Genomic DNA, 88,823 nt, shown 5'->3' on the forward strand with positions numbered 1-88,823 from the left:
ACAACTCCCACAAGCCGTCCGGCACCATCCGCTGCACAAGCCCAGTCGTCACCACACCAGACTGCCGCAAGATCACACCAAACGAAATGGCGTCTAACCAGGGCAGAATCCGAAGCGCGCGGGGTATGCCTGCCATGCGCTGCTGGCGGCTCTACGCCCGCCAGCCATCTGCGCCCCCCTGTCAGTGACGGCGGGACGTTGCACGAAGAGGCGTTGCGCGGGTGCCGGGCGCGGTGGATCCGCTGGCACGGAGTTGCTGCGGGCCGAGCTCCCGGCCCCGGGTCCGCCGGTCTAGCCTCGGATTCGGGCCGCTTCTCGGGTTGCCGACCACCGAGCAAGGCGCAGCAGGCGTCCCGGCGCGGTCTCGCCGCGCGGGGGTGTGCGGCCGGTCAGGGGAGGGTTGGGCCGGTGGTGCCGTTGAGGGCCGTGATGTCGCCGGTGATGTTTCCGTTGTTGCCCAGACCGGCGGCGCCGCCGGGGCGTCCGGGGCCGCCGTCGCCTCCCAGGAGGGTGCTGGCGGGGAGGGTGGGGCTGGTGATGGTGAGGTGGTCGTTGTTGCCGTGGCCTCCGTTGCCGCCTTCCTCGCCCTGGCGTCCGGCCCTGCCTCCGTTGCCACCGCGGATGTCCGCGGTTCCGGTGACCTGGGTGACTCCGTCGGTGCCGTGGCCTCCGTTGCCGCCTTCGCCGGCGGCACTGCCGTTCCCGCCGGGCCCACCGCTGATCACCGCCCGGTTGTCGGGGCTGGCGAGCAGGTAGATCTCGCTGTTGCTGCCGTCACCGCCCGCTCCGCCGTCGGCGTCCCAGTTGCCGGGCGACATCGCGCTGCCGCCAGGGCCGCCGCCGGCGATGACGGTGCCCTGGGCGCTGATGTAGCCGTCGTTGCCGATGCCGCCGGTGCCGCCGTCTCCCCTCTTGATCCCTCCCTCGCCTCCGCCGCCGCCGATGACGGTGATGTGGTCGATGCCGCCTCCGCCGAGGATGGTCCGGTTGTTGCCGTCCCCGCCGTTCCCTCCGCGATCGGTCACGTATCCGCTGTCGCCGTCGCCGCCCCTGACGAAGATGGTGTCGTTGCCGGGGCCGCCGTCGATGGTCCCGTCGTTGCCGATCTGGCCGTTGCCGCTCGGGGTGCCCGACGAGGTCTCGCCCAGGACGATGATCGTGTCGTTCCCGGGCCCGGCTTCGACGAACGTACCGCGCACGACGCCTTCCCCGCAGCGGATCGTGTCGTCACCGCTGGTGCCGTGGATCGTCGTCCCCGACACCTCGACGAAGTTGACGGTGCAGGTGATCGACGGGGCGGCCGATGCCTGGCCGGGTAAGGCGATGACCAGGCCGCATGCGGCAGCCAGGGCGGCGGTGGCGGAAACCGTGGCTCTCCACGGAGCGGAGTGCGCGGACGGGCGGCGTATGGACATCGGATTCTCCCCAAGACGGCAGGTCGGCGGGCATCTTCACCAGGAGAACCGCCCGCGCGACCGAGATCACCCCGATCGCATGATGCTCACTCCCCCGGTGAACGTCCGCCTACGCCGACGACGGGAACACTGGCCGAAGAAGATCGGCTTCACCCGCGACGCGCGGACCGAGATGTACGGCTTGCCGCCGATGAGCCCGCCGGGACTGCTCGTTCGCCAGCGTGCCTCGGTCGCCGTCCGCCGCGTCCGGGTCGCGCAGGGGGCGCAGGCGGCCCTCGGGCTGGGTGGGAGCGAAGGCGTAGCGGCCGAGCATCTCCCTAGGGCCGGTTCGAGCTGGACATGACCTCCCGCCTCGACCTCGTTGCCGCCATGGCGGCGACGGTGCCTGGCCCGCGCAGCGGCGAGCCGGTCGCGGCCCCGGCCTGACGGGCTACGCCGAACCGGCCGCCGCAGGTCGTGCCGGGCGGCTTCGGGCAGCCCGGAATGGGTGTGGAAGGGCTGGGCGGTGTTCAGCAGCGTCCGCCACAGCAGCCGGACCGCGTCGTCGTCCGGCTGCCCGCCGGCCAGTTCGCGCTACAGACCGTGCCCGGCGAGGTCGGCGGCTTGGCCCAGAGCGTCGGGGATGGGGAGCAGTTCGGCGACGTCGGCCGTGCCGCGCTGCCCGGCGAGCTGCCGAGCCACTTCCTCGGTACGGGCCTTCACGAATGCGGCGACGGCGCGGACGGTGTCGAGCACCAGGGCGGGTGCGTCGGTGATGCCCGGCCATGGGGACCAGCGCAGCCAGTCAGTGGCCCCCGGCTGTCCCCGCTCAAGCACAAGAATCTGAACGTGCTCGGCCGCTACAGCTTCACCGCCTCCCCGTCGGTCAGCGGACTGCGGCCCCTGCGTGCCCCGGACGACGTCGACCTTGATGACGATGACGACGGCGCAGAGGAGTGAATTCCCGGGCGCCAGAACGGCCCCGGTACTGCCCCTCGGGGGGGGAGGGCAGGGCCGGGGCCGACGGTTCGATCAGGCTAGCCGGGATTCTTGCCGGTCCTGGGATATCCCGTACTGCTCGGCGAAGTTTCGCCCGTCGTCAAGAGCGGGTCGCCAAGGGATGGCCGATGCTGGTGCTCACGCCTGGACGGGAGGTGATGATCGCGTCTGGGGTTACCTCGGAGGCGGGTGCGGGGCCGCCGGTGTCCGGCGGGCGCGTCCGGCTTCAAGCCGCTGTTGTCGGGTCCGCGGCTGCGGCGGCGTGGCGGTATTCGGCGTTGATGCGCTGGGCTTCTTCGAGCTGGTCTTCGAGGATGATGATGCGGCAGGCGGCCTCGATGGGGGTGCCCTGGTCGACGAGTTCGCGGGCGCGGGCGGCGATGCGCAGCTGGTAGCGGGAGTAGCGGCGGTGTCCGCCCTCGGAGCGCAGCGGGGTGATGAGGCGGGCCTCTCCAAGTGCGCGGAGGAAGCCCTGGGTGGTGCCGATCATCTCGGCGGCCCGGCCCATGGTGTAGGCGGGGTAGTCGTCGTCATCGAGACGGTCGAACGAGTCGTCTGCTGTCATTGCACCTCTCTCATGAAACGCGTGGAGGGGCCCTGGTGCCTATGGCACCAGGGCCCCGAAGGAACTGACTACACCATCTGCCGGCCCTGGAACTGCGCCGGCCTTCTGTGTCCGCGTGCCCGACCGGCATGCTGTCGGGGGTGCGGGGATCGCGGTTGCTTGACCGGAGACCACCTCGCTATCGATGTCCTGCGGTACCCGGGCTCCACATTCGGCCCGGGCGATCCTGATGGCGCCCAATTCCTCCGTTCGTCCCTCGGATGATCAACTGCTCAACTGCTGGTACTGCGACCTGCGTGTACTGCTTCACTCGGCACTGCTGGTACTGCGTACTGCATCTTTCTGTACTGCTCGTGGCCTGTCCGAGCGCCACGTTCCGGCAGCCAGCCCCGTCGCCCATCGTGCGTCTGCTCTGGCTTAGAACCCCGCTGCCGAACCTCCCGGTGCGCGCGTCCGCAGCCGACGCCTTCACCGAGGTGTTGCTCTCACTGACTTCACTGCGGGTACTGCACCACTGCGTGAACTGCGGTACTGCCTGCGGCGGCCCCTGATGACTGCGGGCCACCCGGTCCGGTAGTCAGTCCCGTCGCCGTCCCGCAACTGCTCTGGCTTCGAGGCTCCACCACCGCACCGTCCGACAACTGCACCTGCGGGTACTGCTTGCCCGGCAGTTCGTTTCTGCCAGACCTTGCGGTCTTTCTGGGCTACGAGAGAAACCATAACCGGACCACTGCCCAATGTCTACTCTGGCCGTCATAGATTTTCATGCGCGCAGTTCTGAGGTAATCGGGTGCGGTCAGGGTTGGACGGCTCAGGTCGGGGGGACAACGACGGGGCACGCAGGACTGGACACCGACCACAGAACCCGGAGCGCGTGATGACCACGACGAGCGCCGAGCACACGGCCCTTGGTTCCCTGTCCGCCGTCGCCGAGGCACGCCGAGCCGCCCGCGCGTTCCTTGGCGGTCTTGGGCAGCAGGCCCTCGGCCCGGAGCAGGCCGACACCGTGATCCTGGTGGTCTCCGAGCTCGTGACGAACGCCCTGCGCCACGGTGGCGGCTCCTACACGCTGCGCCTGACCGCCCACCCCGGCGGCATCGAGGTCGCCGTCGGGGATCGGAGCCCGCAGCCGCCTCGGGCGCGGACGCCCGACCTGGTCGAGGGGACGGGCGGATTCGGCTGGCATATGGTCAACGACCTCGCCCACCACGTCGCCGTCACGCTCACCACGGACGGCGGCAAGACCGTCCACGCCCTCCTCCCCCGGTAGCTCGCGGGGCCGCCGTACCGCTTCCCCGCGGGGCCGGCCGGGGCATGGCTGCGGCCGGACTGTTTACGGGCGCCTTCAGTGGCCATACGGGGTTGCGTAAGACGTTTCCATCGAAGAGGGAGTGATCAGCTGTGTCTGGTGAGCAGAAGGCCGAGGCGAAGGTTGAGCAGGGCAAGGGCAAGCTCAAGGAGGCCGCTGGGCGCCTGACGGGCAACGAAGAGCTGACCGCCGAGGGCCGTGCGGAGCAGGCCAAGGGCGATGCACGTGAGGCCAAGGAGAAGGTCAAGGACGTCTTCAAGCACTGAATCTCACACGTCAGGGCCGGGACCGCGGGAGCGGTCCCGGCCCTGACGTGTGTCCGGACCCGGTCGGTCAGGCGGCGACAGGCTGGGGGCGGCGCAGTTCGGCCTGGCCGAACAGGAGCGCGTAGCCATCGGGGAGGCGGGCCAGGAGGCGGGCGAGGAGGTCGGGGCCGGCGAGGCGGCCTGCGACGGTGAGGACAGCGCCGGTGTCCCAGCGGGCGGTCGCCGGGGTGGCGCCGGTGCGGGCGGCCAGGTCCTTGACGAAGCCCCATCCGGTGAGGTTTTCGGCGTCGGGGATCTGGGCGGTCAGGGTAACGGCGGCCTCGATGGGCAGGCAGTGGGCGAGGTCGTAGCATTCCTCGCCGGTGAGCTGCCGGCCGAGGGCGGCCAGGACCTGGTGGACGGCTTCTGCCGCGCGCTCCCGGGTGGGGTAGGCGCCCTCGTAGCGCACGCGCTCCAGCACCTGGTCGAACGTCATGACGGGAGCGGACGGGTGCGGTCGAGGCTGGTCGTACATGGCTGCGGTTGCCTTTCTCTGCGATGGATCCGGCGTCTGGCCGGTCGCGGTCAGGGACCTGGGGTCTGGGTTCTGGGGCAGGTGGGTCGGCGTTCAGGTGGGCTGGGGGTGGCTGAAGCGGAGGTCGTAACCCGGGGGCAGCTGGAGCAGGACCTCGCGGGCGAGGACGTCCCCGGCGGCGGCGGCCGCGGTGGACAGGACCGCGCCGTTGCCCCAAAGGGCCGGGCCGTCTTCTCGGTGGCGCCCTCTATCCAGGCCGCGGTCGCACGGACGAACCGCTCCGGCGAGAGCGGCTCCGCCGCCTGGAGGGGATTGAGGAGGATCAGGGCGTACGTCTCGGGCAGCCGTGCCGCGAGCTCGGCCCGGACGCTGCCGACCAGGTGGGCGCCCAGCAGCGCCAGGACGACGCGGGCAACACGGTCGGCTTCTTCCGGGGTCTCGTACTCGCCCCGTTCCTGGACGTGGGCCAGGAACGCTTCCCTGCGCATCGACATCACGTCACCTCCGACAAAGGGGTGAAGGGGGGCCAGGGGGTGCGGAGGGCGGGGTGCCGGAGGGGGAATCGGCGCTCCCCCGCCCTCCGCGGCCGGCCGATACGGGAGGGGTTAGCCGGAGATCTGCTTGCGGCTGGACTCGCCACCGATGCTGATCTTGCGGGGCTTGGCGCGCTCGGCGATCGGGATCCGCAGGGTCAGGACACCCGCGTCGTAGTCGGCGTGGATGCGCTCGGTGTCCAGGGTGTCCGCGAGGACGATCTGGCGGAAGAAGACGCCCAGGGGCCGCTCGGAGAGCTCCACCTTCACGGCGTCGGCCTTCGCGACCGGGCGGCGTTCCGCCTTCACGGTCAGCATGTTCCGCTCGACGTCGATGTCGATCGCCTCGGGGCTCACGCCGGGGAGGTCGAAGGCGATCACGTACTCCTCGCCCTCGCGGTAGGCGTCCATCGGCATGACCGACGGCTTCGACCACGTGCCCGAACTACCCGACAGCTGCTGGACGATCCGGTCCATCTCGCGGAACGGGTCAGTGCGCATCAACATCGCGAAACACCTCCAGTTGGTTCAGGCAGAAACTGCCAATGCGCTTCAACGCGCATTCGTTGTAACATGTCATCGAAACGATGACAAGCAAGGCGTCATCCAGAAGGTGACACCAGCTGGGAGAGCATCATGGCCGAGTCCGCCCCACCGCCACCACAGCCCTCCTTCCCCGCGGCCGCCGCGGCCCTGGAGGCCATCGGCCAGGCCCTCAAGGCCGCGCATCAGCCACCCTCGGGCACACCGGAGTCCGCGACGGAACCCCTGTCAGCGGCGGGTCCGGACCCCCTGGCCGCGCTGCTGATGCTGCGCGAGATCCGTGAGGAGCTCGCCGGGTGGGAGAGCGGACTGATCGAAACCGCCCGCGGACGCGGTGCGAGCTGGGCCGACCTCGCCGGACCCCTCGGAGTCGCCAGCCGTCAGGCCGCCGAACGCCGCTACCTGCGCCTGCGCCCCGGCACCGCTGGAAGTACTGGTGAACAGCGCGTCCAGGCCACGCGCGACACGCGGGCCGCCGACCGGTCCGTGACCGCCTGGGCTCGTGGCAACGCGGCCGACCTGCGCCGGCTCGCCGGGCAGGTCACCTCCCTCACCGGCCTCCCGGCCGGCGCGGAAGACGCCGTCGGCGACCTGAACCTGGCCCTCGCCGACAACGACGCGGCCCGCCTCGTTCGCCCGCTGACCGACACCCGGCCACACCTGCGCCCCCAAGACGCCGAGCTCGCAGACCGCATCGACGCCCTGACCCGCCACACCGACCAACTCCGCCAGGACACCCACGACCAACGCAGCACGTGACCCCCACCCTTGAACCCTCAACCGGCGAGGCGCCCAGGGCGGAGCCGCCGACTCCTTCCGGCGCGATCAGCCCGATGGCGATGCACGCCGCAGCGTCGTAGTCGGCGCTCCGCGCCTATATCCGCTCGCATCCGAGAGCCGACCGAAAGAGGGCTAGGGCTCCGAGACCGGGAAGGCGGTCAGAACATGATTCCTCACCTGGACGTCGACGTCACCACGTGCTCCGGCCGGACCGTGGTCACCCTCACGGGCGCACTCGACATGGACACCGTCCCGTACGTCACCGAGACCACCAACGCCATAGACCTGACCGGCCAAACCATCGTGATGGACTTCGCTGGCGTCACTTTCATGGATTCCAGCGCCATCAACCTCCTGTGCGCCCTGCGCCGCCGCGCACTGGCCGCAGGCTCAGCCCTGCAGGTGCGCGGCCTGCGCGAGCAGGGGCTGAGGGTACTGGACCTCACCGGCACCAAGGACCTGTTCCTGCCCCCGAGCCCGGCGGCCGACCCTTCGTCCCCGCGGTGAACGCGGAAGGCAGGCACCAGATCGTGAAGAGCCCCCGGGGAAGCGCGCAATCGCGATGGTTGGGAGCCTGTGAGCGGGGAACGCGAGCAGGCCCGGGGGCTTCTTGACGCCCTCGCCCCGCCCCGACACGGACGCCGGGGCGGGTAGCGGCATGGTGGAGGCCCGGGTCGAGCGGGTGCAGCAGGCGGTAGCGAGCCTGGCCGTCATCGCGGCCACCACCCGCACCCGTCTGGGGCGCCTGGCAGGCGGCTACACCGCCGTCCTGGCACCCGCCATGCTCTGGCTCGACAAAGGCTCCGGCGGTCGCATCCCCAGCGCGCGCTACCTCGTCGAAGCCGAGGCCGTCCTCGAAGAACTCGGCCGCTCCCTCACCGCCGTGTACGACCTGTAGCCGGCGCGTGCGGGGTGTCTAGGTGTGGACGCGGCTGTTGGCTCCGTCGCGGCCGTCCGCGTGCGCCTCGTCGAACCAGTAGTCCCCGGCCGCGAGGTAGCGGAAGGAATGCGCGGTATGCGCGGCCAAAGCCACGCTTGCAGCGCGTGTGCCGTCACCACGCTCGATGAGCGGGTGCGCGGCGGGGTTCCAGTGGTTGAAGTCCCCGACCACGCTCACCGGCCCGTCCGGAGTATCCGCCGGCAGGACGAAAGTGACCTGCGTACCGCCCTTGAGCTTCTTACGTTCGAGCACGACAACTCCAACCTCAACAACACGAAGAAGGCAGGGAACGAGCCCCGCATCCTTACCCTCTTCCGTGCCCGCGCCCCGAGATGCGGCCGCGCGACACAGCCGGTTCCACCCATCCGGTCCTGGGCAACGGACCCCGCCCCAGCCCCCACAACACGGCAGGCACCGCCCCTTCCACCGCGCACCGACCGTCCAGCGCCACTGCGACCCATCTCGAATAGACCGGAGGGACGTCAGGATCGCCGACGAGGTGGACCACCAGGCCAGCACGGACGAGGTGACCCACCGCCGAGACGGTCACCCCGGGCGCCGGCCCGCCTCCTCCAGCACGGCGACCGTGTTGTCGACCTTCGCCTGGGTGGTGTCCGCGAACACGAACGCGAGGGCCTGACGGGGCGGTCACCAGCTCAAGACCGCGTAGCCGGTGCCTCCCTCGGCGCCGCTGGTGTTGTTCTTGCCGCTGGAGCCGCCTACCGCGCCCTGGCCCGCGGTTGCCGGGATGTCCGTGGGCAGGTCTGCGCCAGTGCCGCGCTTGCCGGCGGCGCCCCCGGATCCGCCGGCCGGCTTTTCGGCGTTACCGCCCGCTGCGCCGGCGGCCCCCGCCTTACCCGATCCGTAGACGTCGAACTGGTCTTGGGGAGCACCGCCCACCGGAGTCACGGCAATCCACCCTGCGCAGTGGTAGCCGCCGCCCCGGCCACTCGTCGGCCGCCCCCGCCCGCGCCTCCGACATGCAGAGTGATCGCCGACCCCTCCTTGATGCCCGACAGGGTGCACTTGACCAGCCCGGCGGCGCCGCCACCACCGCCGCCTCCGCCCGTGCCGTACATCTCGCTGTAGAGACCGGCACCGCCGCCGCCCCCGCCACCACCGACGAGAACGATCGTCATTTCGCTCTTGCCGTTGGGCAGGCTGACCGAGTAACTGCCCGGCTTGTCGTAGATCTTCGTATTGGAGTCGGCCTGTGCCGGACCGGAAGTGAGCCCGCCGGTCAGCAGGGCCGCCGCCATGACCGCGCCGGCGGCCCTCCACTGAAACTTCGTCATGATGCCCGTCCTGTGAGTGCCACTGAGCCTTCATGATCACCAAGCCTGCGCCTCAATCAGTCCGATCCGGCGCCAGTTCACACAAACGAGGATCTTGCAGACAACTGTTGCCGAGGCAGGGTGACGGCGTGAGGTCCGGTCTGCTCCAGCACGCTCCGTGACTCGGTATCGGGGCTGCCAACTACCGGTCGGAGCCGCCACGTATCGATCAAGGTCGCATCAACCGAGAGGAGGGAGATTTCTCCCCCTCAGCGCCGGACTCTGTCCACACGGGCCTCGTTCGAGCATCAGTTCGTGGCCGTCGTGAACCGCGCGGCGGCCCGGACCGCTGGACGGTATGGCAGTCATGGCCCGGCTGTCGCCCGCCCATGAACTTTGATCATGCGGGTCCCCAAGGAACCGCACCTCTCCCTTGGGGCCCGCGGAACTCGGCCAATTCGTGCAACGGCCAGCGGCGAGCGGTCGGTGCCGGTACGTTGCCCGCCATGACGAGCCCTGCCCTGGATCGCCGTCCGAACACCCACCCCACCTCCAATCCCCCCAAGCCTCGGCCTGACACCGCTCCCACCCGGCCGGACAAGAACCCGCCCTTCCCGCCCAACCCGCCGCAGCCCCGGACCTGAACGTGACGGTCGACCGCGTGGGGAAGCACCCCTACGAGGAACTCCCCGAAGCCGTTCGCCAGGCCATCGACGACCATGTCGGCCTCAACTGCCCGCGGGCCGACATCGACGTCGGAACGGCCTCGGCGCTCACGTCGCTGTTCTTCCCGCCGGGCGCGCAGAAGGTGTTCGTCAAGGGGCTGCCGCTGGATCACGAGCGAGTGGACGAGTTGAAGGCGGAGGAGGCCGTGAACGCCTTCCTCCCGGGCTGCGCGCCGAAGCTGCTCTGGCGGGTGGAGGCAGGGGGGTGGCTCCTACTCGGGTTCTACGGAGCGACCGCGACCCCATGGGCGTGGTACGCGGCCGAGAGCCAGCACCTGGAGCCGATCGCCGCCGTCCTGTCCGAGTTGAGCGGACACCCGGCCCCCGAGAGCGGCCTGCCGACGGCATGGGACCGGTGGAGCGACTACTGCGATCCCGCCGACGAACCACTCCTGACCGGTGACCGACTCGTACACTCCGACCCGGCGGCCTCCAACTTCATGATCGAACCGGACGGCCGCGCCTGGTTGACCGACTGGTCCTGGGCGTTGCGCGGTCCGGCATGGGTGGATGCCGCGCTGTGGGGGTTCCGGCTGATCCTGGACGGCTGGCAAACCCCGCAGCAGGCAGCCACCTGGGCGCGGACCATCCCCGCCTTCGCGCAAGCCCCCCGGGAATCGGTGGCGATCCTCACCGAGGCCGAAGCCCGCGCCTGGGAACACATGCAGGAGCACGGCATGGCGGAACTGGAGGAGACGATCCAAGCGGCACGAGCCTGGGCCGGCTACTGGGCTTCACCCTGAAAGACCTCCTGCGCGGACGCCAGTGCCCCGTCCCAGCCAGCATGCCCGGCTACCGGATGCACCACGGACCTGCCGCCCCGCGCCGCGTCGAACTGCTTGCTCGTCACGCTGCTGTCCTCTCGTCGAGCGGACGGACTGGCCTCGCGGGTGCCCGCCGTGCTGTCCGGCACCTGCGGATGCCCTCGGCGCCGTCATCGCGTGGTCTGCGGCCCGGATCCCAGCGTTCGGGCGGCTGCGGCGGAGCGCACCTCCTCCAGGGTGGTGCTCTGCCGCTCGGCGCGTACCAGCAGTACGTCGAGGTCGGCGGCGCTGAGCCGGCTGTCGGTCTGGGCCAGTGCGCGCAGGGTGCGCCAGCAGGCTGCCTTGCCGTGGACTCCCGTCAGCATCGCTTCCGCTTCCAGGACGTCGCTGAGCGGGGAGCGGGAGAAGAGGTGTCCGTTGGTCTTGAGGCGGCCTGCCTTCTCCGCCAGCCAGCCCGCTGTTGTCTTGGGCTGGCTGGTCGAGATGTCCAGGTCCGTCATGATCGTGGCCAGTGCGTCGCGGTCCTCGTCGACCTGGTCGGCGAGGTCGGCGAGTACGCGCCCGTCCTGTTCGTCTTTGCGGGCGTCCGCGGCGCGACGGAACAGTTCCAGGCCGCCGGTGGCGGCGGCGTAGTGGTCGCCCAGGTAGATGGCCAGGAGTTCGGCGTTCTCGGGGTCGGTGTCCGCTGTTGCGGGCTTCGCCCGCATTTCGCGGGCGACCGATACGCCGAGTTCGCTCCAGCTGTCCTCGAACGTGGTCAGCCCCTCGCGCTCCAGGGTGTCGGTGACGTCGGTGAAGTCGATGCCGACCCGTTCCAGCGCGGCGAAGTGGGCCTTGGCGGCCATGAAGTCCTCCACGGTAGGGGCGTGCGCGGGGAGCGTGCCGTGGTCGGCGAACGCGGCCAGCGTGGCGCCGGGCATCGTGTTGACGGTGCCGGCGATCACGAGCTCGTGGACGTACATCGTGTCGGGGTACAAGGGGTTCTTGACGCCGGTGGAGGCCCACAGCGGGCGCTGGGTACGGGCTCCCACCGCGGCGAGCCGCTGCCAGCGCGGGTCCACGAGCATCTGCTCGTAGGCCTGGAAGGCGAGGCGCGCGTTGGCGACCGCGGCCTTGCCCTTGAGCACCAGCGCCTCGGTCGTGCCGATGGCGTCGAGGCGGCGGTCGACCTCGACGTCGACGCGGGAGACGAAGAAGGAGGCCACCGAGTGGATGTCCGCCAGCTCGCGGCCTGCGGCCTGGGCCTGCTCCAGGCCTCGGAGGTAGGCGTGCATCACGTCGCGGTAGCGGTCCAGGGAGAAGATCAGGGTGACGTTGACGCTGATGCCCTCGGCGGTGACCGCGGTGATCGCGGCCAGCCCGGCGTGGGTGGCCGGGATCTTGATGAACAGGTTCGGCTGGTCGACCGTCTCCCAGAGCTTGCGGGCCATGGCGACGGTGGAGTCGACATCCTGCGCCAAGCGCGGGTCGACCTCGATCGACACCCGCCCATCGACCCCTGCGGTCCGCTCGTACACGGGGCCCAGGACATGACAGGCGTGGCGGACATCGTCGGTGGTCAGGGTGAAGACGGCGTCGTCGACGCTGCTTCCCTCCTGGCCCAGGCTCCGCAGCTGCTCGTTGTAGCGGTCGCCCTTCGACAGGGCCGAGGCGAAGATCGTGGGATTCGTGGTGACCCCCACGACGTGCTTGTCCGCGATCAGCCTCTGCAGCTCTTTGCCCGCGAGGAGCTCCCGGGACAGATCGTCGAGCCAGACCGATACCCCGGCCGCCGACAGGGCGGCGAGCGGGCTGAGTTCAGCGGAAACGGGCATACGGGACCTCCAGAGCGGTACGGCGCCGCGCACGCTGAGGATGTCCTCGCCCTGGAGGGCGGGCTGTCGGCGGCGGCACTCGCACGGTGGTTCTCTCCCCGCCTGCCCGGATCGCCCCGCAGCAAGCGCGATACCCGAAACGACCGGCTTGATGGCCGACGACCACGGCCAAGGCGCCCGCGAGGAGCCGTGCGGGCAAGCCTTGGGAGGCCCATACGTCTCGGGGGGGAGGTTTGGTGTGCCGCAGCAGGCCGGAACCTTGGTTGCCCTGCCCCGGAGGGGGGACTGCGGCACGCCCGGCTTATGCCCCCATCCCCCTCACGCATGCCCCGCCGACCTTCGTCTCGTTGATCAAAGCGGGTGCCCGCCGCGAGACCCGCCGGGTTCGGGGTGCGGCAATCCGTGGGCCTGCCGCTGGCCGGCAGTTCGGCTCTCTTTCACCGGTCGATCGGCGTATGGGAATGAGCTTCGCGGGAGACTCCATCGCGAGGGCGACTCGTTGTGCATTCGGTGCGCCGCGCGAACGCGAAGAAATGAACACGGGCGTTGCGCGCGGGGTCTGTGACGCGTCGCCCTCCCCACGGTGCGCGGGGAGGGTTTGAACCCTGTGGAGGCTGATGTGGCGCGTGAGCGGATCGGACTGGCGGAGGTCTTGGCTGCCGCGGAAGCGGCCGCACCGGTGAACTCCCTGGATGTCGTCGCCCGCAACCTGCGGGACCGGTTCCAGGCCCGCTACGTGTCGTTCCTGCTCGTCGACATCGTCGGCCGGCGGCTGCTGCGCGTTCACAGCACCGCCTCCGTGGAGCGTGAGGACCGGGCCGCGCAGATCCCGCTCGCGGGCAGCAGCGTCTACGACGAGGTGCTGCGCGGCCAGAAGCTCGCGCTCGCCGCGGATGGCGAGCAGGGGCAGCGCGTCCTGGCGCCGGTGACGAACCGTGGCGACACCATCGGCGTTCTGGAGCTCTTCCTGCCCGAGGTCACGCCGGAGGTGCTGGTGCAGGTGGAGGAGGCCGCGCACGCGCTGGCGTACATCCTGGTCACCGACCGCAGGTTCACCGACCTCTACCACTGGGGCAACCGCACCACGCAGGTGAGTCTGGCGGCGGAGATCCAGCGCCAACTCCTGCCCGCCGCAGCCGCGTGTGAGGCCCCGCAGTTCACGCTCGCCGGGGCCCTGGTACCCGCGTCGTCGATCGCCGGGGACACCTACGACTACAGCCTCGACACCGAAACCCTGCACCTGTCGATCACCGACGCCATGGGCCACGACGTCGACGCCTCCCTCATGGCCACCCTCCTGGTCAACGCCTCCCGCGGCGCCCGCCGCGCCGGGGAAGCCCTCGCGGAACAGGCCCGCCAGGTCCACCAGGCCCTCCTCGACCACGGGCGTCAGACGATGGCGACGGGGCAGCTCCTGCGCATCGCCCTCGACGGCAGCAGCGCCCAGCTCATCAACGCCGGCCACCCCTGGCCCCTGCTGCTCCGCGAAGGTGCGGTCACGGAACTGCGGCTCGCCGTGAACCTGCCGTTCGGCTGCACCTCCATGAACGGCGCCTACACGGTGCAGGACCTGGACCTGCGGTCTGGTGACCGGCTTCTCCTCTACACAGACGGCATGCAGGAACGCGATGCGCAGAGCGTCGACCTGGCCGCTCTGCTGCGCAAGACCGCCGCCGAGCACCCGCGCGAGGTCGTGCGCACCCTGGTCGGCGCGGTCAGCGACGCCTACGACGGCCGGCCGCCGAAGGACGACGCGACCGTCCTGTGCCTGGACTGGCACGGCCCCAGCGAAGCCCCCTGGACGACCACCTGACCCACATGGGCGAACAAGACCAGCGCGGGCGGGCCAGACGAGGGTGAGGGGCCACAGCGGGGGCAGGCGCCCAGTACGCCCCAATCTAGGGATGGAGACTTCGTGGTTCCGCCGACGCTCGTCCTGGACCGGCCCGTGCCCCGCACCCACCGGCCCACCACGGCAGCACACGCGGCGCCACCGACACCTTCCTCCAGCACGCCACCCAGCTCCGGCCGCCCGCCCAGCCCGAGTACACCGACGCTGTCCGCCTGGTCGTCACCGAGCTCGTCACCAACGCGATCCGCCACACCGACGGACCCGCCACCCTCCACCTCGAACTCCACGACGACCACATCAAGATCCGCGTCAGCGACACCAGCCCCACACCCGCACAGCCCCGCACGCCCCGCACCGACGGCACCGGCGGCTACGGCCCGCACCTCGTCCAGCGCCTCACCACGCACACCCACACCGAACCCACGCCCGACGGCGGCAAGACCATCTGCGCCCACGCCCCCTGGTAGGCCCGAGCAGCATGCCCCGTTCGTGGCCGTGCACTTGGAGGAAGTCCTTGGCCGGGGGCGGCCTGGCCTTCGCGGCGCGGGCGTGACAGGCTCGAAGGACAACCAGCCTGGTCTGGTGGGAGACCCCGCGCCGCCGGGAGGCCGCCGAAGTGGCCGGTGGAGGGTGCGGGTGGTCTCGCTCGGCTTTGCCCGGCCCGAGTTGGCCGTGCGCTTGACGGCCTTCTCCGCCCGAATCCGGGAGTCGACCGTAATGGGCTCCGATTCGATGGGCGGATTAGACGACCATGAACCCCACCCCGAACATCAACACCGTCACGTCCAAAGACCCCGGACCGTCCTGGTCATCACCGGCTCGCTGGACATGGACACCGTCCCGGACGTCACCGCGGCCACCGACGCGCTCACCCTGAACGAACGCACCCTCATTCTGGACTTGTCGGCCGTCACCTTCATGGACTCCAGCGGCCTCAACACCCTCCTCACCCCCCGCAACCGCATCGAAGCCGACCACGCTGCGTTGGAGCTGCGGGGTGCCCCTGACCAGGTTGTGCGCCTCCTGGACATCACCGGCGCCCGAGACCTCTTCACCCTCACCCCCTAAGCCACGCCCGCCCTGACGGGGCACAGCACAACGAGGTCTGGGGGTCGGAGCGCCGGAGCCTGCTTGCTCTGCACGCCGTACCCGCGTCTGCTTGCGGTCCTGTGGCTGGGGTAGGCGCAGCGTATCGATCAGCCCGGCCGGGAGAGTTCCTCGTCTACCTGGTGGCCGCGATCCGGTGGCTACCCGCGGATCTTCCCCGGCTGTGCGCGGCACCGGTCGCGCGCGTGACGTCCGCACCCCTGGCGGGTGCAGGCGTGATGGGATCCCAGAGAGCAGCGGGCCGCGGGCCGCGCCATGGGCCTCAACGACTTCGCTGTCAGCGTCACCGAGCAGCCGGAGCGGGCCGTCGTCTGCGTGTGCGGCGACCTCGACTACGAGACCTGCCCCCAGCTGCTCCGCGTCGTGGACATGCTCGTACTGCCCGACCGGATCCTGGTCCTCGACCTCGCCCGCGTCACGTTCATCGGGACCTGCGCCCTCCACGTCCTGCTTGCGCTGCGCGCCCGCGCCATCGAGGAGGAATGGACCCTCGATCTCGCCGGCGCCCCCGAGCAAGCGCAGCACGTGTTCGACCTCACCGCCACCCGCCACCTGTTCACCCTCATCCCCGCCCTTGCGCCAGCCCGGCCCTGACATGCCCGGCACGCGGTACGGGAACGGGCCCAGCGCCGCCACGGTGGCAGTGGGCCCGTTTCCCGGCGTACTCGCCGAGATCAGAGGGCGGGCGGGAACCTGTCCCAGGCCCGGTGCTCGGCCAGGGCGGCGGCGACAGCCCTGACTACGGACATGCCTTCCCCGCCCAGGGCGACGCCCGGCTCATCTCTGATGGCTCCTCTGCGGCGGGTTTCACGGCAGGTGTGCGCGAGCGGTGCGTTCTGCGGGGGCTCGTCAGGCCAGTGGGCGCGCGACCACGCCGGAGACCGCTTCTTGGCCGCCGCTGGTGGCCAGGATGCGGACTTCTGCCTGGTCGCTGATCTCCGCCTGGACGATGCCCGTTGCGTCCTCGTAGACGGGGTGGCCTCCCGGCCCGGTCCTGCTGGTGCGGGAGACCTCTACGAGGTCCGCGCCGCCCTCACCGCCCGGGAAGGCCAGTTCGTAGCGGTCATGGGGTTCGTCTGGCCCGGCAGGGTTCACGGCCGGGCGCGGCAGCGTCGCTGGACCGCTTGTGCGGGAGCGGCTTCCCGGCGGATTGGCTTCGCGCACTCGCTCGGGGTCGCTCGGCGGGGCCGTCGACCCCGTGCCGACCCGGGAAGGAGCCCCAGGCGGGCGGCCATGGTCGTCGGCGGGGGCGCCCTCGTGCGGCAGCAGCAGAGCCGCCGCTGGATCACTGGATGTGGCCGTTCCTTGTCCTGGGGCTGTCTTGCTCATCGCCTGTCCTGTTCCATGCGAAGGATGTTCCCCGGGGTCTTGCTCGACGCAGGTGTCGCGGTGCTTGCCGCTGGTCAATGGCCAAGAGCCTCTTGCAGTTGCCGCTTGTTCATGTGCGAGCGGCCCTCGACGCCCTTCGCCCGGGCTTCGCGGCGCAGTTCCGCCGTGGTGTGGTGGGAGGAGCCCTCCGCACCGTCGCCAGCGGTATCGGGGTGAAGGACGACCTTGGTCCAGCCGTCGTCCCGGTTGTCGAAGTGCTCATAGGCGGAAGGGGCCTCGTCGAGGCCGAGTTCATGGGAGACGAGGAAGCCTGGTGCGGCTTTGCCGCCGACGATCAGGTCGCGCAGGGCCCGGTTGTAGCGCTTCACCGGGGCTTGGCCGGTGCCGATGCGCTGGCCCTTGAACCAGAGCATGCCGAAGTCCAGCGGGATCTTGCCCTGGGCTTCGAGCTCGCCTTGTGCTTCGGCGCCGCCGGGATCTTCGGGCAGGAACACCCCGACCACGCCGATACCGCCGGTGAACCGGACCGTGTCGATGAGGCCGTTCATGGTCAAGGTGGCGTCTTCCTGGCCTTGGGGGTCGTGGGCCTGGTAGCCGACGCATTCGCAGCCGTTGTCCGCGCCCAGTCCGAGGGTGGCTTCCTTGACGACCTCAGCGGGATCCTGGTCCGCGGTGTTGATGGCGATGGCGCCGATCTCTTCGGCGAGACGGAGCCGGTCGGGCTGGTGGTCGGCGACCCAGACCCGGCCGGCGCCCTTGAGGATCGCCGAATAGGCGGCCATGAGGCCGACCGGGCCGGCGCCGTAGACGATGGTCTGGTCACCGGGCTTGACCCCGGCCATTTCGGTGGCGTGGTAGCCGGTGGGGAAGATGTCGGCCAGCATCACGTAGTCCAGCTGCCGCTCGGCGGCGTCCTCGCCCAGGCGCAGGGCGTTGAAGTCGCCGTACGGGACGCGCAGTAGCTCTGCTTGGCCGCCCTGGTAGGGGCCCATCTCGGCGAAGCCGTACGCGGCGCCGGCCATGTCCGCCTTGGGCTGCATGGTCAGGCAGTAGTTCGTCAGGCCCTGCTCGCACTGCTTGCAGAAGCCGCAGGCGATGTTGAAGGGCAGGACCACCCAGTCGCCTACCTGGACCTTGCTCACGGCCTTGCCGACCTCGACGACCTGGCCGAGGTTCTCATGCCCCAGAGTTCGGCCCGTTTCGAAGGAGGTCCGCCCCTCGTACATGTGGAGGTCCGAGCCGCAGATGTTGGTGGTGGTGATCTTCACCAGGATGTCGCAGGGGTGCTCGATCCTCGCGTCCGGGACGTCCTTGACCCTCACCGTTCGCGGTCCTTCGTACACTGCCGCTTTCATGATCTTCCCTACCGGCGGCCGACGGCCGTGTTCCACGGCGGGGCGGCGCCTTGCTGGGCGGCGGCGCGGAGGCGGATCGACAACGAGGTGGCGTCCGCCTCCGCGGAGTCGTGCGTCTCTCCCGTCCCGTCTACCCCCGCCCTGGCATGTCACCCGTCCCAGACGGCTGCCCCTGCAGACGGCCGACAGCCTGAAGGCTCAGCTCTTGGCACTCGGGACGGCCAGAGGCTCGGCAGGGGCCTTCTTCTTCGCCTGCTCCATCTCTTCGCCGAGTTCGGTGAGACGGTTGCGGCCCATGGCCTTGCGGACCTCGGGGAACCACTCCTTCTCCTCCTCCTCGACGTGATGACGGACGTTCTCGATGAGGACGGTCATCTTGGCGTCGAAGCGCTCGTCGGCCGCGTCCAGGCCCTTGAGCTCGGAGAGCATCCACAGCACGACATGGTGCTCCTCGACGCTCTCCAGCACGTGGTCCTTGGTCGCGGGAGCGGCCTCGCGAGCAGCCGGGTAGAAGATCTTCTCCTCGATCCAGGTGTGCGTGGTCAGCTCGTCGATCACCTTGTCAGCGATCTTCCGCTTCTCCCCGTGCGCGTCGTCGCCGGCCTTCTCAAACTGCTTGAACAGCTTCTCGACCGTCTTATGGTCTTCCTTGAGCAGAACGATCGCGTCCACCGGGTCCTCCTTGCGTTGGCCTGCCAGGCAGCGCGAGTGCGGCACCCCGACCCCGTCTACCCGGGATGAAGCGGCGCAGCCCGCCACCAGCCCAGGGATGGACCGGACGCGCCGACTGCCTACGCCATCCGCCCAGTCTCCAGCACAAGCCCCCGGCACCGGGGCGGCCGGTCGGGGGAGCCCGCAGCAGCCCAGCCCGCGCCACTGCACGAGAGGCGGGTGAGGCGCTGCCGCTGACGCCGCTGCCTGCCAGTCGGCCGCCCGCTTCCGCCGTGGTGGTCGTGCTCGAGGACAGCCTGTCGGCGCCGCTCACTCGCCGGGAGCAGCCCAGCGTGGTGAAGCCGAGGGGCGGGCGCGGCGGCGCGTACGGTGCGCAAGTCGGGCCCAAGCGCCGCGACGCGGGCGACTCGGCTATCGGCCGAGCAGCAGGAGCGGCTGGCTGAGCTCGGCGTGAAGCCCGACCAGATACCCCTTTCCCGCGCCCGCGCCGGACCGCAGACCGAGGGGGTCGGGCATGGCACAGCAAGCGTTCCAACGCGGCCTCGCCGCCCTATGCCCGGCTGGAGTCGACCTCCGCCCGTTCGCCCTGCAGGAGCATCTGCCGATCCAGCAGGGTCGCCAAGGCCCGGCGGCGGCCCAGCCGAACCGGCTTCGCCGTACTTGCCCCGCCACTGATCGGCGCGCTTCAGCAATCGAGGAGCGTGGCGGCACGGCAACCGCGTCGGCCATGGCGCAGGCCCCGCGCGCGGGCTATGAGCAGACGCTGGTTCGCGGCGCCGACGGGCTCCAGTACATGTCGTGTGTTCCGGCCTGCTGTACCTCCCGCGCGCACGACCGTAACCGCGGGTGGCCGCCACCGGCTGACGGCTACGGCCCTGCGTGCGCGCATCGGAGCCGGGGGGGTGCGGCCGGATCAGCTGAAGACGACCGACCGGAACTTCAGCCGCTCGCCACCGCGGCCCGTGAGGATGCGCAGCGTGAAGTAGTCACCCGAGCAGTCCGGTTCGGTGAAGACCGTCGCCGTCGCGGTGGTCCGGTTGTGCGGGGAGTGCGCGGGCTGCTGGGAGTTCGGGTCGGCCGCCTCGGCGATGGTGATGCACTCGCCGCTGTCCGGGTCGAGCAGGGTTCGGTGGTGGGTCCGCCCGTCCAGGCCGACGTAGGAGTACTCGAACAAGCCCGTGGCGGCGGAGGCCGAAGACGGGACAGCCAGCAGGAGCGTGAACGCGCCGAGAACGGCCACGGAAGCACGACGAAGACGCATAGGGGTACCTCCTCGGAAGGACTACAACGTGCGACCACCACCCTTGCGGCCACCCCGATCCGAGGTCACCCACCACCACGCGCGGAATCGATTCAGCCTCACCCGTACAGAGCCCGCAACCCACCAACACCCGCGCCGGCCCCGGGGAGAAGCTCGTGGCCAGCAACGCGGCCGACGGCCGCCCACACGATGACCCCCGCCGACCACCGGCACGAAGGCCAGGCGGTCGGCGGGGAGCCTGAGACGCTAGAGCTTCACCGATCAGAGACCGGGCTCCGCCTCGTCGACCCTGATGGCGAACTCCACCCGGTTGTTGGCCTCGTTCCGGTCATCCCGGCTGTGCACCGCGAACCTGCCCTGGAGGACCGCACCCGGTACCAGATCCTGGTCCAGCTCGATCGGGATGACGGCGGTGGCACTGCGCTGCGACCTGAGCCCCGCCGGGAACTCGCACCGCACATGGCGGCCGTTCCCGGACACCTCGCAGTCCTCGGGGAAGAAGGGCTCCTTGGCCTTCGTACCGCGCGGCAGGTCGATCCTGATGGTCATCGGGGAGTTGGTCGTCTCCGGACCAAGGTTGGCGGTGAACGCATGCAGCGAGGTGTCACCGCCGGGAGGGGCGGCATCCGGGTCGATCCGTACCGCCTCCAGGTCCGAATGGGAGGGTGCGGCGACCGCCGCGTGCGGCGCTGGCTGGGGCTGCGCCCACGCGGGACCTCCCACCAACAGCGCCGCCGCGCCCACCACTACAGCGATCCTGTACCGGATCATCATGCTCACGAACCGTCACCACACCCTCACACTCCGCGGACTGTACGCACGCCATGGTGGCGACCCCCACACGAGCGACCTGGGCGCCGCCACCACGACCACCCCCACATCACCCATCCGCACCGCATGATGCCGCCGAGGCGGTGGACCAGGACCCAGCTGCCGCCGAGGCGCGGCGGCGGCGAACGCGTGGGCTCCGCGGTGCGTCCGTTATGCCAGACGACTTCGCCGGTGCGGCGCCAGGTCCGGGGCTAGGGGCGCCGAGGTCCTGGTCGACGACGGTGCCGGTGAGCACGCGGGCGGCCGCGTCGGGGGTGGCCAAGAGGCCTCCGGCCGAGAGGATCGCGCTGTCCGTGGCCGGCCCATACCGGCCAGCCCCGCCCCGGCCATCCAGGCCCTGTCAGCCAGGGACAACGGTCCCCGCAACGCAGAAGGGACCGCACAGCGGTCCCCAGACCAACAAGGGGGTTGACCAGCTATCACCCCACCCCCCGGTGCCCACACGCGCTTCCTTCCTCCACGCGCTCTCTCGGCCGTCGCCCGTCTCACTGCCGTCGGCGCCACACGCCGAACACCCACGCCACCGCGGCGACGATCCAGCATAGGACCCCCACCGAGGACAGCAGCCAGCCCAGAGCCGAGCCCGGCGGAGCGACCGCGGCCAGCACCAGCAGACACACCCCCACGAGCAGCCCGACCACCGCCGCCGGCGGGACCACCGGGCCGGGCGGCGGCGCGTCGACCATCCGGCGCAGCTCCCGCGCCTGCCGCGCCCGGAACCCCCGCGCGCTCAGCTCCGTCGCCGACCACCCCCGATGCGCAAGGCCCCGCAGGCCCGGATCGAAGCGGCCCAGATCCCCAAGGACACGGGGCAGCAACTCCTCCTCCAGACGGAGCCGCGCGAGACCCCGCACCTGCCAGGTGCCGCTCGCGCACCACCCGCCGTCGTACGTCACCGCCCACGCCCAGTAGGTCACCGGCTCCCCGAACCCCTCCCCCACCGGGTCCCCGAACACCCCACACCCCCTCGTCGTCCATGACCGGCCCAACGACGCCGCTCCCGCGCAGCCACGCCCCCGCGCGCACCCCCGTCATCCCGGTTCCCTTCGCTCAGGCGCCGGGCCTGATGCTTGGTAGCGGCCCCGTCATCCGGGTACAGGAGCCGCCCCAGTCAGCATCTATGCCCCGCACCGTTGGCAGTCCGGCCGGCTGCGAGGCACAAGCGCGCCTCGGGATCGCCAAGGAGCGCCCCAACGCGACCGTCGTCTACGAACTCGTCCCTGATCGCAACCTCAACGCAGGCGAGAACCGCCGCTCTGGCCTGCGCCACGCTCACGGACGGCTGATCACCCGCGCCCGCGGGCAGGGGTGATCAGCCGTAGTGGCTCCAGCCCCCGTAGCGGGCCAACAGCGCGCGGGAGTCGCCCACGTTCAGCCCCAGGGCGGCGGCCACCTTCTCCGGGTCCTCCCCACGAGCGTCATGGGCGGCCCCGTGCGCGGCGCGCGCGGCGATCAGTTCCAGGGAGCGGGCGGCTTTGAGGGCGGCGGTCGGTGTGTCCCGGCCGAGTCGTTCGATCGTCGCGGCGACGTCCTGGAGGAGTGTGTCCAGGTCGGTGGGAAGGGGGACGGTGGTGGCCGCGACCGCTGCGAGGTGCCGGTCCCAGTCGTCCTGGCACTCCCCTGCCCTCTCCGCGCCGTATTCGCCCAACGGGAGATCGCCGGCCGTCGTCCAGTCCACGGCGCGGGGCTCGCCCCGCCAGCCGCACGAGCACTCCCCCTGCAGAGCATGCGCCCGAGGACGCTTCGGGAAGGCTCCGCCGTCGTAGACGGACCAGTGGCTGACCTCCCAACCGTAGCCGCCGGAGCTGGAGTCGATGTACACCGGCTTGGGGATGCTTCCGTCGTCCAGCAGCGTCCCGACCCGGCCCTCGTGGGACTTCCCGTACTCTCCACCTCTCGTCGTTGTCCACCAGCACCTCCCGAACCACACCGTGAGTGGAGATTCCCGCTCCTGGACAGACGGTCTCGCACCTTGAGCGGCGGCTGTGGCGAATCTGCGAAATCCGCCTCCCTGAAGGGGTACTTCGACGCGCGGAGGTTGGCCGTCGCCTGTGGCGCGCCTGCGCTCACGCGATCTCGCTTCGGGATCGGGACCTCGTCGTCCAGCGCCCACGACCCGTATGACGGACCGGGTCCATCACCAGGTACAGCGCAGCATCGCGATGACGGTGGCGTCGTCAACCACGGAGGGCGCCCGCCAGCCGTCGACGGCGACATGCTCGCCGTCGCACTGCGCTGCCGCGACACAGGCGAACCGGTCACCGCGATCGCCCGACACCTCGGTGTCGGGCGCTCCACCCTGTACCGGACGCTGTCCGCGTACGACGAAGCCACCGCCACGAGGCCTGAGGAGCCACCGACTGACCGCTGACGCTTTCCTGCCGCCGGACAGGGTTCGCGACGACGCGGAGGTCGTAAAGCGCCTCGTTGGTGAAGGGGCCCGCGGGTACTCCGGTTTCCCGTCCAGCGTGGTCAAGGCAGGACCCCGCGTCGGACACGTTGGGTCCTGAGGTCCTGCCCTGTTGATGGGGGGGGGTTCAGGTGGTGGTGGGGAGGGTGGCGACGAGGGTGACTTCGAGGCCGTTGGGGTCGAAGAGGGATCCGTAGCGTTCGCCCCAAGGGGCGTCCTGGAGGGGGCGTCGGGGTGTGCCTCCGACTTCCAGGAGGGCGTTGTAGAGGTCGTCGACTTCGGCGGGGGTGTCGCTGTAGAAGACCAGGCTCTGCCGTTCGTGGGTGCGGGGGGCCGGGCTGCGCCAGTCGGCGTCGAATCCCTGGTAGACGCCTTCGGTGTCGAAGGCGATGACCACGCCGGGGGCGATCGGGACTTCGACGTGGTCCTGGGCGTCGGCCGCTTCGGGGATGTCCAGTCCGAGGCGGCGGTAGAACGCCAGCGTCTTGGGGACGTCGGCCGCGATGATGTTGATCAGTCCGAGTTTGGTTGCCATGCCCGAAATTGGACCAGCCGATATCCGGCCCTGCACGTCGGCACGGCGAACGGCCCCCACCACCCCGGTCGGGCGGGGGGGCATCCGCCGCACGCGCGCCCCTGCGGCCTTGGCGTGCCGTCGCCGATGGCGCCTCCAGGGTGCGGGACCCGGGGCGCGGTGATCCCCTGGAAGCGCCTCCGCTGCGAGCCCGGCGCGCCACCAGGTCCCTGGAGTGCTGCGCCCGTTCTGCGGGCACCGTGCCCGCGAGCCGCCGGCAACGATCCGGGACGTGCAGCGTGCTTATACCACGGTCGGGTACCGGGCCGGGGGGAGAACCGGGTGATTTCTGCTGTTCCCGTCCAGGGCGAGGGCGCAGGTCAGCAGGATGTACGGCATGAGGAAGGCAGCATGCCGCAAGGCCGGGGGAGCGTCGGGCGGGCGGGTCGGCCCGGTCTCGCCATCGTACGTGGGCCGGGTCCAGGTGCTGCTGGGACCGAACCCCGGATCCGATGCGGTCGTCCGTCGCATGGAACCTCGCGGTGGACGCCGCTCGTGGCGGCGGCGATGACCGTCGCCCCGGCCATCACGATGGCCCGGTCGCTGACCGAGCGGCTTCGCGATCACCTGTACGCGCGGATCGATCACCAGGGTCGGGCCCGGTCGGCCTGCGGCAGCCGTGTCCTGGAGTCCGTCCTGACGTGGCGGCTGCTGGAGGAGGACACCAGGCATCCCACCGCCCTGGCCGCCGTCCGCTCCTACCTGCGCGCCTCCGGCACCCGCAAGGATCTCACCCCGGTCGACCGGGCGCTGCTCGGTGTCCCCGGCGGCCAGGACCCGCTGGCAGGGTTCGATCACCACACCGCCGGCCACAAGCGTCTGCTCATGCGGGCGGTCCTGCACGCCGCCGGTGTGCGCGAGGCCAACACCCCGCCACCCGCCGTGCCCGCCACCGCAGACCTGCACACCTGGAAGCGGGCTGAACTGGCGGCCTGTCAGGTCGTCCTCGCCCAAACCGACGGCACCGCGGCGGACAGCGCCCGGCTCGACGCACTGGCCGAACTGGTGCGTCGGCCACGGATTTTCGAGGGTAATCACCTGCCCCACCTGCTGTTCCTGCACGCGCTGCAGCCCTACCCGGCCCACCGTGCGGCCGTGCGGCACGGGGTGGACCTGCTGGTGGCGACCCAGAGCGCCGACGGCGGATTCAGCGTGGCCGAGTCCTTCGACACCTGGGTGACCTCGATCGTGGCCACCGCGCTGACCGAGGCGGGCACCGGACGGGAAGCGCTGGCCCGCACCGCGACGTGGCTGGCGGAGCGTCAGGCCGCTGACGGCGGCTGGTCCTACACGCCGCAGGCGACCCAGACCGACATGGACACCACCTACACCGCGATGGTCTTCCTCGACGAGCACGATCCGGCCCGCCGCGCACCGCAGCTGGCGGCCGGGCACTCCTACGTGCGGGGTTTGCAGAACACCGACGGCGGGTGGCCCACCTACCGCCGGGGCGCCCCATCCGAGCCGGCCATGACCGGCGGCGCCCTGGCCGTCCTCGCCCAGTGCCCCGGGGAGAACGCCGATCGGATCGTGGCCGGCGCCCGGTGGCTCACCGCGGCTCAGAAGCCGGACGGTGCCTTCGAACGCGGGTGGAGCCTGGCGGAGGGCAACGCGATCTTCCGTGCCGTGCACGGCCTGCGCACCGCACGCGACCGGGTCCCGCTGCCCCCGTCCGTGGCCGACGCCATCGACCTCACCCTCGACCGGGCGGCCGGCCACCTGGAGCGTGCCCACAACCGCGACGGCGGCTGGGGGCACCGCGCCGGTAGCGCCAGCGACCCCGTCAGCACCGGCTACGCCCTGGCCGCCCTCGCGCTGCTGGACCGCACGCGCCCGGTGCCGTCGGCGCTCGCCTACCTGGCCGCGCACCAGCGCCCCGATGGCGGGTTCGACGCCCCCGCCGACACCGCCGCGCCCCGCCCCATCCCCGTCGACGTCCCCGTCCTCGCCCCGGCCTACGTCCTGCGCGGCCTGGCCCACTTCGGAAGGTGACACCCGATGCGCTACGCCGCTCGGATCTTCGACTTCGACGGCACGCTGGTCGACACCGGCGATCTCAACGTCGCCGCCGTGCACGCCGCGCTCAGCGAGCACGGACTCCCCGACGTCCCCCTGGCCTGGATGCGGACCGCGCCGCTCGCGGACCTGACCGCGCTGCGCCGGCGGCTGCGCACCGACCTGGAGGCCCGGCTGGAGTGCACCGACGCCGACGTGGTGCGCTCGGCCCGTGCCCACTGGCTGGCCAACGCCCACCGGGCGGTCCCGATCCCGCGGATGGTGGCCCTGGCCCGCGCCGCCGCGCGCAGGGGGCCCGTCGCGGTCGCCTCGGCCAACGACGGTGCCATCGTGCGTGCCGGACTCGCCGCCGCCCACCTCTCCGGCCTGGTCACCGTCGTCGTCGCCCGCGAGGACGTCACCCGCCTCAAGCCGGCCCCCGACGCCTTCCAGGCCGCCGCCCGCAGCTTGGACGTGCCCGCCGAGCGGTGCCTGGTCTACGAGAACACCGACGAGGGGGTCGCCGCGGCACGCGCGGCGGGCATGCACGTCGTGGACGTCCGCAACCTGGGGCACACTTCGGCTCCCTGTCCGGACACCATCGAGGGCGGCGGACACCTGGCCACCCACGCCGGCGGCGCCCGGCCCCTCAACCCCGACGATCACCAGGAGCGGTCATGACGACGGCAGGCAACCCGATCCCCACCGCCGCGGGAGCACGACCACTGGTGGGCCACCTCCCGCCCCTGATCCGCGATCCGCTGGGATTCCTGGCGTCGCTGCCGAAGCAGGGTGACGTGCTGCAGGTCCGGGTCGGCCCGACCAGCGTCGTCGTCCTGTGCGACCCGCACCTGATGCACGAAGTACTGCGCAACGACCGGATCTTCGACAAGGGCGGGCAGATGTTCGACCGCTACCGCGAATCCCTCGGCGACGGCCTCGGCACCTGCCCCCACAGCCGCCACCGCCGACAGCGCCGACTCGTGCAACCGGCCTTCCACCCCGACCGCATGCCCGGCTACACCGAGATCATCGCCACCCAGACCGCCACCCAGGTCTCCGCGTGGCGCGAGGGCCAGATCCTCGACGTGATGGCCGAGACCACCGCCCTGGCAGCCCGCAACGTGGCCGCGGCCCTGTTCTCCGACGCCCTCACCCCCACCGCACGCACCCAGATCGCCCAGGACCTGGCCACCATCATGGCCGGCATCTTCCGCAGAATGCTGACACCACCACTCCTGGACCGCCTGCCCACCCCCGGCACCCGCCGCTACTTCCAGGCCTGCACCCGCCTGCGCCGCACCATCGACGACACCCTCGCCCAACGCCGCGCCACCACCACCGGCAGCGACCACGGCGACCTGCTGTCGATGCTGCTGGCCGCACGCGACGACGATGGCCGCGGGCTGACCGACGCCGAGATCTCCGACCAGGCCGTGACGTTCCTGATGGGCGGAGCCGAAACCGTCGGCTGCACGCTCTCATGGGCGCTGCACACCCTCACCGCGAGCCCCGACCTCGAACAACGCCTCCACCAGGAAGTCGACACCGTCCTCGACGGCCGCCGACCCGAACACGCCGACCTCGCCAAGCTGGAGCTGACCCGCCAGGTGGTCGACGAGACGCTGCGCCGCTACCCGCCGGCCTGGATCGTCACCCGCAAGGTCACCACCGACACCGCGATCAGCGGACACCCCGTCAGCGCGGGCACCACCGTGGTCTACAGCCCCTACCTCATCCACCAGCGCCCCGACCTCCACCCCCTCCCCGGTCACTTCGACGCCGACCGCTGGACACCCGAGCGCGCCCAGCCGCCACGCCACGGCTTCATCCCCTTCGGCACCGGGCCACGCAAATGCATCGGCGAGCAGTTCGGACTCATCGAAGCCACGCTCGCCCTGGCCACCATCGCCAGCCACTGGCGCCTGACCCCGCCCCCCGGCACCGACCGCGTCCGCCCCAAACTCGTCGCCACCCTGATCCCCCGCGGCCTGCGACTCAAAGCAACCGCCCGCACGCGCTGATCCAAGGCCGCAACCCCAACAGTCAGCGACGACCAGACACCGGGCCCCGCTGCTCCCGACTCCGGTTCGGCGGTCGGCCGCCCCGTTCCGGCCACGGGGTACCGGCTGTTGCCGACGAGCTGGCGGGCGGTCAGCAGGTCGAGGCGGGGTTCGGCGCGGTAGTGGTCGGGTGGCTCCCAGCGCAGGATGTACGCCCCGCCGATCCCGCGGTGCTGGTCGGCGCCGCCCACGCCTCCTCCGGCCCCGTCGTTTCCCTCTCTACGTGGCGGGGACGCCGACCGTCGACCACGCCTTGAGGAGCGCCTGGATCTCATCGCCCTCGTCGTACAGCCTTCGGGTGGTCGCGCAGGTCAACCGGGCGAATTCCGCGAAGTCGGCGTCAGAGGCAAGCTCGCCGCCGGTCAGGGTGGCGTACCAGATCTCTCCGGCCCGCTCCCACGCGTGGCCGCCGAGGGTGGTGGCCAGCTGATAGAAGGCATGGTTGGGGATGCCGGAGTTGATGTGGACGCCGCCGTTGTCGCGGCTGGTCCGGACGTAGTTGTCCCTGGTGGCCGGCTGGGGGTCCTTGCCGATCCGGGGGTCGTCGTAGGCCGTGCCCGGGGCCTTGAGGGAGCGCAGCGCGGAGCCGCGGACGGCCGGGCCGAGCAGTCCGGCGCCGATGAGCCAGTCAGCCTGGTCCGCGGTCTGGCCGAGCGCGTACTGCTTGATCAGCGAGCCGAAGACGTCCGAGATCGACTCCCGGAGCGCGCCGGACTGCCCCGAGTACTCCAGGTCGGAGGAGTGCTGCATGACGCCGTGCGTCAGTGCGTGACCGATGACGTCCACCGGGACGGTGAAGTCGGCGAAGATGTCCCCCATCCCGTCACCGAGGACCACCTGCTGGCCGTTCCAGAACGCGTTGCCGTACTGGTCGCCGTAGTGGACTGTGGCCTCGAGCGGCAGCCCGCCGCCGTCGATCGACTCCCGGCCGTACACCTTGAGGTAGAACTCGTAGGCCGCCCCGAGCCCGGCGTGTGCGTAGTTGACCGCCTTGTCCTTGGAAGGCCGATCGCTCTCGGCATGCACCTTCGTACCGGGCATCGTGACCTTGTGCTGGGCGTCGAAGATGGTCCGGTCCGGCCTGCCGGAAAGGGTGCCGGCAGCGCGGAGCGACGATTCCCCAGGCTGGGTGCGCAGCACGGCGTCGCGTTCGAGGGTTCGCTTCGCAGGCTCGCGTACGGCGGGGTCATCGGACTGGGCCAGCTTGTCGAGGATGTACGGCGGGACAAGCGCGCAGAACGTAGCGGTGGTCTCCATGCCCGGCAACCTGACACAAAGTGATGCACCTGTCGCTCGACGCGACTGCGATGGCCAAAATCCGACGGCTTGTCGGTTCTCGACAGGGCAGGTCCGACACGGCATTCGGCGCCCGCAGCGAACAGGACGACCGGAGCGACGACGACCAGGAGCACGACGTCACCGACACCAGTCAGCTGACCCGCACCTCGGGATGCTGAACACGCCCCACCACACTGCATCCGGCCGGCCCCTCGCCGTCCGGCGGCCCCTCTCGCCACCGGTGCGCTGACAGAACCCTGCGCCACACTGACATCTACCGGCTCTGGCCCACATTCGATGAAGCGGTAACTGATCGTGCGTTTCAGCTGCCTTGGGGCCGGAAGCAGGTAGGAGCCGGATGGTCGCGATTGCGTAACCAGCCGGGTGTGAGCCCCGCCGCTCCGTGACGATCTGGGTCGACCGGATCTTTGATCGTCACAGAACAGCCTCGGGGTTCTTCGTGCTGCATGCTCCGCCTGCGGGCAACGATGTCTGCTGTGCTCGTGTGTTCGTCCCGGATCTGCAGGACGTACTCATTCAGAACGTCGACGACTTGGGCGACGCCGTCATGGTGACCGCGCGGACCACTGGCAAAGAGGCGGGTTGTCCCTCGTGCGGGGCGGTCTCCGCCCGGGTCCACAGCCGATACCGCCGCGTCCTGGACGGCTTGGCCGCGGGCGGACGGCCAGTCTCGATCAGTCTTGTGGTCCGTCGGTTCTTCTGCCGGGAAACGGCATGCTCACAGCGGATCTTCGCCGAGCAGGTAGCCGGGTTGACGACCCGGTACGCCCGCCGGACGACAGCGTTGCGCGAGTTACTGACCAGCGTGGCCATCGCTCTGGCCGGGCGGGCCGGGGCACGACTCACCTCGGTGGCCGGTGTCGCTACTGGGCGCTCGTCATTGCTGCGGATGCTCCGGTCGTTACCCGATCCCGAAGTCGGCGAGATCCGTCTGCTCGGCGTCGACGACTTTGCCAAACGCCGTGGGAACTCCTACGCCACGGTCCTGATCGATCTGGAGAGCCGCCGGCCCGTCGACATACTCGACGGACGGACCTCTGCTCACCTCGCGCTGTGGCTCAAGGCGCATCCCGGCATCGAGGTCATTTGCCGCGACCGTTCCGGCGGCTACGCCGACGGCGCCCGCGAAGGAGCGCCGGATGCGATCCAGTGCGCGGATCGCTGGCATCTGTGGAGCAATCTCGGTGACGCCCTGGAGAAGACCGTCCGCGCCCATCGTGCGCGCTTGGACGAGACCACGGAAGCCGACCAGGATCCTCCATTCCAAGGGGATACGGAGCCTCCCGCCGAGCGCCCCAAGACGCTCGATTCCGGCGGCAACGAGCGGTCCTTCGTGGAACGGACACGCACCCGCTACACCCGAATACAGCAGCTGAGGGCTCGCGGTGCGTCGTTGAACTCGATCTCCCGCGACCTGGGCCTGGCCTTCCGCACCGTTCAAAGGTTCGCCAACGCCGCCAGCGCGGACGAACTGCTTGCCCCTGTCCTCCACCGAGCCGGCAAGCTCGACAGGTTCAAGCCCTACCTGATCGACCGTTGGAACGAGGGCTGCACCAACGCTGTTCAACTTCACCAGGAACTCGCGGCCCGGGGTTGGACTGGCAGCATACGCACTGTTCAGGGCTATCTACGGCCGCTTCGAGGGCACACCACAGCAGCCGTTCCACCGTCCCTGCCACCATCACCTCGGCGCATTACTGGCTGGATGATGTCGCACCCCGACCGCTTGGACGCCAACGCCCGAATCCGGTTGAAGGAGGTTCTTGTCCGCTGCCCCGAACTCGACATTGCAGCCGGCTTCGTCCGTGGCTTCGCCACCATGATGACCAACCGCGAGGGACACCTGCTCGACGAGTGGATCGCCACCGTGACCGCCACTGATTCCCTTCCGCACCTGGCCAACTTCGCGAGCGGCCTACGCCGCGACCTCGCCGCGGTCACCGCCGGACTCACGTTGCCCCACAGCAGCGGACCCGTCGAAGGCACCGTCAACAAGATCAAATTCCTCAAGAGGCAGATGTTCGGCCGCGCCAACCTTGACCTACTCCGCATCCGGGTACTCCACCACCGGTGACTACACGCGACCTGTCGGGCGATGCAGGTTTATCAGTGCCCGGCGACACGGGTTTTGTCAGTGGCGAGCGCTCTGGGAACGCTGCCCCTCAGCCAGGCACTGGCTGGTTCGATACCAGTTGATCAATCCAGCCCTTGGTGGATATCTCAGGGCCCTAGCGTGGTGGGGATGCTGTCGCCGAGTTCCAAGGAGTGCTTGTGACCAGCAATGAAGCAGAGTCCGCCAAGGTTTCGCCCGACGCAGGAGCGAGGCGGGTTCAGCTGCAGATCACCTTGCCGCTGACGCCTGCCGCCGCTGACGCCCGCGATAAGTTGCTGGGGGCGATCGGCTCCGAAGCTCAGCGCGTTGCGGAGCAAACCCAGGGAAGTTCATCCACCGCACTCGTGGAACTCGCTCGCGCCTTCTCCATGGTGCGTGCCGCAGAGTTCCGCCTGGTTCGCATTAGCCCTACAGACGAAGAAGATTTCCGCCAAACAGACGGCTTCCTCTCGTTTGTTCCAGGCGACTACCCGATCGGGAGCCCGATCACCCAGACCATCGACGTCCCGATCTCCTCGGACGGCTATCTCGAAGCTCCTGAGAACTTCACAGTGCGTTAGCAGAAGTCCGTCAGTCGGCGTGCATCTTGACGGCGGCTTCGTTCGTCGTACGCGGCCAGCGTGCGGTAGAGGGTGGAGCGGCCGACGCCGAGATGCTTGGGCGACTGCGCGCATGTCGCGGTCGGCGGGCGGCCGCCGTGGGCCGACCCCGGCCTCGGCGGCCCGTACGCCCTGCGCCGAGTCGCCCCGCCCACTTCACCCTCACCCACGGCTGGACGTCCTCACCGACGATCAGATGAATGCGATCCACACGCCGCGACCTGGCGGAACCCCAACCGCACACACCGCCGGCCCTCCAGCCCGACGTCCTGAGCGACCTCGATGCCACCGTCCTCTACCAGGCCCGGCACGACATCTCCGTGCCCGCCGACCAGGACGGCCCGTGGGCTCACGCCGTCGCCGGACTCATCGACGCTGGACTCCTTACCGTCACCACCAACGGTGACACCGTCCTGGCTGATGACCTCCGGTACAGCCTCCGCGGCATCGACACCGACGACGTCAATCCCTACTGACACACCTAATGTCGCCGACCACTGACACTTCCTGCCGTCGGCCACCGGCATTCGTCCGTCGCCCGACCCGAACACTCATCGTCACCGCTTCATCGAATGTGGGCCAGAGCCCATCTACCCTGCGCACAACACCTCGGGCAGTCCCGGCCGCCCCCCCTGTACGCCGTTGAGAGAAGAAGCGCGCGCGAAGGAAGGCGCTGCTTCACGAAGTTGAGGCGGGTGTGACGCGTGAGGCGAGATGAGCAGCACCTGGGACCCCGGCGCGGGGATCAGTAGCCGACGTCGAGGTAGTCGATGTCGGTGAACTCGACAACGAGGTCGCCCGCGCGGCGGCCGCTGTCCTTGAAATACGCCTCCTGCAGCGCTTCGGCCGCGATCCGCTGGAGCACGGCCTCCGATGCTCCCGCTTCCTGGGCGGCGAGCAGGCGCCCCGCGTACTCGGGCGGGACGTGCTGGGTGATCCGCCGCATCCGCCCGTCGTCAGTCGTGCCCGGAGCCGCGGTGAAACCGAACCGGGCGCGGGTCTCGATGACGAGGCCGGTGCGCTTGGCCGCCTGTTCGCGGGCGCGCTTCTTGACCAGGGGCTGCCAGCGGCGGGTCACCTCGGCGGCCAGGCGTTCGGCGAGTTCGGGTCGCGGGGTTTTGATCTGGTCCTTCACGTACCGCTCGACAGTCCGCTGCGCAATGTTCAGGAGCGCGGCGACGGCCTTGGTCGAGCCTTTGTGCTGCTTGACGAGGTAGCGGATCTGGGCTCCGGCGGACTTGGGGATGGGGCGGGTTCCCTGAGCTGCAGCGGCCCGGTCCAGGCTGTCCCCGACGATCCCCACCGCTGTGCCCCCCCCCGTTGTGTCGGTGAGTTCTCACGATAGCGGCCGACGCATTCGGACCCAGTCGCGTAGCGAGGCCTCTGCCACGACGAACGGTCACTGGCCTTGAAGTCGTCTTGTCGTAGGGGCTGACGAACGGTCATCGTCGCGGTATGCCGGAGGTGTGAGGTACTGCAGGGCGGTGGTTTGACCCCCAGCACGCGCGAGCGGCTTCGGTCGCCATGTGAGCCAAGAACCGGCGTGGGGAGTCCTCCGGCCATCACTGCCGGATCCAGGGCGCCTTCAGGTAGGCCCTTCAGGGGCGGGAAGCCCCCTCTCCGGATCCTGCAGGATGCCGCCGCCGTCTCGCGGCCAGCGATGCGGGTCACGGATCGCGACCCCAACGTAGGCGCGGCCAGGCGCATCGTCCCAGGTCGGGTCTAGGGCCGTCCGTCGGGTCGAACACATTCTCGGAACTAAGTTGAGAAACCGCTCGTCGGGCTCGTAGCGAATCTGACAGACTTCCAGCCATGTCAAATCTTATCATCGCGGATCTCCGAGCGATCGCCCGCGGATTGCCTGAGGAGATTGGGGAATGGCCGAGCATCCCCTGCCCTACTTGCTGGCGCGGAAACTTGACTCCCGATGGCGATACCTTCGCCCGCGAGGAATCCGAGACGAGTAAGCGGTGGCGGTCGGAGAGTTGGGATGACTGGGAGCCCGACTGGGAGCATGGTGGATTCCACGGCATACTTCGCTGCGGGAAGACCTCCTGCGACGCAGTGCGGGTCGTGGGCGAAATGAGAGTCGTCGCCGACCACGACGAGGACGGCATGTGGGACGGGAACAGCTGGGAGGTCGAATTCAATCCCAAGTTCTTCTATCCCGCGCTTCCGCTCCTGCAGATCCATCAAGGAGTTCCCCAGGAAGTCCTGGGTCGAGTTTCTGCAGCGTCAGCCGTGCTCTGGGCCGACCCGAGCTCTGCAGCCAATCGTCTTCGATCCGCCGTGGAAGCGCTGATGGATGACCAGGGCATCGTCAGGAAGGGCTTCGGGAGGAAGGGGGCTTTCGATTACAAACTTCACCAGAGAATCGAAAGACTTGCGACCGCCAAGCCTGCCTACTCTGATGCATCCAAAATGATCCTTGCCGTCAAATGGGTTGGAAATGTGGGTAGCCATGAAGACGCCCTGAAGATTACCGACATCCTTGACGGGGTTGCGATTCTTGATGCCGCTCTCACGGAGATCTATGACACGAGCAAGGAAGATCTGAAAAAATTGGCAGCAGAAATCACGGCACGAAAAGGTGTGCCAATCTCCCGATATAACTGAGGGGCGCCCTAGGTTGCTCGGCCTGCAATCTGGCCGAACGATGGCATTCCCAGTTGGATTGCCTTCCCATCTTGCGAGAGCTGAGCATCCAGTTGGCCGAGTTTCTGTTCTGCGCCTGCCAGGCTGACCTTGAGCCCTTCCCTGCGGCGCGCGTCGTCGTCTCCCGCCCGGACTCGCGGGGCCGGCACCGCGTCGACTGCGACGGCATAGCCCTCGGCCGCGCCTGCGGTCAGGCCGACGTCCGGGAGTTCCTTTGCCGGATAGGGCTTGACGATGATCTCGATCTCGCGCGCGAGGACCTGATCACGTGGCGCGGCGGCGTACTCTGCCCGCTGCTCGGCACGCTCAAGGCGATGCCGGTAGTCGCTCATGATCTGGTCGCGGCCGCCCTCGGCGCTCCGACGAGCCAACACTTACGAGGCGCCCACAACGAAGGGCCCCCGCGTCGTCCGACGTGGGGCCCTTCGCGGTCGAGGTCAGCGGGGCGCGATCTTCCGGAGAACCCGCGTCGCGCGGTCCGCGACGCACACCGAACCGTCGGCGCAGATCACCGTGCGGGTACCCCCGTGGCGCCACCGCAGATCAGCGATCGGCACGAGCTGACCGCCTACCTGCACGTGATCGCCCACCCGCAGCTCATGAGGCAGGCAATCCAGCCCGATCATGCCCGGGGGGCACTGCACCACGGGTGGCGTCGGCGCGGTTCTCCTCGCCGGGGTGCACATCTCTGTGCGCGCGATCCACTCCCGGCCCGTGCGGTCCGCGAGCCGCAGCACCCGGGGCGAGGGGTACAACTGGACCACCTCCCCCACCGCCCCGCGGTCACCGTCCACCGCCCGGGCCCTGACCGGGTAGCGGGGGGGGTCACCGGTGCCCACCCGTCGCGCACCGCCGCATCAGCACCTGCATGTCCGTGACCAGCGTGCCCCGCAGCGGCCCGACGCTTCCTCGCGCTGCTAGACGCCGGCAATCTCCGCTCGGTCGAACCGCGGCTTCGGATTCGGGCGAGGGCGGGCCCGCAGCCAGGGGGTGATCCACTCCGGTTGTGTCCGCCCGGCCCCGGGTCAGCCCTGGACGCGGGCAGGCGAGGCGAGCTTGAGGACCTGCTCGATGTGCGGGCGCACCGCTGCGGCCGGGAGGAGCGGTGCGAGGAGCGGTGCGGTGTCCCACCGCACGCCGTATGACGGGGGCATGGCCACCCACGCCTCGCGGCCCGCGCGCACCTGCACCCCGGGGTGCTCGGCGAGCAGGGCGCCGGTGCCTTCCTGGACGAGGAGCGTCGCGGTGTCGTGTGCGGCGGTCAGGCACGGGACGTGCAGCCCGGCCCCGTCCAGGCGCAGCATGGCGCTCATGCCGATGGCGTGAGCGAGGATCACGGCGTCGAAGCCGGTGCAGCACACGATTACCCCCGCTCCGGGGGCCGCTGCGAACGCGCGGGCCGCAGCGCGGCCCTTCAACGGGGTTGCGTCGCCTGTGGGGTGGGCGCCCGGGGTGGTGCAGGGCGGTGCCGCGGGGATGTCCAGGCAAGTGCAGCCGGCGCCCGGGCGGTGGCGGTAGCCGAGCGCGACGGGCCAGCCGAGCCGCTGGTAGGTGCTCACGCACTCGATGGTGTCGCGACCGTGCAGACTGACCAGGAGGTCGTCCATGTCGCCGTCGCCCCCTGGGCCCGCCGGGGCATCGTAGGTAGTGGTCACCACACGAGCCTCCCGCCCCATGCGAAGGGCGACCCACAGGAATCCTGTGGGCTGCCCAACTGGCATATGCGCCCTGATGTCAGGACACCAGCTCCATCCCGCGCACCAGCCCCGACAGGGCCGCGGCCTGCGACGGAACGCCCCGGCGGACGAGGTCGCCGACCAGCTCCCGGGCCATGGGGTGCGCGTGGACGTAGTGCGGGGCGCGCTGCGCCGCCGCCCTCAGGATCACCACCGCCTCGCCCGAGCGGTTCATCCGGTGCATGGCGCGCGCCTCATCGATCCGGTAGTGCGTGATGCGCTCCCGACTCGGCATCGCGCTCACGTCGACGTCGCCGACGAACGACAGGCCGGTATTGGGGGCATTGGCTTCGACGCCTGCTTCGGTCGTGTGCACCAGGACGTTCGCCCGGGAGAAAACGGTCTGCCACCGGAGATCGTGATGGCCATCCGGGAGGCGCTCGGAAACCTCCACCGCGCGGGTCGCCTGGCTCCAGGCGCCCTCCGCGTCGCCGGCGCGGGCGCAGGCGACGACCTGACGCAGCACCAGCGCGCCTTCCAGCACGAGGGCGTCGGTGTCCCCCGTCGCCGAGATCGGCTCCAGATCGCGCAGGGCGGCGTCCGCGACCACCTGCGTCTCCCGGGACGAGCCCTGGTGGAGCAGGGCGCCGCACCGGTCCCAGGCGACGGCGGCCTTGACGATCGGGTCGTCGAGCTGGGTCGCGGCACCGGCCGCGACCTCCGCCGCCACCCACGCCAGATCGGGCAGACCGGTCTGGTTGAGTGTCTGGCGGGCGTTGCGGGCGGCATCCACGAGAAGGCGCAAGGCCTCGTCCCACTCGGCGGTGCCGCGCTCATGCATCAGGATCGTTGTGTTCAGGTCCTCCAGCAGGGCAGTCAGCAACCCGGCGACCGCGGGGAGGTTCGCGCCCTGGCGGTGCCGGTTGGTCGCCGCCGCCTGGTCCCGGATTCCCTGGACGTGGGCGGCTGGCCCGGACGGCACGAGACCGGGGTGGCCGGAGAGGATCAGCGAGGACCGGCGCAGCGCGGCACGGAGTGCTGGCACGTGCGGGACCGCCGAGCCCTGTTCGCGGCGCAGCCGGTAGGGCTGTCCGAGCAGCCAGACGACGTCGACCTCGCAGACCGTGGCCACGGCCGTGATCAGGAAGTACCGGTCCAGTGGGAGGCGGCCGGCCTCGACGTCCTCTGCCCAGCGTTCGGAGCGGCCCACCAGACCGGCCATCTCCGCCTGCGTCAGGCCTGCCGCGATCCGGGCCACGCGCACGCGCGCACCGATGCCGGTGTCGGGGGAATGGGTCATGAGCGGCACCTCTCCGTTCTGGACTCCTCACCCGGACGGTACTCCCCACGGGCGACCTGCGGATATGCCAACTGCCCAACAGGGAAGGCCTCTACGCCCGCCAGCCGTCTGAGCCCCTGCCAGTGACGGTCGGGGAACCTGCACGACGAGGCGTTGCGGGATGCCCCGCACGGTAAATCCGCTGGCACGGAGTGCAGCGGACCGAGCTCCCAGCCCCAGGTCCGCCGGCCTAGCCTCGAATTCGGGCCACTTCTCGGGCCGCCGACCACCGCACATACGGGATTTGCCGCCGAGCGACCCGGCCGCGCCGCAGCCGACGCCCACATGGCGACCGTCGCCGATTCGCGCACAGGGGCGGTGGTGTCGAGCCCGACGAGGAGTCCAGCCCAGAACTCAGAAGTTGAGGTATCGCTCAAGCCTCAAAGGTTCCTGCTGGCCTTGCATATGGACATCTGCCGTCATCATGAACTCGCCCCATGCCGACACCCTCAGTTCAAACCCTGTCGCCCGGTCCGTGGCGACACGATCCGGCTCGGGGAAGGTCGGATGCAGGTGGTAAACAACTTTGGTGACTCGATCGAGATCGCCGTCATCGTCCCCTTCGAGGAAGACGCGGATTTGGTGGTAGCGGTAGTTTCCCCGGTCCAGCGAGCTGTCTCGACGCGCGACGTGGGCCACGTGGATCCTGGGAACTGCCTTGGCGCTCGTGGATTCCGACGGTGCCACGATGGTCGGCGGAGTCAGCCTGCCCGCATCTCTTGGGTCGAGAGCCGACCGCAGCTGTTGGAGACGGTCGTAGACCTGCCGCGCCGATTGGGGGCGCTGTGCGGGATCGCGTCGCAAAAGCTCGGCGACGAGTTCGGTCACTTCGGGCAGCAGGTCAGGGCGGAGCGTGTCGAGGCGCGGGGCGTCTTCCTCAGCTTTGCGCCGGATGACCGCGAGCCAGTTGTGGCCGGTGAAGGGAGGTCGACCGGCAAGTAAGACGAACAGCACTCCACCGAGTGCATACAGGTCAGAGCGTTCATCCCCGCGCTCGGAGAGGAACTGTTCCGGCGCACCGTACTCCACGGTTCCGGCCGGTTGCAGCTGGGAGGAGCGCGCCACGGAGAACGCGGTCTGGACGAATCCCGCGATCCCGAAGTCGACGACCTTGACCTGCCCGTCCGGGGTGATCATGATGTTGTGGGGCTTGATGTCGTAGTGAATGACCTGGGCCCGGTGCGCGGCGATTAGCGCCGCGCAAATCTCGCTGCCCATCTCCAGAGCGCGGGCCAGGGTCATGGAGCTCTCGGCATGGAGGTGTTCGGTGAGAGTCGTACCATCGACCTTCTCCATGACCAGGAAGAGGATGTCCAGGTGGACGCCCCGGTCGTAGAGAGCAGCCACGTTCGGGTGGTTGATCTGCGCGGCGGCTACCGCCTCACGTTCGAACCGCTGAGGCAGGTCCGGGTGGACAGCGCCGCCGAGGTCGAGCAGCTTGAGCGCGACGTCACGGTGGAGGCTACGGTCCCGCGCAGCCCATACCTCGCCCATCCCGCCCCGCCCAAGCTTCTTGACCAGCTCGTATCGACCCGCGATCAGTTCGCCTGGCTTCACTGCCCACCCCCGCTGGTTCCTGGAAATGCCAAGGGTACGGCGGCGGCAACGCCGATATCAGCGAGTCTACTTGGCATGCTCGGTTCAGCAGCAACGTTTCATCAGAGGCGCTTCCAGAGGTGGACCAACACCCCCATGGGTCAGGAAGCCGTCAGCTCCAGCCACCGGAGGGTGACGGCTCTCCGGGACGCGTGGCTAGCGCTCCCGCCGCTTGACGCCGGACCGGGCCCTGCCGTCGGCCCGTACGGTGCGGTCGCCGAGAAGGCACAGGCTCTGGTGGCTTCCGCCGTCCAGTCCGCCCGCTTCAACCCTGCCGATGTACAAGCCCTGCAGGCCTTGGCCCAGGCAGCCGAGAGCCACTCCGCCCGCCTCGCCCTCACCCTGCCCCCCGGGTCGCCGCAGCCGTCCCAGTGGGTGGCCGCACCCGCGCCACGAGTCGCCGCCCCCGCTCCGGCCGCGGCCCGCACACCCCAAGCCTCGGCATAGCCGCCCGCGGGTGCCGGCACCCGCGGCGACGGGCACGGCCGCGGCTACATCGCGGAGCGCAGCATCCCGGCCGTCCGGGCCATGACGGCCTTCGCCGACTCGTCCGTGGCGGTCCGGGCGGCCTCCTCCAGCAGCAGCGCGGCCGCCTGGAGCAGGCCGACGTGTACAGGTACGGTCTCCAGCCCGGTCAGCGCCGCCATGGCCTGGTCCGTGGCGCTCTGCGGGATAAGGGTGCTGACGCCGCGGCCGACAGGTCGCTGGGACTGCGCAGGTGTACTCACCGGGCCATTCTCGCTGGCCTCAGCAGTAACCTCGCCCGCGGCCTTCCCCGAGGGTCGGCGCTTCGAGGTGTCGAGGTGCGGCCCCCGTCGCGGCCCTGCTGGCCAAGGCCGCACCCGGTATGGCCGAACGTACCCCGACGTCCGCCCGCCCGCGGCCCGGATGCTCAGCCGACGAGCCCAGCAGGGTGCCCGGCCCGCAGTACGGGCACGCTGCCGTGCCCTCGGCGAGCATCCGGCGGACCTGCTCCCGGTCGGCCGGCTTGCCGCTGCCGCCCATGGCGCAGCCCCCCACATGCACGCGGTGCACGCGCGGCCCGCCCGCGGTCCGGATCATCTCCACCGTCCACTCCGGCGGCACCGGAGGCGGCCGCCGAGCCTGGAGCTCGGCAAGCTCCGCTTCGAGTGCGGCGATCGTCTGCTCCGCCTGCCGCTGCTGCCAGACCAACCACGCCGCCACGGCCCGCCAGCGCTCCAGCCGCGCCTCCACCTCACCCACGCCCACCACCCGCCTCCGGTTCGGTCACCACGACCCGCCCGTCGACCAGCCTCACCACGACCTGCGGCTCACCTCCCGGCGCGACCTGAGCGGCCTGCCACAGCCGGGTGCGCCCCATCCGGCTCGGGTCACCGTCCACCCAGTGCGGGTGATCCCCGATCCGGCAGGAGAGCCGGAACAGCTCCGCCCTCAGCTCCGCCGCCGAGCCCTCGCCCCTCCTGCGGGCAAGCCGGTTGTAGACCCCGATCCAGTCCTGCTGGAGGGCGATCAGGTCCTGGGGGAAGCGGTCGGCGGGTCTCGGACCGCCCGGGTCGGCGCTCACGCCGCAGTGCCCCAGCCGCGGGCGCGCGCCCGACGGCGCAGCTCGACCCACGCCGCCGGTGAGCGGCCCGGCGCCGCCCAGTAGGGGTGGGCGTAGAGCTGGAGGGACAGCTTGATCAGGCGCCGCCGGAGCACGGTGGTGCTCGCCCCGGCCGGCGCGTCATAGGTCAGAAGCCATTCGGCCTGGATCATCACCAGGCTGTCGGGGAAGCGGAGCCACGTCATCCACCTAGTGGAACACGTGTTCGAATTCTGAGGCGAGCGGAGCGCGACCTGTCGACCGCGGACGTGTGACCGGTGTCCTGTGACAACGAAGGTTGATCTTTGTCATCGATGGTTGATGATCAGTGGGTTCGTCACAGCACCTACCGGTGGCCCGCCCGTGGACGGCGTTCTCAGACGAGTTCGGAGAATCGGTCGGAGGGACCGCCGGGGAGGCGAAGTTGGCGACGTAGAGCGCGAAGCCAGCCGAGGCGGCCATCCAGATGGCCAGCGCCAGGAGGCTGCCCGGCGTCAGCCACTTGAATCCGCGGCCCTTCGTGTTCGGGGCGCCCCAGTAGAGGATCGCGATCATGAAGGTGACGAGGAGGACCAGGACCGGCTACTTCGCGATCGACCAAGCAGTCAGGGCAGTGTCCCCGATCCCCGGGGCCGTTCCCGCCTGCCGGGCCAGGGAGCCCGAGAAGACGACGATCAGCGCACTGGCACACGCCACAACCATCAGCGTGACGGTGAGGGCCAGCCGCAGCGGGAGGACCTTCCACACGGGGCGGCCCTCGGGCATGTCATAGACGGCGTTCGAGCTGCGGATGAACGCCACGATGTAGCCGGACGCCGACCACAGGGCGAGGACCAGGCCGAGGATCGCCAGCAGCGATCCGACCCCGGAGCGCCCCTGGAGCTGCTGCACCGCGTCGCCGACCACGTCCCGCGCCGAGCCGGGAGCGAGCTTCTGCAGGTTGTCCAGGACCTGCTTGGTGGCGGACTCCCCCGCGATGCCGAGCAAGGACACGAGCACGAGCAGGGCAGGGAAGAGAGCCAGGGCCCAGTCGACGCCGGCGGCGGTGTGGATCGCTGAGCAGGCCGAACGACCAGCCGCGGATGCCGACCGTAGCCGCGAGCGTGGCGCCCACCGCCGTTGCCAGCAGGTACTGGGTGCAGGCGCGCGCGGACCGGAGCAGGTCATCACGCTCTCGCCCCGGTGCCGCCACGGCGCGCCGCCCGTAGCGATACCCGCGTCCAGCGAAGTAGCCGTTTCCAGCGTCACGTCGTCCCCGCCGAGCGCGTCGATGACGGTGCCGACCGCCCGGCCCGTGGGGCGTTGCTGCATATCGTTGGCGGCATGGATGTGTTCGACGAGTTGTTGCGGGGCGTGCGGGGCAAGGGGGCGGTGTTCGGGCGTTCGGTGTTGTGGCCACCCTGGTCGTTGCGGTTCACCGACGGGCCCTACCTGACGCTGCTCCTGCCGATGCGCGGCGCGGGGTGGATCGTGCCGGAGCACGGAGAGCCCCGGCGCGTCGCGGTCGGCGAGGCCGCGATCGTCCGGGGGCCGGCGCCGTTCTCCTTCACCGACGACCCGGCAGACACCACGGGGACGGGACGGGACGCCGACGTGCAGGAAGTCCGCTGGGGCGAGGAACCGGCGGAGCCGGAGCGGGAGTTCGGCGGCCCGACGGTCCTGCTCGCGGCCGCCTACGACGTACGGGCCCAGGTGCCGCAGCGGTTGCTGCGCACGCTTCCGCCGGTGCTGGTGGTGGCCGACGACGCGGACTGCACGCCGCTGCGCGACTACCTGGAGACGCAGATCGGGATCGGCGGGCCGGGGCGCCAGATCGTTCTCGACCGGCTGCTGGACTGGCTGTTGGTGTGCACGCTACGGGACTGGTTCGACCGGCCCGAGGCGCGGCCACCGGGGTGGTACGCCGCGCTCGGCGACGAGGTGGTCGGCCCGGCACTGCGTGCGATCCACGCGGATCCGGCGCACTCCTGGTCGACGGCGGAGCTGGCGGCGCGGGCAGGAGTGTCGAGGACGACCCTGGCGAAACGGTTCACCGAGCTGGTCGGCGACGGGCCGGTGGCGTATCTCACCGAGTGGCGGATGACGCTCGCCGCCGATCTGCTGAGCAGTACCGAGCTCACGGTGGCGGCGGTGGCCCGGCGGGTCGGCTACGCGGACGCCTTCGGCTTCGGCGCCGCCTTCAAGCGCCTGCGGGGCGTGAGCCCCGGCGCCTACCGCCGAGAGGCGGCCCTGGAACCGGACCGGGCCGCTCCGGCGGGCTGACCCGACGGGGCCGGACCCGGATGGGCATACGCCGCACCGGGTCCGTACGTCCGCCCATCCCCCGGCCTCAGGACCAGGCGCCCGCGGCCGCCGCGGCGCGGGCGAACTCGGCGACGTCGCGCGGCGGGCGCCCGAGCGCCCGGCGGACGCCGTCCGTGAGCGGAGCCTCCCGGCTCGTCCGGATCGGCTCCATCGCCTCCGTCCAAACCGCGGCCTCCTCCTCGGGCACGCCCTGCGCCACGAGTCGGGCCCGGTAGGCCGACGGTTCGACAGGAACGTAGGCGGCGCGCACCGTGCTGGCCTCAGCGATCTCGCCCAGCACGTCGGCGACGCTCAGCGCACGGGGGCCGGACAGCTCGTAGACCTCTCCGTGGTGGCCGTCCTCAGTGAGGGCTGCGACGGCGACCTCCGCGATGTCGTCGGCGTCGATGAAGGCCGCGGTCCCGTCCGCTGTGGGCAGGGCCAGTTCACCGGCTCGCACCCCGTCGCGGAAGACGCCCTCGCTGAAGTTCTGGGCGAACCACCCTGGACGCAGGATCGTCCAGGAGACCCCGGAGGACCGGACGGCCGCCTCGCTCTCCCGGTGCGGGGCGCCGACCGCCGCGGAGAGGTAACCGGGGGTGTCGGCGCCGCGGGCCGAGAGCAGCACCAGTCGGCGCACGCCGCTCGCGACGGCCCGCTCGACGAAGGCGGGCGTCGGGGACGGGGAGCCCTCGGGCCCGACGACGTAGACGGCGTCTGCTCCGTCGAGGGCCGGCTGCCAGGTGTCGGGGTCCGACCAGTCGAAAGGCGTGTCGCCGGAGCGGGAGGCCACGCGGGGCTCCACGCCCGACTCGCGCAGGAGGGCGACGACCCTGCGGCCGGTCTTGCCGGTGCCGCCGAGTACCAGGACGGTGGCCGGGGCGATCGTTGTGTCGGTGCGGGAGTTGTCGGTGCGGGGGCTGTCGGTGCGGGGGCTGTCGGTGTATGTCATGCGTCGAGCCTCACAGGACGGGCCACCGGCTGCCATGGGTGATCGTCCGCAGGACATGTTCGAGCGTCCGCTCGCGCAGGCGCTCCCGCCGACTACGCAGGTCGCCTGCAAGAACGGTTGTTGGTGGGTTTCAGGTTCTGGCACAGATCTTGGGGAGTCGTCGCGGAGCGTTACCCCGTTGTTCGATTGCGGAGAATCGGGTTCGTGTGAGACGGCGTACGCCTTGTCGTCCAGCGTTCAACGTTCGGAATTGACGCTCCCTCAGGTCTCTACCACCCGCTGCTGCGGCCAGTTGTGGCCGGTGATGGTGCTGGTCATGACGATCGATGCACCGTTTTGGGATTCGCTGGTGTTCGACGGAATCGACGATGTGGATGTCGAGGCGGTCACTGCCGCGTTCGGCACGGTCGAGGTGGCGGCGAGAGGCCGCGGCCGGCGCTGCATGTTTGGACTGCGGCCTTTTCTCGGACCGGGTCCATGACCACTACCAGCGCAGACTGAAGGACCTTCCGCTCGCTGAGCAGGGCTTTGTGATCCTGCTGACGGTCCGGCGTTGCATCTGCGGGTCGGCGGACTGCCCGCGCCGGACGTTCGCCGAGCCGTTCTCGCGGCTGGCTGTCCCGCACGCACGGTTCACCACGCGGCTCAACCACGCCCTGGAGCGAGTGGAGCTCGCGCTGGCCGGGCGGGCTGGGGCCCGGCCGGCCTCTCAGCTGGGATTCGGGTCCGGCCGGATGACCTTCTTACGGAGGGTCATGGCATTGCCCGATCCGCAGTTTGGTACTCCGCGCGTCCTGGGCGTGGACGACTTCACGATCCGCCGGGGCCAGACCTACTCCACCGTCTCGACCAGCGTCGAAGACCATCGCGTGGTCGCCGTGATCCCGACCCGCGAAGCCGGGCCGCCGGCCGCCTGGCTGACTCGCCACCCCGGCTGGAGATCATCTGCCGGGACCGGCGGCGCCTACGCCGAGGGAGCACGACGCGGTGCCCCAGACACTCTGCAGGTCGCCGACCGGTTCCACCTAGGGCAGGGCCTCGGCCGAGCCGTGGAAACCTGCGGCGCCGCGCACCGCGACTGCCTGCGCAATCCTTCGCCCGGCAGCATGCAGCCGGAGGCCACCGGAGGGGCTTCCGGTCGGCCGCAGGACGACCCGGCGCCCATCGGCCGACGCGCCGAGCGCAAAAGGGCCGCGCACGCCCTGGTCCACGAGCTCCTTGCCCAAGGTCACTCGCGCCGGGCGATAGCCCGGCACCTGGGCTGGGCTCTCAACACCGTGCTCCGGTACGCGAACGCCGCACGCTGGCAGGACACCATTCGCGAGAACCGGCCCCGACCCAGCAGGCTGGACCCCTACAAGCCCCACCTGGAGCGCCGCTTCGCCGAGGGATGCACCAGCGTCACCCACCTCCACAGCGAACTCGTTGCCGACAACGCGCCCGTCATCTATCAGATGGTCCGCAGCCACGTCGCCACCCTCCGCGGGGCTCCGGCCGACGCTCCGCCCCGGCCGCCGACGGTGCGGCGGGTGACCGGCTGGATCAGCCGTCACCCCACGGCCCTGACCGAGGAGGACCGGGCCGGCCTGAAGGATGTCTTGGCCCGCTGCACCGCACTGGACACGGCAGCCGGACATGTCCGCGACTTCGGCGAGATGCTCACCGACCGCCTTGGCTCCACACTTCCCACCTGGATCGACGCGGTCGATGCCAGCCAGTTACTCGGCCTCACTGGCTTCGCACTACACCTGCTCCGAGATCTCGACGTCGTGACGCCTGGGCTCACCGTGGACTGGGGCTCCGGCAGCATCGAGGGCGCCGTGAACCGCATCAAGAAGATCAAGAGGCTGCTCTACGGGCGAGCCGGGTTCGAACTGCTCCGTAAAATGATCTTGGTCCAGTAGCTTCTCGCGCTGGTGTTGTTCCGTCGCAGGCGGCACGGGGTCAGAGTTCGGTCGTCCAAATCCCGGCAGGGTGCTCACGAGGTGGCAGCCACAGCTGAGGCTGTGACTCCCGGTGCCTCACCTCAGCCTGCTCGTCCCAGTGAAAGCGGTCATGCGCGTCGGGCCAGGCAACTTGCAGCACAGGGAAAGGAGGCCGCCGGTAGAACCCGATGGACCGGCCACCACCGCCGCGATCTCCCCTGCCCCAAGCCCGGCGAAGGAGAAGTAGAGGCGGCCTGATGGGGATATTTGGTTTTCCTCACTTGTCGCTCTGGGCGTCCTCTTCGACGGCGACAACATTGGCAAGTGGCGGCGGCAGCAGGAGGAGGAGCCGGGGCCTCGGCGCAGCTGTCGGCCGGGCAGCAGGCACGGCAGACGGCAGACAGCCCTGGGCTTCACCGCTGCTGCACCCCCGGCTCCCGTCCCCGCGGCAGCGCGCACGGGGAAGGGGGTGGCCAGGGCCGAGCAGGCATTCCAGCGCGGCCTGACAGCGCTTGCGCAGTGGCTCGAGAGGAAAAGGCAGCGGCCCGTTCCTCGCGGGCACACCGAATGGATCACCCCCGACGGTGTGGCCGAGGCGGTGTCGGTGCGGCTCGGTGTGTGGGTCTCCAACACCCGGGCCCGCCGCGACAAGCTCACCCAGGAGCAGCCCGCCGCCCTGGGCGTGACAGGCGGACCGGCTCGTCGTTGAGCGGGGAAGTCAGCGAGAGGGAGGCCTCGGGGCGTCGTGACCCCAGGGGTCTTCGTCTTGCCTCCCGGCGCCGGGCATCCAGGTGCTGGCGATCTGCTGGAGCCGGGGCCTGACCAAGGGCCGGCGCCCTTTCGGCCGCGGGCCAGGGCTCGGCGGATGGTCGCACCCGCCGCTGCGGGAGAGTTACGGGTGTACTGCTGCGCGTGCGGGCATCTCGGTGTTGTAATCGCGCAGGGCACGGCAAGCGGAATCGCGCAGCGTGGAGGAGGGCCTGGTGGACGCGTTACAGCCGAGTGATCCGCGGCAGGTGGGGCGCTACCGGATAGCCGGGCGCCTGGGCGCCGGTGGGATGGGCCAGGTCTTTCTGGGGCAGTCGCCCAGTGGGCGGCTCGTGGCGGTGAAGGTGGTGCGGCCCGAGCTCGCGCAGGATCCCGGATTCCGCCGCCGGTTCGCCCGCGAAGTGGCCGCCGCCCGCAAAGTCACCGGCTTCTTCACGGCCGCTTTGGTCGATGCCGAACCTGACAGCCCGAGCCCTTGGCTTGCCACAGCCTACGTGCCCGGAATGGCCCTGGACGAGGCTATTGCTGCGCACGGCCCCTGGCCGGTGGAGTCTGTACGCGTCCTCGGCGCGGGACTCGCCGAGGCGCTGGAGGCCATTCACGCGGCCGGCTTGGTCCACCGGGACCTCAAGCCCTCGAACGTCCTGATCGCGCCGGACGGCCCTCGGGTAGTCGACTTCGGGATCTCCGTGGCTCTCGAGGACACCGCGCTCACCCGCACCGGCATGATCGTGGGCACCCCTGGCTTCATGGCACCCGAACAGCTCACGGGCAAGCCCGTGACACCGGCCACCGACGTGTTCGCCCTCGGAGCCGTGCTGACGCATGCGGCCACCGGCATCGGGCCCTTCGGCACAGGCTCCGCGCAGATGCTCAACTTCCGGATCGCGTACGAGGAACCAGACCTCGGCCGCCTGCCGTCGCATGGCCTGGAGATCATTGCCCGCTGCCTGGCCAAGGACCCAGAACTCCGCCCGTCCGTGACCGCGCTCATCGAGGAACTGGCCGTGGTCCGGACCGAGAGTGAGCCGCTGACCGATGCGGCCGCTCCGGCCGGAAACGGCATCTGGATACCAGCGCCCCTCGCCGACGCGCTGCCCACCGCCACCGCTGTGCTCACCTCGGTGCCATCGACGGTCCCTCCCCAGCCGGCGCCCGAGCCGGCCACACCGACAGCGACACCAGTTGCCTCGCCCTGGTCGTACCGCCTGGCCACCGCCCCCTTCTGGGCGGCAATCGTGACACTGGCGCTCGCCATGCTCCTGCCCCCCTACGAATGGGCGGATGCATCCCTGGCAATGACGGATGACGCCGGAGCCTGGCTGCTCCTTGCGCCTGCCATGCTCGGCATCTGCAGCTCTGTGACGGCGGTCGTCGTCACGCGCCGTGCACCAGGGCTTGCCTGGCGGCGCTGGGCCCAGGCCTTGCACATCGTCGTGGCCGTCATCAGTACCGCGGTGTGCTTCTACGGCCTGCGCAACGGGATGTCCCAGGGGGGCCTCGGGGTCGTGGGATCCGGCGGGTACGTGTACGCCGCCGCGTGCACGATGCTGATCTACGGCGCGCTCCGGTTCCCCTCGCCAAAGTCTCACCCGTAGCTCGTCGCGCGGGCAGCGCACGCACAGCAGGCCGCTATGCGGGTCCACCGACCACCCTCCACGGACTGGGCGCCTCCGGCTCGTCTGCGTCGCCCCTGGAGCCGCGGACCACGAGCACGGGGATGCCCGCGAACTCGAGCCAGCCGGTCAGCTGCTGCCGCAGGGTGTCCTTCTCTGCCGCGACGTACAGAGCGTGCTCCTGGCCCGCCGTGCGGTCACGGCGGATCGCGGCCAGCGTCTTCCCTTCGGCCGGCCGCTGCCGCACTGCCTCGTAGCGCTCGATGGTGCGCGTCACCAGGCGTCGTGGGCGCGCCCCGACGTCGAGTAGCTGATGTGCTCTGTGTTGCTCGGTAGCGCGATGGCGGTGTTCCGTAGCGGCTGACGAAGGCCTGGCGGAGCGATTCAACGGTCCCGAAGCCGCATTGTGCGGCCACGCTCGCCACGGGGAGTGAGGTGGAGGTCAGGAGGTGAGCGGCGGCTTCGGTGCGCGCGTCGCGGACGAATCGGCCCGGCGCCTTTCCGAGGTAGTCGTTGAACAGGCGGGTCAGGTGGCGTTCGCTCACCCCGACGTCGGCTGCCAGTGCGGTTGCGGTCAAGTCGCCGGTCAGGTGGCTGGCGATGTAGTTGACGGCTCGCCCGACCAGGCTGTTGGTGGGTGCTGGGGTGGCGGTGAAGATGCTCATCTGTGCCTGGTTGCCCGGCCGTTGCAGATAGGTGACCAGGCCGCGAGCCACGGCGCGTGCCAACTCCGCGCCGTGGTCCTCCTCGATGAAGGCCAGGGTGAGGTCCAGGGCGCTGGTGGCGCCCGCCGCGGTGGACAGGCTTCCGTCGCGGATGTAGATCGGCGCGGGATCCACAGTGATCTCCGGGTAGGCCCAGGCGAATTGCTCGGCGTACCACCAGTGAGTCGTGACGCGTTTGCCGTTGAGCAGGCCAGCGGCGGCCAGGACGGTCGCCCCTGTGCAGACCGAGGCGACTCTGCGGCTCTCCCTGGCCAGGCGTCGGACATGGCCGACGATCCGCGGGTCTTCTGCTGCGGCCTGGTGGCCGAACCCTCCCGAGACGATCAGCGTGTCCAGTGGCCCCCGCAGCCGCTCCAGGGAGCGCTGGCCCTGCAGCATCAGCCCCGAGTCGCACGTGATCGCCCGGCTTCCCGGGGTGGCCACGCTCACGGTGTAGGCGGGGCTGGCTCCGAGACGGTTGGCGGTGATCAAACTCGTTGTCACGCAGGCGATGTCCAGCAACTCGGCCTCGTCGTACCCGACGAGGGCCACCAGTCGTTCCTCCATGATCGGGACCCTATGTCGGACTGACTTCTATCCCAAGAATTCCGACCTGGTCGCTGTCTGCCCTTGGCACTCCCCCGGCCCGGGGTCGAAGGTGACGGCATGACCAAGACGCTCGCCTTCGTGCTGTATCCCGGCATCACCCCGCTCGACCTAGTGGGGCCGCTTCAGGTGCTGTCGGCGCTGGCCCGGATCGACCCGTCGTTCGAGGTGGTCGTCGTCGGCCAGGACCTCGCCCCCCTGGACACCGACACTCCGCTGAAGCTGACGCCGAGCCACACGTTTGACCAGGTCACCGAGCCCTTCGCGCTGATCGTGCCGGGTGGGACCGAGCCGACCCTCGCCGCCCTGGGCAACGAGCCCCTGCTGAGTTGGATCCGGAAGGCCGCGCGGAGGGCCGAGGTCGTCGGCTCGGTGTGCACCGGCTCCCTGATCCTGGGTGCGGCCGGCCTGCTCGACGGTCGTCAGGCCACCACGCACTGGGGCTTTCGCGACCTGCTGGCCAAGTTCGGCGCGACACCTGTCGCTCGACGCTGGGTCGAGGACGGTGCCGTGCTCACCGCCGCCGGGGTGTCGGCCGGTATCGACATGGCCCTCCACCTGGTCGAACGCCTCGCGGGCGAGCAGACGGCCCGATCGGTCCAGCTCTTCATCGAATACGACCCGCAGCCGCCCCTGGGCGGCATCGACTGGCGGTCAGCCGACCTCGACTTCTTCAAGCCCCATGCCCGGGCCATGCTGGAATCGGCCCTGGCAGACCATCCCGCGCTCCTGGCCCGCCTGACAGCCTGAGCTTCGACAGTTCCTGAGTAGCTCTCGGGAAACGTTACGAGATCCCGTTCTAACTCAAGGCGGGGCGGGATCTCGGCGTTTGTGGGTTGTGCTCGTGGTGGTGGTGTCCGAATGCGGGCGGGGCCTCGGGCGGTTGCCTGGCGGAGGATCGGCCTGGTTGTCGGGGTGGTTCGCGGGAGTGAGGGGCTTCGGGGCTGCCGTTGGGCGTGCTTGAGCTCGTCATGTGGTGCCGGGTGTCAGGCGCTCGTCTGGACCATCGGTGGTGGCTGGGGCGGAGAGAGCCCGTTCGCGGTGATTTCGATGTCCGCACGTTCGGGCCGGTAGGCGTCCTGCCAGCTGGGGTGGAGGTAGTGCCGGTCCTGGCTGAACTTGTCGCGCTGCCGAGGTCGCCGGGCCGGACTGTGATCGTCAGTTTCCGGTAGATCCGCGGCAGTTCTTTCGCGGGCCGGGCGCTGGCGCCGGATCGCGCCGCGCTCGTCCGCGGACTCCTTGAGGCGCAGGTAGTACGGCTCGCGGGCGGCGATCTGTACGGAGCACAGTGTCGTCGACGGCGTGCGCCCCGCCCACCTGCGCGCCTGCCACCGGCGTGGCGGCAACTCCCCGGCCGTCTCGTAGAAGTACTTCAGCGCCTCGCTCAGGTGCCCGGCCACAGTGACCGGCTCAGGGGCCTTGCGGCGGCTTGGAGGCCGGTCAGGGGGTGAAGGGCTGGGCGACGTCGGTGCAGGTGGTACCCGGGGCGGGAGCGGTGGTGGTGAGGAGGTAGGCGGTGATGTGGGCGGTCACGCACGTGCTCTCCGCCGGGGAAATGGAACCGTGCCCGAAAGCGTCCACGCTGAGCAGCCGCGCGGAAGCGCCGAGTTGCCGGGCGGCATTCTGGGCGAAGGAGTGGGGAGTGGCCGGGTCATGGAGGGCGTTGACCAGGAGGATCGGCGTGCTGCCGGTGTACGTGTCCCAGGGCCCGCGGTAGACGTCGTCGCCGGGGGCGGAGGTGTAGGGCCAGGTCGAGCACTGGTTGAGGCCGTTGAAGACCTGCGGACGGCCGAACGTGGGGGCTTCCTTCTCCCAGCCGTCTGCCAGCATGGCAAGGCTGTCCGCGTCGCGGGGAAAGGGCATGTCGCTGCAGTTGACCGCCGGGTTGGCGTTGTTGCCCCTGAAAGGCGTGTCAGTGATCTTCCTGCGGACGGCCTTCGCCTTCGGGCTGGGTTCTGCCGGCAGCGCGTTGTAGAGGGACTGCCAGCGTCCGGCGAGTGCGCCGTAGGCGGTGGCGTCGGGAAGGCTGTTGTAGAGGTCGTTGACGAACGAGTTGAGGGTGACGCTGGTGCCGTCGGCAGTCTTGACGGCCGAGTCGGCATGAGAACGCAGGTAGTCGCGGATGGCGTCGAACTTGTGGCGCGGGTCACCGGCTCCGAAGGGGCACCCGGGCTCACCGACGTCCTTGCAGCGCTGGAGCACCGCGGCCAGGACGTCCTCGTAGTTGAGCGCGCGGTCGTGCTCGTAACGCGTCCCGTCCGAGGAGCGCAGCCCGGGGTCGGCGTTGCCGGTGTTCACGATCGCGCGGACCTTGTCCGGGAACATGTTCGCGTAGGTGTCGCCGAGGAACGTCCCGTAGGACACGCCGAAGTAGGTCAGCTTCTCATCGCCGACTCCCTGCCTCAGCAGGTCCAGATCCCTTGCCGAGGCAGCCGTGGACATGTGGGCCAGGAGCTGTCCGGCATTCTCGCGGCACAGGTTGCCCTGGACGCGCAGGGCGTCGCTCTCGTCCGAGAGCTGCTGCACGGTGACCGGGTCCCGCATCAGCTTGGCATCGACCGCGTCGAACTGTTCCTGGGAGGTGAAACAGCGCAAGGGCATGCTGCGGCCCACGCCGCGCGGGTCGAACGCGACGATGTCGAAGCGCTCCAGTACCGGCGCGGAGAAGAAGTACTCGGCTACGACCGGAGCGCCCCAGCCCGCGGCACCAGGGCCGCCGAAGTTCGTGAGGATCGAGCCGATCCGCTCCCCCGGTCCCTTGGCGCTGCGCTTCATCAGGGCCAGCGGCACTGTTCCGGCGTCGGGATGCGCATGGTCGAGAGGGACGTCGTAGGTCGCACAGCGCATGAGTTGCGGGGCGACGTCCTTCGGAAGGGCTGCCAACGCGTCCTGCGGGCATTCCTCCCACACCACGGGCGGCGCCTGCACCGCCGGGGACGAAACGGCCAGAGCCCCGGCGGGACAGCCGGCCCAGACCGGCAGGGTGACGAGCGCCAATGCCGTTCGGTACATCCATCGCCGTCGACCAATGACGAAACTCACGCTCACACCTCTCGACCGTTGGGCGCCTGCTTGCGCCCCGGCAGAGCAGTACCCCCCGCGTCCACAGCAATGGGCGACCCCAAGCACAGTTCCTCTGAACGGAGCAGAGTGGTTCGCCCACCGCACCCGGGCAGGCAAGGGAGGCACCCTGGGTCCACCGAGCAGCCGGGCGCCGACGCGCACGGTCAGAAACTGGCCCGCATCAGCCACCATCACCACGAGCCACGAGCCACGGCGGCGCGCTTCACGGCCTTCCAGGCCTTGGCCGCCGTCGGGATCGGACGCGAGCGGGGCGACGACATCGTGACGCAGCTGGAGACCGGGGCAGTGGCCAGCGCCCACACCTGGATCTCCGAGAGCAGCCCATCGCACGACTCGCGCAGCTCGCCGAGCTCGGCGTGGAGTGGGCCTGAGCCGCCGCTCGCAACGGGAGGTCAGGTCACCGCTCGTCGGACACCGGGTCCTCCGCAGGGTCCTCGGGCCTCTGATCGTTCTCGCGGCGGGCCGCGAGGTCCTGGAGGTAGGCGGCACCGATCGCACGCAACCGCTCCTGGGCCTCCAACGCCCCCTCAGCACCCGCCATGCATCCCCCTTCGCCGGGCCAGGCGGCCTTTCGTGAGGCTGACATGACAGTTAGCATGCGTACGAGCTGCGGATTACATGGCGATTCGTCAGCTTTTTCGCCGTGGATCCGCGCACGGACGGGACGCCGCGCCTACCCGGCCACCCGCCGCCCAAGACGTCCAGCGCACACCTGGAGAGCCTGTGAATCCCCGCCCCGCTTCCCGTCGGCAGCGCCTGCGCGTTCCCGGCGCCGCCTGCGTCGCGCTGCTGTGTTCCGTCGCCGTAGGCGTCGCGACACCGGCGCAGGCTTTCAGCGGCGGCAATCACGAGAGAATCACCCGGGCCGCCCTGGGGGCCGCGGGTTGGCACGCGGCCTCACTGACGGCGATGGCGGACGGGAACTCGGGCGCCATCGTCGCCAACGACCACGGCGAGTACTTCGGCATCGGCAAGTTGCACTGCGACAACGCCGACTACCTCGACCCCCGGTACGACAGCCGCTACCCCCGTACCCGCGAGCAGGCCGACGCCGAGATCATCGACTGCATCGACAGCTCCGTCCACAATTTCAAGCGGGCCGTGGTCGCCGCGGACCGGCTGGTCGACGCGAACGGGCACGTCGTCGCCGCCCAGACCTCTATCTCCCCAGCCTGCGACTGGAACGACCGGCCGGGACGGGCGAAGTGCGAGGTGTTGGAGGACCTGGGCCGCGGCTGGCATCAGATCGAGGACTTCTACGCCCACAGCAACTGGGTCGACCAGGCCGGCCCGGGCGCCATCGGCGTCAAGAACCCTCCGGGCCTGGGCAGGACCGACCTGCCCGCGTTCTTCTCCATCGCCCGCTACAGCTCCATCAGCCGGGCCGACTGGGCCAAGGACGCCACCGGGCACCTCCCGCACGACCTGGCGACCGGCTGCTACCCGGACCGCGACCACACCGGAACGGTGTCCAACTGCGCGAACCGCGTCACCCACGACGGAGTGCTGAACAAGGACACCAAAGACACCCCGCGCTCGGCCGTCGGTCATAACTTCGACCGCGCCTACGACGGCGCCGTCAAGGACATCACCCGCCAGTGGAACGACTTCAAGGACGAGCTCCAGCGCAGGTACCCGAACAACGGCCGGGCGCAGGCGATGATCTGCGCCATCACCCATGACCACCCGGACAAGACCTGCTAACCCGTGAGAAGCAGGTCCCCGTGTCGTGCGGCGCTCGCACGGAATCCCGGCGAGGGCTCACGGATGCCTCCGCGAGTCCTCGGCCGGACGCCCGCCCGGCGCCCCTGGCGCGGCCGTCCGGGGATCCGCCACCCCGCAAGGCGACGGTGCGCTAGGGCCGCGCCGGAGCTGCGTCTGCAGGAGCAGGAGCACCAGGGCGTCGACGGCGTGCTGCCTGGGCGGCCAGTCGTGCTGCTTCAGCATGCGCAGCAGGGCCAGGCCTGCCAACTGGGCGCGGCTGATGCCCGAACAGCAGGCACGGCTGACCGCGCTGGGCGTGCAGCCCGACCAGACGCCCGCTCCCGCCCCTGCGGCCAGCCTCGGGGCGAAGGAGCAAGGCGCAGCAGGCGTTCCAGCGGGGCCTGGCCGCCCTCGCGAAGCTGGGCGTGGACTGGGCATGACACGCCACCTCGCCGGACCCGCGAGCAGGCCCGCCTCGACCCCAGCGATGACGCCGCGCCGTCGTTGATCCCGGCGAAACAACCAGCCTCCCCCGGCCGTCGCCGACACGGGCTCCAGGGGGAATGTGACACCGCAGCCCGGCAGACTGGCCGTGCCCGTGACATGAAGTCAGGGCACGGCCGGTTCCGGTGCCGGGTACCGGCGGACCCGAGTGGGGCTCACCGGCGACGGGTTTCGGCTACTTCCACACCTGGTAGTCGCTGCCGTTGCAGGGGTGGGTGTACACCCTGCCGTCGTGGTTGCTGTCGAGGCAGAGTCCGGTCAGTCGGCTCACGAGCTGCATCCCGTCGCCCTTCCAGTTCTCTTCCCACTGCTGGTTGTATTCACCGGAGCAGCCCTCGATGTAGACGTTTCCGATACCACTCTGGTCCGGGTACCAGCTGGAAAGGCAGGATCCGTTACCGAAGCCGCCGACGTTGGTCGTCATCTTCCAGTAGCGATTACTCGAGTTATCCTTCAGGTTGCTCTGCGAGTCGTTCCAACTGGTGCTGGAGTGCTTCCCGTTGAGTATTCCAGCCGACTGGCAATGGAGCGCGGCCTTTGTGTCCGTGTCGATTGCGTTGTTGTTGAACACTCGGATACATCCGCCGGTCGCCTTGCTCCGCCAGACGATGTTGTTAGAAGCCTGCGCCGAGGTGGAAACCGCCATGAGCAGGACCGGAACCGAGGCGACGGCCAACGCGGCCCGCCCCTTAGAAATCTTAAACATTCGAAATCCCCCATTTATCTAGCACGGCAGTACTAAGGATTATCGTCCGCCCGTCCGGCTGGTCCCGGATTTGCGGTGAATTGATCCCTGCTAACTCCTCGACACTATCCAGGGATAAGCGGGCGCTCAACAATGTTGATGAAAATTTGAGGTGGAGCGAGAAATTCCGCTTGCTGATTCCTCCGACCTGACGTCAACAGGACAATCGTCTGGCTCGTCAGCCATCCGGGCCCAACAACCAATGCGACGGCCACCGTCCAGGCGCGTTAAGGCAGTTGGTGTGCGGACAGCAGCGCAGACTCGGCGAGCTCGGCGTGAAGAAGGCCGTGCGGGCACAGAAGGCCGCCGCGACCGTCTCGACCGGGCGCAGTTGGACGCGCTCGCTGAGCCTCGAAGCCCCCAGCTGCCGTTGGGGACTCCCGATCACCTGGCGGATGGTTCTGTGCCAAAGCGGCGGTTTCCCCGGCGCAGCCTGGATGGCGGCCGTACCTTCCCCGTATGACGATGACGTTCTCCGAGCTGATGACGTTCTCCGAGCTCAAGAACCCGCCACCGTCGAAGCCGCCTGCGGGGCGTCCTCCATCCTCTACCGGTCCGGACAAAGACCCGCCGATGCCGCCGAATGACCCGCAGAACCCGCCCAAGCGGCCCGGGACCTGATCGGCCGTGCGCGTGGACCGGGTCCTGTTCGAGGACCTTCCCGACGAGGCCCGGGCGGCCATCGCCGCACGTGTCGGGCACGAGCATGCGGGAGTCGAGGTCGCCAACGGAGACAGTGCGGCTCTCGCTTCGTGGTTTTGGCCGAAGCCGGGCACCTCCATGGTGTTCATCAAGGGCTTGCCGCTGGGCCACGAGCGGATCGGGGAGCTGCGGGCGGAAGCGGCAGTGAACCCGTTCCTGCCCGACTGCGCTCCCAGAATTCTGTGGCAGGAGGAGGCAGGGGGCTGGCTGCTGCTGTGCTTCGAGGGCCTGCACGCGTCGCTGTGGACGTACTTCGGCGACGACGGCGATCATCTGGAGTCGGTCGCGGCCGTTCTGCGGAACCTGAGCCAGACCCCGGCACCGGATGTGGTGCGGCTGACCGCGTGGGATCGATGGGGCGACTACTGCGACCCGGCCGACGAACCGCTGCTCACCGGGGATCGGCTGGTGCACTCCGACCCGGCGGCCACGAACTTCATGACCGAACCCTCCGGCCGGGTCTGGATGATCGACTGGGCATGGGCGATGCGCGGACCCGCGTGGCTCGACGCGGCGCTGTGGGGGCTCCGTCTCGTGCTCGACGGCCGACAGACGCCGGAGCAGGCGGCCCGGTGGACGGCGATGATTCCGGCGTTCGCGGCGGCCCCGCGAAGAGCGGTGGCGGTCCTCACCGAAGCCGAAGCCCGGTCATGGGAGGACTGGCACAAGCGCGGGGTGACGGAGCTGGACGAGACCCTCGCCGCCGCACGCGCGTGGGCGGCGTACTGGGCGACTCCGTAGGGCAGGGCGGCCGGGGGGTGAGGCAAGGCAGTCGCGCCGGTGCTACGAGCCGGACGAGCTCGCCATCGCCGAACTCGTCCAGGCGAAGGGGCGGCAAGGTCATCGTCTTCGCGACCATCGAAACCGTCGTCGCCGGCGTGCTCACCGCTCTCGGTGAGGGCGCCCGCCAGCGGATGCAGCACGGAAAGGACACCGCCCGCTGATTGGGCCTGTACTTGCCAGCACCATACCGAGGCCGTCGCCGAGCCCTGGGCGCATTTCGTCCTCATGGTCGACGGTGACGGAGCGGTAGTCGAGAACCGATCTGCGGGCCGGGGAGATGTGCACGAGGATCTCGGCACCCACCTCGTGGTCAGCGTCGCTCAGTGACCCGGTGCCTGGGGGCGGGGCGCACGTCGGCATCGTCATCCGACCAGGCGGGGCCAGGTGGTGCAACGGCTGGTGGCTGCTCGTAGGCTGCGGCCATGACCGAGATCCAGATGCCGACGCCCAGCGATGCCTTCGAGCTGCTCATGGCCGGTAACCAGCGCTTCGTCTCAGGGACCACTGAGCACCCGAACCAGGATGCCGCCCGCCGCGCCGAGACCGCACCGTCCCAGCGGCCCTTCGCCGTGCTGTTCGGGTGCTCCGATTCCAGGCTGGCCGCCGAGATAATCTTCGACCGTGGCCTGGGCGACCTGTTCGTGGTGCGCACCGCCGGACATGTCGCCGGCGTGGAAGTCCTGGGTTCCATCGAATTCGGTGTGGGTGTCCTCGACGCGCCGCTGGTCGTCGTCCTGGGCCACGACTCGTGTGGCGCAGTCGCCGCGGCCTGCTCTGCGCTGGAGAACGGGCAGACGCCGGGCGGCTTCGTCCGGGACGTTGTCGAACGGGTGACCCCCAGTGTGCTGGCAGCCCGTGCCGCCGGACGCGAGACGGCCGAGGAGATCCTCGCCGAGCACATCGAGCAGACCGTGGATCTGCTGCTCGAGCGCTCCAGGGTCCTGGCCGAGCGGGTCGCCGCGGGCCGCCTCGCCATCGTGGGCCTGTCCTACCGGCTGGCCGGCGGCAGCGCGCAGCTCGTGGCCTCCCGTGGTCTGGCTTCAGCGGTCTCCGCCTCGTCCTGACCGCCCGGGCCGTGGGTGCTCACGCGGAGGGGCGGGGCCCCGCGGCCCTGCGGAGCCGGTTGGCGATCGCGAGTCCCAGTCCTTCCTCCGCCGGCAGGGACGCGACGATGAGGTCGCACCCCCGCCGGTCGAGCTCACGCAGGAACCCGTACAACCCGTGCGCGTAGGCGGCCATGGCACCGGGGACCGCCAGGACCGCGTGGGCCCGCACCGAAGTGGTGGCCCCGGAGGGCGGAAGGAGTACGCCCACCCGGTGCCCCTGCTCCTGGGCGAGCTCGGCCTCGGCCACCACCTTGTGCGGCTCGACGAGCACGACCCGCGCACTGGGTGCGTAATGGGACGGGTGCTGGCCCGGCACCCGGACACGTCCCGTCGATGGCACCGCGACGTGGCTTCCCAGCACCGCTTCGAGGTCCTCGCGCGTCACTCCGCCGGGCCGGAGGATGGCCGGGCGGTCGCCCGTGACGTCGACAATGGTCGACTCGACACCGACCTGGCAGGGGCCGCCGTCCAGGACGAAGTCGACCCCGTCACCGAGCTCCGCTCGGACGTGGTCCGCGTTGGTGGGGCTGACCGCGCCGAAGCGGTTGGCGGACGGTGCCGTGACGCCGCCGCCGAACGCCGACAGCAGGGCGAGCGCGACCGGGTGGTCGGGCACCCGGATCGCCACCGTCTCCAGTCCGCCGGTCGCCTCCAGCGGCACGCGGGGGCCACGCCGCAGGACCAGGGTCAACGGCCCCGGCCAGAAGTGTTCCGCCAGCGTGCGCGCCGCCGCGGGAACGGACTCGACCCAGTCGTCCAGGTTCTCCGCACCGCCGATGTGGATGATCAGCGGGTGGGAGGGTGGGCGCCCCTTGACCTGGAAGGTCCGCGCGATGGCGGCGGGGGCCTCGGCATCGGCGCCCAGGCCGTACACGGTCTCGGTCGGGAGGCCCACCAGGCCCCCGGCGCGCAGTACAGCGACCGCCTTCTCGATGTCAGCGATGGTTGCCGTCACCCTGGTGTTCCTCTCCCTTGTGCGCCCTCATGCCGGTGCTCTCCTCGCCTCATGAGCGCGAGAGCACGCCCTGTGGCCCTCATGATGCCGACCCGGGACAGCACGTTTCACGCGAGCGGGTGCGCCGGGCAGGACCGGGCCGAGTCCGAGGCCGAGGTTCGTCGGTGGCCTCGAGAGAGGGTGGCCCATCAGATGATGCCCGCAGCCGACCGTCCGGCCGATCTCTCGGCCACTTTTTCGAAGGGCGGCTTCCGGTACGGCTGCGTGCCTGGGACGGCAGCGAGGCCGCAACGGCAGACGCGCCCCTGATCACTCTGCTCGGGCGCGAGGCACTGCGCCGCCGGCTGTGGCAGCCCAGCGAGCTCGGGGTTCCCTCCCGCTGCACGCAGCCCGCGAACACAGGGCGAGGGTCACTGCGGTCACCCTGTCCAGGGCAGAGCGCGGAGGTCCCGGTACGGACTGCCAGGCAGAGGCAGGTCACCAGAGCAGGGGTCCTGGTGGCGGTAACCCTGACGAAGCGGGGCCCGCGTATTCCGGTGCGGGCCCCGCGCGCGGACCGGGCATGACGGGAAGAACTACGACAGCGAGAGATGATCCCGCCTTCCGCCCCGGTCAGCAGTACCGCACCCACTCGTGCGCATGGACGTAGCGGGCGTCGACCCAGCCGGAATGGTCGGCCAGGTGGTACCAGCCGTCCTGCTGGCAGCCGAGCGTGACGCGGCTTCCCGGAGACAGGCTCCACACCACGTGGGAGTGCGTCCACGGGTGCTGGCGGACATTGAGCTCGATCCGCGAGGTCACCGTCGCCGACACCCCGTGGTCACGGTGGTCGGACTGCGGCGCGGCCCCCGCCACGCCCACGCCCGCCACACCGAAACCAGCGGCCAGAACGACGGCGGCCAGACCACGTCCCCTTGCTCTTGCGGTCATCGCAGCACTTCCTTTCGGACCCCCTCGCCTCTGCGCCCCGAGGCCCTGTGGGACCTGACGCCGTGAGCGCTCGGCTCACGCCTCCACCCTCTGATTCGGCGCCCCATATTTTCCGGATTGGTGTGCATTGGGTAGTTGTTGGATTTCCGTGCCGGTACAGCAGTTCTGAACGTTGCTGCGGCTGTCTTGCTCAGAGGCTGGTGAGGGCGCGGGCCGCGAGGCCGATGCCGACCAGGAGGACGAGGGCCGAGGACGCGGCGGGTCCGATGCGTCCGAGGGCCTTCACGTGGGCGGAGGCCCTGTGGGCGGCTCGGGCACTGATCCGCTCACGCAGCCGTACGAGGAGGAGCCCGGCGAGGGTGAGGGTGGCGGCCATGCCCAGGCCGTAGCCGATCACGAGGAGGATCCCGAAGGCGGTTCGCCCGAGCGCGACGGCGCCGAGCAGCACGACCAGGGCGGAAGGGCTGGGGACGAGACCGCCGGCGATACCGACTCCGATCAGAGCCCAGCGTCGGCGCGGGGCCGGGACGTCGGTGTGGGTGTGGGTGTGGGTGTGGTCGGATTCTCCGCGGGGGTGATGGTCGTGTGCGGCGGTGGTCTTGGTCAGGACCGCGGTGGTACCGATGACCGGCGCGGTGTCGGCATCCCGCCGCGAGGAGGGCAGTTGGGGCAGCGGGTCGTGGCTGTGCCCGTGGTCTCCAGGACGTCCGTGATCATGATCGTCGTGGTGGTGATGCCCATGACCGTGGCCGTGGTGCCCATGACCGTGGTGGTGGCCGTGACCGTGGTGGTGGCCGTGACCGCGCAGGGCGGAGTGCAGGAGCTGGATTCCGATGGCGGTGACGAGCAGCCCGCTGGCGAGGCCGAGCCATGCCAGGACGGTCTCCCCCGCCAGGTGGGTGGCGAGCGGGAGGAGGAGGCCGAGGACGAGGACTCCTGCGGTGTGGGTGAGGGTGACGGTGACCCCGACGGTGACGGCGTCCCGCGGGGTGCCGCGACGGCCGGCCAGGTAGGCGGCCATGATCGTCTTGCCGTGGCCGGGCAGCGCGGCGTGGGAGGCCCCGAGGATCACGGCAAGGAGCAGGGCGAGGAGGCCTACGGGGACGGTCAGTTCGTGGCTGCCGACGAGGCTGTCGAAGAGCGCGGCGACCTTGTTCAGTACGGAGGTGACGGGGCCGGCACCGGGCAGGCCAGGCGGCAGGATCCGGGCCGCGGGGCCTCGGCCCGCAGCGGTGCGCAGTTCGGCGGTGTGCTGGTCGAGCGGGTCGGCGAGCGGGTCCTGCGGGTAGTGGCGTAGGTGGTCGGTGGTCGATGCCGCTGGGACGGTGGAGTGGGTGAGGGCGAGGCCTTCGCCGCGGGCGGTGATCTCGCGCCAGCCGATGCGCTGGGTGTCGTAGTGGGTGGCGATGTGGACCACCGAAGGCTGGGTGAGGTCCATGTTGGCGGCGAGTTCGCAGGTGAGGCGGCTGGTCTTGAGCCCGGCCTCGCCCGTGTGGAAGGTCAGCGCGCCCGCCTCCCGGGTCCAGTGGAGGCTCGCGCCGCCCGCGTCGGCGGTCAGTTGCCCGGCCAGCACGGCGCAGGCCTGGTCCGCGTACGCGCGCTGCTCGCCGGCGGTGACGGCTCCGTCCTGGTCCCGGTCGATGAGCGCGCGCTCCTGCGCCGTGGCGATCTCGGCGCGGTCGACCACGATCTCGGCCTCGACGGCCCGGGGGCGCAGGGTCAGGCTGGTCGCGTAGTTGACGGTGAAGTTGCCCAGCGGATGCGCGGCCGCGGGTGTGGCCGCAGCGAAGAGGACCAGCGGGGTGAGCAGGGTGGCCGCGAGCGGGGCGGCGGCCAGGCGCCGGCAGGTGGTGGGGTTCATGGGGTGCCGTCGATTCGCCGGATCGCTTCGCGCGCCGCGGGGGCGTGCAGCGGATGGAAGGAGGGGGCGGTGGCCAGCGCCTGCCCGAGGTCGCGCTGGGCGGCCGTGGCGTCGCCGAGGGCCTGGTAAATGGCGCCGCGGTGGTAGTGGAAGAGGGCGCTGCGCGTCCCGAGGGCAAGTGCCTTCTCCGCTTCGGCGAGGGCCTCCCCGTCGCGGCCGACACGGTGCAGGGCCCAGGCGTAGGCGTCGTGGACCGCGATGAACGGGCGCTCCCGTACGGCGGTTTCGGCCATGGTCACCGCCTGCCGGGGGTCGCCGTGGTCGGCTTCGAAGAGGATCGCGTCGACATCGGCGGGCGTGCCGGCGGCCCGGCGCAGCGTCTCCTGGGCGCGCAGGACCGCGTACTGGGCATCGGCTTGGTCTTGTCGGCCGAGGGACTGCTGGAGTTCGCCGAGCCCCAGCAGGTACTGCGGCAGCGGGGCCGCGGCGATCGCCGCGGTGTAGTCGGCGACCGCCTGGCCCGAATCCCCTGCGGCGGCGCGGGCCTTGGCCCGGGCTTCCAGCAGGCCCGTGTCGCGCGGCGCGATGGCCAGCCCGGTTTGCGCCTGGCGCAGAGCGGTCGCCGCATCGCCGCTGTCCAGGGCGAGGGAGGACAGATGGGTGTGGGCGAAGGCGCGCTCACCCGGTGTGCCGGCCGCCCGCAGCGCGCGTTCCATCAGGGTCTTGGCCCGGCCGGTGTCGCCGCGGAGTTCGAAGGTGTAGGAGGCGCGGGCCAGGGAGGCGCTGTCGGGGCGGAGGTCGGCCATCTTCTGGACGGCGTTCTCCGCTTCCTCGTACTGGCCGAGTTGGGTGTGGGCGTCGGCCAGGACCCCGTAGGCGGCTGGGGTGGCGGGGCTGGTCGCGACCGCGTTCCGGGCCCAGGTCAGGGCGTCTCGGAACTGGTGGCGGGCGGCGGCCAGGGCGCCCATGCCGATCTCGGCGTGCAGGTTCCCGGTCGGTTGGAGGGTGAGCGAGTGGCGCAGGGCCTTCTCCGCCTGGGCGTAGGTGGCCTGGTCGGCGGTGGTGCGGGCCTGCTGGACCAGGGCCATGGCGAGGTCGGCCCAGCTGACCGGATCCTTCGGTAGCCGTTTGACGCGTGCGCGCAGCGCTTCGATGCCGCGGGGCGGACCCGTGGTGGACGACGCTGATGCGGGGGTGTGCGGCGTGCTGGCGCCGGTGGGGGTGAGGCCGGTGGCGCCGGCGGTGAACATGACCACGCCCAGGGTGATGGTGATCGCGGTGTTGCGCAGGTGTCTGCGGTGCCGGATCGAGGGGGCGGGCTGGTCTTCGGGCCGGTGCACGGGGTCCTCCCCGGTGGATGCGTGATGGGGGTTCCGGGCGGGAACCGCGGGGTCTTCCCGTGGTTCCCGCCCGGAGTGGGTGGGTCAGCTGGTCTTGCGGCCGCGCCGCAGGCGGTAGCCGCCCGCGGCGAGGAGGAGGGTGCCGAGGCCGCCGAGGGCCGCCGCGTTCTTCGTGCCGGAGCGCTCGGGTGCGTTCGGGCCGCTGTTGACGGACTTGGTGTGCGGGAGGGCCAGGTACGGGAACGAGGCGCCGAAGGGCACTTCGTTGGCGTTGACCTTGTCGCCGTCGGCGAGGGCGGGGATCAGCTGGCCGCTCTGGGCGGCGCCTTCGACGGCCTGGAGGGAGATGTCGATGACGTCGTCGGTCAGGCGGCGGCCGTTGGGGAAGCCCGCGAGGTCACCGGCGAGGACGCCGTAGCGGTTGGGATTGGCGGTCGGGGGCACCGCCATGTTCAGGCGCAGCTCCTCCGCGGGGACGATGTCGCGGCGCTTGGCGTCCTTGTTGAGGCTGTGGGCGTTGAGGTCCGCCTTGATCGGTCCGCAGGCCTTGCAGATGCCGGTCAGGTAGATCTCGAAGAGGTCCTTGCGCGGGGTCGCGGGCGCGGGGATGCCGTAGACCTGCTGGATCAGCTTGGGCAGGATCGGGTCGAGGACCTTGTCCACGACCGGCTGGACGGTGCGGTCCTGGTCGGGGTTCAGGGTGTTGAAGGCGTCCTTGTACTTCAGCGGGACGACGACCTCGTTCACCAGGGGGTTGCCCAGGCGCGAGACCTGCTTCCACTTGTCGTGGTGCGCGGTGCGCGAGTCGGAGACCTGCACGCCCTCGCGGTCGGTGGTCGACCAGATACCGACGACCGGGTTGCGGCCCGGGTTCCCCCTCAGCGCCAGGTCCTTCTTGGGGATCTGCAGGGCGACGGAGTTGACGTTGTAGCCGGCGAGGGTGTCCTGGCCGCGCTCGGAGAGGTTGCCGCCGTAGAGGAGGTCGAAGACGCGCAGGTCGGCGAAGAAGGGGTCCTCGGCCTGACCGGCGAAGGTCTTGCCGCCGCCGGGCAGGTTGCGGACGGCCTGGTTGCGCAGGGCGGCGTAGTTCGGCATGGACGCGGGGCCGACGCGGGAGGGGGCCGCGGGCACGTTGGAGAGGAGGACCTTGCTCTCGTCGCCGTGGGAGAGCACGAGGTCGTAGACCTGGCGGAAGTTGAGGTCCGGGTCGGTCAGGGAGGTGACCTGCCCGGTGTTGTAGAGGAACTGGTTGGCCGCGTCGCGGACCTGGTTGTGGAAGCGCCAGGTGTAGGTGGTGTCGGAGACGCCGTCGCCGTCGTTGTCGATCTTGATGTTGTAGCGGAGGTCCTCGCCGAACGCGTAGAAGTTCGGACCGCCGTTGGGCTCTTCGAACGGGATCCAGTTCGCCAGCAGCGTGACCGATTCGGGCTTGTCGGGGCTGGTGAAGGCGTACACGTCGGTGTTGTCCGCGCGGGGGTCGCCCGCGATGAGCGGGGCCTCGCGGTGGCTGGAGGCGGCGCTGACCCCGGGGGCCAGCGTCAGGACCGCGAGGCCCGTCGCGAGCGCACCGGCGCCCAGGACGAGGAGGGACTGGTCGAGCACACGACGCGAACGGGGCCGTGTGGAGATGGGCTTCAAAGCTGATCCTCTCGACTGCGACCCCCTGCCCGCCGTACACACCGGCACGGCCGGACAGGGGTCATTCAGGTGGGGAGTGAGGGGGTGACCACTCGGTCGGACAAAGCGTCCATGAGGCATCAGCAGCAGCAAGGCCCGCCGACCCCGCGCAGCGCCTTTGCGCTCAGACCGGGCAGACGGAAGGAAAGCACGTCTCCGACACGACACGTGACGGATTCTCCGTGGGCGTCTCAAGAGCATCACGCGGCCATCGACGCAAAGTGCCTGACCACAGCCGTTCGACGGGAAAATGAGGACGGAATTAATTGCCGCAACACGCCGACCGGACGCTAGGCCGATCAGGGGGCGAACTGTTATTGCAACCCTCTCGCAACAAGCCTCTTGCTGATACCCAGAGGTGAGCAGTCACAGCTCACAGGCCATATCGAGACGCTCCGGCATGCCACACAAAGCCTGCGGCCCAAAAGACCTAAGAGACCTAAGAGACCTAAGGGGCCCAAGGAACCCAGGGGACCTGAAGAGCCAACCCAGCCCGATACATCCCGACTCACCACGCTTCCCGTTCAGGTCTTGAAATCAAGAAAGAATTCCGAGAGGAACGATTCTTCACGCAGGTAAAGAGAGATCACGCGACTCCTTCCGCCAATTTCACTGCACATCACCAACATGTAGATGACTACGACTGGCCAATCTCCCTTGTTCCGCCTCTTGGTCTGGAGGGCAACTGGGGCGGCCCGTCTGAAATTGAGGGGAATGCAGATGCGCACCGGCCACACGGTCGGCCGGTGCGATCCGGGTTATGCGCCTCAGCTGTTGACGCAGGTGGTGCCGAAGGCGGGGTTGAGCAGACCGATGACGCTGACGCTGTTGCCGCACGCGTTGATCGGGATGTGGATGGGGATCTGGATCACGTTCCCCGACAGCACGCCCGGCGAGCCGATCGCCGCGCCGGAGGCTCCGGCATCGGCGGACGCGGCGGCAGCGCCGCCGACAACGGTGATGACTGCCGCGAGCGTGAGACCTGCACTCTTCAGAACACGGGACATGGGTGGCTCTCCTTGTTGGTTCAGCAGCGCGTGAGCGCCGGCGGCCCTGCGTCGGGCCCGCAATGCCGTCTTCGTTGGGCACCGCAGCGAGGTTTGGCCCGGACCGTCCTGTTCCCTCGAAGGAGTGGCGACCGCACCCGTGTGGCCGAGCGCCCTGTTCACGTGGGGCGGAGGCGGCGCGGCGGATGGCCGCGGGGATCGAGAGCGACGCGGGGGCGAGGACGGCCAGAGCCAGGAACGCCCAGCTGTACAGTGCGGCCGACTCGCCGTCGTTCTGCATCGGGAAGAGACCCTGGGGCTGATGTTCGGTGAAGTAGGCGTACGCCATGGCGCCGGAGCACAGCAGGGCGGCGGGCCGGGTGATCAACCCCGTGGCGACGAAGGTGCCACCACCGATTTCGATCAGCCCCGCCCACCAGTACGGCCACTGGCCCACCGGCACCGGACCGCCGTCGAAGAAGCCGAAGAGCTCGGCGGCGCCGTGGCAGGCCAGGAGGAACCCGGTGGCGATGCGGAACAGGCCCAGCAGGTGCTCGGCGCCGAGACGCGGAAGACATCGCATGGTTGCTTCCCGGGGTCAGCGGACGGCGAGGGTGCCGGACATGAACTGGTGGATGTCTCAGAGGTAGGAGTACCTGCCGCGGGTGGGGGGGCGGTGAAGGTGGCACTGCGGCCTGCTTCGATCGTTCCGGTGCCGAAGCGGGCCCGTCCGGTACCGGTGATCGTGTGCGGGGTGCTGTCCTTGTTGACGACGGTGACCACGGTCCCGGGCCTGACGGTGAGGGAACCCGGGCTGAATCCGAAGTCCTTGATCGCGATCCGCGCCGCGGATGCCGCCGAGGCCGCAGATGCCGTGTGGACGGGCGCGAACTGGGCTCCGGTGGCGGAGGCCAGTCCCAGGGCACAGAGCACCTCGCGGGACACCACGCCGGGTTCGTGACGACCAGCCCCGCGGATCGCCCCATTCACCTGAATCAGGTACATGGGTGGGCTTATGCGACAGAAATGAAGAACATCGCCCAGTCCCCCAACCGAGGCGGCAACGACAGCGCCCCATCGCCGAGCCTCCGCAGCACCACCGGGGCAATGTCCCCTCGTCTGCAGACTGGCGGACTGGCGGAGCAGCGGGAGGATCTCGGCGACGGGCGACGGGCGGGTGGCCGGTCGCGCTGCATCAGCGCGACCGCCTTCGCTTACGGGCAGTGGATCACCACGGGCTCGGGGTTCGCGTGTTGCGGTCGCCTACGCCGCTCCGGCGCACGCCTGCGCCTCGTCCAGGTAGCGCGCCACTGGGCCCAGGGTCAGCATTCCGCTGGCGGCGCCGGCGTGTTCGGCACGGGCATCGCGCAGGGCGGCCTCGGCGCGTGCGGCGATTCCGCGCTCGCCGAGGCGTACGGCGGCGCGGGCGGTCAGGCACCACATGGCTTCCTGCATGTGGTCACGCGGTGGTTCGGGCACCGCGGCGAGGGTGGCACGGGCCTCTTCGACTCGGTCCTGGGCGAGCAGCACGAGGGGCCGCGTCCACGGCCTGTACGGGCCCCAGTCGAGCTGCGGGTCAGTGGGCGCGGGCCGGTCGTGCAGCAGGCGCAGGCCGAGTAGGGCGAGCGGGAACAGGCCCCGGTGCAGCCCCGGCATTCCGGCCGTCTGGAGGGCGCTCTCGGCAGCGCGGTAGTGCGCTGCTGCCGTGGCGGCGGTCGGTCCGCCCGGTTCGGTGCTGCGGGCGGCCGTGGCCCGGGCCCTGAACCACCTGGTGAGGACGGGGACGAGGGGTGCTTCGCTGGTGGCGGCGAGCTGGTCGGCCGCATCGGCATGCGAGGTTGCGGCGTCGAGGTCGCCGAGGGCCGAGGCGGATTGCAGGCGGACGAGTCGGCCGAGTACGGCGAAGTTCGGCAGCTCGTGCCGGGTGGCCAGGTCGAGGATCTCGGCGCCGATCCCGTCTCTTGCCGCCGCGAGCCCGGGGCGGGTGAAGGACTGCAGGAACACCCCGTTGAGGGCGAAGACCAGCAGGGCGGGATCGGCCAGGTCGCGCGCCAGTGCCTCGGCCTGCAGCGCCGCCTGCCGCGTATGCTTCAGCTGTGTCCCGGACAGATCGGCGCTGCGGCTCTCGACGGCGATCGTGGCCAGGAGGCGGGCGCGCAGGTCGGCGGGACCGTGGGCGCCGAGCGCGGTGAGCGTGCGCTCGGCAGCCTCGACGACGGCACGGGATTGCTCAGGATGGTCGGCCCGGCTCCAGATGGCGGGCACGTCATAGGCACCGATGACCCGGGCGGTCAGGGAGAGGTCTCCCGTGCGCTGCGCCGCCTGGACGGCGGCGAGGCGGTCGCGCCGCGAGTGGACGAGGGCGTCGCCGCCCGCGAGTGCGAGGGTGCGGGCCAGATCCACGGTGGTGCGCGGGCCGAGACGAACGCCAGGGCCGGTCCACCCGGTACGTGCTCCTTCGGGGGGCACGGCCCCGCCCAGGATGTCCGTCTCCAGGCGCTGGAGATCGGCACCGGGGTCGAGTCCGAGTTGGTCGACGAGCATCGTGCGGGCGCGGCGGAGGGTGGCGAGCGCGTCGGCCTGGCGGCCCGCGCGGTACAGCGCGCGGGCAAGGAGCCCCCAGGCCGGCTCGCGCCACGGGTGTTCGGCGACATGGGCACCCAGTTCGGCGACGAGGCCGGCCCCTTCCCCGGAGTCGAGGAGGATGCGGGCGCGCAGTTCCGTCCCCTCCAGCCTCAGCTCCTCCAGGCGGGTCCGCTCGCGCTGTGCCCATGGGGAGCCGATCACATCGGCGTAGGCGGCTCCACGCCAGTGCGCGAGTACGGTGCCGAGGTCGGTCACCGCGTCGGGGTTGTGGCGTGCTCGGGCCAGGGTGTCCTGGAACTGATGGACGTCCACGTCCTCTCGTGGCAGGCGCAGCGCGTAGCCGGGCCCTTCGGTGAGGATGACGCGCGGCGGATGGCGGGGCGGTCGGTCGGGTTCGAGGGAGCGGCGTAGCGCGGCGACGAAGGTACGCAAGGCTCCGACGGCGCGGGCGGGCGGATCGGTCCACAGGTCATTGACGAGGGTGTCGGTGGTGACCATCTGGCCCTCGGCGGCGACGAGTCGGGCGAGTACCTCACGATGGCGGGGTCCGCCCAGGTCGACCGGGCTGCCGTCGTCGTGGAGGGCCCGAACCACACCGAGCACGTCGATTCGCATGCCCCATCCTCCGTGCCAGGGGCCGGCTGCGCCACACCGTACTGATCGGCTGCTGATCGCCGTCGCCCAAGCTGATCCGGTCCGGTCCCCGACCCGAAGGGGTGGTCCTCATGACGCTCACCATTCCCGGTTTCAATCACCTCCGCCTGCCCGGTGCGGGCGGTGTGGAACTGGCCGCAGCCGTCGGCGGCAGCGGCACCCCGGTCGTGCTGTTGCACGGTTTTCCCCAGACCCACCTGATGTGGCGACACGTCGCCGAGCGGCTCGCCGACGAGCACACGGTGATCTGTCCTGACCTGCGGGGCTACGGCGCCAGCGACAAGCCGGCGGCGACCGACCCCGATGTGTACGCCAAGCGCACCATGGCCGCCGATGCCGTGACTCTGGCGGCGGCGCTCGGCCACGAGCGCTTTGCCCTCGTCGGTCACGACCGAGGCGCTCTGGTCGCCTTCCGGGCGGGGCTGGACCACCCCGAGACCATCACGCACCTGGGCATCCTCGACATCGTGCCCACGCTCGACATGTGGAACGTCCTGCGCGGTGCCTCGGCGGCGGTCGGCTACCACCTCTTCCTGATGGCGCAGCCTCCGGGCCTGCCGGAGACGATGATCGCAGGCAGTGCGGACGCGTTCTTCGGCTCGTTCCTCGACGCCTGGGCCAACGACCCGAGCGCCGTGCCGGAGGATGTGCGTGCCGAGTACCTGCGGGCGAGCGCCGCAGCGGTGCCATCGATCGTCGCGGACTACCGGGCCTCGGCGGGCATCGACGTCACGCACGACCAGGCGGACCTGGACGCCGGGTCGCAACTGTCCATGCCCGTGACGGTCGTCCAGCAGGACTGGGGCGCGCAGCTGGGCTATGACGCTGCTGCGGTATGGAAGGCGTGGGCGCCGGACCTGGACCACCGGCTGACTCGAGCCGGGCACTTCATGGCCGAGGAAGCACCCGAGGAGATCGCCGAGGCGATCCAGGACCTGCTGGCCCGCTGACCCACCTGTTCCCGCCTCAGGGACGCACGGGCAACCGGGCCGTGCTGCGGCTCCTTCCCGGCCTACTGCACACCGCACGCCTCCGCTGCGGCACCCGAGCTGTGAGCCCGGGCCTTCGGATGGCCAGTTCGGTATGACGAAATATGTTCTTCTTTGCCAACTTGGTTCGTGTTGAACTGAATTGGCCGTCTGGACCCAACGAGGCCGTCACAGAGAAGGAAGCCCATCACGGTCGCCCGGAAACGGATGCCACTCCGCCGCTCGAAGGCTTGCTGTTGCTGCTCACCACCTTGCGGGAGTGATGTTGAGATCGATAACCCACACCTTCGGGATCTTGTTCACCAGCGTGCTGATGATCAGCGGCGTACTGGCCGGATTCCCCGCATCAGCCGCGCCGGCCACGGCGGTCCGGTGGGCGGCATGTCCAGAGGACGCCACCGCGGAGTGCGGGAGCCTACGCCTGCCAGTCGACTACGAGAACCCGGCGGCGGGAACCTTCGATCTCGCGGTGGCCCGCCGCAAGGCGACGGAGCCGGCCAAGCGGATCGGGGTTCTACTGGTCAACCCCGGCGGACCGGGCGGTTCCGGAGTGGACTACGCACTGCGCACGAACCTGTTCGGCCCCGACATCTACGCCCGCTTCGACATCGTCGGCTGGGATCCCCGCGGTGTGTCCCGCAGCCAGCCGGTGATGTGCTCCACCGAACTGCTGGACCACCCGGCATCGATCTTCCCGGTCAATCAGGCCGAGTTCGACGCTCTGCGAGCGTACAACCGCACGTTGCTCGACGACTGCCGCCGACGCACCGGACCGCTCGCCGAGCACGTCGACACCGCTTCGACGGCCCAGGACATGGACCGGATCAGGCGTGCGCTCGGCGAGAACCAGATCAACTATTTCGCCGCGTCCTACGGGACGCTGATGGGCCAGCAATACGCGGAACGATACGGCGACAAGATCCGCACCATGGTGCTGGACAGCAACATGGACCACAGCCTGGGCGTCTGGGACTACGCCGGTACCGAGTCCGCCGCCGTGGAGGCCACCTTCACCGAATGGGTGCGGTGGTGCGGCAGGACACCCTCCTGCACTCTGCACGGTAAGGACGTCATCCAACTGTGGCGGGACGTGCTGGCCAGGGCTGACCGCGGCGAACTCACCGATCCGGACCATCCGGGTGCGACCCTGCGAGCGCAGGACATCATCAACACCGCGTCGTACCAACTGTATCGGCCAGTCGAATACGCGTCGCTGGCAGCCTACGTGCTCCAACTCGATGAGCAGCCCAAGAGCCGCCCCGTCAGGCCGCGGACTCCGGCGGCCACGGAGAGCAACAGCGTCTACCAGGCGGCAGTCTGTTCAGACTGGAACTTCCCGGTCCGCACCTTCGCCGAGTACCAGGCGTTGGAGGCCAGGGAGCGCGCGCTGGCTCCCCTCATGCGCGGTGGCACAGTCGGCCACACCGACATCACCGCGTGCGTCGGTGTGCACGATCCCGTCAAGAACCCCCAGCACCCGCTGAAGATCCGCAACGCGCCGCGGATTCTGATGCTCGACGCGCTCTATGACCCGTCAACGCCGTACGCCTGGACGGTCAACGCGCATCAGCAGTCGAAGGACACCACCACCCTGCTGACGTACGACGGTTGGGGCCATTCCTCTTACGATCGCAGCGGCAGCCCGTGCGTCCGAGCCGCGGTCGACAGCTACCTGACGACGCGGGTGGCCCCGGCACCGGACAGTCATTGCGCGGCCGTCGACCCGCCCGGCGCCGCCACGGCGGCAGCGCTGGAGAATAGAACAGGTGCCGCTACGCTTCACGCCCGGTGAGCCAAAGCGACTCGGATCCGGATCATCGAATCCTGCCTCGGCCAGTTGCGACCGCCACCACACGCTCGGGAGAACAAGCTATGGCCGACGAGGACGTTGAGCAGACCGAACCGCGGGGTCACGCCCCGGGGGTCTGGTGGGCGGAGCTCAGTACCTGGGGGGCCGTCGCAACGATCATCTTCGGGGGCGCCGCGGCAGTGTGGGTCTCTTTCAGGCTGCCCGGCACCCCGCAGAACCTGGCTTCCGGCTACTACGGGGCCGCCAAGGTCGTCGCCATCGGCCTTGTGACTGTGGGATGCACCCTGTTGGGCCGCCGTCGCGCCCGGACCTCAGCCACCGAAGAGACGAACGGACGCAAACGCGTCTGAGCTTGTCGTTTAACCCCAGGCTGCTTCGGGCGGATCAATCGATCCAGATCAGGATCGCGTCGCCGGCGGATGCGGCGCTCTGGAAGAAGTCTGTCAGGGGAGTGAAGAGGTCGCTGGCCCACTCCAGTGAGGCAGGCGAGTCCCAGATCTGGGGGTAGACCTCGGCCTTGGTGAGTTCGGAAGGGTCGACACCCTTGATTAGCTGGTCATAGGTCGTCCGACGAAGGGTGTCGGCGGCCAGCTGTACTCGCTCTGGGGTCAGATACTGCGGCGGTCCATAACCCCAGTGATCGGTGGCGAGGGGTTCCTCGCCGTGGACGACGTCGACGGGGAAGGTCGAGCGTTGCAGGAGGAACCCGAGCAGGTGCCATGTCTGGTGTGTGGTGAAGTGCCGCGCCTCGGCCGGTGCAGGCTGACCCGGCGAGTCCTGAATCTCCTCGACGAGACCCCACGCCCACTCGGGATCCTTCAGGGCCCGGTCCAGTTCGGCAGGCGTGACGCGCAGGTACTCCCCGTTCATACTCATGGGCGGCAGCATACGGAGCGCGTCCGACAGTGGCGTCGATCGACCCCGGACCGGTACTCACTCTGTACGACGGGGCTTGGTGCCCTTCTTGTGGTGAGCGGGCCGGGTGTATGCCTCGCCAGTGGCAAGCACTCGCCCGACGTCGTGGCGGGGTGCCGGTTGCTGGTTCTTCGAGCCGGGCGGCCGCCCCGGACCCGGGCGGGAAGGTTTTGGTGCACCGGCTGGCGAGCCGGTCTTCGCACGTAGGTTCCTGAACCCCCTGCGGACCCTGGCTGGCGTGAGCTTGTTCGGTTCGGCCGGTCTTTCCCAGGGCCGACGAAGGTCGTGTGCCAGCGGGCGGGCGAGCCGGAGCTGAGCATGGGCCGCGACGACGATCCAGGTCCAGCGGTCGGCTGCATCCGAGCTGCGGAGCCGTGGTCGGGTCCAACCAAGGGTCTGCTTGAGCAGCCGGAATGTGTGCTCCAAGTCGAAACGCCGGAGGAAGGATTGCCAGCAGCGGTTCACGTCATCTGGGGTGGTGCCGGTCCCGGACCACCACAGCCAGACCGGCTTGTTCACCCCTCCACTGGGCAGTTTCTCAACCCTCAGCCGGATCACGGTGCCCGCGATGATGGGTAACGGACCCTCGTGGTCGATCCACGCCGCCCGCCGGGTCAGCCGCGGGTGGAGCCGGTCCCAAGCCTGCGCGGTCGCCGTCCCGTACCGAGTGGTGCTGGTCTGGGTCACCGCGGTGACCTCACCCCAGGTGGCCGGATCACCAAAGACGAACTGACCGCCGTGCTTGGGCGGCCGACCACCCTGCGGCGGGCAGATCCACGGCACCGGGACAGCCTTGCGCATCACCCGGTCCGAGCGCATCCGTCCCAAAATCTCGACGGGGAGGTCGGCCAGGAGGTGGGCAATGCGGGGTGCGTCGTAGCCGGCGTCCAGCACGACCAGGACGGCCGGGTCACCGGACCGCCACTGCCCGGCCTCCACCAGGCGCTCGACGACGTCCCGAACCTGAACGGCGGTGGCTGCGGCGAGATCGGCGCCAGGCTCCAACCGGATCGCGTCGAGGAGTGCGGTCCAAGACGTGCGGCCGGTTTCCAGCGCGGCGACGATCGAGTACGGCCAACCGGGCACCATCTGGTGCTTGCCCAAGCCCCGGCCAAACGTGTGGCAGAACGACCGGTCCGAGGAGGTGCTGGCGTCTGGCCGCAGCCACGGGGAGACGTCCACTGCCAACACCAGCCGACCATCGGAGGCCCGGGGCAACGGCAGGTCGACCAGTGTCCGCCGCAACCGGGCGACGTCGATCCGGCCCCGGTTGATCCCGGCATACAGGGCCCCGTGCCCACGCCGGTGTTCAGGCGCGAGCGCCAAGTCCACGAGAGTGCGAACCGGCCCATCGGTGCACAGCAGCGCGTCGCACAGCTCGAACAGCATGTCGGCACGTGAGGCCAGGCACGCATACAGCTCCGCCCGGAACTCCGACACCTTCTCAAACGCTTCGCGTTGGACGCTGAGCTCGACCAGTCCCACAATCCCGGCTTCCGTGCGTCGTTGACTACTGAGCACAGGTTCAGCCTCCGGCCTCGCACCCGTCCGGTGAACAGGGAAAACACCGACCAAGTACGAGCCTCGTTCGACATCCGGGGTTAAGCGACAAGCTGAGTACTTGTTTCCGATCCGGTGATTTGGCTGCTCTGACAGCCTGATCTGGTGGGGTGTCTTCTGCCGCTGGCCGGGTTGGTGAGTGTCGGTGCCACGGTCGCTTGCAAGCACGCCAGGCCCTCGGCCGGTCCCGGGGAGGGCTGACCACCAAAGTCCATCTCGCCGTGGAGAGTCGGGGCCTGCCGTTGTCGATCGTACTCACGCCCGGCAACGTCAACGACGCCACCGCTTTCGGGGAAGTTCTCGACGGGATCCGCGTCCCTCGTGCTGCCGCGGGTCGCCCACGCACAACGCCAGAGCGGGTACTGGGCGACAAGGCGTATTCGAGCCGGGCGATCCGCCACCTGCTGCGGCGCCGGGGCATCGCCGTCACGATCCCCGAGCGCCGTGACCAGGAAGCCAACCGCCGACGCCGGGGGCGTCTCGGCGGCCGACCACCAGCCTTCGACAAGGAGATCTACCGCTACCGCAACGTGGTGGAGCGATGCTTCGCCCGCCTCAACCAGTTCCGCGCGGTCGCCACACGCTTCGGCAAACTCGCCGACCGCTACCGCACGGGAATCGTCCTGGCCTCCCTGGTCCTCTGGCTCCGCGAACCAGCCAGGTGACTATCCGTCGGTCCCGCCTGAGCCGGTGCAACGGGCCAGATGGGCCCGGCACTCGTCAAGAGCCTGTGCCACGGCTCCATGCTCGTTCTCGCCCGCTGGTTCAAGGAGTTCCCCAGCATTTACGAGGGCTTCCCAAAACTCCGCAGGCTGACTGCGGATGGCACGTGGACCGCCGCGCACAAGGGAGCGGAACACGCTCGCCAGCTCGCCCATGACAAACCGGCGCGAGAGACCCAGAGCACGACCGCTCGCCACGCCGCCCATGGCACTCATCGCCGTCCGCAGGTGTTCCGCGATCAGCAGCTCCCGTTCGTCGAGCTGCTTGGCAACGTCGAACATACCTAGCGTCTCCATGAGTCCGCCATACAGCTCCTCCTCGCCCGGGAGCAACTCACTCTGCACCCGATCTGGATCACTGTGGAGGCGGCACAGCAACTCCGGCTCTGGGATTCCCCGTGCTTGACCGACGGCCAGTACCGCGTCCCACCACCACCGCGTCTGCGCAGCGAGTTCGCTGCAGACCGCGGCTGGCGTTGCCCCCGCCCCCAGTCGTTGCCGAGCCGCCATGCTCAAGGCCTCGATGACATCGGTTCCGCCGCTCGACATCGCGCTCCCTATGGCCTCGCCAGGCCGACCGCCCGACCGGGTGGCAGTCATTCTTCCGCGCGGACCGTGAAGGGGGTGACCCCGGGCGGCAAGAATTGTCAGACAGGCTGTAGCGGCCGAAACCGACACCAACGACGACACGCACCCCGCCACCGCCACCGCCGCACACGCCGTCGCCCAACGACGCGACCTTGAACCAGATCCCGAACGCGAAACGCCGCCACCCATGGCGGACTCCTCGACACAAGAAATGGAATCCACGCATTCACATGGATATGACGCGTCTCTGACTAGCAGTCACCCCACATCACGGTCCACCACCGCTACGCCGAAGAGCGCGACGACCGCCCGCCGCACCACCGTCAGGCGACCAGTCGCACGGGGGCTGTACGGTCACCGTGGCAGCAGGTAGAGCAGGCCGACGCGCTCTTCGCCACCCGGACGCCCCGCGCCGGACACAACACCTGCGGCGCCCTGACCGACTTCCGCGAGACCGCCCCGGCGACCGGGGCCGAGGAGTCCGCCCGCTGACCAAGCAGCACCACCAGGCCCCCGGCCGCCCCTCTTCCACGAGGGCGCGGCCGGGGGCCTTTTGCGTTCCCGACTCGAACTCCCGCTCAGGTCGGCCGTCGTCTCCTCCCACGGCAACGTCAGTCTTTGCCTTCTCTATGCCAAATTTCAGGATTGCTCGACTCGAAAAACTGGGCAGCCAAGACGCGGAGCGGGTTTGCAGGCCTTCCTCTTCCCCGGGAGAGGAAGGCCTCGTTGCATCTGCGGCGAGGGACAGACGGACCCCGCCGCGATGCTTCCGGCAAGATGCTCGGCGGCGGGGCCCCGGTACCACTTGGAGTGGCCCAGCTATGGATACCCGCACCACGCTCCTCCTGCTCGTAGGCGGGCTCACCGTCTACCTGGCCTTTCGCAATCCGCTCCTCGGCACCGCCATTGCGGTCGCCACAACGGTGGTGGCGGCCCTGTACGTACTGATCCAGGACAGCGACCGCAAGTAACACGCTCGGACCGGCGGCGGCGCTCCTCAAGGCGCCGCCGCTTGCGTTCGACCCCACCGCATCCGGTCGCCCCGTACAACCTTCGCCTCATGTACTCCGAGGACACCACGACCTGTTGACGTACCTCATCGCAGGGCCACCGACATCCAGTGCCAGAACCCGCTGGCGCTCTGACGGCGACGACATCTGCTCCTGACCCCTCCGAGTTCCGATCCAAAAAGGATCACTGGATAGCACTCCACATATCATCGGTACACGATCTTGGTCCGCCCGGCGGACAAACAAGACAAAGGGGGCTTGATGGTTGGGGTACGCGACGCCGATCCGCGCCCCGCAGCCGGTCGAGTACCGGCTCACTGATCCGAGCGACCTGCGGTGGATCGGCAGCGGCCTGACCCGGCCGTCGCCGGAGATGGCGGCCGAGCTGGAGAAGGACTTCCTCGACTCCATCACCGAGGCCGTCACCGACGTGCTGGAGCCCGCCGCCGCGTACGGGATGGCAGGCCACCACGGGGACGGAGAGCAAGCCCAGAGGGTCGAGTCCTCCGGCCTGATGGGGTGGGTGACGCTGCATCGGTCGGCCCGTTCGGTGGATGCGTCGCCGGGCGACCCGCACCTGCACGCGCACATCAACATCGCGCACATGGTCCGCTGCAAGGACGGGACGTGGCGTGCCCCGGGGGCCGGCGGGGAGGAACTCCACCGGTACGCCCGGCTCGTCAACGAGGTCGCCGAAGCGCGCTTCCGCGCCCGGCTGATCGAGCACTACGGCGCCCGCTTCGAGGTCTCGGAGAAGGGCGCGTGGGAACTAGTCAGGATATCGACCAGGGCCTGCGTGACGGGTTCTCCCGGCGCCACCGGCAGGTCGTCGCGGCCGTCGGCGAAGGAGCCAGCCGAGAGCAGCAGAAGAGCGCGGCCCGGCGCACCACCGAGGCGAAGGAGGACGCACCCCTCGAGCTCTCCGGCGGGGCCCAGGACAGGAGCCGGGGCACCGGGTTGGGTGAGGGCAGTTGCCAAGCGCTCGGCGAGAGCGGCCATGTCCGGGGCGGACGATGGACCGTGGGCGCCGAGCGAGTGCTGTCCGCTGTACTCAGCGAGTGCTGTCCGCTGTACTCGTCGAGTAGCTGCTCGAAGGACTTGGCGTTGGGGCCGTAGTGCTCCGGGTAGGCCCGGGCAAGCCACCAGGCGAGCTCCCGCCACTGGGCCCGCAGGCATCAGGTCTGGCGCTGGGTGGCCTCCACCCGGGTATCGGGGTCGATCCACGTACGGGCCTGCTCCTGGACCACGACCCGGCCCACGCCCGCGCCCGCGCCCACGATTCCCTTCCGACGGCTGAGGGCCGCTCTACCGGTCGTGGGCCGCCGTGGCCGCCACGGCGGCCTGGATCTCCGCGGTGAGCCGGTCCGCGCCCTCGGTGTAGCCGGTCAGCAGCAGCCGTCCGCCGTCCCGGAGCCGGATGACCAGGTGGACGTCCCAGCCCATGAGCCGGCCTAGGGCATGGTCCTGCCCACGCTCGACCACACTGCGGACCGCTGTCCAAGGCAGCACCCGGGTTTCCCCGGTCCGCCGGTAGACCAGTCCGTCCTCGCGCAGGACAAAGACCTCGCCGTGCCGCCCCAGCGTCCGCAGCCCGCTGGAGACGCCCCCGTAGAGCCCGATGAGTGCGCCGCCCCACAGCAGCCCGGCCAATTGCGCGCCACCCCCGCCCTCGGAGAAGAGGGCGATGGTCACCGGGATGGCGACGGCCGCGAAGACCAGGCCCACCAGCAGCGCGCCAATCGCGACGCGTCCACGACGGGCGTTGTCCGTCGGATGGTTACGGATGAAAGTGCCCAGAGCGCGCTCCGCCTCCGTGGCCACAGATCCCTCCCCTGGAGTCTCTTTCGCCGTTCCCTCAGTCTGTGGGACGGCCGATCGGGGGACAAGGGTGGAGCGACGCGAGCGGGAAAGCCGCTGCGTGCAGGTACCGCCCATGGCGCTCGCCCCGATCGACTCTGAGCAGACCGCTCAGTCTTCCGTACGTTGTCTGCGGGACAGGGCCGCTGCGGTGCTCCACCGATCTGATCGGCTGCAACGTCATGTGCTTTCTCGTTACTCCCCAGCGCGGCCGATGAATTTGTGGCTCCCGGGCAGTCCAAGCTCGTGACATCCAAGGAAAGGACACCGCCATGTCGGAGCTTCTCGTCGACTTCATCACCTCCCTCGACGGCCACGCATCGGGAGAGGGGTGGCCCGGGTTCTGGGGCCTCGAGGGCCCGGAGTACCTCGCATGGCTCGGCGAGCAGCCCGAGGTCACCTACCTGATGGGAGCGAACACCTACCGCCTGATGTCGGGCTTCGCCGCGGGCGAGGTTCCGAGTGGCCAGGACGAGTTCAGGCCCGAAGAAGAGGCGTCCGTCGACGAGCTCACGCGAGCGTCCAAGGTGGTGTTCTCCTCCTCACTCGAGGAGCCACTGACGTGGGCCAACTCCACGCTGGTCCGCGACGACGCCGTCGAGGCGGTCCGCGCCATGAAGTCGAGTGGCTCGGGGCTCCTCAGCACAATCGGCAGCCTCAGCCTGAGCCGCTCCCTACTGCGAGCCGGACTCGTCGACCGCTTCCGGGTCGTGATGTTCCCGGTGATCACCGGGGCCACGGGCGAAGAACGCATCTACGACGGCTATCCGGATGTTGCCCTCGAGATGATCGAGCACCGCACCTTCGACAGCCGCATCCAGCTGGTCGAGTACAAGCCCCGCGTGCTCGACCACCCGCCCCTCGGCCTCCCTGCATGACCTCGCCCCGGCGACGGTCCGGCCAGCCGCCAGGCCGCCGCCAGCGGGTGCGGTGCACGACCTAAAGGGGCCGGCCAACGCCAAGAGGCCCGGTCCACCTGACCCCGAACCGTCACAGGTCAGCCCATGTAGGCCCTCCCGGGCCGCAGCCTCCACAAAGGTCCACTTCCGGGTACGGATGCACCGCTGAACGCTTCCCTGGACAGAACCATGCGAGCTGAGCGCTCACATGGCCGATGGGGCCAACTGAAGCGCTCAGTATCGGGTTCGCTGAGAGCTGTGCATTGCGGGAGAGCATCTGACATCCGTGCACTGCAAAGTCGAAGCTCCTCCGCTCACCCCAGAGTGTCCGACCTGCCGGCAACTTGACTCCTACGTTGCCCGGGCGAGGTCAGGGTCTGCTCTGGCCTTTGATCCAGTAGACGTTGTGCCTAAACCTCTTGTGGCAGCTGATGCAGTGCCAGCGCTTCCCGGTGAAGACCCAATACAGCAAACCCTGCCAATGCAGAAAGCCCATGCGGATGCAGTGATGGGTCATGCTGATAGACGTGCACTCGACGTCCGTTGTGTAACGACCCTTGTAGCGGAGTATCGGGCCGTCGTAAGGCTCTTCGTTCATGCCCATGCCGTCCATTCCTGCTCCACTGCTACCTTCGCACGCGCGCTGCCACTGCTTCTGTGGCGCTTTCCCACACGCGCACGCTGAGTGAGTGCCGGCCACGCTGGAACACAACGACTTCCACTTGCCGTGGCGTGTCAGCCACGAGACCGCAGGTCACATCCTGCGCCAAGATCTGCTCGGGCGCCTCCTCCCACAGGTCTGGCGTTTTCTGTCCGATATCCCGACCGGCCAATCTTGAATGAGACCGATCAAGGTCCACTGAGGCAGGACACCAACGTCGAGCCCACGGGAGCGTGAAATCCACGCGGACCCCATCGCCCAAAGCTCTCAGCGGAATCCTGCGGACGGCCTGGCTTTGTTCACTGATTTCGCCGGCCTGAGCTCCACCCCAGCGGCGCGGCAGAAGCTGACGGCCGGGGCGAAGGGCGGGAAGGGGGTCCGGTGCGCAGGGTTACACCGCCTCGGTCTGATGTCCGGTTCCAGGGCGGGGCGGGCTTGTCGCTTAAGCCGCATGCGCGCGCTCACGACGCTCTCGCGGGGAACGGTCGCCCAGTAGGTGTGGTCGGTGACGGCGATCGACAGCTCCCGGATCTCGGCCCACATCCGGTCGGCCGCATCCTTTTGCTCGTCCCTCCAGCCGGGGCTGTCGGGGACGTCCCCACGGTGGGAGAACCGCTCCCCGCGCACCCAGCCGGCGAGGGGTTCCACGCTCCAGGGCAGTTCGGCCAGGCAGGTGCGGTGCTCGGCGTGAGCACGATGGAGGCGTTCCTGCAGCTGGAGGAGCTCGTCGGGGAAGGAATCGGTTTCGGTCACCCGTGGATCGTAAATCTGTTCGATTACGGAAGGGAAGTCGACGCTCCGCTCCGTCGCTCGTTCGCCAAGAAGCCTGCGGTCAAGAAGGCGGCGAAGAGGTCAGCACGCCGTAGCGCCTGACCAGCCTGAGCAGCGGCCCGCCCCCTCGTCGCGCCCGGCGGGCCAAGGGCATCAGGAGCAGGTGTCGAGCATGCCGTTCAGCTGGTCGCGCTCGGGTTCGGTGATGGCGAGCTGGTAGGTGTGCTTGATGTGCGTCCAGGCGCGGGAGTACGTGCACCAGTAGGCGCGGGACGGCGGGCTCCACTGGTCCGGGCTTCGGTCGCCCTTCGACCGGTTCGACGCCGCGGAGACCGCGAGGAGCCGCGGGCCCTGGAGGTCGCTGGCGAAGTCCTTCCGCTTGCTCGTGTCCCAGCGGTCGGCGCCGGAGCGCCAGGCGTTGGCGAGGGGGACGGTGTGGTCGATGTCGACCTGGCTTGCGGCCGTGAGCACCTTGTCGTCGTACGCGCTGGCCCAGGTCCCCACCACGGCCCGGCATTCGTCGTCGTGCACGACGTCCTGGTCGTCGCGGGCCAGCGCGACCTCGCGAGTGTCACACCGGGCGCCTTGCTGCGCCCAGTGTGGGAACTTCGCCCGGGAGTACCCGGCCATCGAATGGGGGCTTCTAGGGTCTTGATGACACGGTCGGTGGAATGGCGGTCGTGATGTGTCGGCCGGTTTGTGCGGACGGACGAGGGCTGACTACCGCCAGGGGGTTCCGCGTGGCAGGAGGCCGGTTCCGGGGGGTCGGAGCGCGCTGAGGGTGCAGCCGGTGGCCAGGACTGCGGTGGTTGCGGCCAGGGCGGGGCCGGAGCCTGGTTCGTGGAGGACCAGTGCCCAGGGCTCGGCTCCGCCGGTGGTGCGCCAGCCCGCGGCCGCGCAGACGAGGGGGAAGGCGGCGGTAAGCGGAGCGGCGACGCGGTGACCCGTCAGGGGATTGAGGATGAGCGCGATGCCGAAGTAGACAGCCGTGTTGCGGCCCACAGAGACAGTTATGCCGGAGCTGATTGTGAGATGTACGACCGCGGATATCGCGAGGACCGCTGCGGTGAGGACTGCGGCGAGGGCGGTGTCCCAGCGGTGTACGGGCCGCACCGCGGTGGCTTCCGTCGGTGATCCGGCGCGGCCCGTGCCGCTGAGCCACAGGACGGCGGGCAGTACCGTGACCAGCTGTGCCAGGACGAACTGGCCCGCCTGGCCCGTCAGTACGGGGACGGGGAGTTCGATGTTCCCGATGGCCAGCCCGGCGAGGGCCGTCAGCAGGGTGCAGGCGGTGAGGGCGGTGACGGAGCGGGAGCGGAGCCACCAGATCACCGGGCGCCCCCGGGGACGTCGAGGTGCGGGGGCTGGTCGCAGGTGGTCAGCGCCTGGCGGTTCGCCTCGTACCACGCCAGCTGTGTCTGGCGGGGCTGGTCGAGGATTTGGCGTACGAGAGCTGTCTCCTGGGGGGTGGTGCGCCCGGGGTTCGGCGGGGTCTGGGTGGCAATGGCGATGATCCAGGCCATCAGCGGGGCGCGGGCCGGGTAGGCGGGGAACTTTCCGGTGGCGCGGGCGCATGCCGGGAGCGGGGGGAGAGTTGTGCTGGCCAGGTTGGCGGCGATGTCGTCGCCGCGGGGGTTCTCGTTGATGCCGAAGACGGCAGTGTCGGTGGTGGGTGCCGCTCTCCGGTTTTGGGTGAGGGTGAGGGGTACTGGCAGCCCGGCCCCGGCCATGCGCGTGGCGTACGTGCGGGTCTGCTGGATGATCGCCGCGTCGCCGGTGACCTCTGGCCAAAGGCAGATGCGCGGCTTGCCCTTGGCGTCGCAGACCAGGTCGGAGGTGTCGCGGGCGATGACGGGTTCGTAGCCGAGCGGCTTGGCCAGGGCGACGGCTCCCCCGGTGCCCGCGGCAAGGAGGACGAGTGCGAGTGCTGCCTGGCGGGCCGACCTGTGGTGGATGAGGATCAGGGCGGCGGCACAGACCCCGCCCGCGAACAGCACCGCTGCCCACACGGCCCTCGGGTCGATGACGCTGCCGACCGAGCAGCAGCTGCTGAAGCCGCCCGCGACGAGCTGGCGCGGCCAGGCCGATTCCCAGGACGCGGGAAACGCGGTGCAGAAGAAGCCCACGAGGAGGGCGACGGGCGCGGCGGCGAGGCCGGGCAAGAGAGAGCCCAGTACGTAGCCGGCCAAGGTGGTGGCCGCGAGGAGCAGTCCCAGCGCGGCCGCCATGCCCAGGTGTGAGACAGGGGGCACGGCGCCGACGGCGCTGGCCGAGATGGCCAGAGCGATAGCCAGGCCGACCACGCCCATCAGCCAGACCGGGGCGAGGACGGGAAGGGCGATAGCCAGCGGGCCGCGGACGGGGGCCTGGTCCAGGACCCGTCCGCGCCTGAGCCGGGCCGCTTCCCACGCGGCGCTGCCGGCGCACGCGGCGGCGGCGAACGGCAGTGCCATGGAGGCTTTCCCGAGCGCGGAGGGACCGTATCCGTGGGTCACGAAGCCGGTCAGCGTGTCGTTCAACAGCAGACCGACGAACGCGGCGAGGAGTACGGCCATGACGCTGGCGGACGACGAACGCAGAAGTGTGCGGGTCAGCATCGCTCAGACCTCCTGTCCGACGAGCCGCGCGTACGCGGTTTCCGCCCGCTCCCGGTCCCCGGTCGCCTCCGGGGCGAGAGCCTGGAACTCGGCGGGGCTGCCCTGGAAACGCACCGTGCCCTGATCCAGGACGATCACCTGGTCGTAGAGCGCGGCGAGGTCTTCCGTCTGGTGGGTCGAGACGAGGACCTGGACCGTCGGGGACAGTTCTTCGACGAGGTGGCGGAACATCTTCCGCTGTTGCGGATCCAGTCCGGCCGTCGGCTCGTCCATCAAGATCAGCTCGCTCTGATGGCACAGGGCGCCCGCGATGCCGATCCGGCGCAGCTGTCCCCCGCTGACCCGGTGGCTCCGGGTGTCCGCGAGCTTCCCGAGGCCCACCCGCTCGATTGCCGCACCCGATGCCTCCCAGGCCGCACCGCGACCCATGCCCTTGAGCCAGCCCGCGTACGCGACCTGCTCCCGTACGGTCAGGCCCGGCACCGGGGTGATCTGCTGGGGTATCCACGCGACACTCTTGCGGTACGCGGCCTGCTTGCGACCTCCAGGGCGCAGCCGGTTGAACACCAGCGTCCCCGCTGTTGGGGTCAGTTGGGAGGCGGCAAGGCCCATCAGGGTGGACTTGCCCGCTCCGTTCGGTCCTAAGAGGACCGTCGCGGGCGCGGCGACGGTCAGCGAAAACCCGCTGAACACCCGTGTTTGCCTGCCGTACCGGAACGTAATGTCATCGAATACCAGAGCCATCTGAGCGACGCGCAATCCGCCGCCCTGCTCGGCGGAGCGGGCGGCATGTCGTGGGACCATGGACGGGAGGGTGTCCCGGCGCGCTGAGACCGCCGGGACACCCTCCCTGCGAGCTGGTTGTTACCAGCCGATTTTCACGTAGTCGACCGGCTGGATTCGTTGCCAGGAGCCCAGCCGGCGATGTACGTCTCCTTTGAGCCTTCGGCCTGTGCTGCGACGGCCCCGATCAGGCCGACCAGTGCGATACCGAAGATCAGGCCGGTCAAACCCTGATGACTGTTCCTCATGTTCTTCCTTTGGATCAGGCACTCCGCGCGGTCGCGGAACGCTGAGGACAGCTGAGGACAGCTGAGGCCGGGGTAGCCGCGATCCTGTTTGCATGCGGGGATTGCTGCCGGCCCCGGGCGGGTGCTGCTACCAGCCGATGGTGACCTCGTTCACCCATAGGCCCTCGCCGTCGCCCAGGCCTCGGAGGGCGAAGTAGTACTGGCCCGCATCGTCGGGATCGTTCCAGTCCACCCAGCCGCAGTAGTTGGTCCGCGATCCCTTGCTGATATCCGGGCTCCAGGACACGCCCTTGTGCAACTGCAGGGTGGCGCTGGAGAACGTGGAGTCCGTTGAGCATCCCTGGAAGCGGACGCCGGTCCAGGCAGTGTCAGAGTTCCGGTCACTCCAGCGGTTCGACTCCTTGGAGATCACCCACCCGCTGATGTACGTGGTGCGTGTCCCCTCAGCGTGCGCGGGAACGGCACCCGCCACACCCAGTACGGCCACTCCAGCCATCAGCCCCGCAAGGCGCCTAATGATCACGATTTCTCCTCTTTTTCGCGCGGAAACAGAAGAAGTGACTCCCGGGACACGTCACGGTCGGCCGGGGCCTGGGAACTGTTCACGCTGGGCCGGAACGTGGCCACGGGCTGTCCGCGCATGAGCACTGGACGCAGCGGTCGGCTAATAGCCGACCGTCAGCTTGTTCACCGACAACCGGGAACCGTTGCTAAGGCTCTCCAGCACGAAGTAGTAGCTGCCGGCGTCGTTGGGGTCGTTCCAATCGACCCACCCGCAATAGTTCGTGCGCGAGCCCTTGCTCGGGTCCGGCTGCCAGTCGACCGCCTTGCGGAGCATGAGCCCCGCCTGCTGGAAGCCGCCCGAGTTGGTCGAGCAGCCTTCGAAATAGACGCCAGTCCAGGCCCCATCGGCATTGGTGTCGTTCCAGCGACAGGGCTCGTTCGACACGGACCAGTTCGAAATATACGAGTTGAAGCTCCCCCTCGGCATGCGCCGGAGCCACCCCCGCCATACACAGCAGCGTCACACCGGCCATCAACGCATCCGCAGCACAAGACGGCGCACGGCCGGAACAGCCTCTCCTCCAGAACGGGCGCCATACAGACCACGAGGCAGTCGCCACCCTGCTGTCATACGCCGGACCCAGGTCCCCCGACACAGCCCGGCACTCGTCGTCGCGCACGACGTCCTGGCCGTCACGGGCCAGGACGACCTCACGCGTGTCACACCGCTCACCCTGCTGTGCCCGGTGCGGGCTCACGCGCCTGGGCACACGGGTCACCGCGGGATCCCGCCTCCACCGGTACTGACGGACGCTACCGAAGCACGCATACGACGAACACCCGACGCGAATGCCAGATTCCGGTTCCCTCGCGCCGGGCTATGCCCGGCGTTCTTCGTGAAGTGCGGCCACGCGCTGAGCGCTGCCTGCAGCACAAGCACCGCTCGCCGATCGAGGGTCTCGCCGCCCATTGTCCCGACGCCTAAGGGTTGTCCCGTAAATGATCTCTGAGTCGCTGGGGGTCGGGCGGTCGTGGTCGGGTCCGGCCGCCTATCCGGCGAGGGCGAGGTTGTGCGGGCGGGCGATGCCGAGCATGGCGTGGTGGACTCCATCCCCTCGGAGGCGGCAGTCGCGGAGGATCTTCCAGGTCTTCATGCGGGCGAAGACGTGCTCGACGCGGGCCCGGACCTGCTTGTGGGACTTGTTGTGCGCTCCCTTCCAGTCGATGAGGTCTTCGCCTTTGCGGCGGCGGTGGGGCATGAGGAGTCCGGTGCCCGGGTAGCCGCCGTCGGCGATCGTCCGGGTCCTGCCGGCGGCGGCTCTGGCGCCGGACTCTTGCCACGCCTTGCAGTCGTTGCGGTTCCCAGGCAGCGGCCGGCCGACCACAACGACCAGACGGGTGTCGGCGTCGATGACGACCTGGTGGTTGGTGGAGTACCGGTAGTTCTTCGACTGCGCGGCAATGGCCTGGTCGCGGGTGGGCACGAGGGTGCCGTCCACGATGAGGACAGTGTCCTTGGCGAACCGCTGGCGCGGCTGGAGCGCGAGCATCGGTCCGAGGTGGTCGATGATGCGGACGGCAGCGGACTTCGAGACACCGAACAGCGGAGCGATCTGCCGCATCGTGAGGTTTGTGTGCCAGTACGCCGCGACCAGCAGGGCCCGATCCTCCAGGGGAAGACTCCACGGCCGGCCCTTGCGGACCGTGTCAGCACCCACGCGCCGCAGCACCGTCAGCAGCTTCCCGAGCTGGCGCGGGCACAGCCCGGCGAACGGGGCTATCCAAGACGGCTCCGACGCCGTGATCACACCAGCCACGCAAAGATCATCCCAGGACCAATAGGGTGCGTTTCATTGAGCCAACGAACTAGGAGATGCATGATGCAGCAGGACGAAGCCCTGCAGATCGCCGTGGCGTTCCTCGCGCGCAGCCAGCGGGAGGACGAGCCGCCTCTTACCGTCGACGCAGAGCGAGTCCGCGAAAGTGGTCGGCTGCTGATCGTGCCCTACAACTCCGTGCAGTACCTGGCGTCGCGGAACGACATGCACATGCTGCTGGACTGCTGGCCCATCCTCGTCGACCTTGATCGCGGAGACGTACGGTTCGGGACTCTCGACGAGCGGCATCTCTGGAGGACGCCGACTACCTGATACCACTGCGGCTGTCCGCGAACACAGTTGCGGGTCATCGACGGCATTGAAGACGGCTTCATCGTGAAGATCAACTGACACTCCACTCCTGCTGGGCCTGCCGCACGGGAAAGCAGCCTGGCGGCAGGCCCGCCCGTCACATCGCCTTCGGCCAGAAATCGATCAGGTACCGCTCCACGCCATGGGCAGTGCCCTCGGCCCGCGTCACCCTTTCGGTTTCGGCCCTACCCGCGCAGCTCACGCGCACGCGCCACAGGCCGGCATGTCCCAGCCGGATCAGTTCGTCAGAACGGCCGGTTCCCCACACCGCCACATCGCCCGTCGTCGACTCGTAGTCGACCTCGGCCTGCTCGTCCCAGAGCTCATCGTCCCCGTCCGGTTCGCTATCCCAGATCCGAGCGGTCAACGCAGCGGTATGCGTGTGACCCGCACTGAACAGATCGAAGCGACGCACATGCTCTTGCAAGAAGACGCCCCACTCGAAGCCATTGGGGAAGAGCACGGGCACCACGCTGTCGTCCGATTCCTGAAACCCGAACGCCCTGAACGCAACCTCGGCGTCCAGCACTTGCTGCCCCACTAACGCGGCCATAGCTCCTCCATCACCAAGCCCACGGGCCTCGCTCGGGCCCCACCGCGACGGTAGTCCGCCGCCGGGACCAACGCCCTTCAGCGCCCCAGGCCGCCGCCGGCTCCATGTCTCCGCCACCGCCCGCGACGGCCCCCGCCCACTCGCGCCGCAGGCCCGGAGAAGCAGCAAACCGGTTTCCCAAAGAGGCCGGACCAACTTCGCCCGCAGCCGATGTGGCCTCGGCAAGCGCGTCGCCTTAAATCGGAGCCGACCAGGAACGTCACCAAATTCGACGATGAGGCCAAACAAGTTGCCGCCAATAATGCCAAATCGAAGGGTGCTGCTTGCGCGCGCCCCCCAAAGGGAAACTCCACTTACGAATGCGACGAATTCCCCTTCGCCTCAACCGGGGAGGGTGCCGGGTACGGCCCCTTTTCTGTCTGGTACGTACCCAAGGGTGCCAATTCAAGCGCGGGTGACAAGCTCGGATCCTGGTACGCAAAAGACAGGATATTGCATGGCGATGAATTTCAAGTTGGTATTGATAACCATGGAAAATTGGTGCCTGCGTCCCTGATATCCCTACATTCAGGGAAAGCCCTGGACGCCCCGAGTGCCGTTCCGGGAGCTCAGGTTCAGATGTGGGAACACTGGGGCGGATCCAACCAGAGGCTTTCATTCAACGACGACAACGAGTTGCGAGTGTTCGGGAATAGCTGCCTGGATGGAGGGGCTGTCACGCGAGGAACACGCGCGTGACAGTTCAGCCTTGCTCTGGTGCAGATTCCCAAAAATGGGTGGGCAGCATGTCGATTCTTACTTCCATCCCCTCCGTGTTCCATATGCCCTCCGGGCTTTGCCTAGATGTGTACGACAGGGGAACCACTAACGGGACTCCAGTCATCTTGTGGGACTGTAACGCTGCAAAAAATCAGAAGTGGCGCGCTTCCTAAAGTAAAACCCGGGCAGCACGCAAACCGCCCCGCGGCTACCTGTAGCCGCGGGGC

General features: G+C 69.7%; 90 protein-coding genes and 6 pseudogenes. 40 read left to right on the plus strand and 56 right to left on the minus strand.

Annotated features, from left to right (window positions below; genetic code table 11):
- Positions 1-389: 389 nt before the first annotated feature.
- Positions 390-1,415 (minus strand): hypothetical protein, encoded by a 1,026-nt coding sequence (locus ACFWAR_RS19320; RefSeq protein WP_385778652.1) that lies wholly within the window; start codon positions 1,413-1,415, stop codon positions 390-392.
- Positions 1,416-1,904: 489 nt separating this feature from the next.
- Here ACFWAR_RS19320 and ACFWAR_RS19325 point away from each other — a divergent pair, with 489 nt between their 5' ends.
- The gene (locus tag ACFWAR_RS19325) at positions 1,905-2,354 is read left to right on the plus strand and encodes a hypothetical protein (protein ID WP_385778828.1); all 450 of its coding nucleotides are present in this window, start codon (positions 1,905-1,907) and stop codon (positions 2,352-2,354) included.
- Between the two features lie 265 nt (positions 2,355-2,619).
- On the opposite strand, the gene ACFWAR_RS19330 is transcribed toward ACFWAR_RS19325, so the two are convergent.
- Positions 2,620-2,958, minus strand: a complete 339-nt coding sequence (locus tag ACFWAR_RS19330; protein WP_385778654.1) for a MerR family transcriptional regulator — start codon at positions 2,956-2,958, stop codon at positions 2,620-2,622.
- An 877-nt stretch (positions 2,959-3,835) separates the two neighbouring features.
- Between ACFWAR_RS19330 and ACFWAR_RS19335 the strand changes: the two genes are divergently transcribed.
- Complete coding sequence (locus tag ACFWAR_RS19335) at positions 3,836-4,228, plus strand: ATP-binding protein (protein WP_385778656.1); 393 nt, start codon at positions 3,836-3,838, stop codon at positions 4,226-4,228.
- 131 nt (positions 4,229-4,359) lie between these two features.
- Positions 4,360-4,533, plus strand: a complete 174-nt coding sequence (locus tag ACFWAR_RS19340) for a CsbD family protein (protein WP_385778658.1) — start codon at positions 4,360-4,362, stop codon at positions 4,531-4,533.
- A 67-nt stretch (positions 4,534-4,600) separates the two neighbouring features.
- Here ACFWAR_RS19340 and ACFWAR_RS19345 read toward each other — a convergent pair whose 3' ends face one another.
- From ACFWAR_RS19345 to ACFWAR_RS19355, 3 genes and pseudogenes are all read right to left on the minus strand, one after another.
- Positions 4,601-5,047: a DUF2267 domain-containing protein gene (locus ACFWAR_RS19345; RefSeq protein WP_385778660.1), complete on the minus strand. Its 447-nt coding sequence runs from the start codon at positions 5,045-5,047 to the stop codon at positions 4,601-4,603.
- A gap of 93 nt (positions 5,048-5,140) precedes the next feature.
- Positions 5,141-5,541 (minus strand): annotated as a pseudogene (locus tag ACFWAR_RS19350) (DUF2267 domain-containing protein).
- Positions 5,542-5,652: 111 nt separating this feature from the next.
- Positions 5,653-6,087: an Hsp20/alpha crystallin family protein gene (locus tag ACFWAR_RS19355; RefSeq protein WP_385778662.1), complete on the minus strand. Its 435-nt coding sequence runs from the start codon at positions 6,085-6,087 to the stop codon at positions 5,653-5,655.
- Positions 6,088-6,216: 129 nt separating this feature from the next.
- On the opposite strand from ACFWAR_RS19355, the gene ACFWAR_RS19360 reads away from it, so the two are divergent.
- From ACFWAR_RS19360 to ACFWAR_RS19370, 3 genes are all read left to right on the plus strand, one after another.
- Positions 6,217-6,882, plus strand: a complete 666-nt coding sequence (locus ACFWAR_RS19360; RefSeq protein ID WP_385778664.1) for an HSP18 transcriptional regulator — start codon at positions 6,217-6,219, stop codon at positions 6,880-6,882.
- A 186-nt stretch (positions 6,883-7,068) separates the two neighbouring features.
- Complete coding sequence (locus ACFWAR_RS19365) at positions 7,069-7,410, plus strand: STAS domain-containing protein (protein ID WP_385778666.1); 342 nt, start codon at positions 7,069-7,071, stop codon at positions 7,408-7,410.
- Positions 7,411-7,513: 103 nt separating this feature from the next.
- A complete protein-coding gene (locus ACFWAR_RS19370; protein ID WP_385778668.1) occupies positions 7,514-7,801 on the plus strand; it encodes a hypothetical protein in 288 nt (95 codons plus the stop codon).
- A gap of 18 nt (positions 7,802-7,819) precedes the next feature.
- Here the strand turns inward: ACFWAR_RS19370 and ACFWAR_RS19375 are convergent, their stop codons facing one another.
- The 3 genes from ACFWAR_RS19375 to ACFWAR_RS19385 form a co-directional block, all read right to left on the minus strand.
- On the minus strand, positions 7,820-8,095 hold the full coding sequence (locus tag ACFWAR_RS19375) for an isoamylase early set domain-containing protein (protein ID WP_385778670.1): 276 nt from the start codon (positions 8,093-8,095) through the stop codon (positions 7,820-7,822).
- A gap of 396 nt (positions 8,096-8,491) precedes the next feature.
- Positions 8,492-8,752, minus strand: coding sequence for a hypothetical protein (locus tag ACFWAR_RS19380; protein ID WP_385778672.1), 261 nt, complete (start codon positions 8,750-8,752; stop codon positions 8,492-8,494).
- On the minus strand, positions 8,749-9,138 hold the full coding sequence (locus tag ACFWAR_RS19385; protein WP_385778674.1) for a hypothetical protein: 390 nt from the start codon (positions 9,136-9,138) through the stop codon (positions 8,749-8,751). The genes ACFWAR_RS19380 and ACFWAR_RS19385 overlap by 4 nt, the downstream gene beginning before the upstream one ends.
- Positions 9,139-9,778: 640 nt before the next feature.
- On the opposite strand from ACFWAR_RS19385, the gene ACFWAR_RS19390 reads away from it, so the two are divergent.
- Complete coding sequence (locus ACFWAR_RS19390) at positions 9,779-10,585, plus strand: aminoglycoside phosphotransferase (RefSeq protein WP_385778676.1); 807 nt, start codon at positions 9,779-9,781, stop codon at positions 10,583-10,585.
- 191 nt (positions 10,586-10,776) lie between these two features.
- Here ACFWAR_RS19390 and tal read toward each other — a convergent pair whose 3' ends face one another.
- Positions 10,777-12,420 carry a transaldolase gene (tal, locus tag ACFWAR_RS19395; RefSeq protein WP_385778678.1) on the minus strand — a complete coding sequence of 548 codons (1,644 nt, stop codon included), beginning with the start codon at positions 12,418-12,420 and terminating at the stop codon, positions 10,777-10,779.
- Between the two features lie 619 nt (positions 12,421-13,039).
- On the opposite strand from tal, the gene ACFWAR_RS19400 reads away from it, so the two are divergent.
- The 4 genes and pseudogenes from ACFWAR_RS19400 to ACFWAR_RS19415 all read left to right on the plus strand — a co-directional run bounded on the left by ACFWAR_RS19400 (position 13,040) and on the right by ACFWAR_RS19415 (position 15,973).
- Positions 13,040-14,233, plus strand: a complete 1,194-nt coding sequence (locus ACFWAR_RS19400; protein ID WP_385778680.1) for a PP2C family protein-serine/threonine phosphatase — start codon at positions 13,040-13,042, stop codon at positions 14,231-14,233.
- Positions 14,234-14,463: 230 nt separating this feature from the next.
- A pseudogene (locus ACFWAR_RS19405) lies at positions 14,464-14,739 on the plus strand (ATP-binding protein); the annotation flags it as partial.
- A gap of 265 nt (positions 14,740-15,004) precedes the next feature.
- Positions 15,005-15,340 (plus strand): STAS domain-containing protein, encoded by a 336-nt coding sequence (locus ACFWAR_RS19410; protein ID WP_385778820.1) that lies wholly within the window; start codon positions 15,005-15,007, stop codon positions 15,338-15,340.
- A gap of 294 nt (positions 15,341-15,634) precedes the next feature.
- Positions 15,635-15,973, plus strand: coding sequence for an STAS domain-containing protein (locus ACFWAR_RS19415; protein ID WP_385778682.1), 339 nt, complete (start codon positions 15,635-15,637; stop codon positions 15,971-15,973).
- A gap of 255 nt (positions 15,974-16,228) precedes the next feature.
- Here the strand turns inward: ACFWAR_RS19415 and ACFWAR_RS19420 are convergent, their stop codons facing one another.
- The 7 genes from ACFWAR_RS19420 to ACFWAR_RS19450 form a co-directional block, all read right to left on the minus strand.
- Positions 16,229-16,474, minus strand: coding sequence for a DUF6296 family protein (locus tag ACFWAR_RS19420; protein WP_385778684.1), 246 nt, complete (start codon positions 16,472-16,474; stop codon positions 16,229-16,231).
- A 308-nt stretch (positions 16,475-16,782) separates the two neighbouring features.
- Entirely contained in the window at positions 16,783-18,063 is a 1,281-nt protein-coding gene (locus ACFWAR_RS19425) for a glutathione-independent formaldehyde dehydrogenase (RefSeq protein ID WP_385778686.1), read from the minus strand.
- Positions 18,064-18,261: 198 nt separating this feature from the next.
- Entirely contained in the window at positions 18,262-18,735 is a 474-nt protein-coding gene (locus ACFWAR_RS19430; protein WP_385778688.1) for a hemerythrin domain-containing protein, read from the minus strand.
- A 913-nt stretch (positions 18,736-19,648) separates the two neighbouring features.
- On the minus strand, positions 19,649-19,996 hold the full coding sequence (locus ACFWAR_RS19435) for a hypothetical protein (protein ID WP_385778690.1): 348 nt from the start codon (positions 19,994-19,996) through the stop codon (positions 19,649-19,651).
- Between the two features lie 261 nt (positions 19,997-20,257).
- A complete protein-coding gene (locus ACFWAR_RS19440; RefSeq protein ID WP_385778692.1) occupies positions 20,258-20,776 on the minus strand; it encodes a hypothetical protein in 519 nt (172 codons plus the stop codon).
- 536 nt (positions 20,777-21,312) lie between these two features.
- Positions 21,313-21,783: a hypothetical protein gene (locus ACFWAR_RS19445; protein WP_385778694.1), complete on the minus strand. Its 471-nt coding sequence runs from the start codon at positions 21,781-21,783 to the stop codon at positions 21,313-21,315.
- Between the two features lie 356 nt (positions 21,784-22,139).
- Positions 22,140-22,649 carry a hypothetical protein gene (locus tag ACFWAR_RS19450; RefSeq protein WP_385778830.1) on the minus strand — a complete coding sequence of 170 codons (510 nt, stop codon included), beginning with the start codon at positions 22,647-22,649 and terminating at the stop codon, positions 22,140-22,142.
- On the opposite strand from ACFWAR_RS19450, the gene ACFWAR_RS19455 reads away from it, so the two are divergent.
- Positions 22,554-23,198 carry a helix-turn-helix domain-containing protein gene (locus ACFWAR_RS19455; RefSeq protein WP_385778696.1) on the plus strand — a complete coding sequence of 215 codons (645 nt, stop codon included), beginning with the start codon at positions 22,554-22,556 and terminating at the stop codon, positions 23,196-23,198. The two genes, ACFWAR_RS19450 and ACFWAR_RS19455, sit on opposite strands and share 96 nt — an antisense overlap.
- A 166-nt stretch (positions 23,199-23,364) precedes the next feature.
- On the opposite strand, the gene ACFWAR_RS19460 is transcribed toward ACFWAR_RS19455, so the two are convergent.
- Positions 23,365-23,772 carry a VOC family protein gene (locus ACFWAR_RS19460; RefSeq protein WP_385778698.1) on the minus strand — a complete coding sequence of 136 codons (408 nt, stop codon included), beginning with the start codon at positions 23,770-23,772 and terminating at the stop codon, positions 23,365-23,367.
- Between the two features lie 546 nt (positions 23,773-24,318).
- Here ACFWAR_RS19460 and ACFWAR_RS19465 point away from each other — a divergent pair.
- Genes ACFWAR_RS19465 through ACFWAR_RS19475 form a run of 3 tightly spaced genes read left to right on the plus strand, consistent with a single transcriptional unit; the run spans position 24,319 to position 27,830 of the window.
- Positions 24,319-25,803 (plus strand): prenyltransferase/squalene oxidase repeat-containing protein, encoded by a 1,485-nt coding sequence (locus tag ACFWAR_RS19465; protein ID WP_385778700.1) that lies wholly within the window; start codon positions 24,319-24,321, stop codon positions 25,801-25,803.
- Positions 25,804-25,809: 6 nt separating this feature from the next.
- A complete protein-coding gene (locus tag ACFWAR_RS19470; protein ID WP_385778702.1) occupies positions 25,810-26,487 on the plus strand; it encodes an HAD family hydrolase in 678 nt (225 codons plus the stop codon).
- Positions 26,484-27,830 (plus strand): cytochrome P450, encoded by a 1,347-nt coding sequence (locus ACFWAR_RS19475; protein WP_385778704.1) that lies wholly within the window; start codon positions 26,484-26,486, stop codon positions 27,828-27,830. The genes ACFWAR_RS19470 and ACFWAR_RS19475 overlap by 4 nt, the downstream gene beginning before the upstream one ends.
- A gap of 258 nt (positions 27,831-28,088) precedes the next feature.
- Here ACFWAR_RS19475 and ACFWAR_RS19480 read toward each other — a convergent pair whose 3' ends face one another.
- Positions 28,089-29,126 (minus strand): M4 family metallopeptidase, encoded by a 1,038-nt coding sequence (locus tag ACFWAR_RS19480; RefSeq protein ID WP_385778706.1) that lies wholly within the window; start codon positions 29,124-29,126, stop codon positions 28,089-28,091.
- Positions 29,127-29,146: 20 nt separating this feature from the next.
- Between ACFWAR_RS19480 and ACFWAR_RS19485 the strand changes: the two genes are divergently transcribed.
- The 4 genes from ACFWAR_RS19485 to ACFWAR_RS19500 all read left to right on the plus strand — a co-directional run bounded on the left by ACFWAR_RS19485 (position 29,147) and on the right by ACFWAR_RS19500 (position 32,356).
- Positions 29,147-29,326, plus strand: a complete 180-nt coding sequence (locus ACFWAR_RS19485) for a hypothetical protein (RefSeq protein ID WP_385778708.1) — start codon at positions 29,147-29,149, stop codon at positions 29,324-29,326.
- 224 nt (positions 29,327-29,550) lie between these two features.
- Positions 29,551-31,242 carry an ISL3 family transposase gene (locus ACFWAR_RS19490; protein ID WP_385778710.1) on the plus strand — a complete coding sequence of 564 codons (1,692 nt, stop codon included), beginning with the start codon at positions 29,551-29,553 and terminating at the stop codon, positions 31,240-31,242.
- A 197-nt stretch (positions 31,243-31,439) separates the two neighbouring features.
- The gene (locus tag ACFWAR_RS19495) at positions 31,440-31,841 is read left to right on the plus strand and encodes a hypothetical protein (protein WP_385778712.1); all 402 of its coding nucleotides are present in this window, start codon (positions 31,440-31,442) and stop codon (positions 31,839-31,841) included.
- 239 nt (positions 31,842-32,080) lie between these two features.
- Positions 32,081-32,356 carry a hypothetical protein gene (locus ACFWAR_RS19500; protein ID WP_385778714.1) on the plus strand — a complete coding sequence of 92 codons (276 nt, stop codon included), beginning with the start codon at positions 32,081-32,083 and terminating at the stop codon, positions 32,354-32,356.
- A gap of 269 nt (positions 32,357-32,625) precedes the next feature.
- Here ACFWAR_RS19500 and tpg read toward each other — a convergent pair whose 3' ends face one another.
- Entirely contained in the window at positions 32,626-33,183 is a 558-nt protein-coding gene (gene tpg / locus ACFWAR_RS19505) for a telomere-protecting terminal protein Tpg (RefSeq protein ID WP_385778716.1), read from the minus strand.
- Between the two features lie 509 nt (positions 33,184-33,692).
- Here tpg and ACFWAR_RS19510 point away from each other — a divergent pair.
- The gene (locus ACFWAR_RS19510) at positions 33,693-34,496 is read left to right on the plus strand and encodes a DUF4145 domain-containing protein (RefSeq protein ID WP_385778718.1); all 804 of its coding nucleotides are present in this window, start codon (positions 33,693-33,695) and stop codon (positions 34,494-34,496) included.
- A gap of 8 nt (positions 34,497-34,504) precedes the next feature.
- On the opposite strand, the gene ACFWAR_RS19515 is transcribed toward ACFWAR_RS19510, so the two are convergent.
- The 9 genes and pseudogenes from ACFWAR_RS19515 to ACFWAR_RS19555 form a co-directional block, all read right to left on the minus strand.
- Entirely contained in the window at positions 34,505-34,867 is a 363-nt protein-coding gene (locus ACFWAR_RS19515; RefSeq protein WP_385778720.1) for a hypothetical protein, read from the minus strand.
- A 693-nt stretch (positions 34,868-35,560) separates the two neighbouring features.
- Entirely contained in the window at positions 35,561-36,190 is a 630-nt protein-coding gene (locus tag ACFWAR_RS19520) for a hypothetical protein (protein ID WP_385778722.1), read from the minus strand.
- Between the two features lie 79 nt (positions 36,191-36,269).
- Positions 36,270-37,511: a helix-turn-helix domain-containing protein gene (locus ACFWAR_RS19525; protein ID WP_385778724.1), complete on the minus strand. Its 1,242-nt coding sequence runs from the start codon at positions 37,509-37,511 to the stop codon at positions 36,270-36,272.
- A 393-nt stretch (positions 37,512-37,904) separates the two neighbouring features.
- On the minus strand, positions 37,905-39,107 hold the full coding sequence (locus ACFWAR_RS19530) for a protein kinase (protein ID WP_385778726.1): 1,203 nt from the start codon (positions 39,105-39,107) through the stop codon (positions 37,905-37,907).
- A gap of 530 nt (positions 39,108-39,637) precedes the next feature.
- Positions 39,638-39,874 (minus strand): hypothetical protein, encoded by a 237-nt coding sequence (locus ACFWAR_RS19535; RefSeq protein WP_385778728.1) that lies wholly within the window; start codon positions 39,872-39,874, stop codon positions 39,638-39,640.
- A 19-nt stretch (positions 39,875-39,893) separates the two neighbouring features.
- Positions 39,894-40,370 (minus strand): DUF6233 domain-containing protein, encoded by a 477-nt coding sequence (locus ACFWAR_RS19540; protein WP_385778730.1) that lies wholly within the window; start codon positions 40,368-40,370, stop codon positions 39,894-39,896.
- A complete protein-coding gene (locus tag ACFWAR_RS19545) occupies positions 40,363-40,692 on the minus strand; it encodes a hypothetical protein (protein WP_385778732.1) in 330 nt (109 codons plus the stop codon). The genes ACFWAR_RS19540 and ACFWAR_RS19545 overlap by 8 nt, the downstream gene beginning before the upstream one ends.
- The gene (locus ACFWAR_RS19550; protein ID WP_385778734.1) at positions 40,689-40,916 is read right to left on the minus strand and encodes a hypothetical protein; all 228 of its coding nucleotides are present in this window, start codon (positions 40,914-40,916) and stop codon (positions 40,689-40,691) included. The genes ACFWAR_RS19545 and ACFWAR_RS19550 overlap by 4 nt, the downstream gene beginning before the upstream one ends.
- Positions 40,917-41,124: 208 nt before the next feature.
- Positions 41,125-41,877, minus strand: a pseudogene (locus ACFWAR_RS19555) (YihY/virulence factor BrkB family protein); the annotation flags it as partial.
- A gap of 156 nt (positions 41,878-42,033) precedes the next feature.
- Between ACFWAR_RS19555 and ACFWAR_RS19560 the strand changes: the two are divergent.
- A complete protein-coding gene (locus ACFWAR_RS19560; RefSeq protein ID WP_385778736.1) occupies positions 42,034-42,972 on the plus strand; it encodes an AraC family transcriptional regulator in 939 nt (312 codons plus the stop codon).
- A 67-nt stretch (positions 42,973-43,039) separates the two neighbouring features.
- Here the strand turns inward: ACFWAR_RS19560 and ACFWAR_RS19565 are convergent, their stop codons facing one another.
- A complete protein-coding gene (locus tag ACFWAR_RS19565) occupies positions 43,040-43,945 on the minus strand; it encodes an NAD(P)H-binding protein (RefSeq protein ID WP_385778738.1) in 906 nt (301 codons plus the stop codon).
- A gap of 316 nt (positions 43,946-44,261) precedes the next feature.
- On the opposite strand from ACFWAR_RS19565, the gene ACFWAR_RS19570 reads away from it, so the two are divergent.
- Positions 44,262-44,426, plus strand: coding sequence for a hypothetical protein (locus ACFWAR_RS19570; protein WP_385778740.1), 165 nt, complete (start codon positions 44,262-44,264; stop codon positions 44,424-44,426).
- 49 nt (positions 44,427-44,475) lie between these two features.
- Positions 44,476-45,849, plus strand: coding sequence for a transposase (locus ACFWAR_RS19575; RefSeq protein WP_385778822.1), 1,374 nt, complete (start codon positions 44,476-44,478; stop codon positions 45,847-45,849).
- 40 nt (positions 45,850-45,889) lie between these two features.
- Here the strand turns inward: ACFWAR_RS19575 and ACFWAR_RS19580 are convergent, their stop codons facing one another.
- Positions 45,890-46,135, minus strand: a complete 246-nt coding sequence (locus ACFWAR_RS19580) for a DUF4262 domain-containing protein (RefSeq protein ID WP_385778824.1) — start codon at positions 46,133-46,135, stop codon at positions 45,890-45,892.
- 204 nt (positions 46,136-46,339) lie between these two features.
- Here ACFWAR_RS19580 and ACFWAR_RS19585 point away from each other — a divergent pair, with 204 nt between their 5' ends.
- Together ACFWAR_RS19585 and ACFWAR_RS19590 are read left to right on the plus strand one after the other, a co-directional pair.
- Entirely contained in the window at positions 46,340-46,579 is a 240-nt protein-coding gene (locus ACFWAR_RS19585) for a helicase associated domain-containing protein (RefSeq protein WP_385778742.1), read from the plus strand.
- Positions 46,580-46,853: 274 nt separating this feature from the next.
- Complete coding sequence (locus tag ACFWAR_RS19590; RefSeq protein WP_385778744.1) at positions 46,854-48,236, plus strand: protein kinase; 1,383 nt, start codon at positions 46,854-46,856, stop codon at positions 48,234-48,236.
- A 215-nt stretch (positions 48,237-48,451) separates the two neighbouring features.
- On the opposite strand, the gene ACFWAR_RS19595 is transcribed toward ACFWAR_RS19590, so the two are convergent.
- Positions 48,452-49,525, minus strand: coding sequence for a GlxA family transcriptional regulator (locus ACFWAR_RS19595; RefSeq protein ID WP_385778746.1), 1,074 nt, complete (start codon positions 49,523-49,525; stop codon positions 48,452-48,454).
- A gap of 99 nt (positions 49,526-49,624) precedes the next feature.
- Between ACFWAR_RS19595 and ACFWAR_RS19600 the strand changes: the two genes are divergently transcribed.
- Positions 49,625-50,314 (plus strand): DJ-1/PfpI family protein, encoded by a 690-nt coding sequence (locus ACFWAR_RS19600; protein ID WP_385778748.1) that lies wholly within the window; start codon positions 49,625-49,627, stop codon positions 50,312-50,314.
- A 236-nt stretch (positions 50,315-50,550) separates the two neighbouring features.
- On the opposite strand, the gene ACFWAR_RS19605 is transcribed toward ACFWAR_RS19600, so the two are convergent.
- The 3 genes from ACFWAR_RS19605 to ACFWAR_RS19615 all read right to left on the minus strand — a co-directional run bounded on the left by ACFWAR_RS19605 (position 50,551) and on the right by ACFWAR_RS19615 (position 53,234).
- On the minus strand, positions 50,551-50,964 hold the full coding sequence (locus ACFWAR_RS19605) for a hypothetical protein (protein WP_385778750.1): 414 nt from the start codon (positions 50,962-50,964) through the stop codon (positions 50,551-50,553).
- 40 nt (positions 50,965-51,004) lie between these two features.
- Complete coding sequence (locus ACFWAR_RS19610; protein ID WP_385778752.1) at positions 51,005-52,561, minus strand: alpha/beta hydrolase; 1,557 nt, start codon at positions 52,559-52,561, stop codon at positions 51,005-51,007.
- A gap of 484 nt (positions 52,562-53,045) precedes the next feature.
- Positions 53,046-53,234 carry a hypothetical protein gene (locus ACFWAR_RS19615; RefSeq protein ID WP_385778754.1) on the minus strand — a complete coding sequence of 63 codons (189 nt, stop codon included), beginning with the start codon at positions 53,232-53,234 and terminating at the stop codon, positions 53,046-53,048.
- Positions 53,235-53,557: 323 nt separating this feature from the next.
- Between ACFWAR_RS19615 and ACFWAR_RS19620 the strand changes: the two genes are divergently transcribed.
- Positions 53,558-54,352: a hypothetical protein gene (locus ACFWAR_RS19620; RefSeq protein ID WP_385778756.1), complete on the plus strand. Its 795-nt coding sequence runs from the start codon at positions 53,558-53,560 to the stop codon at positions 54,350-54,352.
- A gap of 679 nt (positions 54,353-55,031) precedes the next feature.
- On the opposite strand, the gene ACFWAR_RS19625 is transcribed toward ACFWAR_RS19620, so the two are convergent.
- On the minus strand, positions 55,032-55,562 hold the full coding sequence (locus tag ACFWAR_RS19625) for a hypothetical protein (RefSeq protein WP_385778758.1): 531 nt from the start codon (positions 55,560-55,562) through the stop codon (positions 55,032-55,034).
- A gap of 672 nt (positions 55,563-56,234) precedes the next feature.
- On the opposite strand from ACFWAR_RS19625, the gene ACFWAR_RS19630 reads away from it, so the two are divergent.
- Together ACFWAR_RS19630 and ACFWAR_RS19635 are read left to right on the plus strand one after the other, a co-directional pair.
- Positions 56,235-57,044, plus strand: a complete 810-nt coding sequence (locus ACFWAR_RS19630) for an aminoglycoside phosphotransferase (protein ID WP_385778760.1) — start codon at positions 56,235-56,237, stop codon at positions 57,042-57,044.
- A gap of 464 nt (positions 57,045-57,508) precedes the next feature.
- Complete coding sequence (locus tag ACFWAR_RS19635; protein ID WP_385778762.1) at positions 57,509-58,150, plus strand: carbonic anhydrase; 642 nt, start codon at positions 57,509-57,511, stop codon at positions 58,148-58,150.
- Between the two features lie 19 nt (positions 58,151-58,169).
- Here ACFWAR_RS19635 and ACFWAR_RS19640 read toward each other — a convergent pair whose 3' ends face one another.
- The 8 genes and pseudogenes from ACFWAR_RS19640 to ACFWAR_RS19675 form a co-directional block, all read right to left on the minus strand.
- Positions 58,170-59,147 (minus strand): L-threonylcarbamoyladenylate synthase, encoded by a 978-nt coding sequence (locus ACFWAR_RS19640; RefSeq protein WP_385778764.1) that lies wholly within the window; start codon positions 59,145-59,147, stop codon positions 58,170-58,172.
- A 612-nt stretch (positions 59,148-59,759) separates the two neighbouring features.
- Entirely contained in the window at positions 59,760-60,077 is a 318-nt protein-coding gene (locus ACFWAR_RS19645; RefSeq protein ID WP_385778766.1) for a hypothetical protein, read from the minus strand.
- 190 nt (positions 60,078-60,267) lie between these two features.
- Positions 60,268-61,938 carry a sulfite exporter TauE/SafE family protein gene (locus tag ACFWAR_RS19650; RefSeq protein ID WP_385778768.1) on the minus strand — a complete coding sequence of 557 codons (1,671 nt, stop codon included), beginning with the start codon at positions 61,936-61,938 and terminating at the stop codon, positions 60,268-60,270.
- On the minus strand, positions 61,935-63,278 hold the full coding sequence (locus ACFWAR_RS19655) for a tetratricopeptide repeat protein (RefSeq protein WP_385778769.1): 1,344 nt from the start codon (positions 63,276-63,278) through the stop codon (positions 61,935-61,937). Before ACFWAR_RS19655 ends, ACFWAR_RS19650 begins: the two co-directional genes overlap by 4 nt.
- A gap of 84 nt (positions 63,279-63,362) precedes the next feature.
- A complete protein-coding gene (locus ACFWAR_RS19660) occupies positions 63,363-64,916 on the minus strand; it encodes a DUF4331 domain-containing protein (protein WP_385778771.1) in 1,554 nt (517 codons plus the stop codon).
- A gap of 806 nt (positions 64,917-65,722) precedes the next feature.
- On the minus strand, positions 65,723-65,962 hold the full coding sequence (locus ACFWAR_RS19665) for a chaplin (RefSeq protein WP_385778773.1): 240 nt from the start codon (positions 65,960-65,962) through the stop codon (positions 65,723-65,725).
- A gap of 361 nt (positions 65,963-66,323) precedes the next feature.
- Positions 66,324-66,524: pseudogene (locus ACFWAR_RS19670) on the minus strand (DoxX family protein); the annotation flags it as partial.
- Between the two features lie 680 nt (positions 66,525-67,204).
- Positions 67,205-69,142: a BTAD domain-containing putative transcriptional regulator gene (locus tag ACFWAR_RS19675; RefSeq protein WP_385778775.1), complete on the minus strand. Its 1,938-nt coding sequence runs from the start codon at positions 69,140-69,142 to the stop codon at positions 67,205-67,207.
- Between the two features lie 110 nt (positions 69,143-69,252).
- Between ACFWAR_RS19675 and ACFWAR_RS19680 the strand changes: the two genes are divergently transcribed.
- From ACFWAR_RS19680 to ACFWAR_RS19690, 3 genes are all read left to right on the plus strand, one after another.
- Entirely contained in the window at positions 69,253-70,131 is an 879-nt protein-coding gene (locus ACFWAR_RS19680) for an alpha/beta hydrolase (RefSeq protein ID WP_385778777.1), read from the plus strand.
- Between the two features lie 334 nt (positions 70,132-70,465).
- Complete coding sequence (locus tag ACFWAR_RS19685; RefSeq protein WP_385778779.1) at positions 70,466-71,962, plus strand: alpha/beta fold hydrolase; 1,497 nt, start codon at positions 70,466-70,468, stop codon at positions 71,960-71,962.
- 80 nt (positions 71,963-72,042) lie between these two features.
- On the plus strand, positions 72,043-72,330 hold the full coding sequence (locus ACFWAR_RS19690; protein ID WP_385778780.1) for a hypothetical protein: 288 nt from the start codon (positions 72,043-72,045) through the stop codon (positions 72,328-72,330).
- A 34-nt stretch (positions 72,331-72,364) separates the two neighbouring features.
- Here the strand turns inward: ACFWAR_RS19690 and ACFWAR_RS19695 are convergent, their stop codons facing one another.
- Positions 72,365-72,856, minus strand: coding sequence for a YfbM family protein (locus ACFWAR_RS19695; RefSeq protein WP_385778782.1), 492 nt, complete (start codon positions 72,854-72,856; stop codon positions 72,365-72,367).
- A 57-nt stretch (positions 72,857-72,913) separates the two neighbouring features.
- Entirely contained in the window at positions 72,914-74,380 is a 1,467-nt protein-coding gene (locus ACFWAR_RS19700) for an NF041680 family putative transposase (protein WP_385778784.1), read from the minus strand.
- A gap of 230 nt (positions 74,381-74,610) precedes the next feature.
- Between ACFWAR_RS19700 and ACFWAR_RS19705 the strand changes: the two are divergent.
- From ACFWAR_RS19705 to ACFWAR_RS19720, 4 genes and pseudogenes are all read left to right on the plus strand, one after another.
- Positions 74,611-75,120: pseudogene (locus ACFWAR_RS19705) on the plus strand (IS5 family transposase); the annotation flags it as partial.
- Between the two features lie 78 nt (positions 75,121-75,198).
- Positions 75,199-75,465: a hypothetical protein gene (locus ACFWAR_RS19710; protein WP_385778788.1), complete on the plus strand. Its 267-nt coding sequence runs from the start codon at positions 75,199-75,201 to the stop codon at positions 75,463-75,465.
- A 1,121-nt stretch (positions 75,466-76,586) separates the two neighbouring features.
- The gene (locus ACFWAR_RS19715; protein ID WP_385778790.1) at positions 76,587-76,736 is read left to right on the plus strand and encodes a hypothetical protein; all 150 of its coding nucleotides are present in this window, start codon (positions 76,587-76,589) and stop codon (positions 76,734-76,736) included.
- Positions 76,737-77,148: 412 nt separating this feature from the next.
- A pseudogene (locus ACFWAR_RS19720) lies at positions 77,149-77,559 on the plus strand (relaxase domain-containing protein); the annotation flags it as partial.
- A 521-nt stretch (positions 77,560-78,080) separates the two neighbouring features.
- Here ACFWAR_RS19720 and ACFWAR_RS19725 read toward each other — a convergent pair.
- On the minus strand, positions 78,081-78,596 hold the full coding sequence (locus ACFWAR_RS19725) for a PH domain-containing protein (RefSeq protein WP_385778792.1): 516 nt from the start codon (positions 78,594-78,596) through the stop codon (positions 78,081-78,083).
- Between the two features lie 308 nt (positions 78,597-78,904).
- Here ACFWAR_RS19725 and ACFWAR_RS19730 point away from each other — a divergent pair, with 308 nt between their 5' ends.
- Positions 78,905-79,510 carry a dihydrofolate reductase family protein gene (locus tag ACFWAR_RS19730; protein ID WP_385778794.1) on the plus strand — a complete coding sequence of 202 codons (606 nt, stop codon included), beginning with the start codon at positions 78,905-78,907 and terminating at the stop codon, positions 79,508-79,510.
- 949 nt (positions 79,511-80,459) lie between these two features.
- Here ACFWAR_RS19730 and ACFWAR_RS19735 read toward each other — a convergent pair.
- From ACFWAR_RS19735 to ACFWAR_RS19775, 9 genes are all read right to left on the minus strand, one after another.
- Entirely contained in the window at positions 80,460-80,945 is a 486-nt protein-coding gene (locus ACFWAR_RS19735) for a hypothetical protein (RefSeq protein WP_385778796.1), read from the minus strand.
- A gap of 171 nt (positions 80,946-81,116) precedes the next feature.
- The gene (locus ACFWAR_RS19740; RefSeq protein ID WP_385778798.1) at positions 81,117-81,593 is read right to left on the minus strand and encodes a DUF1524 domain-containing protein; all 477 of its coding nucleotides are present in this window, start codon (positions 81,591-81,593) and stop codon (positions 81,117-81,119) included.
- Positions 81,594-81,683: 90 nt separating this feature from the next.
- Complete coding sequence (locus tag ACFWAR_RS19745; RefSeq protein ID WP_385778800.1) at positions 81,684-82,295, minus strand: hypothetical protein; 612 nt, start codon at positions 82,293-82,295, stop codon at positions 81,684-81,686.
- Positions 82,292-83,560 (minus strand): hypothetical protein, encoded by a 1,269-nt coding sequence (locus ACFWAR_RS19750; RefSeq protein WP_385778802.1) that lies wholly within the window; start codon positions 83,558-83,560, stop codon positions 82,292-82,294. Before ACFWAR_RS19750 ends, ACFWAR_RS19745 begins: the two co-directional genes overlap by 4 nt.
- A gap of 3 nt (positions 83,561-83,563) precedes the next feature.
- Positions 83,564-84,253 (minus strand): ATP-binding cassette domain-containing protein, encoded by a 690-nt coding sequence (locus tag ACFWAR_RS19755; protein ID WP_385778804.1) that lies wholly within the window; start codon positions 84,251-84,253, stop codon positions 83,564-83,566.
- Positions 84,254-84,438: 185 nt separating this feature from the next.
- Positions 84,439-84,591 carry a hypothetical protein gene (locus ACFWAR_RS19760; protein ID WP_385778806.1) on the minus strand — a complete coding sequence of 51 codons (153 nt, stop codon included), beginning with the start codon at positions 84,589-84,591 and terminating at the stop codon, positions 84,439-84,441.
- 127 nt (positions 84,592-84,718) lie between these two features.
- Positions 84,719-85,003, minus strand: a complete 285-nt coding sequence (locus tag ACFWAR_RS19765; protein WP_385778808.1) for a hypothetical protein — start codon at positions 85,001-85,003, stop codon at positions 84,719-84,721.
- Between the two features lie 252 nt (positions 85,004-85,255).
- Positions 85,256-85,540 (minus strand): hypothetical protein, encoded by a 285-nt coding sequence (locus tag ACFWAR_RS19770; protein WP_385778810.1) that lies wholly within the window; start codon positions 85,538-85,540, stop codon positions 85,256-85,258.
- 604 nt (positions 85,541-86,144) lie between these two features.
- Positions 86,145-86,912 carry a transposase gene (locus ACFWAR_RS19775; protein ID WP_385778812.1) on the minus strand — a complete coding sequence of 256 codons (768 nt, stop codon included), beginning with the start codon at positions 86,910-86,912 and terminating at the stop codon, positions 86,145-86,147.
- A gap of 60 nt (positions 86,913-86,972) precedes the next feature.
- Between ACFWAR_RS19775 and ACFWAR_RS19780 the strand changes: the two genes are divergently transcribed.
- Entirely contained in the window at positions 86,973-87,245 is a 273-nt protein-coding gene (locus ACFWAR_RS19780; protein WP_385778814.1) for a YrhB domain-containing protein, read from the plus strand.
- A 136-nt stretch (positions 87,246-87,381) separates the two neighbouring features.
- On the opposite strand, the gene ACFWAR_RS19785 is transcribed toward ACFWAR_RS19780, so the two are convergent.
- Complete coding sequence (locus ACFWAR_RS19785; protein ID WP_385778816.1) at positions 87,382-87,837, minus strand: hypothetical protein; 456 nt, start codon at positions 87,835-87,837, stop codon at positions 87,382-87,384.
- A 210-nt stretch (positions 87,838-88,047) separates the two neighbouring features.
- Between ACFWAR_RS19785 and ACFWAR_RS19790 the strand changes: the two genes are divergently transcribed.
- Complete coding sequence (locus tag ACFWAR_RS19790; RefSeq protein WP_385778818.1) at positions 88,048-88,575, plus strand: NucA/NucB deoxyribonuclease domain-containing protein; 528 nt, start codon at positions 88,048-88,050, stop codon at positions 88,573-88,575.
- A complete protein-coding gene (locus ACFWAR_RS19795; RefSeq protein ID WP_385778826.1) occupies positions 88,533-88,769 on the plus strand; it encodes a ricin-type beta-trefoil lectin domain protein in 237 nt (78 codons plus the stop codon). The genes ACFWAR_RS19790 and ACFWAR_RS19795 overlap by 43 nt, the downstream gene beginning before the upstream one ends.
- Positions 88,770-88,823 lie beyond the last annotated feature (54 nt).

This window comes from Streptomyces sp. NPDC059917 (genome assembly GCF_042730635.1).
Classification (GTDB): domain Bacteria; phylum Actinomycetota; class Actinomycetes; order Streptomycetales; family Streptomycetaceae; genus Streptomyces.

Excerpts from the sequence above, each read along its gene's own strand:
- ACFWAR_RS19320 (WP_385778652.1), bottom strand. The coding sequence starts at position 1,415 with ATGTCCATACGCCGCCCGTCCGCGCACTCCGCTCCGTGGAGAGCCACG.
- ACFWAR_RS19330 (WP_385778654.1), bottom strand. The coding sequence starts at position 2,958 with ATGACAGCAGACGACTCGTTCGACCGTCTCGATGACGACGACTACCCC.
- ACFWAR_RS19335 (WP_385778656.1), top strand. The coding sequence starts at position 3,836 with ATGACCACGACGAGCGCCGAGCACACGGCCCTTGGTTCCCTGTCCGCC.
- ACFWAR_RS19345 (WP_385778660.1), bottom strand. The coding sequence starts at position 5,047 with ATGTACGACCAGCCTCGACCGCACCCGTCCGCTCCCGTCATGACGTTC.
- ACFWAR_RS19355 (WP_385778662.1), bottom strand. The coding sequence starts at position 6,087 with ATGTTGATGCGCACTGACCCGTTCCGCGAGATGGACCGGATCGTCCAG.
- ACFWAR_RS19360 (WP_385778664.1), top strand. The coding sequence starts at position 6,217 with ATGGCCGAGTCCGCCCCACCGCCACCACAGCCCTCCTTCCCCGCGGCC.
- ACFWAR_RS19365 (WP_385778666.1), top strand. The coding sequence starts at position 7,069 with ATGATTCCTCACCTGGACGTCGACGTCACCACGTGCTCCGGCCGGACC.
- ACFWAR_RS19385 (WP_385778674.1), bottom strand. The coding sequence starts at position 9,138 with ATGACGAAGTTTCAGTGGAGGGCCGCCGGCGCGGTCATGGCGGCGGCC.
- tal (WP_385778678.1), bottom strand. The coding sequence starts at position 12,420 with ATGCCCGTTTCCGCTGAACTCAGCCCGCTCGCCGCCCTGTCGGCGGCC.
- ACFWAR_RS19410 (WP_385778820.1), top strand. The coding sequence starts at position 15,005 with ATGGGCGGATTAGACGACCATGAACCCCACCCCGAACATCAACACCGT.
- ACFWAR_RS19415 (WP_385778682.1), top strand. The coding sequence starts at position 15,635 with ATGGGCCTCAACGACTTCGCTGTCAGCGTCACCGAGCAGCCGGAGCGG.
- ACFWAR_RS19425 (WP_385778686.1), bottom strand. The coding sequence starts at position 18,063 with ATGAAAGCGGCAGTGTACGAAGGACCGCGAACGGTGAGGGTCAAGGAC.
- ACFWAR_RS19435 (WP_385778690.1), bottom strand. The coding sequence starts at position 19,996 with ATGCGTCTTCGTCGTGCTTCCGTGGCCGTTCTCGGCGCGTTCACGCTC.
- ACFWAR_RS19455 (WP_385778696.1), top strand. The coding sequence starts at position 22,554 with ATGCGCCCGAGGACGCTTCGGGAAGGCTCCGCCGTCGTAGACGGACCA.
- ACFWAR_RS19460 (WP_385778698.1), bottom strand. The coding sequence starts at position 23,772 with ATGGCAACCAAACTCGGACTGATCAACATCATCGCGGCCGACGTCCCC.
- ACFWAR_RS19465 (WP_385778700.1), top strand. The coding sequence starts at position 24,319 with ATGACCGTCGCCCCGGCCATCACGATGGCCCGGTCGCTGACCGAGCGG.
- ACFWAR_RS19470 (WP_385778702.1), top strand. The coding sequence starts at position 25,810 with ATGCGCTACGCCGCTCGGATCTTCGACTTCGACGGCACGCTGGTCGAC.
- ACFWAR_RS19475 (WP_385778704.1), top strand. The coding sequence starts at position 26,484 with ATGACGACGGCAGGCAACCCGATCCCCACCGCCGCGGGAGCACGACCA.
- ACFWAR_RS19480 (WP_385778706.1), bottom strand. The coding sequence starts at position 29,126 with ATGGAGACCACCGCTACGTTCTGCGCGCTTGTCCCGCCGTACATCCTC.
- ACFWAR_RS19500 (WP_385778714.1), top strand. The coding sequence starts at position 32,081 with ATGCGATCCACACGCCGCGACCTGGCGGAACCCCAACCGCACACACCG.
- ACFWAR_RS19510 (WP_385778718.1), top strand. The coding sequence starts at position 33,693 with ATGTCAAATCTTATCATCGCGGATCTCCGAGCGATCGCCCGCGGATTG.
- ACFWAR_RS19515 (WP_385778720.1), bottom strand. The coding sequence starts at position 34,867 with ATGAGCGACTACCGGCATCGCCTTGAGCGTGCCGAGCAGCGGGCAGAG.
- ACFWAR_RS19525 (WP_385778724.1), bottom strand. The coding sequence starts at position 37,511 with ATGACCCATTCCCCCGACACCGGCATCGGTGCGCGCGTGCGCGTGGCC.
- ACFWAR_RS19550 (WP_385778734.1), bottom strand. The coding sequence starts at position 40,916 with ATGACGTGGCTCCGCTTCCCCGACAGCCTGGTGATGATCCAGGCCGAA.
- ACFWAR_RS19560 (WP_385778736.1), top strand. The coding sequence starts at position 42,034 with ATGGATGTGTTCGACGAGTTGTTGCGGGGCGTGCGGGGCAAGGGGGCG.
- ACFWAR_RS19565 (WP_385778738.1), bottom strand. The coding sequence starts at position 43,945 with ATGACATACACCGACAGCCCCCGCACCGACAGCCCCCGCACCGACAAC.
- ACFWAR_RS19570 (WP_385778740.1), top strand. The coding sequence starts at position 44,262 with ATGACGATCGATGCACCGTTTTGGGATTCGCTGGTGTTCGACGGAATC.
- ACFWAR_RS19595 (WP_385778746.1), bottom strand. The coding sequence starts at position 49,525 with ATGGAGGAACGACTGGTGGCCCTCGTCGGGTACGACGAGGCCGAGTTG.
- ACFWAR_RS19600 (WP_385778748.1), top strand. The coding sequence starts at position 49,625 with ATGACCAAGACGCTCGCCTTCGTGCTGTATCCCGGCATCACCCCGCTC.
- ACFWAR_RS19615 (WP_385778754.1), bottom strand. The coding sequence starts at position 53,234 with ATGTCAGCCTCACGAAAGGCCGCCTGGCCCGGCGAAGGGGGATGCATG.
- ACFWAR_RS19620 (WP_385778756.1), top strand. The coding sequence starts at position 53,558 with ATGGCGGACGGGAACTCGGGCGCCATCGTCGCCAACGACCACGGCGAG.
- ACFWAR_RS19625 (WP_385778758.1), bottom strand. The coding sequence starts at position 55,562 with ATGTTTAAGATTTCTAAGGGGCGGGCCGCGTTGGCCGTCGCCTCGGTT.
- ACFWAR_RS19635 (WP_385778762.1), top strand. The coding sequence starts at position 57,509 with ATGACCGAGATCCAGATGCCGACGCCCAGCGATGCCTTCGAGCTGCTC.
- ACFWAR_RS19645 (WP_385778766.1), bottom strand. The coding sequence starts at position 60,077 with ATGACCGCAAGAGCAAGGGGACGTGGTCTGGCCGCCGTCGTTCTGGCC.
- ACFWAR_RS19650 (WP_385778768.1), bottom strand. The coding sequence starts at position 61,938 with ATGAACCCCACCACCTGCCGGCGCCTGGCCGCCGCCCCGCTCGCGGCC.
- ACFWAR_RS19665 (WP_385778773.1), bottom strand. The coding sequence starts at position 65,962 with ATGTCCCGTGTTCTGAAGAGTGCAGGTCTCACGCTCGCGGCAGTCATC.
- ACFWAR_RS19675 (WP_385778775.1), bottom strand. The coding sequence starts at position 69,142 with ATGCGAATCGACGTGCTCGGTGTGGTTCGGGCCCTCCACGACGACGGC.
- ACFWAR_RS19680 (WP_385778777.1), top strand. The coding sequence starts at position 69,253 with ATGACGCTCACCATTCCCGGTTTCAATCACCTCCGCCTGCCCGGTGCG.
- ACFWAR_RS19690 (WP_385778780.1), top strand. The coding sequence starts at position 72,043 with ATGGCCGACGAGGACGTTGAGCAGACCGAACCGCGGGGTCACGCCCCG.
- ACFWAR_RS19695 (WP_385778782.1), bottom strand. The coding sequence starts at position 72,856 with ATGAGTATGAACGGGGAGTACCTGCGCGTCACGCCTGCCGAACTGGAC.
- ACFWAR_RS19710 (WP_385778788.1), top strand. The coding sequence starts at position 75,199 with ATGCTCGTTCTCGCCCGCTGGTTCAAGGAGTTCCCCAGCATTTACGAG.
- ACFWAR_RS19715 (WP_385778790.1), top strand. The coding sequence starts at position 76,587 with ATGGATACCCGCACCACGCTCCTCCTGCTCGTAGGCGGGCTCACCGTC.
- ACFWAR_RS19730 (WP_385778794.1), top strand. The coding sequence starts at position 78,905 with ATGTCGGAGCTTCTCGTCGACTTCATCACCTCCCTCGACGGCCACGCA.
- ACFWAR_RS19740 (WP_385778798.1), bottom strand. The coding sequence starts at position 81,593 with ATGGCCGGGTACTCCCGGGCGAAGTTCCCACACTGGGCGCAGCAAGGC.
- ACFWAR_RS19750 (WP_385778802.1), bottom strand. The coding sequence starts at position 83,560 with ATGCTGACCCGCACACTTCTGCGTTCGTCGTCCGCCAGCGTCATGGCC.
- ACFWAR_RS19760 (WP_385778806.1), bottom strand. The coding sequence starts at position 84,591 with ATGAGGAACAGTCATCAGGGTTTGACCGGCCTGATCTTCGGTATCGCA.
- ACFWAR_RS19780 (WP_385778814.1), top strand. The coding sequence starts at position 86,973 with ATGATGCAGCAGGACGAAGCCCTGCAGATCGCCGTGGCGTTCCTCGCG.
- ACFWAR_RS19785 (WP_385778816.1), bottom strand. The coding sequence starts at position 87,837 with ATGGCCGCGTTAGTGGGGCAGCAAGTGCTGGACGCCGAGGTTGCGTTC.
- ACFWAR_RS19790 (WP_385778818.1), top strand. The coding sequence starts at position 88,048 with ATGTGGCCTCGGCAAGCGCGTCGCCTTAAATCGGAGCCGACCAGGAAC.